At 33.1% G+C, this 115,343-nt stretch carries 109 protein-coding genes and 1 tRNA gene (2 of these 110 running past the window's edge); 47 read left to right on the plus strand and 63 right to left on the minus strand.

Annotated elements, in window-relative coordinates; all coding sequences use genetic code 11:
* On the plus strand, positions 1 to 226 hold the 3' portion of the coding sequence (locus B8963_RS12310; RefSeq protein ID WP_084061831.1) for a hypothetical protein. It extends 5 nt beyond the left edge of the window; only the last 226 of its 231 coding nucleotides appear in the window; its start codon lies beyond the left edge, outside the window; the stop codon is at positions 224 to 226.
* 193 nt (positions 227 to 419) lie between these two features.
* On the opposite strand, the gene B8963_RS12315 is transcribed toward B8963_RS12310, so the two are convergent.
* Entirely contained in the window at positions 420 to 1,811 is a 1,392-nt protein-coding gene (locus B8963_RS12315) for a M16 family metallopeptidase (protein ID WP_084061832.1), read from the minus strand.
* A gap of 31 nt (positions 1,812 to 1,842) precedes the next feature.
* Positions 1,843 to 3,177, minus strand: coding sequence for a M16 family metallopeptidase (locus B8963_RS12320; protein WP_084061833.1), 1,335 nt, complete (start codon positions 3,175 to 3,177; stop codon positions 1,843 to 1,845).
* A 486-nt stretch (positions 3,178 to 3,663) separates the two neighbouring features.
* On the opposite strand from B8963_RS12320, the gene B8963_RS16105 reads away from it, so the two are divergent.
* The gene (locus tag B8963_RS16105) at positions 3,664 to 3,927 is read left to right on the plus strand and encodes a hypothetical protein (protein WP_234989663.1); all 264 of its coding nucleotides are present in this window, start codon (positions 3,664 to 3,666) and stop codon (positions 3,925 to 3,927) included.
* Between the two features lie 52 nt (positions 3,928 to 3,979).
* Here the strand turns inward: B8963_RS16105 and B8963_RS12330 are convergent, their stop codons facing one another.
* Together B8963_RS12330 and B8963_RS12335 are read right to left on the minus strand one after the other, a co-directional pair.
* Entirely contained in the window at positions 3,980 to 5,449 is a 1,470-nt protein-coding gene (locus B8963_RS12330) for a MoxR family ATPase (RefSeq protein WP_084061835.1), read from the minus strand.
* Between the two features lie 38 nt (positions 5,450 to 5,487).
* A complete protein-coding gene (locus B8963_RS12335; RefSeq protein ID WP_084061836.1) occupies positions 5,488 to 6,639 on the minus strand; it encodes a vWA domain-containing protein in 1,152 nt (383 codons plus the stop codon).
* A 77-nt stretch (positions 6,640 to 6,716) separates the two neighbouring features.
* Here B8963_RS12335 and B8963_RS12340 point away from each other — a divergent pair, with 77 nt between their 5' ends.
* From B8963_RS12340 to B8963_RS12350, 3 genes are all read left to right on the plus strand, one after another.
* Positions 6,717 to 7,523, plus strand: coding sequence for a DUF1853 family protein (locus B8963_RS12340; protein ID WP_084061837.1), 807 nt, complete (start codon positions 6,717 to 6,719; stop codon positions 7,521 to 7,523).
* A 56-nt stretch (positions 7,524 to 7,579) separates the two neighbouring features.
* Positions 7,580 to 7,963, plus strand: coding sequence for a hypothetical protein (locus B8963_RS12345; RefSeq protein ID WP_084061838.1), 384 nt, complete (start codon positions 7,580 to 7,582; stop codon positions 7,961 to 7,963).
* Positions 7,964 to 8,257: 294 nt separating this feature from the next.
* Positions 8,258 to 8,788 carry a DUF2490 domain-containing protein gene (locus B8963_RS12350; RefSeq protein WP_084061839.1) on the plus strand — a complete coding sequence of 177 codons (531 nt, stop codon included), beginning with the start codon at positions 8,258 to 8,260 and terminating at the stop codon, positions 8,786 to 8,788.
* A 45-nt stretch (positions 8,789 to 8,833) separates the two neighbouring features.
* Here the strand turns inward: B8963_RS12350 and B8963_RS12355 are convergent, their stop codons facing one another.
* The 21 genes from B8963_RS12355 to B8963_RS12455 form a co-directional block, all read right to left on the minus strand.
* Positions 8,834 to 10,279 carry a glycosyltransferase family 2 protein gene (locus B8963_RS12355; protein ID WP_084061840.1) on the minus strand — a complete coding sequence of 482 codons (1,446 nt, stop codon included), beginning with the start codon at positions 10,277 to 10,279 and terminating at the stop codon, positions 8,834 to 8,836.
* 140 nt (positions 10,280 to 10,419) lie between these two features.
* Positions 10,420 to 11,016: a bifunctional phosphoribosyl-AMP cyclohydrolase/phosphoribosyl-ATP diphosphatase HisIE gene (gene hisIE / locus B8963_RS12360; RefSeq protein WP_084061841.1), complete on the minus strand. Its 597-nt coding sequence runs from the start codon at positions 11,014 to 11,016 to the stop codon at positions 10,420 to 10,422.
* A 6-nt stretch (positions 11,017 to 11,022) separates the two neighbouring features.
* Positions 11,023 to 11,778, minus strand: a complete 756-nt coding sequence (hisF, locus tag B8963_RS12365) for an imidazole glycerol phosphate synthase subunit HisF (RefSeq protein ID WP_084061842.1) — start codon at positions 11,776 to 11,778, stop codon at positions 11,023 to 11,025.
* A gap of 9 nt (positions 11,779 to 11,787) precedes the next feature.
* A complete protein-coding gene (hisA, locus tag B8963_RS12370; RefSeq protein ID WP_084061843.1) occupies positions 11,788 to 12,531 on the minus strand; it encodes a 1-(5-phosphoribosyl)-5-[(5-phosphoribosylamino)methylideneamino]imidazole-4-carboxamide isomerase in 744 nt (247 codons plus the stop codon).
* The gene (locus tag B8963_RS12375; protein WP_084061844.1) at positions 12,531 to 12,947 is read right to left on the minus strand and encodes a GNAT family N-acetyltransferase; all 417 of its coding nucleotides are present in this window, start codon (positions 12,945 to 12,947) and stop codon (positions 12,531 to 12,533) included. The genes hisA and B8963_RS12375 overlap by 1 nt, the downstream gene beginning before the upstream one ends.
* A 4-nt stretch (positions 12,948 to 12,951) precedes the next feature.
* Positions 12,952 to 13,533, minus strand: coding sequence for an imidazole glycerol phosphate synthase subunit HisH (hisH, locus tag B8963_RS12380; protein WP_084061845.1), 582 nt, complete (start codon positions 13,531 to 13,533; stop codon positions 12,952 to 12,954).
* A 9-nt stretch (positions 13,534 to 13,542) separates the two neighbouring features.
* Positions 13,543 to 14,676, minus strand: coding sequence for a bifunctional histidinol-phosphatase/imidazoleglycerol-phosphate dehydratase HisB (gene hisB, locus B8963_RS12385; RefSeq protein WP_084061846.1), 1,134 nt, complete (start codon positions 14,674 to 14,676; stop codon positions 13,543 to 13,545).
* A 2-nt stretch (positions 14,677 to 14,678) separates the two neighbouring features.
* Positions 14,679 to 15,725 (minus strand): histidinol-phosphate transaminase, encoded by a 1,047-nt coding sequence (hisC, locus tag B8963_RS12390; protein WP_084061847.1) that lies wholly within the window; start codon positions 15,723 to 15,725, stop codon positions 14,679 to 14,681.
* Positions 15,718 to 17,007: a histidinol dehydrogenase gene (hisD, locus tag B8963_RS12395; protein WP_084061848.1), complete on the minus strand. Its 1,290-nt coding sequence runs from the start codon at positions 17,005 to 17,007 to the stop codon at positions 15,718 to 15,720. Before hisD ends, hisC begins: the two co-directional genes overlap by 8 nt.
* An 8-nt stretch (positions 17,008 to 17,015) precedes the next feature.
* The gene (locus B8963_RS12400; RefSeq protein ID WP_084061849.1) at positions 17,016 to 17,453 is read right to left on the minus strand and encodes a GNAT family N-acetyltransferase; all 438 of its coding nucleotides are present in this window, start codon (positions 17,451 to 17,453) and stop codon (positions 17,016 to 17,018) included.
* Positions 17,454 to 17,461: 8 nt separating this feature from the next.
* Positions 17,462 to 18,319, minus strand: a complete 858-nt coding sequence (hisG, locus tag B8963_RS12405; protein WP_084061850.1) for an ATP phosphoribosyltransferase — start codon at positions 18,317 to 18,319, stop codon at positions 17,462 to 17,464.
* A 249-nt stretch (positions 18,320 to 18,568) separates the two neighbouring features.
* On the minus strand, positions 18,569 to 19,384 hold the full coding sequence (locus tag B8963_RS12410; RefSeq protein WP_084061851.1) for a prohibitin family protein: 816 nt from the start codon (positions 19,382 to 19,384) through the stop codon (positions 18,569 to 18,571).
* A 13-nt stretch (positions 19,385 to 19,397) separates the two neighbouring features.
* The gene (locus B8963_RS12415; protein ID WP_084061852.1) at positions 19,398 to 21,410 is read right to left on the minus strand and encodes a vWA domain-containing protein; all 2,013 of its coding nucleotides are present in this window, start codon (positions 21,408 to 21,410) and stop codon (positions 19,398 to 19,400) included.
* An 11-nt stretch (positions 21,411 to 21,421) separates the two neighbouring features.
* A complete protein-coding gene (fabG, locus tag B8963_RS12420; protein ID WP_084061853.1) occupies positions 21,422 to 22,171 on the minus strand; it encodes a 3-oxoacyl-[acyl-carrier-protein] reductase in 750 nt (249 codons plus the stop codon).
* Positions 22,172 to 22,315: 144 nt separating this feature from the next.
* Complete coding sequence (gene sucD, locus B8963_RS12425) at positions 22,316 to 23,188, minus strand: succinate--CoA ligase subunit alpha (protein WP_084061854.1); 873 nt, start codon at positions 23,186 to 23,188, stop codon at positions 22,316 to 22,318.
* 72 nt (positions 23,189 to 23,260) lie between these two features.
* Positions 23,261 to 24,196 carry a UDP-3-O-(3-hydroxymyristoyl)glucosamine N-acyltransferase gene (locus B8963_RS12430; protein WP_084061855.1) on the minus strand — a complete coding sequence of 312 codons (936 nt, stop codon included), beginning with the start codon at positions 24,194 to 24,196 and terminating at the stop codon, positions 23,261 to 23,263.
* A 38-nt stretch (positions 24,197 to 24,234) separates the two neighbouring features.
* Positions 24,235 to 24,801 carry an elongation factor P gene (gene efp, locus B8963_RS12435; protein WP_084061856.1) on the minus strand — a complete coding sequence of 189 codons (567 nt, stop codon included), beginning with the start codon at positions 24,799 to 24,801 and terminating at the stop codon, positions 24,235 to 24,237.
* 8 nt (positions 24,802 to 24,809) lie between these two features.
* On the minus strand, positions 24,810 to 25,595 hold the full coding sequence (gene lpxA / locus B8963_RS12440) for an acyl-ACP--UDP-N-acetylglucosamine O-acyltransferase (protein ID WP_084061857.1): 786 nt from the start codon (positions 25,593 to 25,595) through the stop codon (positions 24,810 to 24,812).
* Positions 25,596 to 26,996, minus strand: coding sequence for a bifunctional UDP-3-O-[3-hydroxymyristoyl] N-acetylglucosamine deacetylase/3-hydroxyacyl-ACP dehydratase (locus B8963_RS12445; RefSeq protein WP_084061858.1), 1,401 nt, complete (start codon positions 26,994 to 26,996; stop codon positions 25,596 to 25,598). It abuts the gene before it with no gap.
* On the minus strand, positions 26,983 to 28,008 hold the full coding sequence (gene lpxD / locus B8963_RS12450) for a UDP-3-O-(3-hydroxymyristoyl)glucosamine N-acyltransferase (RefSeq protein ID WP_084061859.1): 1,026 nt from the start codon (positions 28,006 to 28,008) through the stop codon (positions 26,983 to 26,985). Before lpxD ends, B8963_RS12445 begins: the two co-directional genes overlap by 14 nt.
* A gap of 23 nt (positions 28,009 to 28,031) precedes the next feature.
* Positions 28,032 to 29,261, minus strand: a complete 1,230-nt coding sequence (locus tag B8963_RS12455) for an HD domain-containing protein (protein ID WP_084061860.1) — start codon at positions 29,259 to 29,261, stop codon at positions 28,032 to 28,034.
* 109 nt (positions 29,262 to 29,370) lie between these two features.
* Between B8963_RS12455 and porX the strand changes: the two genes are divergently transcribed.
* The 6 genes from porX (at position 29,371) to B8963_RS12485 (ending at position 34,300) form a co-directional block, all read left to right on the plus strand.
* Positions 29,371 to 30,915 (plus strand): T9SS response regulator signal transducer PorX, encoded by a 1,545-nt coding sequence (porX, locus tag B8963_RS12460; RefSeq protein WP_084061861.1) that lies wholly within the window; start codon positions 29,371 to 29,373, stop codon positions 30,913 to 30,915.
* A 12-nt stretch (positions 30,916 to 30,927) separates the two neighbouring features.
* The gene (gene tsaE / locus B8963_RS12465; protein WP_084061862.1) at positions 30,928 to 31,344 is read left to right on the plus strand and encodes a tRNA (adenosine(37)-N6)-threonylcarbamoyltransferase complex ATPase subunit type 1 TsaE; all 417 of its coding nucleotides are present in this window, start codon (positions 30,928 to 30,930) and stop codon (positions 31,342 to 31,344) included.
* Positions 31,345 to 31,815: 471 nt separating this feature from the next.
* The gene (locus B8963_RS12470; RefSeq protein WP_084061863.1) at positions 31,816 to 31,998 is read left to right on the plus strand and encodes a hypothetical protein; all 183 of its coding nucleotides are present in this window, start codon (positions 31,816 to 31,818) and stop codon (positions 31,996 to 31,998) included.
* A 92-nt stretch (positions 31,999 to 32,090) separates the two neighbouring features.
* Complete coding sequence (locus B8963_RS12475) at positions 32,091 to 32,636, plus strand: hypothetical protein (protein WP_084062171.1); 546 nt, start codon at positions 32,091 to 32,093, stop codon at positions 32,634 to 32,636.
* Positions 32,637 to 32,710: 74 nt separating this feature from the next.
* On the plus strand, positions 32,711 to 33,910 hold the full coding sequence (locus B8963_RS12480) for an alanine dehydrogenase (protein WP_084061864.1): 1,200 nt from the start codon (positions 32,711 to 32,713) through the stop codon (positions 33,908 to 33,910).
* A gap of 9 nt (positions 33,911 to 33,919) precedes the next feature.
* A complete protein-coding gene (locus B8963_RS12485; protein WP_084061865.1) occupies positions 33,920 to 34,300 on the plus strand; it encodes a hypothetical protein in 381 nt (126 codons plus the stop codon).
* A 6-nt stretch (positions 34,301 to 34,306) separates the two neighbouring features.
* Here B8963_RS12485 and B8963_RS12490 read toward each other — a convergent pair whose 3' ends face one another.
* Entirely contained in the window at positions 34,307 to 35,473 is a 1,167-nt protein-coding gene (locus B8963_RS12490; protein WP_084061866.1) for a proline dehydrogenase family protein, read from the minus strand.
* Positions 35,474 to 35,631: 158 nt separating this feature from the next.
* Between B8963_RS12490 and aroB the strand changes: the two genes are divergently transcribed.
* Both aroB and B8963_RS12500 read left to right on the plus strand, forming a co-directional pair.
* On the plus strand, positions 35,632 to 36,693 hold the full coding sequence (gene aroB, locus B8963_RS12495; RefSeq protein ID WP_084061867.1) for a 3-dehydroquinate synthase: 1,062 nt from the start codon (positions 35,632 to 35,634) through the stop codon (positions 36,691 to 36,693).
* A 97-nt stretch (positions 36,694 to 36,790) separates the two neighbouring features.
* Positions 36,791 to 37,123, plus strand: coding sequence for a hypothetical protein (locus B8963_RS12500; RefSeq protein WP_084061868.1), 333 nt, complete (start codon positions 36,791 to 36,793; stop codon positions 37,121 to 37,123).
* On the opposite strand, the gene B8963_RS12505 is transcribed toward B8963_RS12500, so the two are convergent.
* From B8963_RS12505 to B8963_RS12515, 3 genes are all read right to left on the minus strand, one after another.
* Positions 37,115 to 37,633: a DinB family protein gene (locus tag B8963_RS12505; protein ID WP_084061869.1), complete on the minus strand. Its 519-nt coding sequence runs from the start codon at positions 37,631 to 37,633 to the stop codon at positions 37,115 to 37,117. The genes B8963_RS12500 and B8963_RS12505 overlap by 9 nt on opposite strands.
* Before the next feature lie 72 nt (positions 37,634 to 37,705).
* A complete protein-coding gene (locus tag B8963_RS12510; protein ID WP_084061870.1) occupies positions 37,706 to 38,185 on the minus strand; it encodes an Lrp/AsnC family transcriptional regulator in 480 nt (159 codons plus the stop codon).
* A 109-nt stretch (positions 38,186 to 38,294) separates the two neighbouring features.
* Positions 38,295 to 39,410: a M14 family metallopeptidase gene (locus B8963_RS12515; RefSeq protein ID WP_143312532.1), complete on the minus strand. Its 1,116-nt coding sequence runs from the start codon at positions 39,408 to 39,410 to the stop codon at positions 38,295 to 38,297.
* Positions 39,411 to 39,705: 295 nt separating this feature from the next.
* Between B8963_RS12515 and B8963_RS12520 the strand changes: the two genes are divergently transcribed.
* From B8963_RS12520 to B8963_RS12540, 5 genes are all read left to right on the plus strand, one after another.
* Complete coding sequence (locus B8963_RS12520) at positions 39,706 to 40,089, plus strand: helix-turn-helix domain-containing protein (protein WP_084061871.1); 384 nt, start codon at positions 39,706 to 39,708, stop codon at positions 40,087 to 40,089.
* A 59-nt stretch (positions 40,090 to 40,148) separates the two neighbouring features.
* Positions 40,149 to 40,514, plus strand: a complete 366-nt coding sequence (locus B8963_RS12525) for a hypothetical protein (RefSeq protein WP_084061872.1) — start codon at positions 40,149 to 40,151, stop codon at positions 40,512 to 40,514.
* 2 nt (positions 40,515 to 40,516) lie between these two features.
* Entirely contained in the window at positions 40,517 to 41,341 is an 825-nt protein-coding gene (locus tag B8963_RS12530) for a TerC family protein (protein WP_084061873.1), read from the plus strand.
* 118 nt (positions 41,342 to 41,459) lie between these two features.
* A complete protein-coding gene (locus tag B8963_RS12535; protein ID WP_084061874.1) occupies positions 41,460 to 42,218 on the plus strand; it encodes a response regulator transcription factor in 759 nt (252 codons plus the stop codon).
* A 95-nt stretch (positions 42,219 to 42,313) separates the two neighbouring features.
* Positions 42,314 to 43,189, plus strand: a complete 876-nt coding sequence (locus B8963_RS12540) for a DUF5694 domain-containing protein (RefSeq protein ID WP_084061875.1) — start codon at positions 42,314 to 42,316, stop codon at positions 43,187 to 43,189.
* A 62-nt stretch (positions 43,190 to 43,251) separates the two neighbouring features.
* Here the strand turns inward: B8963_RS12540 and B8963_RS12545 are convergent, their stop codons facing one another.
* The 6 genes from B8963_RS12545 to ychF form a co-directional block, all read right to left on the minus strand.
* Positions 43,252 to 44,211, minus strand: coding sequence for a sterol desaturase family protein (locus tag B8963_RS12545; protein WP_084061876.1), 960 nt, complete (start codon positions 44,209 to 44,211; stop codon positions 43,252 to 43,254).
* A gap of 92 nt (positions 44,212 to 44,303) precedes the next feature.
* Positions 44,304 to 44,732: a large conductance mechanosensitive channel protein MscL gene (gene mscL / locus B8963_RS12550; protein ID WP_084061877.1), complete on the minus strand. Its 429-nt coding sequence runs from the start codon at positions 44,730 to 44,732 to the stop codon at positions 44,304 to 44,306.
* 13 nt (positions 44,733 to 44,745) lie between these two features.
* Complete coding sequence (locus B8963_RS12555) at positions 44,746 to 47,409, minus strand: DNA gyrase/topoisomerase IV subunit A (RefSeq protein ID WP_084061878.1); 2,664 nt, start codon at positions 47,407 to 47,409, stop codon at positions 44,746 to 44,748.
* 31 nt (positions 47,410 to 47,440) lie between these two features.
* Entirely contained in the window at positions 47,441 to 49,300 is a 1,860-nt protein-coding gene (locus B8963_RS12560; protein ID WP_084061879.1) for a DNA topoisomerase IV subunit B, read from the minus strand.
* Between the two features lie 139 nt (positions 49,301 to 49,439).
* The gene (locus B8963_RS12565) at positions 49,440 to 50,342 is read right to left on the minus strand and encodes a DMT family transporter (RefSeq protein ID WP_084061880.1); all 903 of its coding nucleotides are present in this window, start codon (positions 50,340 to 50,342) and stop codon (positions 49,440 to 49,442) included.
* 80 nt (positions 50,343 to 50,422) lie between these two features.
* Complete coding sequence (ychF, locus tag B8963_RS12570; protein WP_084061881.1) at positions 50,423 to 51,517, minus strand: redox-regulated ATPase YchF; 1,095 nt, start codon at positions 51,515 to 51,517, stop codon at positions 50,423 to 50,425.
* Between the two features lie 208 nt (positions 51,518 to 51,725).
* Here ychF and B8963_RS12575 point away from each other — a divergent pair, with 208 nt between their 5' ends.
* The 4 genes from B8963_RS12575 (at position 51,726) to B8963_RS12590 (ending at position 59,593) form a co-directional block, all read left to right on the plus strand.
* Positions 51,726 to 52,304, plus strand: a complete 579-nt coding sequence (locus B8963_RS12575; RefSeq protein ID WP_084061882.1) for an RNA polymerase sigma factor — start codon at positions 51,726 to 51,728, stop codon at positions 52,302 to 52,304.
* 88 nt (positions 52,305 to 52,392) lie between these two features.
* Complete coding sequence (locus tag B8963_RS12580) at positions 52,393 to 53,388, plus strand: FecR family protein (RefSeq protein ID WP_084061883.1); 996 nt, start codon at positions 52,393 to 52,395, stop codon at positions 53,386 to 53,388.
* A gap of 19 nt (positions 53,389 to 53,407) precedes the next feature.
* A complete protein-coding gene (locus B8963_RS12585; RefSeq protein ID WP_234989664.1) occupies positions 53,408 to 56,602 on the plus strand; it encodes a TonB-dependent receptor in 3,195 nt (1,064 codons plus the stop codon).
* A 297-nt stretch (positions 56,603 to 56,899) separates the two neighbouring features.
* Positions 56,900 to 59,593 carry a TonB-dependent receptor gene (locus tag B8963_RS12590; protein ID WP_084061884.1) on the plus strand — a complete coding sequence of 898 codons (2,694 nt, stop codon included), beginning with the start codon at positions 56,900 to 56,902 and terminating at the stop codon, positions 59,591 to 59,593.
* A 70-nt stretch (positions 59,594 to 59,663) separates the two neighbouring features.
* On the opposite strand, the gene B8963_RS12595 is transcribed toward B8963_RS12590, so the two are convergent.
* Positions 59,664 to 60,017 carry a 4Fe-4S dicluster domain-containing protein gene (locus B8963_RS12595; RefSeq protein ID WP_084061885.1) on the minus strand — a complete coding sequence of 118 codons (354 nt, stop codon included), beginning with the start codon at positions 60,015 to 60,017 and terminating at the stop codon, positions 59,664 to 59,666.
* Positions 60,018 to 60,104: 87 nt separating this feature from the next.
* On the opposite strand from B8963_RS12595, the gene B8963_RS12600 reads away from it, so the two are divergent.
* From B8963_RS12600 to B8963_RS12635, 8 genes are all read left to right on the plus strand, one after another.
* Positions 60,105 to 61,172: an acyl-CoA reductase gene (locus tag B8963_RS12600; RefSeq protein WP_084061886.1), complete on the plus strand. Its 1,068-nt coding sequence runs from the start codon at positions 60,105 to 60,107 to the stop codon at positions 61,170 to 61,172.
* Between the two features lie 69 nt (positions 61,173 to 61,241).
* The gene (gene serC, locus B8963_RS12605) at positions 61,242 to 62,306 is read left to right on the plus strand and encodes a 3-phosphoserine/phosphohydroxythreonine transaminase (RefSeq protein WP_084061887.1); all 1,065 of its coding nucleotides are present in this window, start codon (positions 61,242 to 61,244) and stop codon (positions 62,304 to 62,306) included.
* A gap of 25 nt (positions 62,307 to 62,331) precedes the next feature.
* Positions 62,332 to 63,282 carry a D-2-hydroxyacid dehydrogenase gene (locus B8963_RS12610; RefSeq protein ID WP_084061888.1) on the plus strand — a complete coding sequence of 317 codons (951 nt, stop codon included), beginning with the start codon at positions 62,332 to 62,334 and terminating at the stop codon, positions 63,280 to 63,282.
* An 80-nt stretch (positions 63,283 to 63,362) separates the two neighbouring features.
* Complete coding sequence (locus tag B8963_RS12615; protein ID WP_084061889.1) at positions 63,363 to 63,998, plus strand: DUF937 domain-containing protein; 636 nt, start codon at positions 63,363 to 63,365, stop codon at positions 63,996 to 63,998.
* A 62-nt stretch (positions 63,999 to 64,060) separates the two neighbouring features.
* Entirely contained in the window at positions 64,061 to 64,519 is a 459-nt protein-coding gene (locus tag B8963_RS12620; protein WP_084061890.1) for a DUF6146 family protein, read from the plus strand.
* Positions 64,520 to 64,551: 32 nt separating this feature from the next.
* Complete coding sequence (locus B8963_RS12625) at positions 64,552 to 64,869, plus strand: DUF6787 family protein (protein ID WP_084061891.1); 318 nt, start codon at positions 64,552 to 64,554, stop codon at positions 64,867 to 64,869.
* Between the two features lie 53 nt (positions 64,870 to 64,922).
* Positions 64,923 to 65,255, plus strand: coding sequence for a hypothetical protein (locus B8963_RS12630; RefSeq protein WP_084061892.1), 333 nt, complete (start codon positions 64,923 to 64,925; stop codon positions 65,253 to 65,255).
* A 42-nt stretch (positions 65,256 to 65,297) separates the two neighbouring features.
* A complete protein-coding gene (locus tag B8963_RS12635) occupies positions 65,298 to 67,517 on the plus strand; it encodes a TonB-dependent receptor (protein ID WP_084061893.1) in 2,220 nt (739 codons plus the stop codon).
* A 74-nt stretch (positions 67,518 to 67,591) separates the two neighbouring features.
* On the opposite strand, the gene B8963_RS12640 is transcribed toward B8963_RS12635, so the two are convergent.
* Complete coding sequence (locus tag B8963_RS12640) at positions 67,592 to 68,812, minus strand: 6-phosphofructokinase (RefSeq protein ID WP_084061894.1); 1,221 nt, start codon at positions 68,810 to 68,812, stop codon at positions 67,592 to 67,594.
* Positions 68,813 to 68,827: 15 nt separating this feature from the next.
* The gene (locus B8963_RS12645) at positions 68,828 to 69,874 is read right to left on the minus strand and encodes a sugar kinase (protein WP_084061895.1); all 1,047 of its coding nucleotides are present in this window, start codon (positions 69,872 to 69,874) and stop codon (positions 68,828 to 68,830) included.
* 153 nt (positions 69,875 to 70,027) lie between these two features.
* On the opposite strand from B8963_RS12645, the gene B8963_RS12650 reads away from it, so the two are divergent.
* Positions 70,028 to 71,050, plus strand: coding sequence for a LacI family DNA-binding transcriptional regulator (locus B8963_RS12650; RefSeq protein WP_084061896.1), 1,023 nt, complete (start codon positions 70,028 to 70,030; stop codon positions 71,048 to 71,050).
* A 59-nt stretch (positions 71,051 to 71,109) separates the two neighbouring features.
* Here the strand turns inward: B8963_RS12650 and B8963_RS12655 are convergent, their stop codons facing one another.
* The 11 genes from B8963_RS12655 to B8963_RS12705 form a co-directional block, all read right to left on the minus strand.
* Positions 71,110 to 71,865: an SDR family NAD(P)-dependent oxidoreductase gene (locus tag B8963_RS12655; protein WP_084061897.1), complete on the minus strand. Its 756-nt coding sequence runs from the start codon at positions 71,863 to 71,865 to the stop codon at positions 71,110 to 71,112.
* A 22-nt stretch (positions 71,866 to 71,887) separates the two neighbouring features.
* Positions 71,888 to 72,652, minus strand: a complete 765-nt coding sequence (locus B8963_RS12660) for an SDR family NAD(P)-dependent oxidoreductase (protein ID WP_084061898.1) — start codon at positions 72,650 to 72,652, stop codon at positions 71,888 to 71,890.
* Positions 72,653 to 72,695: 43 nt separating this feature from the next.
* On the minus strand, positions 72,696 to 73,997 hold the full coding sequence (locus B8963_RS12665) for an MFS transporter (protein WP_084061899.1): 1,302 nt from the start codon (positions 73,995 to 73,997) through the stop codon (positions 72,696 to 72,698).
* Positions 73,998 to 74,187: 190 nt separating this feature from the next.
* Entirely contained in the window at positions 74,188 to 74,910 is a 723-nt protein-coding gene (locus B8963_RS12670) for a FadR/GntR family transcriptional regulator (protein ID WP_084061900.1), read from the minus strand.
* A gap of 196 nt (positions 74,911 to 75,106) precedes the next feature.
* Positions 75,107 to 76,018 (minus strand): polysaccharide lyase family 7 protein, encoded by a 912-nt coding sequence (locus tag B8963_RS12675; protein WP_084061901.1) that lies wholly within the window; start codon positions 76,016 to 76,018, stop codon positions 75,107 to 75,109.
* 10 nt (positions 76,019 to 76,028) lie between these two features.
* A complete protein-coding gene (locus B8963_RS12680; RefSeq protein WP_084061902.1) occupies positions 76,029 to 76,964 on the minus strand; it encodes a PKD domain-containing protein in 936 nt (311 codons plus the stop codon).
* A gap of 19 nt (positions 76,965 to 76,983) precedes the next feature.
* On the minus strand, positions 76,984 to 78,450 hold the full coding sequence (locus tag B8963_RS12685) for a RagB/SusD family nutrient uptake outer membrane protein (RefSeq protein ID WP_084061903.1): 1,467 nt from the start codon (positions 78,448 to 78,450) through the stop codon (positions 76,984 to 76,986).
* 19 nt (positions 78,451 to 78,469) lie between these two features.
* Positions 78,470 to 81,553 (minus strand): SusC/RagA family TonB-linked outer membrane protein, encoded by a 3,084-nt coding sequence (locus B8963_RS12690; RefSeq protein WP_084061904.1) that lies wholly within the window; start codon positions 81,551 to 81,553, stop codon positions 78,470 to 78,472.
* Positions 81,554 to 82,038: 485 nt separating this feature from the next.
* Entirely contained in the window at positions 82,039 to 82,416 is a 378-nt protein-coding gene (locus B8963_RS12695; RefSeq protein ID WP_084062175.1) for a cupin domain-containing protein, read from the minus strand.
* 25 nt (positions 82,417 to 82,441) lie between these two features.
* Positions 82,442 to 84,688 (minus strand): alginate lyase family protein, encoded by a 2,247-nt coding sequence (locus B8963_RS12700; RefSeq protein WP_084061905.1) that lies wholly within the window; start codon positions 84,686 to 84,688, stop codon positions 82,442 to 82,444.
* A 2-nt stretch (positions 84,689 to 84,690) separates the two neighbouring features.
* A complete protein-coding gene (locus B8963_RS12705) occupies positions 84,691 to 87,027 on the minus strand; it encodes a chondroitinase-B domain-containing protein (protein WP_084061906.1) in 2,337 nt (778 codons plus the stop codon).
* Between the two features lie 244 nt (positions 87,028 to 87,271).
* On the opposite strand from B8963_RS12705, the gene B8963_RS12710 reads away from it, so the two are divergent.
* The 4 genes from B8963_RS12710 (at position 87,272) to B8963_RS12725 (ending at position 89,667) form a co-directional block, all read left to right on the plus strand.
* Complete coding sequence (locus tag B8963_RS12710) at positions 87,272 to 87,904, plus strand: Crp/Fnr family transcriptional regulator (RefSeq protein WP_084061907.1); 633 nt, start codon at positions 87,272 to 87,274, stop codon at positions 87,902 to 87,904.
* A 156-nt stretch (positions 87,905 to 88,060) separates the two neighbouring features.
* Complete coding sequence (locus B8963_RS12715) at positions 88,061 to 88,402, plus strand: rhodanese-like domain-containing protein (RefSeq protein ID WP_084062176.1); 342 nt, start codon at positions 88,061 to 88,063, stop codon at positions 88,400 to 88,402.
* Positions 88,403 to 88,414: 12 nt separating this feature from the next.
* Positions 88,415 to 88,681 carry a heavy-metal-associated domain-containing protein gene (locus B8963_RS12720; protein WP_084061909.1) on the plus strand — a complete coding sequence of 89 codons (267 nt, stop codon included), beginning with the start codon at positions 88,415 to 88,417 and terminating at the stop codon, positions 88,679 to 88,681.
* Between the two features lie 2 nt (positions 88,682 to 88,683).
* Positions 88,684 to 89,667, plus strand: a complete 984-nt coding sequence (locus tag B8963_RS12725; RefSeq protein WP_084061910.1) for a c-type heme family protein — start codon at positions 88,684 to 88,686, stop codon at positions 89,665 to 89,667.
* A 15-nt stretch (positions 89,668 to 89,682) separates the two neighbouring features.
* Here the strand turns inward: B8963_RS12725 and B8963_RS12730 are convergent, their stop codons facing one another.
* Genes B8963_RS12730 through B8963_RS12740 form a run of 3 tightly spaced genes read right to left on the minus strand, consistent with a single transcriptional unit; the run spans position 89,683 to position 92,256 of the window.
* Positions 89,683 to 90,558, minus strand: coding sequence for a sterol desaturase family protein (locus tag B8963_RS12730; protein ID WP_084061911.1), 876 nt, complete (start codon positions 90,556 to 90,558; stop codon positions 89,683 to 89,685).
* A 7-nt stretch (positions 90,559 to 90,565) separates the two neighbouring features.
* Entirely contained in the window at positions 90,566 to 91,036 is a 471-nt protein-coding gene (locus B8963_RS12735) for a monoheme cytochrome C (RefSeq protein WP_084061913.1), read from the minus strand.
* On the minus strand, positions 91,036 to 92,256 hold the full coding sequence (locus B8963_RS12740; protein ID WP_084062177.1) for a sulfite oxidase: 1,221 nt from the start codon (positions 92,254 to 92,256) through the stop codon (positions 91,036 to 91,038). The genes B8963_RS12735 and B8963_RS12740 overlap by 1 nt, the downstream gene beginning before the upstream one ends.
* A gap of 192 nt (positions 92,257 to 92,448) precedes the next feature.
* On the opposite strand from B8963_RS12740, the gene B8963_RS12745 reads away from it, so the two are divergent.
* Together B8963_RS12745 and cydB are read left to right on the plus strand one after the other, a co-directional pair.
* A complete protein-coding gene (locus B8963_RS12745; protein WP_084061916.1) occupies positions 92,449 to 93,780 on the plus strand; it encodes a cytochrome ubiquinol oxidase subunit I in 1,332 nt (443 codons plus the stop codon).
* 2 nt (positions 93,781 to 93,782) lie between these two features.
* Entirely contained in the window at positions 93,783 to 94,859 is a 1,077-nt protein-coding gene (gene cydB, locus B8963_RS12750; RefSeq protein ID WP_084061921.1) for a cytochrome d ubiquinol oxidase subunit II, read from the plus strand.
* A 21-nt stretch (positions 94,860 to 94,880) separates the two neighbouring features.
* Here cydB and B8963_RS12755 read toward each other — a convergent pair whose 3' ends face one another.
* From B8963_RS12755 to B8963_RS12790, 8 genes are all read right to left on the minus strand, one after another.
* Entirely contained in the window at positions 94,881 to 95,426 is a 546-nt protein-coding gene (locus B8963_RS12755) for a hypothetical protein (RefSeq protein ID WP_084061924.1), read from the minus strand.
* A 25-nt stretch (positions 95,427 to 95,451) separates the two neighbouring features.
* The gene (locus B8963_RS12760) at positions 95,452 to 96,186 is read right to left on the minus strand and encodes an NYN domain-containing protein (protein WP_084061927.1); all 735 of its coding nucleotides are present in this window, start codon (positions 96,184 to 96,186) and stop codon (positions 95,452 to 95,454) included.
* A 93-nt stretch (positions 96,187 to 96,279) separates the two neighbouring features.
* A complete protein-coding gene (locus tag B8963_RS12765; RefSeq protein ID WP_084061930.1) occupies positions 96,280 to 97,785 on the minus strand; it encodes a site-specific DNA-methyltransferase in 1,506 nt (501 codons plus the stop codon).
* Between the two features lie 103 nt (positions 97,786 to 97,888).
* Positions 97,889 to 99,139 (minus strand): NAD(P)/FAD-dependent oxidoreductase, encoded by a 1,251-nt coding sequence (locus B8963_RS12770; RefSeq protein ID WP_084061934.1) that lies wholly within the window; start codon positions 99,137 to 99,139, stop codon positions 97,889 to 97,891.
* Between the two features lies 1 nt (position 99,140).
* Positions 99,141 to 100,148 carry a 4-hydroxyproline epimerase gene (locus B8963_RS12775; RefSeq protein ID WP_084061937.1) on the minus strand — a complete coding sequence of 336 codons (1,008 nt, stop codon included), beginning with the start codon at positions 100,146 to 100,148 and terminating at the stop codon, positions 99,141 to 99,143.
* A gap of 8 nt (positions 100,149 to 100,156) precedes the next feature.
* Complete coding sequence (locus tag B8963_RS12780) at positions 100,157 to 101,743, minus strand: aldehyde dehydrogenase (NADP(+)) (RefSeq protein ID WP_084061939.1); 1,587 nt, start codon at positions 101,741 to 101,743, stop codon at positions 100,157 to 100,159.
* Positions 101,740 to 102,006 carry a DUF1272 domain-containing protein gene (locus B8963_RS12785; protein WP_084061941.1) on the minus strand — a complete coding sequence of 89 codons (267 nt, stop codon included), beginning with the start codon at positions 102,004 to 102,006 and terminating at the stop codon, positions 101,740 to 101,742. Before B8963_RS12785 ends, B8963_RS12780 begins: the two co-directional genes overlap by 4 nt.
* Complete coding sequence (locus tag B8963_RS12790; RefSeq protein ID WP_084061942.1) at positions 102,006 to 102,923, minus strand: dihydrodipicolinate synthase family protein; 918 nt, start codon at positions 102,921 to 102,923, stop codon at positions 102,006 to 102,008. Before B8963_RS12790 ends, B8963_RS12785 begins: the two co-directional genes overlap by 1 nt.
* A gap of 152 nt (positions 102,924 to 103,075) precedes the next feature.
* On the opposite strand from B8963_RS12790, the gene B8963_RS12795 reads away from it, so the two are divergent.
* Positions 103,076 to 103,915: an AraC family transcriptional regulator gene (locus tag B8963_RS12795; RefSeq protein WP_084061943.1), complete on the plus strand. Its 840-nt coding sequence runs from the start codon at positions 103,076 to 103,078 to the stop codon at positions 103,913 to 103,915.
* A 91-nt stretch (positions 103,916 to 104,006) separates the two neighbouring features.
* A complete protein-coding gene (locus B8963_RS12800; protein WP_084061944.1) occupies positions 104,007 to 105,569 on the plus strand; it encodes a M28 family peptidase in 1,563 nt (520 codons plus the stop codon).
* 114 nt (positions 105,570 to 105,683) lie between these two features.
* Here B8963_RS12800 and B8963_RS12805 read toward each other — a convergent pair.
* Positions 105,684 to 105,759, minus strand: a tRNA-His gene (locus B8963_RS12805).
* A 422-nt stretch (positions 105,760 to 106,181) separates the two neighbouring features.
* Here B8963_RS12805 and B8963_RS12810 point away from each other — a divergent pair.
* The gene (locus tag B8963_RS12810) at positions 106,182 to 108,128 is read left to right on the plus strand and encodes a tetratricopeptide repeat-containing sensor histidine kinase (RefSeq protein ID WP_159447298.1); all 1,947 of its coding nucleotides are present in this window, start codon (positions 106,182 to 106,184) and stop codon (positions 108,126 to 108,128) included.
* Positions 108,129 to 108,207: 79 nt separating this feature from the next.
* Here the strand turns inward: B8963_RS12810 and B8963_RS12815 are convergent, their stop codons facing one another.
* Positions 108,208 to 110,241, minus strand: a complete 2,034-nt coding sequence (locus B8963_RS12815) for a transketolase family protein (RefSeq protein WP_084061951.1) — start codon at positions 110,239 to 110,241, stop codon at positions 108,208 to 108,210.
* Between the two features lie 277 nt (positions 110,242 to 110,518).
* Here B8963_RS12815 and B8963_RS12820 point away from each other — a divergent pair, with 277 nt between their 5' ends.
* The gene (locus B8963_RS12820) at positions 110,519 to 111,052 is read left to right on the plus strand and encodes a SixA phosphatase family protein (protein WP_084061952.1); all 534 of its coding nucleotides are present in this window, start codon (positions 110,519 to 110,521) and stop codon (positions 111,050 to 111,052) included.
* On the opposite strand, the gene B8963_RS12825 is transcribed toward B8963_RS12820, so the two are convergent.
* Positions 111,049 to 111,783: a DUF6503 family protein gene (locus B8963_RS12825; protein WP_084061953.1), complete on the minus strand. Its 735-nt coding sequence runs from the start codon at positions 111,781 to 111,783 to the stop codon at positions 111,049 to 111,051. The genes B8963_RS12820 and B8963_RS12825 overlap by 4 nt on opposite strands.
* A 112-nt stretch (positions 111,784 to 111,895) precedes the next feature.
* Here B8963_RS12825 and smpB point away from each other — a divergent pair, with 112 nt between their 5' ends.
* From smpB to B8963_RS12855, 6 genes are all read left to right on the plus strand, one after another.
* Positions 111,896 to 112,357, plus strand: coding sequence for an SsrA-binding protein SmpB (gene smpB / locus B8963_RS12830; protein ID WP_084062178.1), 462 nt, complete (start codon positions 111,896 to 111,898; stop codon positions 112,355 to 112,357).
* A 92-nt stretch (positions 112,358 to 112,449) separates the two neighbouring features.
* Positions 112,450 to 113,160, plus strand: a complete 711-nt coding sequence (locus B8963_RS12835; RefSeq protein WP_084061954.1) for a membrane or secreted protein — start codon at positions 112,450 to 112,452, stop codon at positions 113,158 to 113,160.
* Positions 113,161 to 113,198: 38 nt separating this feature from the next.
* Positions 113,199 to 113,810 (plus strand): FMN-binding negative transcriptional regulator, encoded by a 612-nt coding sequence (locus B8963_RS12840; RefSeq protein WP_084061955.1) that lies wholly within the window; start codon positions 113,199 to 113,201, stop codon positions 113,808 to 113,810.
* Positions 113,811 to 113,820: 10 nt separating this feature from the next.
* On the plus strand, positions 113,821 to 114,270 hold the full coding sequence (locus B8963_RS12845; RefSeq protein WP_084061958.1) for a SecDF P1 head subdomain-containing protein: 450 nt from the start codon (positions 113,821 to 113,823) through the stop codon (positions 114,268 to 114,270).
* A 12-nt stretch (positions 114,271 to 114,282) separates the two neighbouring features.
* On the plus strand, positions 114,283 to 115,158 hold the full coding sequence (locus B8963_RS12850) for a metallophosphoesterase (protein ID WP_084061961.1): 876 nt from the start codon (positions 114,283 to 114,285) through the stop codon (positions 115,156 to 115,158).
* 136 nt (positions 115,159 to 115,294) lie between these two features.
* Positions 115,295 to 115,343: the start of a DUF2141 domain-containing protein gene (locus B8963_RS12855; protein WP_084061964.1), read on the plus strand. 371 nt of this gene lie beyond the right edge of the window; the window shows 49 of its 420 coding nt (coding positions 1–49); its start codon is at positions 115,295 to 115,297; the stop codon falls past the right edge of the window.

Below are 115,343 nucleotides of genomic sequence, written 5' to 3' on the forward strand. Positions count from 1 at the left end.
TCAATATCTAGGACAAGCCTTTATAACAGATGAAGCTAAAACACTATTACCTGCAGCTGAGTTACAATTGATTGAAGAAACTCCAACATGGATTACAGCTGCATTTGCGGTAGCAGTATGGTTTGGACTTATAGCCTGCATTGGATTGCTAATTAGAAAAAAAATGGGCGAAAAACCTTTTTCTAATTTCGTTAATTGCCGTCATCATTCAAATGGGGTATTCTAGCCTAATGACAAGTGCCATTGATTTATTTGGTTCATTAGCAATTATAATGCCTGCTTTAGTTACCATTATAGCAGCCTTACTTTATTATTTTTCTAGCATGACTGCCAAAAAAAATTGGCTACGTTAAAAAAAAAAGCCCGAAATATAGTACACATCTCGGGCTTTACCTTTTTTTTATATTTTCTAAATGATACTAAAAACCATCATTAGTAATTTCTAGTTGTTCCACTTCTCCATATTTTTTAGCTAATTCGCCTATTTCAGATGCTTTACCTATAAGAACAAACTGAAAATTGTCTTTAGGAAAATATTTCTGAATTAATTCTGCTGCTTTTTGGGTATTTAAAGCATCTACTTGTTTTGTAAAGGTGTTTATGTATGATTCATCAAAATCATAAATATACATATCTGTTAATAAAATAGATAAAGCTGAATTTGTTTCATAATCTGGTGGAAATTGTCCTTTTACATAGTTTTTTGCCGACGTAAGAATTTCTTCATCTAAGCCTTTTGTATGTAATTTTTTATAGGTTTCTAATGCCAAATCTATCGTCTTTTCGGTATTTTCGTTCGCCGTAAATGTGCTAATCACAAATGTCCCGCCTAGCTTATAAGGCGTAAAACTACTTCTAGCACCATACGTCAACCCTGAGTTTACACGAAGCTCATCATTAAGCCAAGAAGTAAACCTACCGCCGAGAATTGTATTGATAACTCGGATTCCAACGAAATCTGGATTGTTTCGCGAAATGCCCGGACCACCAATATAAAAGGTAGTTTCACGAGCATCTTCCTTGTTCACTAAAAGCACTCTTGCCTTATCTGTTACAGGTAAATCTGGAAGTATGTTACCCGTTTTAGCGGAAGATTTCCAAGCACCAAACAGCTTCTCTACCTCTACCTTCATTGACTTAGTATTAAAATCGCCCACTATTGCAATGGCAGATTTAGAAGGATTGTATTGTTCTTTATAAAAATTGATCAAATCTTTATTTTGTATTTGTTGCAATGATGCTTTTGTACCTTCTTCTGGATTTCCATAAGGATGCTCACCGAAAACAAATTTGTTGTAATAGTTACTCAAAACAGATCTAGGACTTTCTTTCATTTGGTCCATTTCTGCTATTTTACGACTCACCATTTTTTCTACTTCATCCGTAGGAAAGGTTGGATTTAAAAGCACATCTTTTAAGATATCCATTACCACTTTTTGATCCTTTTTCATAAAAGATGAAACCAAATAAGCAGATTCTTTTCCCGCTCCAGATGAAATACTTGCCCCTAAAAACTCTGTGTTTTCCTCTATTTGAGACTTCGTATAATTTTTACTCCCTAAAACTAATGCATCTGCAGTTACCGCTGCCAAGCCACTTTTCTCCTTAACATCATTAACTGCACCGGCTGGGAAGACTGCAGTAAACTGAATTAAAGGAACTTCATGACGCTCCATTAAATATATAGTGAGACCGTTTTTTAATTGAATTTTTGTGTATTCCGGAAGCTTAAAATCTTCTTGGGCCACAATTGAATTTGTTAGCAATAATGCAACAAAAAATACAAAGAGCTTATTTATAGTGTTTTTCATGTTTTGATATTTTTAATTGTAAAATGTCTTTTTATTTTGACTCTTCACCTAGAGCAGGTTCAGAGTTTTGCAAAACACCTACAGTTCTATTGTTTTTAGTAAAATATTTTTTTGCTACTCGCTTTATATCCTCTGTAGTAACCTTTTCGTAAGCCTCAGGAGCAAAATACATTTTTTTATAATCTCCAAAATACAATTCATAAGTACCTAAAGTATCACTTTTACCGTCTATAGTTTCTAGTGTTTTATAAAACTCCATAAGCTTTTGGTTTTTTACTTTCTGCAGTTCCTTTTCTGTGATACCATTTTCAATAACACCATCAATAACATTTAAAATTTCATTTTCTAATTTTACAGCATCCACATCTTGACCTGCAATTCCATAGATATAAAACAAATTAGGATCAAAACTCTCTGGCATGTAGCTAAATACACTTGTTGCGTACTGATTTTCATCAACTAGATAGCTGTATAATTTACTGCTTTTTCCACTACTTAAAACAGAATTCAACACATCTAAAGCATAATGGTCTTCGTGTTGAGTTTCAGGTACATGGTAGGCAATTAAAACGTTTGGTGTGCTCACCTGTTTTTGCACCATAACACGTTTTTCACCTCGCTGTTCTGGCTCTACCGTATGTATTTTTCTTGGCGCAGGCTGCGCAGGTATTGGTTCAAAATATTGACTTGCCAATTTCTTAACACCAGCCAAAGTTACATCACCAGAAATTACTACCACAGCATTGTTGGGCGCATAATACGTATCAAAATAACGCTGTAAATCGTCGATAGACCAGTTTTTAATATCTGATTCATAACCAATTACAGACCATCTGTAAGGATGTGCAGAAAATGCAGAAGCCTTAACTTCTTCGCTAATATTCCTGAAATTAGAATTTTCCAAGCCTGTGCTTCTTTCACTTAACACCACACCCCTTTCACTCTCCACCATAGTGGAGTCTAATGCTAGATTAGCTATACGATCGGCCTCTAAGTCAAAAATTGTCTCTAAAGATGATGAAGGAAACCAATCTGTATACACCGTAACATTTTCTGTAGTATAGGCATTATTACTCCCACCTGCAGCTTCCATAGTGCGGTCGAACATTTTTGGCCCATATTTTTTTGATCCATTGAACATCATATGCTCAAAAAAGTGAGATAGTCCTGTAATCCCTGGGTATTCATTTCTGGAGCCCACTTTCCAAAATAAATACATGTTCGCATTTGGGATACTATGATCCTCTAAAACCATAACTTTCATGCCGTTCTTCAGCATAAAACTTTTTACATCTTCAGCCTTGCTTTGTGAAAAAAGCATTGAAGCCATGTGCATGGTTAAAACTGTTAGTAATATTTTTTTCATTTTAATATATTTTAGTCGATTTAAAGATAACAATATGCTTATTCAGATGATACTATTTCAAGTCTTTTTTCAGTTTGAATTTTAAAACACCAACATAACACATTTGCTATAATTTATTTTAACTATGCATTTCATGGATTTTTTCACAACAGCTTTACAGTATTTCTCAACATTAGCATCATTTTAACGAATTCTTTCAAATAAATAAAACCAGGTGTCGTTCTTAAAATCAAATGGTCCCCCATGACCTAAGAAACCTACTTTATGCAACTTACATATCGCCTTTTTCCCCTGAGGGTACTATTGCTTTTGTCTGTAGTTTTACTACTGACACTTAATGTCTTTAGCTTTTATGGGATTTATACGCACAAATTTTACTTTCTGAAATTTGATAATTATATTTTTCCAATACTTTCTATTGTACATTTTACATATTTATACACTTTATGGAGCAAACGAAAACAACATCAAACTCCAGATATTTATATGAGAAACATCGAGTATACTTTGTATGTTATATACGCGATTTACCTATTTAAATTTATAGAGTCTATTTACCGACTAACGACTTATAATGATTTTGAAATAGCATTAATTCCGGAAACTTTTTTTCCAATTGGCTTAATACTCGTATTTCTTTATCTTTTTCTATTGACTATAACCATTATCACATTTAACTACCGAAGAAAAGTAATTGGAGCATTTGACTTTGAAGATTTAAATGATCATATAGATAATTGGAAAAAATAAAATGCTGAATAATTATAAAAAAAGCCTTCCATTTCTGGAAGGCTTTTTACTTTTACAAACCGCTTATAAAGCTACTATACAAATCTTTAAATTGGTAACCTTCTTCAAACCTATGTTTGTTAAGCTTTTTGTAAGCCACTAAACCCCAAAGCAATAATTCTTTTAAAAAGTAACTATCGTTCTTGTCAACGTTTGGTTGATGATCTTTTATAAGCTGATTTAATGCTGGTATTTCATCTAAAGCCCTTTTATACTCTTCATCAGTATAATCGTCTAACAACTCAAAACCTTCTCCTTGAAAAAACCAATGCAACAATTCGTCATAAGGTGTTTCCTCTCCCTTTTTTTCTAACTTATTAATTTTAGGAAAATAATTAGTAAACAGCGTCTTTACGGCATCATCAATTAGTATGGCAGCTACTCCATCGGCTCCTTCTTGTTCCCCTTCATAGACTAGTTCTATTTTACCAGTTATAGAAGGTATTACCCCTAAAAAATCACTTAATCTAACCATAGTGGCATCAGCACCAGTCAATAGTGCCCTACGTTCCGCTGTGCTTAATAAATTCTCAAAGGCAGTAATACTTGTTCTAGCACTTACTCCACTTTTAGCATCTACATATTCACTTTTACGTGCTTCAAAACTTATTTGTTCTAACAAATCTTTTGCCATATCTGGCACATAAACCGCGTTGGTTTGTCGAGAATCTAATTTAGACTCTTGCTCGGTTATTTTTCTTGCGGTTTCAATGGTATCAGGATAATGCGTTAAGATTTGAGATCCTATCCTGTCCTTTAACGGCGTTACGATACTTCCTCTATTGGTATAATCTTCAGGGTTAGCTGTAAAAACAAACTGTATATCTAAAGGCAATCGCAATTTAAATCCCCGAATTTGAATGTCACCTTCTTGTAAAATATTAAATAACGAAACTTGAATGCGCGCTTGTAAATCTGGCAATTCATTGATTACAAATATGCATCGATTAGCACGTGGAATCATTCCAAAATGGATTACACGATCATCGGCGTACGATAGTTTTAAATTTGCTGCTTTTATAGGATCTACATCACCAATTAAATCGGCTACAGTTACATCGGGAGTTGCTAATTTTTCAGAAAAACGGTCATCACGGTGTAGCCACGAAATAGGCGTTTTATCACCTTTCTCTTTTATTAACTCTATAGCAAAACGTGACATGGGCTTTAAAGGATCATCGTTAATTTCAGTGCCTTCCACAACAGGGATATATTCATCTAATAAATTAACCATTAGTCTTGCCAATCTAGTTTTTGCCTGCCCTCTTAACCCTAATAAGTTTATATTATGTCGAGATAAAATTGCTCTTTCTAGCTCTGGAATTACCGAATTTTCATATCCCCAAACCCCTGTGAAAGTTTCTTCACCACGTTTAATTTTTTCTCTAAGATTATCTCTTAACTCATCTTTTATAGATTTACTTAGGTAGCCAGCTTTTTTTAATTCTCCTAGTGTATTTATTTCTTTATAATTCAATTGCATATTTTTTATTTATAATGTTCTATTTGATTGAAGATTTCCTACTTCAATCGTTTTCTTCTATTTGATTCATAATCTTCGAAAATCATTTCTCCCAGTCCTTGCAGACCTGTAAAGAACGCTTTCCCTTTATTTGCTTCGGTAAAATGACGAATAAATTGCATTAAATAAGGGTCTTGAGCAATCATGAAAGTGGTTATTGGTATATGCAACTTACGGGCTTGGCGCGCCATATTGTAGCATTTTTCGACAATATAATCATCTAAACCAACGCTGTTCTTATAATAAGTACCATCTGGTAATCGCAAACAGCTCGGTTTTCCATCCGTAATCATAAAAATTTGCTTATTGGTATTTCGTTTTCTTCTAAGCATATCCATAGCCAACTGTAGTCCTGCTACTGTATTGGTATGATACGGTCCTACTTTTAAATAAGGTAAATCTTTTATAGGTATAGGCCAAGCATCATTACCAAACACCAAAATATCTAAAGTATCTTTTGGGTAACGGGTTGTAATTAACTCAGCAAGAGCCATTGCCACTTTTTTAGCAGGGGTAATTCTGTCTTCGCCGTACAATATCATACTATGACTAATATCTATCATTAGAATAGTACTCATTTGAGCCTTATACTGCGTATCCTCTACAACTAAATCTTCTTCATTTAATGAAAAATCACCTATACCATTACTGATTTGTGCGTTTTTAAGACTTTCCGTCATGGAAATATGTTCTAATCCATCGCCATAACGATATTCACGCAGTTCCCCTGTATGTTCATCACCTTGACCAGATTTTCCTGTTTTATGATTTCCTGATCCACTTCGCTTAAGCTTACCGAAAATTTGGTCTAAAGCGCGTTGCCTTATTATGCGTTCCATTTTAGCGGTTATTGACAGGTTACCACCTCCATTACCGCCATCTTCTTTATCACCTTCACCTCCACCATCTTTAAATTCTTCACGCAAAAAGCCTTTTGCTTTTAAATCTTCAATAAAATCGTCAATAGTGTAATTCTCGTCTGTAAGTTCATACTCCTTGTCCAATTCTCTCAACCAATCAAGTGCCTCGTCTACATCGCCAGATGTATGCGTGATAAGTTCTTGAAAAATATCAAAAAGTTTTTCATAAGGAGATTGTTCCGGTGCTTCATAGGTAGCAAAACGGAATCCTTTTCTTGTATTCATAGCCATACCTTAAAATTAAGATATTTAGAAATGAAAACATATCTTTTTAAGAAAAGTTAAGGGTTTATTGTACTTTTAATTATATGATTCTAGAGCAAATACAAGGTTTTATTAGCACACCCAAATTATGGGATGGTAAACTGCTTGGTGTTGAACAATTTGAGTTTCCTAGTATTAATTTACATGACTTTCAACTCAAACCAATACCTCAAAATATTAGATTGGGGCATCAGGTAGAATGTATTTTTCATCAACTTATAGCCCATTCTGAGCAGTATGAAATACTCCTTTTTAATCAGCTTATAAAAAATGAAAATAGAACTCTAGGTGAAATAGATTTCATACTAAAAGACACTAAAGAAAACGCACTTTTACATATTGAGCTCACCTATAAGTTTTATTTAATTGATGATTCTATACCTAATCCAATTTACCAATTAATTGGCCCAAATAAAAAAGATTCATTTATAGAAAAAATAAATAAAATTAAAAATCATCAATTTAAACTTTTACATAAGGAAGAAACATATAACTTATTAAAAAATAAATTAATAGATATAAACAAAATAACATCAAAAGTTTATTTTAAAGGGCAGTTATTTATTCCGTTTCATAAAAAAAATTGTTCAATTGGACCTTTTAACAGAGAGAGTATTTATGGCTTTTGGATTACTAAAATTGACTTTCAGAGCGTTTGCTTTTTAGATTTTGTATACTTTATCCCCACTAAAAAAGAATGGCTAGTTGCGCCACATAATCAAGTAAATTGGAAAAATTACGATGCGATTATTATTGATATTAATTCTCTGCATAGTAATTTCCAATCGCCAATGATTTGGCTAAAAAATTCTTTAAACCAAATTGAAAAAGCATTTATTGTTTGGTGGTAACAATATAAATTTAAAATGAACGTTAATTTGTAGTATTTAACTTACGAATATTACAAATGACTAAACTACTTCTTGCCTTATCCATGTTCTTATTTATTTCTAAATCCAACTCTGAAATCAAATGGGACGTCATTTATACAAATGCAACCTATGCGCTAAATCATTCTAAAAAAGCAATGAGTTCTAATAATTTTGATCATCAACGCTATTATTCTGAAAAGGCATTACTAGCCTATGATAAAATTGCTAATGATTTGAAAAATTATGATGACGAAGATTTAAAATTAAAAATAGCTGAAACAATAAACGATCTAGAACACGCCGTAGACGCACCAGATTGGGATCGTGGACGCTTTTACACTAAAAGAGTATACCAAAACACACAAGATTTCATCACCACATTAGATTTAATGTCTTTACAAACAGCTTCAGCGCAATAATTTTATCCATTCGCTAAAAATATTTATCCTACTAAATTAATAGATTAAAAAGAATTCCTTTAATTTGCCTTGATTAAATTAAAGGAATTTTGAACAAAAAAGTACCCCATATACTTATACTATTTGTTTTGCTCATTTGTGGTATAAAAAAATACTTACGCTCAAAAACATGTAGAAACTCAAAACGTACTTTGGACACGGTATTATTTAAAGGTAAAGCTTAATGATAATTATCAGATAAAAGAAGAAATTGACACCAGAAAATATTTGTTTCCTTGGCGGAAAAATTAATTTTTGACAAAAACACTAATCGAGCGAAAACTAACCCCTAATTGGAGTATTTCTACCGGAATGGCTTATTCTCAAATAGCCACACCTAACGACCCTGATAGCCCAATTACAGATAATATTTCAGAGTTACGTCCATTAATCGAACTTACTTATAATCAAAAACTTAGTTCCAAATTTATTTTAAATCATAGGTATTGGTCTGAGTTTAGATATTTTGAACAACCTGATAATACTTTTGATTTTAGTACTTGTCGCATGCGCTATAAAGTAGAATTGAATTATGTTCCAAATACTAAAATAACTTTTAAAGCTTTCGATGAAATTTTCTTAAATATTGGTGACCAAACTACAAACCTATTTGATCAAAACAGGTATGGCCTAAGTGCACAATATATGCCTTTGAAAAATTTAGGTTTTGAATTAGGTTATCTAAATTGGTACCAAAAAAGAGCCTCTGGAATTGATTTCTATAATCGACATTTAGTAAGATTAACAATCCACCAAACAATACATTTGAAAAAACAAAAAACCTAAAGCAAACATGCTTTAGGTTTTTTTAATATGATCTATTCTCGTATTTTAATTAGCAGTTAACTCGCGTGTTAACCAACCTCTTCTGTTTGCTGTTGCTATGGCATAAGGTGTTATCCAAAACAATCCAAAAGTAAATAGTATACTATAAGAATACGCCCAAAAGGCCTTAGAAACACTATACCTTTTAGCATAAAATAATACTGGAAATGTAGAGACAACTAATATACTTAACAAAGTAGAACTTAAAAATAGTATAGGATGCGATATAATGAAATATAGCATGAATAATAAAAATGGATAGGTCATTATAATCTTTAAAGCCTGGCTAATAAATAACAATCTTGGCCCAATTTTAGATTCTTTTCTAAAGTTAGCAAACACATACTTAGCCATAACAATATTCTCACGAACATTGCTTCTACCCCATCTGATAAACATTTTGTATAATCCTTTATATTTTTCAGGAACATTAGTGTAGGCATATGCATTTCTTTGAAACAAAACATGATACCCTTGTTTTAAGATCATGTTTGTCATTGCTCTATCTTCACCTATATCAGATGGTTGCCCCATAAATGTTTGATTAATCCATTCTGGAAGACATGCAAACACAGCCTCACTTCTATAAGCCGCTAGAGCACCAGGAGTACATAGAACAGTGTTTAATTGACTCTCCGCAGAACGTCTAAATTCAAAACTTAAAACAAAACTAACGTTTAGCATTTTAGGCAATACTGCATTTTGATTATTCAAAACCTGAATATTTCCTGCAACTGCGCCACATTTTTCATTAACTACGAACGGACTAACCAAATTTCGTAATGTGTCGGCATTAACAATAGAATCACTATCCACTGTTACAAATACTTCACCTGTACCAAGATTAAAGCCACGATATAAAGCATGACGTTTACCCATATTTTTTGGCTGTTGAAAAATAGTAACTCGGTCGCCTAGTATTTTTTTAGCCTCTTTCATCCAATACCAAGTATCATCTTTACTCCCGTCATCAACTGCTAATAATTGTAATTTATCCATTGGATAATCACTTTTAGCTAAACTCATTAATGTTGCCCAGACTTGTTTTCCTTCGTTATATGCAGGAACAATAACAGTCACTGTAGGCAGCGCTGCATCTGCAACGGACGCCACTGGTTTATATCTAAAATACAAGTATAAATTATATAGAAAAAAACCTCCTTTAAAAAGCAATAGCGCAAAACCTACATAAAGAAACACGCTACCCACAGAAGAATTAAGTCGGTCTAATCTAAGTTGATAAAAATCTTCTTGTAAAAAATATACAACAATTGCTGCTGTAATCATTAAAACAAATGAACCCACCATGATAGCTAGGCTCCAAGGATTCTTTACTTTGTCTTTTATTAAGACCTTTACACTATCTAGTGGACTAAACTCCCCATTTAAAGTTGCAAACTTACCATTCAGTGAATTGTAAAATTGCTTCAATGTTAATGTTGCTGTCTTCATTATTAATTTCATTTTTTGTTCTCGAGAGTTATATACGTATGTATTTGCGCTACAGTCTTTTTAGAAAACATTTTTTTACAAAAAAAATCCGAAAGACTTGATTTTCAAGATCTTTCGGATTTTTTAAATTCTAAAATTTATTAATGCCGCCCTTTTAAAACAGTTTCAATATCTTTTAAGGTAAAACCTTTTGCTTGTAACAATATCAAAAAATGAAAGAGTAAATCTGCACTTTCGTCTAAAAACAACTTATCATCATTATCTTTAGCTTCTATTACCACTTCCACAGCCTCCTCGCCTACTTTTTGCGCTACTTTATTAATCCCTTTTCTAAAAAGTGAAGCCACATAACTATCTTGATTTTCAGGATTATCCTTACGATCTTTTATAATAGCTTCTAATTCAGATAAAAAACCAAATGAACTAGAATTTTCTTCATTCCAGCAGGTATCCGATCCAGTATGACATGTAGGTCCGACTGGGTTTACTGTAATCAACAAAGTATCATTATCACAGTCATTTTTGATAGATACTAAATTTAAAAAATTCCCGCTTTCTTCACCTTTTGTCCATAAACGCTTTTTAGTACGACTATAAAAAGTAACTTTTTTAGTTTCTTGTGTTTTATCAAAAGCTTCTTGATTCATATACCCCAACATCAAAACATTTTTTGTTGTTGCATCTTGAATTATGGCTGGAATTAAACCGTCTGCATTTTTATCGAAATCTATTTTCATATTATCTTATATTCTAACAGGAATCCCGTTATTTTTTAATTCTTTTTTTAAATCTAGTATATCAATCTCTTTAAAGTGAAAAACACTAGCAGCCAACGCCGCATCCGCTTTACCTTCTTTAAAAGTATCTACAAAATGTTGCATATTTCCAGCCCCACCAGAAGCTATAATGGGAATATTTAATTCCGTTGATAATTTAGCTAAAGCTTCATTTGCAAAGCCATCTTTTGTGCCGTCATTATCCATAGAAGTAAACAGAATTTCTCCAGCTCCGCGCTGTTCCACCTCTTTCGCCCAATCAAACAAACGAATTTCTGTAGGTACCTTACCACCAACTAAATGTACAATCCATTCACCACCTATCTGCTTCGCATCAATAGCAACTACAATACATTGCGAGCCAAATTTTGCCGATAATTCATTAATTAAATCAGGATTTTTTACTGCTGAAGAATTAATAGACACTTTATCTGCCCCATTTTGCAATAAAATATCCACATCTTCAATTGACGAGATACCACCTCCAACAGTAAATGGAATATTTACTTTTTCTGCTACATGATATACTAAATTTGCTAAGGTTTTTCTCCTTTCCTCTGTTGCTGAAATATCTAAAAAAACCAACTCATCTGCTCCAGAATTAGCATAAATTTCAGCTAATTCAACCGGATCACCTGCATCGCGCAGATCCACAAAATTCACACCTTTAACAGTACGCCCGTTTTTAATATCTAAACAAGGAATTATACGTTTTGTTAGCATTCTGTTGTTTTAAGTATTTAAAATAAAATTTTCTAACTGTTTTAAACTTATTCTATTTTCATAGATAGCTTTCCCAATAATGGTTCCTTCACAACCTAATGCTGCCAACTTAGGCAATTCATCAAAAGTTGAAATGCCTCCCGAAGCAATTAAATTAATTCCTCCGCCATCAATTCCTTTTCCAGTTTGTGCTAATATTTTTTGATACAAGTTAAATGAAGGCCCTTGCAACATACCATCCTTACTGATATCTGTACAAATAACGAATACAATTCCGTTTTTTTGATATCCTTGAATGAATGGAATTAAATCTTCTTTAGAATCTTCTTGCCAACCCGATACTGCAATTTTTTCATTAAGAGCATCAGCTCCTAAAATAATTTTTTCAGCGCCGTAAGTTTCTATCCAACCTATGAAAGTTTCTCGATCTTTAACCGCAATACTGCCTCCTGTTATTTGCGAAGCTCCACTATCAAAAGCAATACGCAAATCTTCATTAGTTTTTAATCCTCCACCAAAATCGATTTTTAAAGTAGTTTGCGAGGCGATTTGCTCTAAAACTTTATGGTTTACAATGTGTTTAGATTTTGCACCGTCTAAATCTACCAGATGCAAATATTCTATGCCGTGGGCTTCAAACTCTTTTGCTACCTCTAATGGATTTTCATTGTATATCTTTTTAGTATCGTAATCGCCTTTTGAAAGTCGAACACACTTACCGTCTATAATATCAATTGCTGGAATTATTCGCATTATAATTTTATTTTATCAATGGACATCCAAAAATCTGAATCTCCTACTTTTTTAAATCCGTAACGCTCATACAAACTATGAGCATCTTTGGTTTTTAAAGCTACTGTTTTTACTGTTTTAATTATCTCATGGTTCATCATATAATCAACCAATTGTTTACCATAACCATTCCCTTGATATTCTGGAAAAATGATTACATCCATAAAATAGGCAAATAAGATTTGATCTGTAACTACCCGAGAAAATCCTATTTGATTTCCATTTTTATCATACAGTCCAAAACAGACTGAATTTTCAATGGTTGTTTTTACTTCATCAAGAGTTCTATCTTTACCCCAATAAGATTCAACACTTATGTATTGCTGAATTTTATGGATATCTAGTTTACTTTTCTCTGTAGAAATTACAACTGCCATTTTATTACATGTTTAAAAAATTCAAAAGAATTTTCTCTCCAACACTGCTACTTTTTTCAGGATGAAATTGTGTTCCGTAAAAATTATCTTTTTTCAAAGCTGCACTATAGGCTAGATCATATTCTGTTGTTGCAATAGTTTCTTCACATTTTGGTGCGTAAAAACTGTGTACTAAATAAATATATTCCTGTTCTGAAACCCCTTTGAATAAATCGGTTTTTAAATCTTTAATTTGATTCCAACCTATTTGTGGCACTTTCACTTTATCAGAAAACTTAATTACATCAACATCAAATATTCCAAGTCCTTTTGTTGCTCCTTCTTCTGTAGCTTTACACATTAATTGCATCCCCAAACAAATACCTAAAACAGGTTGTTTTAATTTAGGAATTAGTTGATCTAAACCACTAGCTTTTAGTTTTTGCATAGCACTACTTGCCTCGCCTACACCAGGAAAAATCACTTTATCAGCTGCTAGAATTTCGTTTACATCATCGGACAAAATCGCCTCAAAACCAATACGTTGTATTGCAAATTTTATACTCTGTATATTTCCTGCGCCGTAATTTATAATTACTATTTTCATTAGTCTTTTTTACAACATTCCTTTGGTTGATGGTAAAACCATTTTTTCCACATCACGTTTTACTGCCATTTTTATTGCCTTTGCAAATGCTTTAAAAATTGCCTCAATTTTATGATGCTCATTGATGCCTTCTGCTTTTATATTTAAATTAGCTTTTGCGCCATCACTAAACGATTTAAAAAAGTGCAAAAACATTTCTGTTGGCATATCACCCACTTTCTCACGATTAAATTCAGCATCCCAAACCAACCAATTTCTACCTCCAAAATCAATAGCTACTTGTGCCAGGCAATCATCCATAGGCAAACAAAATCCGTAACGTTCTATTCCTAATTTTGTTCCTAAAGCTTTATGAAAAACTTCTCCCAAAGCAATTGCAGTATCCTCTATCGTGTGGTGTTCATCGACTTCTAAATCACCATTAACTTTAATATCTAAATCCATTTGCCCATGACGCGCTAATTGATCTAACATATGATCAAAAAAAGCAAGACCAGTTTTTATGTTGCTTTTACCAGTGCCATCTAAGTTGACTTTAATTTTAATATCAGTTTCATTGGTTTTTCTGCTAATCTCAGAAACTCTATCCTTCAGTTTTAAAAACTCATAAATTTTCTCCCAATCATTGGTCTCAATATCAATATAAGTAGCTAATTCCTCTCTTTTTACTGTAATTTCTCCAGTACCCAAATTGGTTTCGTCGTTTATAAAAATACCTTTCGCTCCAAGATTCTTAGCCAATTCCATATCTGTTAACCGATCACCGATAACAAATGAGTTTGTTAAATCATAATCACCCGAAAAATACTCAGTTAATAAACCCGTACCTGGCTTTCGTGTATTGGCATTTTCATGAGGAAACGTACGATCTAAAAACACTTTATCGAATACCACACCTTCATTTTCAAAAGAATTCATGATAAAATTATGTACAGGCCAAAATGTTTCTTCAGGAAATGAATCCGTACCTAAACCATCTTGATTAGTAATCATCACCAGTTCATAATCTAATTCTTTGGCTATTTTACCCAAAAAGGTAAATGCTTTAGGATAGAAAGTCATTTTATCAAACGCATCAATTTGTTCATCAACGGTTTCTTTAATAATAGTCCCATCTCTATCTATAAAAAGTACTTTTTTCATGCTTATTGAATTTCTTTTAAAACTTGAATTAGTTTTTCATTTTCTTGTTTTGTACCTATAGTAAACCGTAAGGTATTTTCGCATAATGGTTGTGTTGTTCTATTTCTCACCACTATTCCCTTTTTTAAGAGTTGATTATATCTATTGGTCGCATTATCTACTTTAGCCAGAACAAAATTTGCATCAGTATCATAAACCTGAGTTACAAAATTTAATTGAAGTAATACTTTAGATAACATGTCTCTTTCTTTCAATATTTCAACTACTTCCGATTTAACTTTTTCTACATTTAAAATTCGTTCTAACGCCTTCTTTTGTGTAAGCTCATTTACATTATAGGGTGGCTTTATTTTATTTAGAATTTGTATTAATTCTTCCGAAGCAAAACAAATACCCAATCGTATACCCGCCATTCCGTATGCTTTTGATAGGGTCTGTGTGATAATTAAATTATTGAAATCACCTAATTTTTGCACCCAACTTTCTTCATTAGAAAAATCTATATAAGCCTCATCAATCACCACAATACCCTGAAAGTTCTTTAGAAGATGTAAAATTTTTCCCGATGAAAAACTGTTTGCTGTTGGATTATTAGGCGAACAAAGAAAAAGAAGTTTAGAATTTGCATCTGCAGCCTCCAGTATTTGTTCAATATTCGGCTGAAAATCATTAGTTAACAATACTTCTCGATTCTCAATATCATTAATTCCAGATAATACTTTATACATACCATAAGTTGGTGGAAGTGTAATAATATTATCTTCTTTAGGCTCACAAAAGGCCCTGAAAATAAGATCTAAAACTTCATCGCTGCCATTGCCAAAAAGAATATTGCTAGGTTTAACTCCTTTTTGTTGTGCCAAAACCTCTTTGAGACTTCGCTGTTGCGGATCTGGATATCTATTAACCCCATTTTCAAAAGGATTTTCATTAGCATCTAAAAACACCATTTCCGAACCATCAGAAACATATTCATCACGAGCTGAAGAATAAGGACTTAAGCCTTTTATATTCTCTCTAACCAGATTATTTATATCAACTCTATTCATTCTCCAAACTTTTTAATCTTAGCGTTACAGCATTTTTATGTGCCTGCAGCCCTTCTGCTTCAGCCATAATCTCAATAGCGCTCCCAATCTCTTGAATTCCTTTTTTAGATATTTTCTGAAAAGTCATGCTCTTCATAAAACTATCTAAATTCACGCCACTATATTGCTTAGCATAACCATTTGTTGGCAAGGTATGGTTAGTTCCAGAAGCATAATCACCAGCACTCTCAGGAGTGTAATTTCCAATAAAAACCGAACCTGCATTAACAATAGCATTTAAATAGGACTCTTCATTTTCTACACAAACAATATAATGTTCAGGTCCATACTCATTAATCAATTCTTGCGCGATTTGATCATCTTCAACAAAAATTAATTTACTATTATCTATAGCCTTTTGAGCAATTTCTTTACGTGGTAGATCTTGAATCTGAACAGAAATTTCTTGTTCCACGCTTTCAAGCATCACTTTAGATGTTGTCACTAAAATTACCTGACTATCAATTCCATGCTCTGCTTGACTTAATAAATCAGAAGCAACAAATGACGGATTGGCAGTATCATCCGCAACCACCAAAAGTTCGCTTGGTCCAGCTGGCATATCTATTGCTACACCATGTTTAGTAGCTATTTGTTTGGCAACTGTTACGTACTGATTACCTGGTCCAAAAATTTTGTACACCTGAGGAATACTTTCTGTACCAAAGGTCATCGCCGCAATAGCTTGAATACCACCAACTTTAAATATTTTAGTAACACCACATAGGTTTGCAGTGTACAAAATTGCAGGATGTATTTTACCTTCTTTATTCGGTGGAGAACATAACACAATTTCATTACAACCCGCAATATTAGCAGGTACCGCTAACATTAAAATCGTAGAAAATAATGGAGCAGTTCCTCCCGGAATATACAAACCTACTTTTTGAATAGGCCTTTTTACTTGCCAACAATCTACTCCTTTTGCTGTTTCAACGTGAATGCTTTTAGTTTGTTGAGCTACATGAAATTTTTCAATATTTTCTTTAGCTATTAAAATAGCTTCTTTCAACGCAACAGAAACTGCGGCATTTGCTTCTACAATTTCATCATCAGAAACTAATAAATCAGAAACAGTTACTCCATCAAATTTTTCGGTGTACTTAATTATTACTGCATCACCACCTTCTTTAACTTCTTTAAAAACTTGATCTACTGTAGCTTCAATATCAGCAACTGTTTTAGTGGGCCGTTCTAAAATAGTTTTCCAGTCTTCCTTTTTAGGATTATATATTTTGTTCATAGCAATTACTACTCAAATTTTTTAATCATGTGATACCCTAGCGGCTCAAATCCTTGTCGCTCCCAGAATTTCTTACCCTTTTCATTGTGAGCATAGCAATTAACCTCTGCTCCTATACAATCAATACTTTTGGCATAATTAAACAGCCAATTCATCATTAACTCCCCAACACCATCACTCCTATAGTCTGGTTCAACAAATACATTGTCAGGTTCTACGTGTTTGCCCGCATATAATTTATTCAAAACCCAAAATCCGCAAACACCAATTAATTTTTGAGCATCGTAAACACCAATACATTGGTATCCACCCATCGCCAGCATATCTCTTAATCTGCTTTTTAATACAGCCTCAGCTATTTTTCCTTGATTCAATTGAATAACTAAAGGTATTATTGTTTCCATTTGATCATAAGGAATCAAAGCAATTGTTAAATCAGTTTTCATGATGATACTTATAAAACCATTTTTTCAATTGGACACACTAAAATACCTTCGGCACCAGCTTGCTTCAATTCATCAATAACTTCCCAAAATTTATCTTTATTAATTACTGTATGCACAGAACTCCAACCTTCATCTGCTAATGGTAATACTGTTGGACTGCGCATTCCTGGTAGTAATTTTAAAATATCTTTTAGTTTATCATTTGGCGCATTTAACAATACATATTTAGATTGCCTTGCACGTAAAACTGCCTGAATTCTAAATTGCAATTTTTGCAGAATGGCTTTTCTCTCTTCGGAAATTTGAGGGGATACCGCTAAAACGGCCTCGCTTGTTAACATTACCTCTACCTCCTTTAAGTTATTCTTAAAAAGGGTACTACCACTTGAAACTATATCGCAAATAGCATCTGCAAGACCAATATTTGGTGCAATTTCTACAGATCCGGTAATTATATGTAAATCTGCCTTAACACCTTTAGAATCTAAATAATTTTTTACGGTATTTGGGTACGAAGTTGCAATACGCTTACCTTCAAAATCTTTAACAGATTCATACTTGACTGCTTTTGGCACCGCAAGGGACACCTTACATTTTGAAAATCCTAATTTTTCTGCAACAGAGATATCTTCCCCTTTCTCAATCAGCACGTTTTCGCCTATTATAGCAATGTCTACGACACCATCTCTTAAGTACTGAGGAATATCTCCGTTACGCAAGTAAAACACTTCCATAGGGAAATTTCGTGATGACGCCTTAAGCTGATCACGACCATTGTCTATTGAAATTCCACACTCTTTAAGAATCTCTATAGATTCTTCATTTAAACGTCCTGCTTTTTGAATCGCAATTCTAATTTTTGTCATTTTTTAATTTTGTTTGTGTCTGGCAATCAAGAGCTAAAAAATAAAACCCGTTTGATTGCTCAAACGGGTTTAAAATATGTTGTAACACTACAATACATTTCTACTTCGCTTGAGAGCAAAAATAAAAATGATGATGATGTGTTGTGTTATTTTTCATTACGATGTAAAAGTAAAATTATTTTTTAGCTTAAAAAACAAAAAAATGCTTTTTTAACAACTGAGCATCTATTCAGTTAATTCTTAACACTTTTAATTGTTTCCTAAAATCAATGGCAAACCAGAATCTCCACTACCTACAACCACAATTTTGGAATTAGGAGATTTAGCCAATTCTAAAGTTGCATCAATACCTTTGTCTTGTAAAATTTTATCCGTTAAAGAGGCACTTAAAATACGGTTTGCATCTGCTTTACCTTGCGCCTCGATGGTTACTTTCTCTGCTTCTTTCTTGGCTGTAACTAAACGGAACTCATATTCTAATGATTCTTGCTCTTGTCTAAGTTTACGTTCTATGGCTTCTTTAATGGTATTTGGAAGCGTAACATCTCTAACCAGCACCTCATTTAGTTGCACATTTTGTTTCTCAAGAATTAATTTTGTCTCTGCATAAATTTCATCCTGAATAGCATCTCTTTTACTAGAATACAATTGTTCTGGTGTATAACGACCAACTACACTCCTAGCTGCACTTCTAATAGCAGGCTTTATTACACGATCTAAATAATTTTCTCCTAATGATTGGTGCAACACGCCTAATTTAGCATAAACAGGCTCGTACCAAGCAGAAGCATCAATCTGAATCTCTAATCCATTAGAAGATAATACCTTCATTTGCTCGAACAATTCTTGTTGGCGTACTTCATAAATAAATACCTTGTTCCAAGGCGCTACAAAATGAAATCCTTCTCCCATAGGTGGTTCATCGATAACTACCCCGCCACCGAATTGCTTATATAATACACCAGCCTCACCAGAATCTATTGTTACTGTTGATTTAGAGATTAAAACAACTAAGAGTATTACTAAGAATACTGCCGGTAATACAATTTTTGGTAATTTATCCATTTCTATTTTTAATTTAAATTAATCCATTATATTTTCTAACAAACCATTCTATGGCAAGTGCCATGATTATGAAGGCTAAAAGAATTTTGTAATCTATCAAAGATACAACATTTTCAGTGCTCCTCTGTGTTGGCAGAAAACGCTTATCTTCCATTAATTTTGTTATTAATTCTTTAGTTTGGTCTGGATAATAAAATTCACCTTCAGTTATAGAAGCTAGGCGCGCAAGCTTTTCAGCATTTGTTGCTAAAAATTGTTGTTCTACATCGAAATCTAAAATGGTAAATTTTCCTGATTTTGTTAACTTGGAATTCGCAGTGCTCACCACAAAATTATAATCGCCTGCTTTCAAAGCACTCAAATCAGCCTCATAATAATTTCCTTTTAGCAACATTGGTATTTTCTTTTCACCGTTTAGGTCCAATAGTAATTGTGCTTTACTGTCAAAAACAAATCCCTCATTAAAATAAGTAGCGGTTACTTTAGCTACTCCAAGATTTTCATAAACCGACTGATACGCTACATTTAATCGACTCTTTTTTTCTTTATCTGCTAAATAGAATATGAGTTTACCAATAAAATCATCGAAGCTCTGAAAATTCTGACGACTTTTAAACGTAGACACACGCCATTTCCAAATATTCTCTCCTAGCAATACCGCTGTTTTGGAATTATTCATTTCTGTTACAGACAATAAAGGATTTTCTAATTGAACTCCTCTAATCGCCATGTTAAGCAATGCTTCATGGCTCCCTGAAAAACTAATACTTCCAGAATTACTAGATAACGGAGGAAACTCTTCAATATCAAACTCCGAAACGTCAAATTTAGAAAATGATGTATTTAGTGTCCCGAAAACTTCTTGCTCCGGAAATCCGGTTTCAATTTTAAATTGAGACTGTGCGGAATTCAAAAAATTTAAATCTGTTTGTAAACCGGCAACAATTAAGGAACTCGCTTTTTTATTTAAAATATAGTTAAAAACCTTATCAAAACTGCGATCTGGCTGATAACAAATAAACAAATCGATTTCCTCCAAGTTAGCAGCATCTGTATTAGGCTTTAAAATGGTAACCGAACGTTGTTCATTCGTTTCGATAGCTTTTTTTAATGCACCAATATCAGGATGTAAAATAGATGAAACTATAGCTACATTGGTTTTTTCATCAATTACTTCAACAGCAATAGTTTTAGAATTATTCTTAGTGTTTTTTTCATTTTTTAATGCTCCAACATTAACAACAATGTTCTTTAAACCTACCGTAGTAGCATCTAAAAAAGTACTAACTCGTTTTACTTTTTCAGTGCTAGAAAAATTAACCTGTTCTTGATATACTTTTTTTCCATTTATAGAAAGTACTAAAGGCGTAGTTATTGTATTACCTCCTTCATAATTCATATAAATCTCAATAGGAAACTTATTTTTTAAAAATGCATATTTGTTTGTATTAACTTGAGCAATTCTGACATCTTCATAACTTGTTGTATCGCCCACAGCAATAGTATATACAGGAAATTTTAGTTTGTCAGCATAAAATTCATAGTCCTGACCAACTGTTTGATTGCCATCTGAAACAAGTAGACCAACCGTATTGGTGCGCGCATAGATATTTGAAATATCATTAAATGCTTGAGTTATATCTGTACTTGAATCAAGATAATCCAAAGAATCTAATCGCTCTAGTCCCTTACCGAATTTGTAGTAGTTAATATTGAACCGATCCGTAATTGCTTTATAATTCTTTAATTGCTCAATTGTGTTTGACACAATTGCTTTAGATGACGCCATAGACGATGAATTATCTACCAAAACGATAAGATTGGTTTTTTCTATTTCATAGTCTTTTTTTACTAATTGAGGATTAATTAGCAATAGAAACAGCAAGAATAAAGCAATAAAACGCAAAAAAGAGAGTAAAACACTTAGTTTTCCTCTCTTTTTAGATTTATAATAATATTGAAAAAAAACTATTCCTAAAGCCACAAATGCAGCTAAAATAATAAGTAGAATAGTTTGTATTTGCATCTTTTAATTGCTTAGGTAAGCATACCACCATCAACATTTAAAACCTGACCTGTAACATATGCCGATAAATCGGAAGCAAAAAACAAACAAGCATTTGCAATATCTTCTGGGCTTCCACCTCTTTTTAATGGAATACCATCTCTCCATCCTTGAACCACTTTTTCATCTAATTTATCCGTCATTTCAGTTTCGATAAACCCTGGAGCAATAGCATTACATCTAATATTTCTAGATCCTAATTCTAAAGCAACAGATTTAGTAAAGCCGATCATTCCTGCTTTTGATGCCGCATAATTAGTTTGTCCAGCATTACCTTTAACACCAACTACACTACTCATATTAATAATCGAACCTTTTCGCTGTTTCAACATAGTGCGTTGTACCGCTTTAGTCATATTAAACACGGACTTTAAGTTGATTTCAATCACAGAATCAAAATCTTCCTCAGCCATACGCATTAATAGATTATCTTTTGTAATACCTGCATTGTTTATCAAGACATCTATAGTTCCCCCAAAATCTTCTAAAACTTTAGCCACAAGTGCTTCTGAATCGCTATAACTAGCGGCATTACTTTTGTATGCTTTTGCCTTAACACCTTTAGCTGTTAATTCTTTTTCTAAAGCGAGTGCCGGAGCTTCACTAGAACTATATGTAAATGCCACATTTGCACCATGATCCGCAAAAACTTGAGCAATTCCAGTTCCTATACCTCTACTTGCACCAGTAATAATTACGTTTTTACCTTCTAATAATTTCATTTTACTATTGTTTCATCAGTTGTTATTCAAATATAAGTTTTGTTTGATATATAGATACGTAAAATCCCGTTTAAACTGAAAAATAATTCAGAATAAACGGGATTTTTATCTATTTATAAGCTTAAAGAATTAATCGTTTAAAAATTAACCCATTACTTCTTTTACTTTTTTACCAATCTCAGCAGGAGAATCAACAACGTGTATTCCACATTCTCTCATGATTCGTTTTTTAGCCTGAGCAGTATCATCACTACCACCAACTATTGCACCAGCATGACCCATAGTTCTACCTGCAGGAGCGGTTTCACCAGCTATAAAACCAACAACTGGTTTTTTACTTCCACTTGCCTTATACCATCTTGCAGCATCTGGCTCTAATTGTCCGCCAATTTCTCCAATCATAACCACACACTTGGTTTCTGGATCGTTGATCAACATCTCAACCGCTTCTTTTGTAGTTGTTCCAATAATTGGATCACCACCAATACCAATTGCTGTAGTAATACCCAAACCTTGACGAACTACTTGGTCAGCAGCTTCATACGTTAAAGTACCCGATTTAGATACGATACCAACATTTCCTTTTTTGAAAACAAAACCTGGCATAATACCCACTTTAGCTTCACCTGGAGTAATTACACCTGGACAGTTAGGGCCTATTAAACGGCAATCCATATTCTTAATATAGTTTGATGCTTTTACCATATCGGCAACTGGAATTCCTTCAGTAATGGTAATTATCACTTTTATCCCTGCATTTGCAGCTTCCATAATAGCATCAGCAGCAAAAGCTGGCGGTACAAATATAATAGTCGTGTCTGCACCAACCTTTTCTACAGCTTCATGAACTGTATTAAAAACTGGTTTTCCTAAATGCTCTTGGCCACCTTTACCCGGAGTTACGCCTCCAACAATGTTAGTACCATATTCAATCATTTGCTCAGCATGGAAGGTACCTTCGCTACCAGTAAAACCTTGAACAATTATTTTGGAATCTTTATTGACTAAAACACTCATTTTATATCTATATTAATTTATTGCGCTGCAAAAATATACCTTTGAAAACAATTTATAAAGTATTTCTGCTTGTTATTTGTTATCTATCTTTTTTATTATATCTGGAATTTGTTTTACCCAGGCTAATTGCTTTAATTTTTCACGTGCTTCTTCTACGGGACTTCCAAAATAGGTCTTACCTCCTTCAAGTGACTTAGAAATTCCAGTCTGCGCTAAAACAATTGCTTTTTCTCCAATAGTTATTGCACTGGTGACCCCAACTTGTCCCCATAAAATAACCTCATTTTCAATAACCACACAACCTGCAATGCCGGTTTGCGAGGCAATTAAACATTTTTCACCAATAACTGTGTCATGCCCTACATGAACTTGATTATCGATTTTAGTGCCTTTTTTAACTCTTGTATCTCCCGTTACACCTTTATCCAGCGTACAAAGGGCTCCTATATCAACATTATCCTCTATTACTACGCGTCCGCCTGAAAGTAATTTATCATATCCTTCTGGTCTTTTCTTGTAATAGAATGCATCTGAACCCAACACTGTTCCAGCATGTATGGTAACATTATTACCTAAAACACAATTATCATAAATAGAAACGTTGGAATGGATAAAGCAATTATCTCCTATGACCACATTGTTTCCAATAAAAGCATTAGGTTGTATCACCGTATTTTTACCAATTTTTGCAGATGGCGCTATTGAAGCACTTGCCTTTTCAAAAGGTTTAAAAAAGTTCGTGAGTTTATTAAAATCTCTGAATGGATCATCAGAAATCAACAAAGCTTTGCCTTCTGGGCAATCTACTTTTTTATTGATTAAAACCGTAGTCGCTTTAGAATTTAATGCCTTATCATAATATTTAGGATGATCTACAAAAACGATATCTCCTGCTTCTACCACGTGAATTTCATTCATCCCCAAAACTTGAAAATTAGCATCGCCTACGAATTCTGATTGAATTATACTTGCGATCTGCTCTAGGCTATGCGGAATGGGAAACTTCATTTATACGTATTGGATATTTGCATTCTTAAATAAAATACTTACTCTTTTACTCGCTCCATGTAAGAGCCAGAAGCAGTATCTACTTTAATTTTATCACCTTCATTTATAAATAAAGGTACATTGACTTCTGCGCCGGTTTCTACTTTTGCAGGTTTTGTGGCGTTGGTTGCTGTATTACCTTTTACACCTGGTTCGGTGTACGTAACTTCTAAAACAACACTTGCTGGCATATCTACAGATAATGGCATAGCATCTTCGGTATTAAAAAGAATAGTAACAATAGTACCTTCTTTTAATAACCCAGGAGCGTCTAACGCACTTTCAGGTAGTGTAATCTGATTGTAATCATCCGTATTCATAAAGTGATAGGTTTCTCCTTCTGGATACAAGTATTGATACGAACGTGTTTCCACACGCACATCTTCTATTTTACTACCTCCTGAAAATGTATTGTCTAAAACTTTACCTGTAGTTACACTTTTTAATTTGGTACGCACAAAAGCAGGACCTTTACCTGGTTTTACATGTAAAAATTCAATGATTTTAAAAATATCATTGTTATAACGGATACATAATCCTTTTCTAATGTCTGAAGTTGATGCCATAAATTTCTCTAATTTGTACTAAAATAACCTTTCATAATACCTCTTTGCGAATCTCTAATAAATTGAAGTATTTCATCTCGTTCTGGAGTTGCCTCCATCTCGGCTTCAATTATTTGTACTGCTTGTGAATTATTATAATTTTTTTGATATAGAATTCTATAAATATTTTGAATTTCTCTAATTTTCTCAGAAACAAATCCTCTTCTTCTTAATCCCACTGAGTTAATCCCCACATAAGAAAGCGGCTCTCGTGCAGCTTTTACATAAGGAGGAACATCTTTACGAACCAAAGAACCTCCTGTTACAAATGCATGCTGCCCAATAGATACAAATTGATGCACTGCTACTAAACCGGCTAAAATAACATTGTCGCCAATAGTAACATGACCTGCCAACGTAGAATTGTTGGAAAAAATACAATTATTCCCTACCAAACAATCGTGAGCCACATGGCAATAAGCCATTATTAAGCAATTTTTTCCGATGACGGTTTTCATCCGATCCGATGTACCTTTATGAATTGTTGCACACTCTCTGATAGTGGTGTTATCACCAATAATTACAGTAGTATCTTCACCTTCATATTTTAAATCTTGAGGAGGAGCAGATATTACTGCACCGGGAAAGATATTGCAATTTTTTCCAATGCGAGCACCCTCCATAATGGTGACATTAGAACCGATCCAAGTACCTTCGCCAATTATAACATTATTATGTATTGTGGTGAAAGGCTCTACTACTACATTTTTAGCAATCTTCGCTCCTGGATGAATATAAGCCAGTGGTTGATTCATTTATTTTGTTTTAACTATTTGCGCCATTAATTCAGCTTCGCATACCAATTTATTATTTGCATAAGCGTATGCTTGCATATGGCAAATACCTCTTCTAATAGGTGTTATAAGGCTACAATGAAAAATAAGCGTATCACCAGGAAGTACTTTTTGTTTGAATTTTACATTATCCATTTTCATGAAAAATGTTAAATAATTCTCTGGATCTGGCACGGTACTTAGTACTAAAATACCTCCTGTTTGCGCCATTGCTTCTACCTGAAGTACCCCTGGCATTACTGGTGCTCCTGGAAAGTGCCCTACAAAGAAACCTTCATTCATGGTCACATTTTTCATTCCAACCACATGTTTATCAGATAGCTCTAAAATTCTATCAATTAATAAAAATGGTGGTCTATGAGGCAGTACATCCATTATTTGATGAATATCCATCAAAGGAGGCTGATTCAAATCGTACTGAGGAACATTATTACGTTTTTCTGCCTTTATAATTTTAGATAATTTTTTGGCAAATTGCGTATTTACATAATGTCCAGGCTTATTAGCAATTACTTTACCTCTTATAGGCATACCCGCCAGAGCTAAATCACCTATTACATCAAGTAATTTATGTCTCGCTGCTTCATTCGGGTGATGCAATGTTAAATTATCTAATATACCATTTGGTTTAATAGACAGTTTCTCTTTATTAAAAGCTTTTTCAAGCTTTTTCATGGTATCATTAGAAATTTCTTTATCTACATAAACAATGGCATTATTTAAATCGCCACCTTTAATAAGACCATGCTCTAAAAGCATTTCTAATTCATGTAAAAAGCTAAATGTTCTGGCTTCGGAAATTTCACTTTTAAAATCTGAAATACGATCTAGAGTAGCATTTTGGGTGCCTAAAACCTTAGTACCAAAATCTACCATTGTGGTTACCTGATATTCATCGGAAGGTATAAGCGTAATTTCACTACCTGTTGCTTCATCTTTATAAGAAATTATATCTTTTACAATATATACTTCTCTATCTGCTTCTTGTTCTACAACGCCAGCTTTTTCAAGCGCTTCAACAAAAAACTTTGAAGAACCATCCATAATTGGTGGTTCTGGAGCATTCAACTCTATAATAACATTATCTATTTCCAGCCCCACAAGTGCAGCTAAAACATGTTCTGAAGTCTGAATTTTAACGCCCCTTTTTTCAAGATTTGTTCCTCGTTGTGTATTTACAACGTAGTTGGCGTCAGCCTCTATAATAGGTTCGCCTTCCAAATCAGTACGTTTAAATGCATACCCTGTATTTTCAGGTGCTGGCACAAATTTCATTGTTACATTCTCTCCTGTATGTAATCCTACACCTGAAAGTGTAACCTCTTTCGCAATTGTTCGTTGTTTCGTATTACTCACGGCCAATTTTTTTTTCTAATTCGTTAATCCTATTTATAATTTTTGGTAAATTTTTAAAATGCACATAAGATTTATTATAATCGCCGTATGTTAATGCCGGTGATCCTTGAATAATTTCGCCGCTTTTAATATTTCTACCTATTCCTGATTGTGCTTGAATACGCACATTATCTCCTATAGTTATATGGCCAACGATACCTACCTGACCTCCTATCATACAATGTTTACCAATCTTAGCTGAACCAGCAACTCCAGATTGCGCAGCGATTACCGTATGCTCACCAATTTCTACATTATGAGCTATTTGTATTTGATTATCTAGCTTTACTCCTTTTCTTAAAATGGTAGAACCCAAAGTGGCTCTATCAATGGTAGTACCAGCACCTACATCTACATTGTCCTCTAATATTACATTACCTGTTTGTGGAATTTTATTAAACTCCCCATTGGCATTTGGAGCAAAACCAAATCCATCAGAACCAACTATTGCACCACTGTGTATTACACAATTATTTCCTATGATAGAATCTGAATGTATTTTACCTCCTGCAAAAACAATTACATTATCACCTAAAATAACATTATCTCCTACAAAGGCGTTGGGGTAAATTTTTACATTATTACCTAATTTAGAATTTTCGCCAATATAAGAGAAAGCACCTATATAACAGTTTTCTCCGTATGTAGCAGTTTTATCTATAAAAGACGGATCTTCAATACCTGTTTTATTACTTTTAACTTGATCGTAGTACGACAAAAGTTTTGAGAAGGATTCATAAGCATCATCAACCTTAATAAGTGTGGTGCTTAAATTGTGCTCCGCAACAAAATCTCTATTAACAATAGTTATAGACGATTTAGTGGTATATATATAAGGTGTGTATTTCGGATTTGCTAAAAAAGTAAGAGAACCGTGTTCTCCTTCTTCGATTTTAGCCAATTTATCAACCGCAATATCAGGATTACCCTCAAGATCTCCCTCCAAAATACCCGCAATTTGACTAGCTGTAAATTTCATAAAAGCAAAAGTAACAAAAATAGTTATACAGAAAGTTTAGGATAACACATATAATACTTAGTGCTAATTTTAGAAACCATTTTAGAGCTTAGTTGATCAGAAACCTTAATAACATCAGTGATTCTGCCATTATCTCTTAAAATATTTATATTTTGTTTATTGGCATTATAGGCCTGATTCTGAATGACTCCAGCGTATACAAAGTACTCAATATCTGTTGCGTTTATATTATATTCCTTCATGAACAACTCACGATATTTGAGCAATTTTTCATCTTTAATAGGCTTGTTTTTCACCTTAATATGTAGCAAATCTCTATTCAAAATCATTTGGCATAACTTAGACAATACCTTATCTGATGTGTATTGCCATTGTTTTATTGCTGAAAGTATATCTACATCATCCAACTGTGCAAAACGTTCCAAATCGTTATCAGTAAAATCTGCAATACTTATTTTATTCTTCATAAAATATAATAATGCCGGACTGCACGATAAATTTTCACCTTTAGAAAGCAACTCCTTAGCACGCTTTAATACATTTATCAATAATTGCTCTGCCACAATACCCGTTTTATGTAAATATACCTGCCAATACATAAACCTTCGAGCCATTAGAAATTTTTCAACAGAATAAACTCCTTTATTTTCTATCACCAATTCATTATTAGCAACATTGAGCATCATTAATAAGCGCTCGGAATTTATATTGCCTTCTGCTACTCCGGTATAAAAGCTATCCCGTTTTAAATAATCAAGCCTGTCAATATCTAACTGACTAGAAACTAACTGATTTAAGAATTTTTTAGGGTGGTTTCCTTTGAAAATTTCAATGGCTGTAGTTAAACTTCCGTTAAATTTCTTATTCAGCATTTCCATGAAAAGTAAAGAAATTTGCTCGTGATTTACGCCTTCTACAATACTGTGTTCCATGGCATGTGAAAAAGGCCCATGACCAATATCATGCAATAGAATAGCGCAATAAAGTCCGTCTTCATCTTCTTGCGAAATTGCAATATTCTTAAGCCTAAGCACTTGCACCGCTTGTTGCATTAAATGCAGACACCCCACAGCATGATGAAATCGGGTATGATGCGCACCCGGATATACTAAATAAGAAAGTCCCATTTGTGAAATTCTTCTTAATCGTTGAAAACTAGGTTCAGCAATTAAGTTAAAAACTAAGGAATTGGGTATATTTATAAATCCGTAAATTGGATCATTAAAAATTTCAAGTTTCTTTGATTTTATCAAATTAAAATGATTTATTACCGTCAAAGTTATACAAATTGATTTGAAGTTTAGCCTTCAATAAATACATTTTTGTAACCTTTGTTAAATATGTAAGCTTTAAAATTAATAAATGAACAAAATAACCATTCTTTGGGTAGATGATGAAATAGACTTATTAAAGTCGCACATTTTATTTCTAGAAAGCAAGAATTATAATGTAGTTACCTGTAAAAGCGGTCAAGAAGCACTGGAAGAAGTTGCCAAAACAAGATTTGATATTGTTTTTTTAGATGAAAACATGCCGGGTATTTCAGGTTTAGAAACGCTAACTGAACTCAAAGCAATAGATGTTACTTTGCCTGTGGTAATGATTACCAAAAGTGAAGAAGAGTACATTATGGACGAAGCTATTGGTTCTAAAATAGCCGATTACCTAATAAAGCCCGTAAATCCGAATCAAATTCTACTTTCGTTAAAGAAAAGTTTGGATAATTCGCGCCTAGTATCAGAAAAAACTACTGCAAATTACCAACAAGAATTTCGGAAAATTGCGATGGATTTATCCATGGTAAATACACATACAGAATGGGCAGAATTATATAAAAAACTAATCTCTTGGGAACTTCGTTTAGAAGAAATTGAAGATTCTAGCATGTTTGAGATTTTAGAATCGCAAAAAGTAGAAGCCAATAATCAGTTTGGTAAGTTTATCGATAAAAATTACGAAGATTGGTTTACCGATGAAGATGCTCCTGTATTATCACATACCTTATTTAGAGAGCTTGTAAAACCTGAGCTTAAAGACCAACCTACCCTTTTGGTGGTAATTGACAATTTACGGTATGACCAATGGCTTGCTTTTGAAGATACGGTATCACCTTTTTTTAAGAAAAAGAAAGAAACCAATTACTACAGTATTTTACCAACAGCAACACAATACGCTAGGAATGCCATTTTTTCGGGACTTACGCCACTAGACATGGAGAAAAAGTATCCAGATTGGTGGAAAAATGATACTGATGATGGTGGTAAAAATTTATTTGAAGCCGAATTTTTGGGTGCACAACTAAAACGATTAGGACTTGATTTAACTTGGGAATACCATAAAATTAGCAGCTTAAAACAAGGAAAGCAATTATCGCAGAATTACAAAACACAAAAGAAAAATGATCTAACGGTTATTGTGTACAATTTTGTTGATATGCTCTCGCATGCCAAAACAGAAATGGAAGTTATAAAAGAACTTGCATCTAATGATAAAGCCTACCGCTCTCTTACGCAAAGCTGGTTTAAAAACTCGCCCTTACTAGAAATTATACAGCAAGCACAAAGCATGGGGCAAAAATTGATTATCACCACAGATCATGGGACTATAAACGTTAAGCAGCCATCAAAAGTGGTTGGTGATAAAGACACCAGTCTTAATCTTCGCTACAAAACTGGCCGTAGTTTATCTTACGAGAAAAAAGATGTGTACGAGTCCACCAATCCGAAAGATATTTACTTACCGAGTATCAACATGAGCAGCTCTTTTATTTTTGCAAAGAACGATTTGTTTTTTGCCTACCCCAATAATTATAATCATTATGTGAGTTATTATCGCAACACCTACCAACATGGTGGTGTTTCGTTAGAAGAAATGATTATTCCGTTTGTAGTTTTAGAGCCGAGGTAGTTACTTTGCAAAATGAAAAAAAAATACCAACAAAATGAACTTAGCGAAATCGCTAAAGAACTATTAGCCACAGTGGCTTCTAAAAAATTGTGCTTTCATGGTGAAATGGGTGCTGGAAAAACCACTTTAATAAAAGCCATAGTCAAAGAACTTGGTGGTGATGGCGATGTGAGCAGCCCTACTTTTGGAATTGTCAATCAATACCAAAAATCCGATGGAGCATTGTTAGGCTATCATTTTGATTTTTACCGACTCAATAATGAAAGTGAAGCCTTGGATTTTGGTCTGGAAGATTACCTATATTCCAAAGGATGGATTTTTATGGAGTGGCCTGAAAAAGTAGCCTCATTATTACCTGATGATGTTGCACATATTTACTTACAACTTGTAGATAGTACTACGAGATCTATTGTAGTAGAAAATAATTAATATTTCTTTTGAAAATCTATAATTAATCTGTTGTGCATGATGGATGTACAACTAGAAATTGTCAGTTCGAGTACGTGATTTTTCAATTATTTCATTGAAAAATCAGGTGTATCGAGAACACTTTGGAATAAGAAAGTTTCTCGATACTATTTTCCACCCTAAAAGGGCGTAAAATCACTCGAAATGACATTACTTATCAAAAATAGAATCTAAATGCACAACGGTTTATAATTTCTTAAAAACCAACAGTTCATATATAAAATTCCTTCTATCCCTTTGTAGCCCTAAGTTCACGTATCGTAAAGACATAACTTTTAGTATATAAAATTCGTTGAAATACACATTTTTCGACAAAACGTATCTTTTTTAAGTTAAAATGTGTTATTTTAACGATGAAAAACTTGTAGGATGTAATTTTTTTCCTACATTTGTTTCGAAAATGAAATTAACCTTTTACTAAATTTAATTACGATGAACACAAAAAAACCCCTTTTAGCCTTGGCAGCTATCGCATGTTTCGCATTCACTTCATGTACTTCAACAAGTGCTTCTGATGATGCAGCTTATGAAAATGACTCAATTGAAAAAACAAGAATAAAGGTTCCTGCTAATGGAATTGAAAAAACGAGAATAAAAGTTCCTGCTAACGGATAATAAGAATTTTCAGTTAAAAAAAGGGTTTCTAAATACTAGAAACCCTTTTTTTTTGTTATAGGAATTAGAATCCCCCAAATTGACGAATGATAATGGCCGTAAATAAAAAGTTAAAAGAAAAAAATTCAACCAAGAAAAAATCTAAAAGTTTATTCATAGGTAGTCTCGTGGCTTTATTTATAGCAATCTCACCATATTTTTTTTATATCTACAATTATTTTCCTGATGAACCAGTATTCGAAACTTGGCTATTTACATATGAAAGTAAATTTAATCTAAGTATTTATGTTACCATGTGGTTACTCATGGGCAAACTTATTCCTTTTCTACTTCTAATTTTATGGTTCTTCACTTGTAAACATTGGTGGTATCACATAATTCTTATCCCGATTTCGATGTATGCCTTTCAGATTTTTAGCGCATTAGCACAAGATTCTAATATTATTGATGAAGCAGAAATATACTGGATTATCCCAATTATGCTAGTAATAACTCCTTTTGTGTATTTTATTCGTGTAAAACTTTTTGACAAACATGTATTAGGTATCGACCTAGAGGCTATGGATGCAGAGCTGAAACAATACAAAGAAAAAGAACGCTTACAAAAAGAGAAAGAAGAAGAAGCTAAAAAGTTGTAAATTTGTTTTCACTATCATCTTTTGATGCATAGTTTCCTATATTTAATAGGTATGTTTTACAAGATTTACAGCATATGAATCAGCCAACTTCGCCATTTAGTAAGCAACAATTACTTCCTCAAGAAGAAATGTTGGAGGTGTTACGCCAAAAAGGAGAACTTTATATAGGGATTCCTAAAGAAAATCAATACCAAGAAAAACGTATTTGTTTAACTCCCGATGCTGTAAATGCCATTACAGCCAATGGCCATCGTGTATTACTTGAAGCTGGTGCTGGTGAAGGAGCGCATTTTTCAGATATTGACTATACCAATGCAGGGGCTGAAATTACACGAGACACTAAAAAAGTTTTTGGTTGCTCCATAATTTTAAAAGTGGAACCTCCTACCCTTGCCGAAATAGAACTAATGAATCCGCAAACCACCATTATTTCTGCGCTTCAAATAAAAACCCAATCAAAAAAATACTTCGAAAAGCTTGCTTCTAAAAGGCTTACAGCCATAGCTTTTGAATATATTATGGATGATGATGGCAAATACCCAGCTGTACGTTCCTTAAGTGAAATTGCTGGTATATCTTCTGTATTAATTGCATCAGAAATAATGGCAAATACCAATAATGGCAACGGTCTTATGTTCGGAAACATCAGTGGTGTTCCACCAGTAGAAGTTGTTATCATTGGTGCAGGTACCGTTGGTGAGTTTGCTGCACGATCCGCAATTGGCTTAGGAGCTAACGTGAAAATATTTGACAATTCCATCACTAAGCTAAGAACCATACAAACACATTTACGACAAACAGTTTACACCTCTACCATACAGCCAAAAAATCTTTTAAAAGCTTTAAAACGTTGCGATGTTGCCATTGGTGCAACACGTGGCAAGGATCGTTCTCCAGTAGTAGTTTCTAAAACTATGGTAGAACACATGAAAAAAGGTGCAGTAATTATCGATGTGAGTATTGATATGGGAGGCTGCTTTGAAACCAGTGAAATAACTAGTCATGATAAACCAACAAAGGAAAAGTATGGTGTAATACATTATGCTGTACCTAATATACCATCTCGCTATCCAAAAACGGCATCTATTTCAATAAGCAATATTTTCACACCGTATTTATTAAAAATTGGTGAAGATGGCGGTGTTGAAAATGCGTTGCGGTTTGACAAAGGACTAAGAAATGGTTTGTATTTTTACCGAGGCATTCTTACCAATAAAACCGTTGGAGAATGGTTTGATCTTTCTTACAACGATATTAATTTTCTTATTTTTTAATCCTATTCTATGTCATTTTTAAAGCGATTAGGCTTCTTTATTTTTGGGCTTTCTATTGGTATTGTATTTTTAGTATTTTTTTTTCAAAATAAGTCTAAAGAGACCGGTACAGAATTCTGCTATTTACCAAATTGCAGAGTACTGAAAGATTTACGTTCCAAATCGTATTCTTATTCCGATGAAGTTACTCGCATGCTTGCTAATGGAGAAATTGATTCATTACGAATTAAAGATTTTTTCTTACATGGTGATGTAGACTTTAAAAATAGCGATACAAAATCTACACCTTGCAAAACCTATTTCATTGAGAATGAAACAGAAAGTGGAGCAATGAAAACCTTAAAGGTTACCAATTGCCCCACCAAAATTATTATAGAAAGTATTCAATAATACCTTTTATATTTTTCTTCTTTTTCGCTCTGTTTTAAGCAAATTTAATTCTCGACTTGTTTGCCCTGCAACTGAAGTATTTTCCTCTGCCCTTCTAATAAGGTATGGCATAACATCTCTAACAGGTCCAAAAGGTAAATATTTAGATACATTGTATCCATTTGCTGCTAAATTAAACGAAATATGGTCGCTCATGCCATACAATTGTCCAAACCAAATACTAGAATGGTTTGGAGCTAATTTTTTTGTTTTCATTAAGTCTAGCATTTTATAACAACTCTCTTCATTGTGTGTTCCCATATAAATAGACATGTCATCTAGATTGTCTATCATATACGCCACTACTGTATCATAATTACTATCGGTTTCGGCTTTGGTACTGCATATTGGCGAAGGATACCCTTTTTCTTCTGCACGTTCATTTTCTTTCTCCATATAAGCACCACGAACTACCTTCATCCCTATTTTAAATCCGTCTTTTTTAGCACGTTCCTGAAGCCCTTTTAAATAATCTAACCGATCCCAACGATACAATTGTAGCGTGTTAAATACTACGGCTTTTTTCTTATTGTACTTTCGCATCATGTCTTCAGCTAATTGGTCGGCGGCATCTTGCATCCAACTTTCTTCACCATCAATCAACAAGGCTACATCAAGATCATAAGCTTTTTGACACGTTTTTTCAAAACGCGCTACTACTCTACTCCATTCACTTTTCTCGTCTTTAGTTAGTTCTTTTCCTTCACTTATTTTCTGAAATAAAGCAAACCTACCATAACCAGTTGGTTTAAAAACAGCGAAAGGAATAGCTTCTTTCTCTTTAACAAAATCTAACACCTTAAGAATCATTTCCAAAGCTTCATCTAAAGGATCTTCGGTATCTTTACCTTCCACAGAATAATCCAAAACAGAACTCACACCTTTGGTAAATAACTTATCTACAACAGGTATACAATCTTTTTCATTAACTCCACCACAAAAATGATCAAACACTGTAGCTCTTATCAGACCTTCGACAGGAAGTTTTGCTTTTATGGCAAAATTTGTCATTGCTGTTCCGATTTTAACCAAGGGTTCTTTAGAAATCATTTTAAACAAAAAATAGGCTCTTTCTAATTCAGCATCTGTTTTTAAAGCAAAAGCTGTTGCAGTATTCTCAAAAATAGGATTCATTATTGCTAATTTTATAAGGATTCAAAGATAACCACACATTTTGTATTAATAGAACTAAAAATAGTCTTTATTTTGCATGAAATTTTGAGTCAACTTATACCCTTAGAACAGTATCTTAAGCTAAGATTGCAGCTCTAGAGGGATTTAAAAAGTAAAAAATGAAATCTATTACATCTTCCTCTTATGCAGTGCATTTTAACGAAACTGCCTACACAGAATTAAATGCTCATTTAAAAAAGGCAAATTATTCTAAGGTATTTATTTTGGTTGATGAAAACACTCATAATTTCTGCCTAGCTCCGTTTATGGCTGAAATTGAAGGTGATTATGATTTTGAAATTATTGAAATAGAACCAGGTGAAATTTATAAGAATATTGAAACCTGTACTCAAGTTTGGGAAGTTCTTTCTGAGTTAGATGCAGATCGTAAAAGTGTTCTTATTAACGTTGGTGGTGGTGTAGTTACAGACCTTGGAGGATTTGTAGCCTCTACCTTTAAGCGTGGTATTGATTTTATAAACGTACCTACTACTCTTTTAGCTATGGTTGATGCTTCTGTTGGCGGAAAAACAGGTGTTGACTTGGGAGCACTTAAAAACCAAGTTGGCGTTATAAACCAACCTGTTATGGTTTTGGTTGTTTCTAGCTTTTTACAAACTCTAGAAGAGCGACAACTGCACAGTGGGTTTGCTGAAATGCTAAAACATGGTTTAATACAAGATGCTAATTATTGGAATGATTTAAAGATTTTAAACAATTTTACTCAGCTAGACCATTTAATACATCATTCTGTAACCATTAAAAACAAAGTGGTTTTAGAAGACCCTACAGAGCAAAATCTGAGAAAAATATTAAATTACGGACACACATTGGGCCATGCTGTTGAATCCTATTTTTTAGAAAGTCCAGAGCATGAATTACTGTTACATGGTGAAGCTATTGCGGCTGGTATGATTCTAGAAGGGTTTTTGTCACACAAACTTACAGGCTTACCTTATACTGAACTAGAAACAATTAAAAAAGTTTTTTTAAGCAGGTATTCAAAAGTTGAATTTTCTAAGAATGATATTACTGAAATTTTGAAACTACTTAAGTTTGATAAGAAAAACTCTCATGGTAACATCAATTTTGTGTTATTAAAAAAGATAGGCGAACCACAAATAGATGTTAAAGTGCCACAAGAATTATTAGAACAAGCTTTTACTTACTACAAAGAATAAATACTTCATGCACTATAATTAGGGTTTACACAACTCTTAATTATCTTTATCTACAAAATAACATAGTTTAGGTATATAATCTTAAACCAACCAAACTATGTTACGTAAAATTGTAGATTACAAGAAGTTAAGCCACGAAGTTGCTGCGTTATTAATTGAAAATTATCCACATGGATATGGAGACTCTGACATTATAGAGTTTAAAAACATGCACGGCGAATATGTAGAAGCTGTGGAAGTAAAAACCGACGATATTATCTACTTAGTTAAAATAAGTAAGAGCCTTTCTAACTTTATTGCCAATTTTGACGATAGTATTGCCAAAGAATTAGTTTCTAAACCAGAAGGATTTTCTGATGACGATTCTTCAGAAGAAATTGAACAGCTTACTTTTGAAAATGAATATGAAGTTGAAGAAGATTTAGACTAAATACCTTTCAACCAAAATTCGCTGGTGATGATTTAAATGACCAGCTATTACAAAACCAGCAGCTGCAACACTCATAGTGGAGTTACTGGCAACCCCCCTTTTTTGCAAATCCACTTCATTAAAAGAATTAAAGAGCGCTTGAGTTGATGCTCTTACGGCCTTAAACTCTAATAATAATTGCTCCTTGCTTCTACTATTGGCATTAGAATTTTCCACGTAATCATCCTGTTCAAAGCCAGGAAAAAATGCCTTATCATTTCTTGAAAAACACAAGGCTCGATATTGAAAAACTCTTTCAGTATCTATAATATGCAATAATACTTCTGCAATAGACCATTTACCCGCTGCATATTTAAAAGTCAGTTTATCTTCAGGTATAGCTTGTACAAATTTTGTAAATTCTTGTAACCCAAATTCTAAAACATCTTTAAGATCTACATCACCTAAGGCATTTATATAGGTTTTATAATAAGGATTGTAATCTTCCTCCGATAATTGAGAAACTTTCATAAATTTTGATTTAAAAAAAATCCCAAAGGTAAGATACCAAAGGGATTTATATTTTTAGTGCGTATGTATAGTCTACAATTCATTAAAAATGGTATGCATCAAACGTTTTTTATCATTGATGCTTTCTTCTAACGATATCATTGTTTCTGTTCTGCTGATTCCATCAATATCATCAATCTTAAAAATGATGTTTTTAGCGTGGTTGGTATCTCTAGCTCTTATTTTACAGAAAATATTAAATTTTCCAGTAGTAATATGGGCAACAGTTACATTTGGAATCTGATTTAAACGCTCCAATACAAACTTAGTTTGATGTGTTTTTTCAAGAAATATACCTACATATGCAATAAATGCATATCCTAGTTTTACATAATCAAGAGTTAATGAAGATCCTCTAATAATACCCGCCTCTTCCATTTTTTTTACTCTAACATGTACTGTTCCAGCAGAAATCAGTAGTTTTTTGGCTATATCTGTAAAAGGAGTTCTGGTGTTGTCAATTAACATATCCAGAATTTGGTGGTCTATTTCGTCTAATTTAACTTTTCCCATTTTATTTCTATAATTTTAAACAAAAGTAACTAATTAAGAAATTAAACTCAATAAAAGTTAAATAATTTTAACAAAAATGTAATGAATTAGTATTATTCAATAAAATTGTTCAATTAGAACATAGCAAATCCCATAGTTCTGACATATCCTTAATTTTTTTTAAATCCTTATTATTCAAGCAATTAAGTGTGATGTGTCCAAAAAAAGTATCATTTTTTTTAATCTTCTCTAACGAAGGAACAAAATGTATTTTTTCTGAAATTAAGGTTTCTTTATATAAAACGCCTATGGTTTGGTCTTTTTGTAATGATTTATTCACAAAATCGGCATTTTTAATAAGAATATCGTAAAATAATTTACCATTTTCCGGTATTAAAAAATAGTCTTTTTGAGGATATTCCTCCAAATTTTGCTGAGTTATTACCGCTATTCCCGACAGCATTGCAATAAAGATTAATTCCCTGGTTTGTTCTCTTTCATAATCGTTTGGAAAATGCCCAGATTCGAATAAAATAGTTGGCTTATTTTGCATTTGAAAAGTATCTCCAACACAATTAGCATTAAACCCATCATCATATCTTCCAACCTGCCCCGGAATATAAGTTTGTAACACCTTATTCATCGCTACAATTAATTGCATACTTATTCCTCTTGTTTTAGAAATACTACGTTCTGGATCATGCGCTGGGGCTAAAAATGATACTGTTGCAGGTTTAGGGGTGGTACCCACATTAAAAATTGTACGCTGATCATGTAAATTAAAGCAATAATCTGGCTGAAACTGATCAAATGTAGCTCTTAAAATAACACTTTCGGGCTGTGATCTATCCTGTGCATCTCTATTTAAATCTATTTCATTAGCATTTACCCGAGTATAAGCAGTAGCGCCATCAGGATTTAGTATAGGTATAATCTTAATCGTACACCCGTTTAAAATGGTTTGTGCCAAATCGGATCCTTGATTAATGAAGTTTAGAAAATCTAACACAGCTTTTGTAGTGGTAGATTCGTTGCCATGCATTTGCGACCACATAAAAATTTTGATTGGTCCATTACCAAAAGTTACCGATTTTATAGGTTTACCTAAGACAGAATTTCCAATAACTTCAACCTGAAAATTAGTGTTTAATTGATCCAAGAAAGGGAAAATCATGTCGTTTATAACATACCTTCCTTGTATAGAATTGACCTTAACTGCACTATGTAATTGCTTATAATTAATCATATAAATTGCTCTAATAGAGCTGCAAAAATAAGACCTATTTAATTTACAATTGTAACTTACTTAATTTACATTTGTATACAATACTTTTGTATATTTGGTCATTCTGATATACAATTGTAACTTTAACTTGGTTAGTTTTATGGTGTTTTTAACCAAAACCACCTAATAAATTGTAAATCAGTCATTTGTTTTAATTTATCTAGACTTAATATTAAAGAAATAACGTAAAACACAAAGTAAATACCGTCCATATTCATAGGCTGTATTAGTTTAAAACCTTAAAAAATTGTTTACAATGGTAAATTCAGAAGAATTTATTAAAAGGCTTGAAAAAATACTGGAATTTTATGGTCTTTCGGCGGCAGTTTTCGCTGATACGATTTCCGTACAGCGCTCCAGTATTTCGCATTTGCTTTCTGGACGAAACAAACCAAGTTTAGAATTTGTTTTAAAAGTTACTTCAGCTTTTCCTGAAGTAAATTTATATTGGCTGCTAAATGGTAAAGGCACTTTTCCATCCAAGCCCGAAAAACAAATTGCACCTCCCCTACAAACCTCACTAAGTTTACCCGAGGCACCAATTAAAGAACCTGTAAAAGAAAAAAAAGAAACGGTTAAAAAAGTAGACAAGGTTATCATTTTTTATTCTGATGGTACTTTTGATGTGTATGATAAATAATTTACAATTCACTATTTCTACCCTAGTACAACCCAACAAATTTTCTTTAATTTGTACCTATGAGGAGTAAATTATTTTTTTTGGCAATACTATGTGTGCTCGGCCTAACATCTTGTTACCAACCTGAACGCGATTGCGCCAGTTTTAAAACGGGCACCTTTACTTTTGAATACGATGTAAATGGCGAAAAAAAACGTAGTGAATTTGAAAGAACCGACAAATACAGCATTGAACATTACGAGAATAAAATTGATACCGCTGCGGTACGTTGGCTTAATAACTGCGAATTTATTTTAACACCTAGCGACAAACAAACGCCAATACACTATAAAATACTTTCTACAACTACTAATTCGTATACATTTGAATATAACGTTGTGGGCAAATCCACAAAATCTAAAGGGACCGCTATAAAAACCAATTAACTATGTTAGAGCTTTTTCAAATTTTCACAAGCCCAGATGCTTGGATTGCATTACTTACATTAACTTTTTTAGAAATTGTTTTAGGTATTGACAACATTATTTTTATCAGTATAGCCGCTGGCAAATTGGAAAAAAGCCAACGCAAAAAGGCAACTAATATTGGTTTGTTTTTAGCTATGGCTATGCGAATTTTATTATTGTTCGGAATATCACTTTTAACGGCTATGAAAAAACCTTTCTTAGTACTTAACGAGTCTTGGATTACAGGCGGTATTAGTGGTCAAGGTTTAATTTTATTTCTAGGCGGACTTTTTCTGTTATACAAGAGCACCAAAGAAATTCATGAAAAAATTGAAGACAAAGGGCATGACGAACGTGAAGTAATAAACCACCGAAAAAAATCGCTATCTAGTGCCATTCTTCAAATTACTGTAATAAACATTGTTTTCTCATTTGATTCTATCTTAACAGCTATTGGTATGACCAATGGAATATCGCCAAATCCAACCGATGCCTTAGTGCTTATGGTTGTTGCTGTAGTGATTTCAGTAATTATTATGATGCTTTTTGCTAACCCTGTTGGCGAATTTGTAAACAGGCACCCTTCAATTCAAGTACTAGGTTTATCATTTTTAATATTGATAGGCTTTATGCTAATTGCAGAATCAGCACACATAAATCATTTAATTGTATTTGGTAATGAAGTAGGCACTATTCCTAAAGGATATTTATACTTTTCCATCGCATTTTCTTTAATGGTAGAATTCTTTGATATGCGAATGAAGAAAAATAAAAAGCCTACAGAGATCAAAGAGGACATAGAATAAATCTATGCCCTTGAAATTCAATTAAAAAATAGAAAATAATTTTGCCTTAATAAACAATGTGAGTATTGTTTATTAAGGCATTTTTTTTAGCTTTAAAAACTAATACGTTGATACGATCATGAGCAAGTCAGATGATTTTTTTTCTTACCAAAACACTGTACATGAAGTTACCCGTAAAGATTATGATCAGACATTAAATTATTTAGAGCCTATAAAAGCATTCGCTAGAACAACCAACAAAAGTATTTGCGTTATTGACTATCAAAAAAAAGGATTTGAATTTGTTTCCAATCACCCTTTGTTTTTATGTGGACATTCTGGCGAGGAAGTTCAAGCATTAGGTTATGAATTCTACCTAAAATATGTTCTTAAAGAAGATCTAGAACTGCTTTTAAAGGTAAATATGGTAGGATTTGACTTTTATGACCAAATACCCTTAGCGGAAAGAAAAAAACACATTATATCTTATGATTTTCGCTTAAAAAACAATGACCATAAAGTCATCATGGTGCATCAAGAACTTACTCCTTTGTTTCTAGCGGATAATGGAAAAATTTGGAAAGCGCTCTGCATCATTTCACTATCTACTGCAAGCAATTCTGGTAATATTGAAATTTACAAAGACGGCGACAACAAAATCTTTAAATACGATTTAGAAACCGAATGCTGGAAAACTGCTGCAAAAATTGAGTTAAATGATCGTGAGCTTGAAATTCTCAGATATTCGGCAAGAGGATTCACCACTAATGAAATTGCAGAAGTTATTTTTATTTCACCAGACACTGTAAAATTTCACCGCAAAAAACTGTTTGAAAAACTGGATGTATCTAATATCTCTGAAGCTATTGCTGTACTAAGCAATAATCGCTTATTATAAAACTACCCTTTTGGGTAGCCATATTTTTTTAAGTTACCCTTTACTTTGCATCACTAAAGAACAACAAAGTAAAACTAACTCAAAAAAATTAGCCAATGACCTTAAATTATTTTAAAGCCGCATGCTTAACACTTCTTATTACACTACATTTTAGTTGCAATTTAAAAGAGGGGAAATCATCAGAATCAGAAACAATATCAACTAACACCCAAACCGATACTGTTAAGAAAACTGCTTCCAAAATTCCAGTTTTAAACATTGGTTCATTCCATTTTAGATTTACGCCAGATGCACATAAAGTTGAATTTAATGAAGAAGGAGCTTCGGAACAAGCTGAAATTAGAGCTTTAAATGAAATGCTTGCTAAATTTAAACCAACGATTATTTGTGTGGAAAGAACTCCTGAAAACGAAGCAGAAATAAATGAAGCCTATCAAGCCTATTTAAAAAATAATGATAAACTAGATTCAAATTACGGAGAAACAAGCATGGTAGCTTTTGAAATTGCACGTTTAAACGGAATTAAAAAAATATACGGTATTGATCACCATATGGAATACAATTACAACATAGGTAATGAAATGGTAAATAGCATCGATTCTCTTACCTATAACGCATATATTCAAAATCCTTTTGCCCATGATCCAGAGTTTAATGTAAATCCTGAAGAATTATCTTTACTAGACCATTTTAAACTAATGAACACTCCAAAATATCAAGATTTTTTAATGAATATTAACGCCGACATACTTACCTACGTTGGGTCAGAAAACGGATTTGAGGGTGCAGACGAAGCTACAAAATTGTATCAGAGAAATTTGAGAATGTTCTCCAATATCAATAGAATACCAATGAAAAGTACAGATAGAGTCTTTATTTTATCTGGAGGCTTACACGCAGCATTTATCGCAAGCTTAATGAAAAGAAGTCCTAAATACGAACTTGTAGATCCATTAGCTTATTTAAAATAAAACTCAAAAAATTCATCAATCAAAAAAGGACCTTCATTTTACGAAGGTCCTTTTTTAGATTTTTAGTTTGGCCTACTGTAGGCTAACTCCGGATTTTCAGATTTTTGCTTATTAAACATTCGCTGCTGTTGTTTAACAGTCATAGTGCTTCCATCATGACTCCAACCTGGAGGTCCGAAGATATACATAAACTTATGGCTCCATTTAGGTGATTTTTTCAAATCGTTCCAAATGTCTTTAAATTCATGTGTTAATATCACTATTGGATTATTGGAGTTTGGTGCATGAATTACACCATATTTTACATCAATAGTATCATCCAATTCCAACCAAGTGCCAAACATTCTATCAAATATGTTTAAAAAACCACCATGGTTTTTATCTAAATACTCCACATTTTGTGCATGATGAACTTGATGCATCGTATGTGTATTCATAAACTTTTCAAAAATACCTAGTTTAGGTAATAAAACCGTGTGTAGCTGAAACTGCCACAACGCCTCAATACCCAAACAAAAAACCACCATTTCTGGTCTAAAACCAATAGCGGGCATCCACATATAAAATAAGGGCTTATACAATAGTGTAAACCAACCATTACGCACCGCGGTTCCTAAATTAAAATTATCCGAAGAATGATGCACAATGTGCGCTGCCCATAAAATTCTTATTTCATGATTTGCTCTATGAAACCAATAATAGGTAAAATCATCGGCTAATTGACAAAGCAACCATACATACCAAGCATAACCAAAAGCTGCGTAGCCAAAAATGTTAGTTGCAACACCGTTGACCTCTGGATTAAATACGTTAAAAACAAATTCAAAAATTACAATAGCAGAAATAGTTTTTAATAATGCAGCTAGGATTGCAGAACCTACACCCATAAATCCACTTGCGAAAAGATCGTTCCAATCATACAAATCATGATGTTCATCATGATTTTTGCTGTAGGTTAATTCTAATAAAATAAAAATTATAAAGCACGGACCACCGTAAAACAAAGGGTTAGTAAATTCCATTTAAAGATTTTGATTTTGCAAAAATACCATTATTCCATAACTAATTTATGATTTCATATACCATTTAACAAGAAATAGGGTATTTCTGTATTTTATTTCTGATTTTTTAATATTTTATTTTGTTCCTCTAAAAGTTTTTCAATGTTAGATAATAGCGCAATATTTTTAGGCGTTTCTACTTCTTTATTCTTGGGGTCTTCGGCTTTATCTTTAAACTTATTGAAAAATTTAATTACCACAAAAATTGTAAGTGCAACTATAAAGAAATCTATTAAAACTTCAATTAATTCGCCATACCCAATAGCAATCTGTTCACTCGATTCAGTTGCCGCTCTCAGCACATACACCTTATCATGTAAATTTACATCTTCAGTTAAAAGTGATAATGGTGGCATAATCACTTTTTTAACCAAAACGTTTACTACATTATTAAATGCAGTACCTATGATAACCCCAATTGCAATATCTATCAAGTTACCCTTGATCGCAAAATTTTTAAACTCTTGAAAAAACTTTCTCACCTAAATTAATTATTTAAAACAAAGTTGGTTGAGAATCATCGGTGTCTTTGCCTTTATTTTTTTGCTCTGGTTTGTTTTCCGAATCATCATCCAAAGCTTCCTCATCCACAACTTCCATATCACTAGTCGACACTGGTTCTGGTATTTCATACGCTAAAGGTTCTAAGGCATTAATGGTTTTAACCTTTTCCGAAGTTAATTGATTACCTAAAGCTTTAATTCCTTTAATTGATATAAAATCCTCTATATCAATACTTTGATTATCTTTAGCGTCTTTACCTCGTTGTTTAGCGAACTCAATTTCCACAACAGGTCGCCAATCCGTAGAGACTAATTCTAAAAACGATTTTGAATGCTCCGAAATGAACAAATCTTCTCTATTTCCATTTTCAATCAAGAAACGTTTTACATAATATCGTTCTTTTTCGCCATCATAATAAATTGCAGAAATTGGCTTATTGGGTATCCATTTTTCTAAAACAATCATATCCTCATCAAAGTGAGCGGTTAATTCTGGTGAAAAAGTCTTAGCAATTCCTTTTTGTGTAATCACCAATAACAAATCATCGCCTTTAAATTCACCTAACAACTCACCTCTACCATCTACGTTTAATCTTCGAACAATGTCATCAAACCATATTTTACGTGGTTTTAAAGTAGAAACACCTTTTTCTTTAAGTTCAATGCGTTTTATAGCATATTTTGTAACAATATTACCTTTAGACGCTCTCCCCTTAATTAAAACATCAGCAAAATCTATATCCCATTTCAGTTTTTTAATACTACCTGCCTGTCTAAGCAATACGGTTATTACCTCTGCTTCCCCATTTGGGTTTTCTGAGAAATACAACACCTCTGAGTTTGGACTGCCATTGGTAAGGTCATACACTTTATCTCTAGTTACACCAGTCACATTAAATCTTTTAATATAACTAGGACCACCTTTACCATCTTTATAAATCATATTATAAATGGTACGCTTATCTTTCTTCTTAAATACAGCTACATGGATAATGTTTTTCCCTACAAAAGTCTTTGCATCGACCTTTGTAATCATCATCTCACCATTTTTAGTCATGACAATAATATCATCAATATCGCTACAATCTGCCACATATTCATCACGCTTTAAAGAAGTACCTACAAAACCCTCTTCTCTATTAACATATAGCTTAGTGTTACGAATAACTACTTTAGTGGCCTCGATATCATCAAAAACACGTATTTCCGATTTACGCTCACGATCTTTACCGTATTTTACTTTTAAATTTTTAAAATACTCAATCGCAAAATCCACCAAATGTGCTAAGTGATGGTTTACCTCAGCAATCTTATCTTCAAGACTATCAATTAATTGCTGAGCTTTATCGATATCAAACTTTGAAATACGTTTTATTCTAATTTCCGTCAACCTTGCAATATCTTCCTCGGTTACCGCTCTCTTTAAATGTTTTATATGCGGTTTTAATCCTTCGTCAATGGCACGAATAACTCCCTCCCAGGTTTCTTCTTCTTCAATATCACGATAAATTCTATTCTCAATAAAAATTCGTTCTAATGAAGCAAAATGCCATTGCTCCTCCAATTCTCCTAATTGAACTTCAAGTTCTGCCTTTAGTAATTCTACCGTATAATCTGTAGAACGCCTTAGCATTTCGGTGACACCAATAAATAGCGGCTTATTGTCTTCTATAATACACCCTAACGGAGAAATAGAAGATTCGCATGCGGTAAAAGCATATAAAGCATCAATAGTTTTGTCAGGTGATAATCCGGACGGTAAATGGATTAAAATTTCCACATCCGCAGCCGTATTATCCTCAATTTTTCTGATTTTTATCTTACCCTTTTCGTTGGCTTTTAATATAGAATCTATTAAAGTAGAAGTATTAGTTCCATATGGTATTTCATTGATAATCAATGTACTCTTGTCAAGTTGTGCTATTTTGGCACGTACTCGTATTTTACCTCCTCTAAGTCCGTCATTATAACCGCTTACGTCAATAATACCAGCGGTTGGAAAATCGGGATAAATGGTGAATTTTTGACCTTTTAAATGTTTAATAGATGAGTCTATCAACTCAATAAAATTATGAGGCAAAACTTTGGTAGACAAACCTACTGCGATACCTTCTGCACCTTGCGCTAGAAGTAATGGGAATTTAACCGGAAGATTTACTGGTTCCTTTTTTCTGCCGTCATAAGAAGATTGCCATTCCGTAATTTTAGGACTAAAAACAACTTCCAATGCAAATTTAGAGAGCCTGGCTTCTATATATCGCGATGCAGCAGCACTGTCTCCTGTTAATATATTCCCCCAGTTACCTTGTGTATCTATTAATAAATCTTTCTGACCAATTTGCACCATAGCATCGGCAATACTCGCATCACCATGCGGGTGGTATTGCATGGTATGCCCTACTACATTCGCCACTTTATTGTAACGGCCATCATCGAGCTCTTTTAACGCATGCATTATCCTGCGCTGAACAGGTTTAAAACCATCTTCAATCGCAGGTACGGCACGCTCTAAAATAACATAGGAAGCATAGTCTAAGAACCAATCTTTATACATTCCCGTTACTTTAGTAAGGGAATCTTGGGAGTTATCTTGATTTTCTAATTGCTCGTCTTGACTATTTAAATTTTCTTCGTTCAGCTCTTCGTTCTCTTCCATCTAGAAAGATTCGTATTATTTTGGTTTATATTTAGTTATCCTCAACTAAGTCTAACTCTACTTTAAGGTTTTCTATGATAAATTTTTGTCTGTCTGGTGTATTTTTACCCATGTAAAACTCCAATAAATTCTCTATGGACATGTTTTTATCCAACATCACAGGCTCTAGCCTAATGTCATCTCCTATGAAATGTTGAAACTCATCTGGAGATATTTCACCTAATCCTTTAAATCGAGTAATCTCAGGCTTACCAGACAATGCCTCAATCGCCGCTTGTTTTTCTTCAGGGCTATAGCAGTAAAAGGTTTGTTTTTTGTTGCGCACTCTAAACAATGGCGTTTGTAAGATATACAAATGATTCTCTTTAATCAATTCTGGAAAAAACTGTAGAAAAAAGGTAATTAATAATAATCGAATGTGCATTCCGTCGACATCAGCATCAGTAGCTATTACAATATTGTTATATCGTAAATCTTCCATCGAATCTTCTATATTCAACGCTGCTTGAAGTAAATTAAATTCTTCATTCTCATAAACAATCTTTTTACTCATGCCATAGGAATTCAAAGGCTTACCCCTAAGACTAAATACCGCCTGCGTATTTACATCACGAGATTTTGTAATGGATCCTGATGCAGAATCACCCTCGGTAATGAATAATGTGCTTTCTAAATAACGATCATTCTTGGTGTCTCCAAGATGCACTCTACAATCGCGGAGTTTTTTGTTGTGTAAACTAGATTTTTTAGCACGGTCTTTCGCCAACTTACGTATGCCGGAAAGCTCTTTACGTTCTTTCTCGGCCTGCATAATCTTTCTTTGCAGCTTTTCGGCTGTTTCAGGATTTTTATGTAGATAATTATCTAGTTTAGTGCCAATAAAATCGTTTATATAGGTTCTAACCGTTGGGAAATCTCCTCCCATATCGGTTGACCCAAGTTTAGTTTTAGTCTGACTCTCAAAAACAGGTTCCATAACCTTAATAGCAATGGCCGATATTATCGATTTTCTAATATCGGAAGCATCGTAATTTTTACCATAGAAATCACGAATAGTTTTCGCTAATGCCTCTCTAAAAGCAGCTTGGTGCGTTCCTCCTTGGGTAGTGTGTTGCCCGTTTACAAACGAATGATATTCCTCACTATATTGTGTTTTGCTATGCGTAATTGCCACTTCAATATCATCACCTTTTAAATGAATAACTGGATAAAGCATATCATCCATATTATTATTATCCTCTAAAAGATCTTTAAGTCCGTTTTCCGAATAAAACTTTTCGCCATTAAAGACGATAGTTAATCCTGGATTTAAGTAGACATAATTCTTGAGCATGCGCTCTATATACTCATTACGGAACTTATATTTTTTGAAAATAATTTCATCTGGAATAAAGGATACTTTAGTTCCTTTACGCTTAGAGGTATCTAACGGTCCTTCTTCTGTAACTAAATTACCTTGATGAAACTCAGCAGTTTTAAGTTTATTATCTCTTGAAGATTCCACTTTAAAGAAAGTAGATAAGGCGTTTACCGCTTTTGTACCTACCCCGTTTAATCCCACAGATTTTTTAAACGCACGAGAATCGTATTTACCACCTGTGTTCATTTTAGAAACCACATCAACGACTTTACCCAAGGGTATTCCTCGACCAAAATCACGAACAGTAACCAGGTTGTCTTTTATAGAAATTTCTATAGTCTTACCTGAACCCATTACGAATTCATCTATACAGTTATCTACAACCTCTTTTAAAAGTATGTATATTCCATCATCAGCAGACGAGCCATCGCCAAGCTTACCAATATACATACCAGGTCGCATACGAATATGTTCTTTCCAATCCAGCGAACGGATGTTATCTTCAGTATATTGTGTAGTGTTTTCTGACATGTTAGGGGTTTCTTCGAAAGTATCGCTAATATAGGAAGTGTATTTGAAAGATAAAACTAGGAAACACGAAAGTAATCAACAAAGCAATATGCTATTTTGTTGATAGCCTACGATTTTATGGCATTTTTTAAGTTCATTTTTACCCTTTACTTTTTTTAAGAGATATAAACGTTACACCAACAATTACAATACACATTCCTACTATTTGAAGCATGGTAATTCGCTCGTCTAAAAACACAAATGCTAATAAAATAGTAGATATAGGACCCAAACTACCAAAAATTGAAAATGTTGATGCTCCTAACCGCTCAATGGCAGCAGAAACAAGGAAAGAAGGAATTAAAGTTGAAAATATTGCCATTGCCAAGCCTAGCCAGTACACTTCTTTAGGATAATGAAAAACATCATAATTACCTTGAAATAAAAAATGGATACACACAACAATTGTGGAAACAATCATTGCATATGACGTAAATTGCATCATACCAAATTTTGGTATTAACCATCCGCTGCCCACTAAATATGATGCATAAGTTACAGCGCTTAAGAAGATGAAAAAACCTCCTAAAATAACGTCATCCCCTTTTAATCCAATTTCATCCCAAAAAGCTACTAAAACGCCAATATAAGTTACTATAATGGCTATAAACTGATTTTTAGTGAGCTTCTTTTTAAAAAATATCCAGGAAAGCAAAACTACAATTGTTGGATATATAAAAAGGATGATTCGTTCCAACCCCGCTGTTAAATATTGCAATCCCATAAAATCAAAAAGACTTGCTAAATAATAGCCTATGAAACCAAAAAAGAATAACCACACCCAATCTGTAACTCTTATGCTATTCTTAGCCTTAGGTTTTTTCCAAAATGCGATGATGATGTAGAACGGCACAGAAAATGTCATTCTAAACAAGAGTAAGGTTAAATAATCAACATGATATTGATAGGCAAGTTTAACTAAAACCGCTTTTGCAGAAAAAAATATTATTCCTAAAATGGCAAACAATACCCCGATTGTTGTTGAAGACGAGTTTTTTAACATCTTAACAAACTTATAGGGTTCTTACCCATATACAAATGAATTAGCTTTTAAATTACAACACCCAGATTATGAAACGATAACTATACGTTAAATCTAAAATGCATTACATCGCCATCTTTCACAATGTATTCCTTACCTTCTACACGCATTTTACCAGCCTCTTTGACTTTGGATTCACTACCGAAGACAACAAAATCATCATAAGCAATAACTTCAGCACGGATAAATCCTTTTTCAAAATCTGTATGAATTACACCAGCCGCTTGAGGTGCCGTTGCCCCTACTGGAATGGTCCAAGCACGAACTTCTTTAACACCTGCGGTAAAATAAGTCTCTAAATTTAAAAGCTTATAGGCTCCACGTATTAATTTTCCCGAACCAGGCTCAGACAAACCTAAATCTTCTAAGAACATTTGACGTTCTTCATAGGTTTCTAATTCTGTTATATCAGCCTCTGTACCTACCGCTAAAAAAATGACTTCTGCATTTTCATTGGCAACATTTGATTTTACTTTATCTACATAAGCATTTCCGTTCACAGCAGACTCTTCGTCTACATTACAAACATACATTACAGGCTTATCTGTTATAAACTGCAAAGGGGTAACAAATTCCTTACGATCCTCTTTAGATATGTTTATCGCACGTATCGAAACACCAGCTTCCAGCCCTGATTTGATGCTTAATAAAACTGCTTCTTCTTTTTGAGCTTCTTTATTACCTGTCTTAGCTGCTCTTTTTACTTTCTCTAATTTTTTATCTACAGTCTCTAAATCTTTCAACTGCAACTCCATATCAATAGTTTCCTTATCACGAATAGGATCCACAGAGCCATCAACATGCACAATATTATCATTATCAAAACAACGTAAAACATGCAGAATAGCATCTGTCTCACGAATATTTCCTAAAAACTGATTTCCTAAGCCCTCTCCTTTACTAGCGCCTTTAACCAAACCTGCTATATCCACAATCTCAACTGTAGCTGGCAAAACACGTTCTGGATTCACCAATGATTCCAATTTTTGTAATCGAGGATCTGGCACATTAACTACGCCAATATTTGGTTCTATAGTACAAAAAGGGAAATTTGCACTTTGTGCTTTTGCGTTTGATAAACAATTAAATAAAGTTGATTTACCTACGTTTGGCAATCCTACGATTCCTGCTTTCATCAGAGTCTATTTTTTTCGGTGCAAATATAGCTTTTACCAATAGAATTTCACGACAATAAATCGGTAAAGATTTTTTCATCAATTAGTTTATTTAACTATCACATTTCTAATTTTTAATCCAATTCTTTCAATTATTAGTAATTTTTTTCTTAATTTAACCTTTTGTTAACTTTCTTTATCCCCAAATGATAAGGTGTAAACTGCTTAAATGCTAGATAATAAAGAACATATTTTATGGAGTTTATTTCTAGAAGGCGATAAAAATGCATTTTCTGCCATATTTAAAATGCACTATTCGTCTTTATACAATTATGGTATAAAAATATGTGGAAACACGCATTTGGTGGAAGATGTGCTTCAAAGTTTCTTTATTAATCTTTTTGAAAATAGAAAAAGAATTGGTGAAGTGAGCAACGTTAAAGGTTATATATTCATTTCTTATCGCAGAGCCCTGTTTGCTTATCTTAAAAAGGAAAGCATTTTTACAGAAATTAAAAATGATACTCACAACAGATCCAATTTTGAAATATCTCCTGAAGAAATTCATATTAATCAAGATTTCTCTTCTGTACAAAAGGAAACTATCTCCAAAATTTTAAACACTTTAGCACCAAGAGAGCGCGAAGTAATTTACCTGAAGTATTACAGTGAATTAGAAACTAATGAGATTTCCAATATTATGGATATTTCATATCAAAGTGTTTTAAACACCCTACAAAAAGCATTTACCAAGCTAAGAAAAGAAGTTGAAAACGCTGTACTTACTGCTATTTTAAAAAAAAAGTAAAAAAAATAACTTTTTTTAGGGTATAAAAATAACTTCTATTACTCTATATAAATACAAGCACCTAATACATTTACTTTCTTAACTACTGATGCAAGAGAATAAACAACATTTATTAGAAAATCTATTAAACGATACCTCGTTTAAAAACTGGGTTTATAAAAAAAACAGGAATGATATTGCTTTTTGGAATAATTGGATTGCCAATAACGCTGAATATATTGACACCATATACGCTGCTCGAGATATTGTAATTGGAATACGCTTTAATAAATCGGAATTAAGTGAAGACTTTATTAATGATAAGTTAGACAATGTAATTAAAAAAAATACCGACTCTACAATTGATAATGGAGCTAAGTCTAATAAGAAAATAGAACTAATCTATGCCACATCAGTACTACTAAGTGGGATTATACTTTTTTTTGCAGCCAATTTTTTCACCGCTACCTCTGAAGTTATACACAAAACTGGATTTGGAGAAATAATTGATTTAAAATTACCCGATGGAACAACGGTTGTTTTGAATGGAAATTCGGAATTAAAATACAATAAAGACAATTCTAGAGATGTGGTTTTAAATGGTGAAGCCTATTTTAAAGTAAAATCTAAACCCTCTACCAAAGCAAAATTTTGGGTAACAACACAAGACTTAAAAGTTGAAGTTTTTGGCACCCATTTTAACGTGAATACGCGTAATAAAAAAACCGATGTTTTATTAGATGAGGGTTCTATTAGTTTACTATTAGAAAATGGCAACTCTACAAAAATGCAGCCAGGCGAAATAGTCACCTACTCAAAAGAGAGCGACAAGATTGTTCATAACAAAGTAAATAGCAACATAAAATATACGCACTGGATAGACGGCACTTATATTTTTAACAATGTAACACTTTTAGAAGTAATGCAATATATTGAAAATGCCTACGGAATAGCCTCAGAGTTTAAAAACCCAAACACAAAGAACATTGTCATAACTGGTGGTATTCCTAACGAAAACTTAACCATTTGTATTATGGCCTTAGAAAAGGCATCAGGCGTAACAATTCAAAAACAGAATAATAAACTCTTAATTATTGAAAATTAAATAACTAAAACTCGCAATTATGAAACAAAAACAAATTATTAAAACGCTAGGCTCACTGCTCTTTTTTATAGGAGTAATTGGGATTGGCCACGCTGAAGTGCGTGAATTGACCAAAAATGCTGATAAAATAGCATTATCAGAATTTTTAAATGACATAAGTAAAAAACATAACGTGTTTTTCACTTACAATCCTTCACTTTTATCAGGATCATCACTTAATCCTAAAGATTATGATTTTGAAAAATTAGAGTCGATTTTATCAAAGTTAGAAAAGAAAACTAGTTTCGACTTTGAATATTTAGGTAATAAGTATTACGTGGTATATCACAAAAAAGAAGCCCAATTATTTATAAAAAGCAGCCCAATTTTAAATAATTCTCTTTTTGCCCTCCCTTCAACCACAATTGTTTTACAACAAGAAATAAAAGGTACTGTTGTTGATGAAGATGGATCTCCTTTACCTGGCGCTTCTATAGTAATAAAAGGCACTACAACAGGTGCAACTACTGATTTTGATGGTAATTTTTCTATCGATGCCAACATGGGTGATGTGCTTATTGTTTCTTACATAGGTTTTGAAACAAAAAACGTAACGGTAAATAATACCAAAATGTCAATTAAATTGTCTTCTGGCGTAGCTTTAGAAGAAGTTATCATTGTTGGTTCTCGTAACCCAAATAGAACAGCAACAGAAAGTACTGTTCCTGTAGATGTAATTGATATGAAAGAATTAAATAATGTAGCTCCACAGGTGAATTTAAATCAAATTCTGAATTATGTAGCTCCTTCTTTTACTTCCAATACACAAACAATTTCTGATGGTACAGACCATATTGATCCTGCTTCATTAAGAGGTCTAGGCCCTGATCAGGTTTTGGTTTTAATTAATGGAAAAAGAAGACATACTTCTTCATTAATAAATGTTAACGGAACATTTGGTAGAGGAAGTGTTGGTACCGATTTAAACGCTATTCCTGCAGCAGCAATACAACGTATTGAGGTTCTAAGAGATGGTGCAGCTGCACAATACGGATCCGATGCAATTGCTGGGGTAATTAACATTATTTTAAATAAAAATGTAAATGAACTAACTGCAACAGTTACAACTGGAGCCAATTTCACAAAAAACGCTAATGATCAAACAGGTGGTGTAGACGGTCAGACAACCAATGTAGCTGCAAGCTATGGTTTACCTATTGGTGAAAATGGAGGCTACATTAATTTCTCTGGAGATTTTGACGTTCGTGATGATTACAGTCGAATGAAAGAATGGGAAGGTGGAATTTTTAACCTTTATAATACTGTAGAAAGAGTTGCTAATAATGCAGGATATGATATTGCTAACTTATTAGATGATGATGTAGCTGATGTTATACAATACACTGATTTAGCAGGGATAAACCGTAATGGAGCATCAACAAAAGCAGAGTTAAGAACATTATTATCTGGTGATAATACTACAGCTGAATTAGCTGCTAGAGGACAACAGCGTAGTGATTACAACATGCGTGTTGGTCAATCTGCACTGCGAGGTGGACGTTTATTCGCTAATTTTTCACTTCCATTAGATGACAATGGTACCGAATTATATTCTTTCGCAGGAATTAGTTCAAGAACTGGTAATTCAGCTGGTTTTTATAGACTTCCTAATCAGAGTAGAACATATACACCTGCCTATATCAATGGTTTTTTACCTGAAATAAACTCCAATATTAAAGACAGATCATTATCAATTGGAATAAAAGGTAAGATTGGCGATTGGGGTGTAGACTTTAGTAACACCTATGGTAAAAACTCATTTTTATATACTATTGGTAATACCTTTAATGCTTCCATGCAAAATGCTTCTCCAACGTTTTTTGATGCAGGAGGATTTTCATTCTCTCAGAATACAACAAACCTTGATGTAACTCAATTCTTTGAAGATGCATTGGCGGGCTTAAATGTTGCTTTTGGTGCGGAGTATAGAGTTGAAAATTATGATATTGTTGCAGGAGAAGAAGCTTCCTATGGTCAATATACTGCTAATGGCCAATTAATTACTTTGGCGAGCCAGAGCGCTTCCCAAGATTTCTTTGGTGCATCGCGCCCTGGTGGATCACAAGTGTTTCCAGGATTTAGCCCTAAGAATGAATTATCTCGTGGAAGAAGTAATGTTGCTGCATATTTTGATACAGAAGCAGATTTCTCAGAGAAATTTTTAATGAGTTTTGCAACTCGTTTTGAAAATTATAGCGATTTTGGCTCAACATTAAATTTTAAACTAGCATCTCGATTTAAGGCTACCGATAATTTAAATATTAGAGCTGCTGTAAACACAGGGTTTAGAGCACCATCATTACATCAAATTAATTTTAATTCCACTTCTACTATTTTTGATCAAGCAGGTAACCCACAAGAGGTTGGAACTTTTGCTAATGATAGTAGAGCGGCAAAATTATTAGGAATCCCTGAATTAAAACAAGAAACATCTAAAAGTGTTAGCTTAGGATTAACTGCTAAAATACCTGATGCAAATTTAACTGTTACTGTTGATGGCTATTTTGTTAAAATTAATGATCGTGTTGTATATACAGGTCAATTTAGCGGACCAGGAACTGGAACAGAATTAGATAATTTACTGAGACAAGCGAATGCTACCGCAGCATCGTTCTTTGCTAATGCTATTGATACAGAATCCAAAGGATTAGATGTGGTTATTACTCATAATACTACTTTTGGTGATAGCTGGAGATTAAAATCTGATTTAGCTGGTACTTTTTCTAAAACTAAAAAAGTGGGGGATATAAATGCTTCGCAAGTATTACGTGATGCAGGTCTTGTAGACACTTACTTCCCAGAAGATAGTAGAGTATATTTAGAAGAAGCTGTTCCTAGAACTAAAATAAATTTATCTAACAGTTTAACTTCAAATAAAATGATCTTCTTTTTAAGAAATGTTTATTTTGGTGAAGTTACAGAGGCAACAACAACAGTGGCTAACCAACAAGTATTTGGCACAAAGTTAGTAACTGATTTATCTGTAGGTTACAAAGCTACTGACGATTTAACCTTTACTATTGGAGCAAATAACCTTTTTGATATTTATCCAGACAGAGCTGACGCTGCTTTTGGCAACAGAAGTGACGGACGTTTTGATTGGTCAAGAAGAGCACAACAATTTGGTATTGGTGGTAGATTCTTATTTGCAAGGGTTAGTTTTGCACTTAAATAAAAATAAAATAGTGATTCAAAAGCCACCAATTGGTGGCTTTTTTATTTACATAAATAATTGTAATACAATAGGTAGAATATGATTTTCACCCTTCTTTTAGATAGTTTATTTAAGAGCTAAGGCACGATTAGCAGTACATTACAAATATTCATGGATTCTCATTCATTGAACACATTTATCAAGAAAAATGTAGTAAATGAGGATAAATGTCTTTAAAACTGAATATTATTTCAAAAGAAAATGTTAAACTGAATCATTTTATCTAAATTCACGCTTCAAACTCAAAAATTACTTTTTATGAAATTAACGAACATTATTACACTTTTGCTATTTTTTAGCATTTCGGTTGTATTTTCTCAAACGGAGATTAAAGGAACTGTTACAGATGGAGAAGGTATGCCTTTAGCCGGAGCCAATATTGTTGAAAAAGGTACTGTAAATGGAACCACCACTGATTTTGATGGTAATTATAGTATTAAAGTTAAGGAAAATGCAATTCTTATTTTTAGTTATATAGGATTTGCCACCGTCGAAGAAAGCGTGTCTGGAAAATCCACATTAAATGTTAGTTTAGCGGAAGGAATGCAGCTAAACGAGATACAATTAGTAGGCTCAAGAAGCCCAAGAAGAACAGCAACTGATACTCCTGTCCCTGTTGACGTTTTAGATGTAGCTGAAATAGCATCAAATACTGGTAAAGTAGAAATTAATGATATTTTACAATTTGCAGCACCATCGTTTAATGCTAGTAAACAATCGGGATCTGACGGTGCGGACCATATTGTACCTGCTTCTTTAAGAGGTTTAGGTCCGGATCAAACATTAGTGTTAGTTAATGGAAAAAGACGTCATCAGTCTTCTTTAGTTAACATTTTTGGGACTAGAGGAAGAGGTAATTCTGGTACTGATTTAAATGCAATTCCCGCTTCTGCCATAAAACGAATTGAGGTTTTGCGTGATGGCGCTTCTGCTCAGTACGGTTCAGATGCCATTGCAGGGGTTATCAACATCGTTCTTAAAAATAATACGGACGGTTTTACTGGTGGTGTTACTTATGGTGCTTACAGTACTGCAATTGGAGAGGGTTGGGCTGAAGAAAGTGGTGAAACACTCTATAATGTTGAAGGTGAAAATAGACTTGATGGAAAAAGCAAAAAATTTGATGGTGCAACAACTAGAATAGATGCAAATTATGGATTGCCTATCGGTGAAAATGGAGGGTTTATAAACTTTACAACTGAATTTTTATCTAGAGATAAAACACTAAGACCTGGTTTTGCATGGAGAAAAGGATACGGTAGCGCAGCTATAGAAGGTTTTAATTTTATGATTAACTCATCTATTCCTCTTGATGATAATACAGAATTATATGCTTTTGGAGGAAGAAACTTTAGAGATACAAATGCTAATGCGTTCTCTAGAGATAGTTTTGATGATGGTGATAATAGAAGTGTGCCTAGTTTATATCCAAATGGTTTTACGCCTCAAATTACTTCTCTAATTACAGATGTTTCAGTTTCTACAGGTATTAGACACACAACCGCTAATGGTTGGAATGTAGATTTTAATAATACATACGGAAAAAACAACTTTCACTACTATATAAAAAATACGAATAATGCTTCGTTAAAAGATGCTTCACCAACAGATTTTGATGCTGGTGGACATTATCTTTCTATGAATACTACAGGATTAGATTTTAGTAAGTATTTTGAAGATGTGGCATCGGGAATCAACATTGCCTATGGATTTGAATACAGAACTGAAAACTTTGGAATATTCTCTGGAGAAGAAGCATCTTATGCATTATACGATGATAATGGTATTGCTATAACAAACCCAGCAACGCAAACCGTTGCTCAAGATAGCAATGGAGATGATTTACCAGGTGGCTCACAAGGTTTTCCAGGCTACAGCCCTGACAATACTGTAGACAGAAGTAGAACAAACTATGGTATTTATTTAGATACTGAATTAAATGTTACCGAAGACTTTATGCTTGGCGGTGCAGCGCGTTATGAAAATTATAGTGATTTTGGTAAAACTATAAATTTCAAATTAGCAAGTAGATATAAAATTGGTGATGATTTTGCTTTTAGAGGGTCAATATCTACTGGTTTTAGAGCGCCTTCACTTGCTCAACTGTATTATAACTTAATCTTTACAAATATAGTTGCAGGGGTATCTGTGCCTTCTTTATTATCTGCGAATAATAGTACAGTAACTAAGGCCTTTGGAATTGGACAGTTGAATGAAGAAAAAGCATTTAATGCAAGTTTAGGATTTACGTATAATACTGGTGGGTTTTCTGCAACAATAGATGCCTATTCCATCTCTGTTGATGACAGAATTATATTAACTGATAACTTTACTGACCAAACTGTATTAGGACCGTTAGGTGTTGATGCTGCACAGTTTTTTGCCAATGGTGTTGACACAAGAACTACGGGACTTGATATTGTATTAGGTTATGAAACTAGAATAAATGATGATGCTAAAGTTAATATAGCATTAATAGGTAATTTGAATAAGTTAGATATTAAGAAAATTAATAATGGAAACTTAAATGAATTTACTTTTTTCGGTCCATTTTCTCAAGCCTATCTTAAAGCAGCTGCACCAGATTATAAATTTGGTTTAAACCTAGGGTATACTTCTGAAAAATTTGATGCAAATGTTAGTTTTACGCAATTTAGCGAGGTTAAACTTCAAGATTTTCAATGGGTAGATACTCCAGCTACAACTCAGGCTGAAGCTGATGCCTTATTCCCTATAGCAACAGATATTTATAAAGCAGCATTAGTTACTGACTTAAGTTTAGGGTATAATTTTAGTGAAAATTTAAAATTAACCATAGGTGCAAATAATTTATTTAATAAATACCCTACTCCACAGTTTGATGCTTGGACTGATCAAGGTGGTTTAGCCGATTCTGTTCAAATGGGATCTGACGGAATGTATTTGTTTAGTAGAATTAATTTCAAATTCTAAATTAAATAGCAAAAAAAAGAAACCCTGACTTTAAAGTCAGGGTTTCTTTTTTTTAAATATAGTATTAAATTTAAGCATCAGGATGCATAAACTTTTGCTTTGATAATAATACTTCTTCACTCTCTACATGGTTATCATCAGGCACGCAACAATCCACTGGACATACTGCCGCACATTGTGGTTCCTCATGGAATCCCATACATTCTGTACACTTGTCTGGAGAAATATAATAAATTTCATCACTTATAGGCTCTTGTACATCATCTGCATTAACTTCTTTTCCATTAGGTAGTACAACATTTCCTTTTAAAGAAGTACCGTCACTGTATCTCCATTCGTCTGCGCCTTCGTAAATTGCGGTATTAGGACATTCTGGTTCACAAGCTCCGCAATTTATACATTCGTCTGTTATTATAATTGCCATAATTTTCTTTTTCTTTTAGCCTGAATTTATTTCAGGATCAATACTTTTGCACAAAGGTAAAACCTAATACAATCCTAAACAAATATAATGAGCGACCTTACAACAAGAATTGAAGCTTTTGTTAAACTTGGTGTTTTTTTCAATGAATTTTGCAATTCTGATAACAAACAAGTTGAATCTAAAGAAGAATTAGCAGAATTATTTTCAAGTTTAGAAGAGAAAATTGCATTATCCCAACATAAAAATGGTTGGTTTACTAGAGAAAATATACTTTATAGTCTTCAAAATTGGGCTCAAGCACTATCTGAGGAGAATTTAAAAGAATGGACGGCTAATTACGCCATAAGCGAAAGCAAGAGCCCAAAAACAGTTGCTCTTATTCTTGCTGGAAATATACCTCTTGTAGGGTTTCATGATTTTCTTTCTGTATTAATAACAGGTCATAAGGCTTTGGTTAAATTATCTTCTAATGATAATATTCTATTACCCTTTGTAGCCGATATACTAATCCATTTTCAACCCGAATTTGAGCATTTTATACAGTTTGAAAAAGACAAATTAACCGATTTCGATATGGTCATCGCTACTGGTAGCAACAATACAGCGCGGTATTTTGAGCATTATTTTAAAAACAAACCACATATAATTCGCAAAAATAGGAACTCAGCTGCCATACTAACTGGTCATGAAACAAAGGAGGACATACAAGCTTTAGGCGAAGATATATTTCGTTATTTTGGATTAGGTTGCAGAAGTGTTTCGAAAGTATTTGTGCCAAAAAATTATAAGTTCGATAATTTTTTTGAAGCAATTTACAATTACCATCCAATAATAGAACTTGCCAAATACGCGAATAATTACGATTACAATAAAGCCGTTTACTTAATGAGTGAATTTAAGTTGTTAGATAATGGTTTTTTAATTTTAAAAGAAGATAAAAGTTACTCCTCTCCTATTGCATCTTTATTTTACGAAAGCTATGACAACATTAATGATATCATAAATAAACTAGATCAAGACAAAGAGCAAATACAATGTATTGTAGCAAGCGGTGTACTTACCCACGAAATTAAATTTGGTGCAACACAAAAGCCATCATTACAAGATTATGCCGATAATATTGACACTGTTGACTTCCTGTTAAGAAACTCTTAGAAAATAATGGATTAAAGATCTCTGTTTCCTTAAAATTTAAGACCTTTGCCAACTTAAAATACTACAAAAATGAAAAAGCACAATTTTAGCGCAGGCCCATGTATACTCCCTCAACAAGTTTTATTAAAAGCTTCTGAAGCAGTTCAAGATTTCAATGGCTCTGGGTTATCACTTATAGAAATTTCTCACCGAAGCAAAGATTTTGTAGAAGTAATGGAAAAAGCCAGATCTTTAGCTTTAGAACTTTTAGGCTTGGAAGGTAAAGGTTATCATGCATTATACTTGCAAGGTGGTGCAAGCATGGAGTTTATAAGAGTTGCTTACAACTTATTAGAAACTAAAGCTGGTTATTTAAACACAGGTACTTGGGCAAATAACGCTATAAAAGAGGCTAAGCTATTTGGTGAAGTAATTGAGGTTGCTTCTTCTAAAGCAGAGAACTATAATCATATTCCAAAAATATATGGTGTTCCTAACGATCTAGATTATCTGCATGTAACATCAAATAATACCATTTTTGGTACGCAAATGAAAACATTCCCTAAGGTAAATATTCCTTTAGTATGCGACATGAGTTCTGATATTTTCTCAAGACAACTAGATTTTTCTCAGTTTGATTTGATTTATGCTGGTGCTCAAAAAAACATGGGACCTGCAGGAACAGAATTAGTAGTAATCAAAGAAGATATTTTAGGAAAAGTATCTAGAAAAATTCCATCTATATTAGATTACCAAGTTCATATTGCTAAAGATAGTATGTTTAATACTCCTGCAGTATTTCCTGTATATACAAGCATGTTGACTTTAGAATGGCTAAAAAATATAGGAGGGATTTCTGCAATAGAAGAAATTAATAATAAAAAAGCGCAATTACTCTATTCTGAAATAGATTTAAACCCAGTTTTTAAAGGTTTTGCTAATGTAGAAGATAGATCAATCATGAATGCTACTTTTAATCTTACAGATGAAAAATTAAAAGATACTTTTGATGCCATGTGGAAAGAAGCAGGCATTAGTGGTATAAATGGCCATAGATCTGTTGGAGGTTATAGAGCATCTATGTATAACGCTTTACCGCTAGAAAGTGTTGGGGTTTTGGTAGATGTAATGAGTGAAATGGAACGAAGAGCATAGTCTATAAAAGTTAAATTTTTAGTACATGAGAATATTAGCAAACGATGGAATTTCACAAGCAGGAGTTGATACTCTAAAATCTAATGGCTTTGAAATTTTAACCGTGAATGTTGCGCAAGAACAACTAGTAACCTACATAAACAAACATAACATTGAAGCACTATTAGTAAGAAGTGCTACCAAAGTTCAGAAAGATATTATAGACCAATGCCCTAGTCTAAAATTAATTGGTCGCGGTGGCGTTGGTATGGATAATATAGATGTGGAATATGCCATTGAAAAAGGTATACATGTAATTAATACCCCAGAGGCTTCTTCTGAATCTGTTGCAGAACTAGTTTTTGCGCACTTATATGGCGGCGTAAGGTTTTTATATGATTCGAACAGAACCATGCCATTAGATGGTGATAGTCGTTTTAAAGAACTAAAAAAAGGTTATTCTGGCGGAATTGAGTTAAGAGGTAAAACCTTAGGAATAATAGGTTTTGGTAAAATTGGACAAGCTACTGCAAAAATTGCTTTAGGGGTTGGTATGAAGGTAATTTATCATGATTCCGAACTTGAGAAGTCTACCATAAGTTTAAAATTTTTTGATGGTCAAAAAGTAGATTTTAATTTAATCAATAGTACTAAAGACGAAGTTCTGAAAAAATCTGATTTTATTTCGTTACACGTTCCTAAACAAAAGAACTACATTCTTGACAAAGACGATTTTGAAATCATGAAAGATGGTGTTGCTATTATAAATACTGCGCGTGGCGGTGTTTTAGATGAAGTAGCTCTTGTAAATGCATTAGAAACTGGTAAAGTTTCTTTCGCTGGTTTAGATGTCTTTGAGTCCGAACCTAAGCCTGAAATACGCATATTAATGCATCCTGACATATCACTTACACCGCACATAGGTGCTGCAACACAGGAGGCACAAGATCGTATCGGAATTGAATTGGCGAATAAAATCACAAAACTCTTAAAATAGGATACATTTTTCCTTTAGATGTACTAAGAATTTCTTAGTTTTTTGTACATTGTAAAAATTATTAAAAACCATACTATAAAATGTCAGGATTATTAGATTTATTAAACAGCCCAATGGGCAAACAATTAATTAGTGGTGTTGCTGGACAAACTGGACAACCCGAAAACAAAACAGCAGATGTACTAAGCATGGCAATGCCTTTGTTATTAGGTGCTATGAAGAAAAATGTTGCTTCTCCTCAAGGAGCACAAGGATTAATGAGTGCATTACAAGGAGGAAAACATGATGGAAGTATCCTAGATAATCTTGGTGGATTATTTGGTGGTGGTGTAGATGATTCAGTAATTAATGATGGCGCAGGTATTTTAGGTCATGTATTTGGTGCAAAACAATCGAATGTTGAAAATGCTTTAAGTCAAAAATCTGGTTTAGATGCTGGATCTATTGCTAATATTTTAAAGATTGCTGCTCCTATTGTTATGGGGTATCTGGGTAGACAAACCGCACAAAGTAATGTGAGCGATGCTAATGGTATGAATGCGCTATTAGGAAGCATGCTTGGTGGACAACCGCAACAAAATCAAAGTTTAATAACTACGTTATTAGATGCAGATGGCGACGGTAGTATATTAGACGATGTTGCAGGAATGGTAATGGGAACTAATAAAAAGAAAGGCGGATTAGGAGGACTTCTTGGAGGTCTTTTTGGTAAGTAATCTTTTTTTTACCAAAATAATAGAGCCAGACAAATGTCTGGCTTTTTTTGTATCTTTTACTTATGAAAAAATCAATTGTAGGTTTTGTAGCTTTTTTCACCATAGTATTCTTATCAAGTATAAGCTGTTCTAGCAATAAAGCGCTTATTATTCCAAATGATGAAGAACAAATTGCCTTTAATCAAACTAAAGGTGATACTATTACTATTGCTAATGAAGAGGTTGAATACGAAATCATTATTATAGAACCCGGATATAATTATTGGTTACAGAGTATTGCAAAACCAGAAGGTTATTACTCTCAACAATTTTTAGAAAATAGAAATAACATTTGGGTAATAGAATGGAACCAAAGAGTAAACCAACCACAACGATTTGATCCAAATTTATATGAATTGATGATAAATTATAGTCCACATATAGATTATGGCTACGATGTAAACTATAAACTTTACAACTATTTTATTTATTTCCAAAGAAAGTACAATCAGCGACTAGGGACTTTTTTACCCCGTATATAGTTTTATCTTTGCAGTGGAATTATAAAAAACGCATGGAAAAATTAAAAAAACGATGGGGCATTGACTCTAATTTTGCAATTGTAATGATTTTACTTGTTTTCGCAGTTACTGGCTCATCTTCTTTAAAAATTGCAAGACCTCTTTTAGATTATATTGGCTTTACCAGAGAAATATTTCCAATGGATTGGTATTTTGGCGCACTATATTGGACTGTTAGAATTCTCATTATATTCCCTATTTACCAGGTATTACTTATTATTTTTGGCTGGTTATTCGGACAGTTTAATTTCTTTTGGAACTTTGAAAAAAAGATGCTCAGTCGTTTTGGATTAGGATTTTTGTTTAAATAATATTGTGTTTTTATTAACACATTAAGTCTTTTTCGTTTTAGTAAGTTTGTAAAATGGAAATTTCATTAAAAAAAATAGCATTTCCCTGTATTGCCTTACTTGTTTTAGCTGCATTTTCTGTTCCTGATATCGCTAAAATAAATCATGCTATAAATGAGCATAAAGAATTTACATGTTCTGAAAAATCCAAAGTGCACTTGCATGAAGTTGAATTTGAATGCGATTTTCATAAATATCATATTACTACTTATTTTTCTCCACAATTAATCAATTATACCTTGTTTACACCTAATCATGTGGTGAAGCAAAATCAAAATTATTATTTTCAATTAAGTGGATTTCAACAACTTCATTTTTCACTTAGAGGCCCTCCTATATCATCATAACATTTTGAATTAGAATAATTTTAATCATTTTATCATTTCGTTATGAATAAATTAATAATTTCATTTCTTTTGGCAATGAGCTTTAGTTTTGCGAATGCGCAAAACCAAGTTTCAGGTACTATTTTAGATGCTAGTAATCAACAGCCCTTAGAGCAAGTATCTGTATATTTTCCACAATTAGAAAAAGGCACGGTTACCGATAATTCCGGAGCCTATCAAATTAATAATCTTCCTACAGGGACTTTTAAAATAGTTGTATCTTTCTTAGGATATCAAACCATTTCAAGAACCATTACGATCACTTCAACCAATGTCACGTTTGATGTTTCATTGACAGAAAGCGCCATAGAAATGGAAGAGGTTATTGTATCCACACCCTTTCATAAATTACAGAGTGAAAATGTAATGAAAGTAGCCTATGCAAGTGTTACCGATCTTCAAAACAAAGGTGCAATTACCTTAGCCGAAGGTATAACAAAGATTGCTGGTGTAGAAAACGTATCTACTGGTATAGGAATTGGGAAACCCGTTATTAGAGGCCTAAATGCCAATCGTGTTTTGGTTTACACACAAGGAATACGCTTAGAAAATCAACAATTCGGAGATGAACATGGTTTAGGAGTAAATGATGCTGGAATTGAGAGCGTTGAGGTTATTAAAGGGCCTGCATCACTCCTATATGGATCCGATGCTATGGGCGGAGTTTTATACCTAAACCCAGAAAAATTTGCAATTCCAAATACTAATAGTGGAGACGTTAATTTAAATTATTTTACCAACACGGCTGGGGTTAGCTCTAATGCAGGTTTTAAAACTTCCTCAGAAAAACTAAAATTTTTGGTTCGTGGTGCGTACACTACCCATACCGATTATCAGACTGGTAATGATGAGCGCGTAACCAATTCAAGATTTAAAGAATATGATATTAAGACAGGAATGGGGTATCAGAGCACTAATTTCAAGACTGAAATTAGATATAATTTTAATAGTTCTGATTTAGGCATTCCAGAAGAAATTGGTATTCAAAGCACAGATAGAACTCCAATGATGCCTAATCAAACCATTGATAACCATATACTAAGCTCAAAAAGTAGCTTAGTATTTAGTAAATCTAGCCTAGATTTATCCTTAGGCTATATTTCTAATATCCGAAAAGAATTTGAAGAAGGTGAAGAAGGTGCTGCTCTACACATGAATTTAAATACTTTTAATTACAATTTACAGTATCATTTGCCGAAGATGGGCATTCTTGAAACTATTATTGGAGCCCAAGGTTTGCATCAAACCAATTCCAATTTTGGAGAAGAATTACTAATACCAAATGCAACCATTAATGATTTTGGCTTTTTCGGTACTTCACATGTGCATTTAAACGAAAATAATGATGTGCAAATAGGATTGCGATTCGATCATAGAGGAATTAATACCGAGCAGAGCGGCATTCTTGGAGAACAAGATTATATAGCCCCGATTAATAAAGACTTTAACAGCATTAACGCTGCTTTAGGCTATAAAGTAAATTTCCTTAACAGCTTTATAGCTAGATTAAATTTAGCTACGGGGTTCAGGGCTCCTAATCTAGCTGAACTAACGTCTAATGGCGTCCATGAAGGAACCAATAGATATGAAATTGGGAATGAAAATTTAAAGAACGAACAAAATTTACAAACTGATTTAGCTATAGAGTATAAAAACCAACATTTTGAAGTTTTTGTAAACGGATTTTATAACAGTATTAATAATTATGTATTTATTGCTCCAAATGGTAATGAAATAGATGGAAACCAAGTATTTGTATACGACCAGCAAGACGCTAATTTATATGGTGCAGAGGCCGGAATACACATACACCCTCACCCATTGGATTGGTTGCATTTAGAAAGTACATTCCAAAGTGTAAGAGGCAAGCTAAAAAACAATGACAACTTGCCTTTAATACCTGCAAATAGTATTACCAATACCTTTAGAGCAGAATTTTCTAATAAAGATAGCTGGGTTAAAAACGGCTACTCTTTTATTACATTAAACTCCGTCTTTAACCAAGATAGGATAAGTACATTTGAAGATGCTACAGATGGATATACGCTATTAAGCATTGGTCTTGGAGGTACCGTATCTTTATTTAAAACCCCATTGAATGTCCGCATTACTGGTAATAACCTATTAAATAAAGAATACTTTTCACATTTATCACGCTTAAAGTATGATGGCATTGCTAATATTGGTAGAAATATAAGTTTTGGTATTAGTGCCCCGTTTTAACAAAGTAAAAATCTCATAAAAAAAGCGCTTATATTCGAATATAAGCGCTTTTTGTTTATTGTATGATATTGTGATTAAACCGCTTGCAAAATTTTATCAAAATAGTACTCCCTAGGATTATCTAAATATTCTTTGGCTTTTTCATAATCTAGTTCAGATAAATAGTGCATGTTTTGAAAACACAGTTTTGCAAATTCTGAATTAATATCAACCAATCGTGGGGCAATTTTCCCATCTTTATCTTGAAGATCTTTTAAATATAACGGGGTTACTTCTCCTCTTGAATTTGCAGTTACAATACAACCCGATATTCCGTCATCATAAAGTTTTTTAACCCCAAGACCTAATAAGGTACATAAAGTTAAATCAAAGCCAATAGGCCTGCAACAACGAAGCTCATACCCTAATTCCACTGGTCTACTTTTAATATTTATTCCTAATTCTTTCAACTTAATTTGGACTAGCATATTAAAAATATGTGATTTACTTACATTTCCAAGCTCAGGATGACCATGATCATCGTAAGTAAAATTAATACCACAATTTTCAAGTTCCGAATCTGGCATAATATGGAAAACACCTTCACTAATTAGTGCAACACCATAATTTATTTTCTCAATCTTTCTTTTGATCATTGATGAAATAATCAATCTAACAACTTTATCAAAAGTAATTTCGGTTTTATTGAACATTTCTGGAATGACCATCATAGGAAAATGACAGCTTGTAGCAATTCCGAAAGCCAAATGTCCTGCAGATCTACCCATAGTTGACATCACAAACCAGTTTTGACTTGTACGTGCATCTTCATAGGTAGTATTACCTATTCGTACCCCTTCATCTTTTGCAGAATGAAAACCAAAAGTTGGATTCCGGTCTGGTAAAGGAAGATCGTTATCTATAGTTTTTGGTACGTGAATATTAGCAATTGTAATATTTTCTTTAGAAAGGTAATCTGTAATTCTATTGGCCGTAGAAGCGGTGTCATCACCGCCTATACTGACCAATAGTTTTACATTATTTTGAGAAAACAGCCTCGTATTTATCTTTTCATTACTTGGCTTAAATCTACTCATAATTAGTGTTGACCCACCGCGACTAAATATACGGTCTGCATGGGCAAAATCGAATTCTTTGATTTGTGGATTTTCGGAAAAAATTCCTTTAAATCCTTCATGCAAACCAAGTACACGATATCCGTCTTTTAAAAAGATTTTAGCCACAGTACTTATCACGGCATTAATGCCAGGTGCAGGGCCTCCACCACAAATAATTAATATAGATTTAGATGCCATTTGTATATTTTGCTATTATCTAGCTACTCTACCAGAAGCATCACCTCCCATAAGTTTGTTAACTTCATCAACAGTAACAAGATTAGCATCACCTTTGATTGTATGTTTTAAACAAGACGCTGCTACTGCAAAATCTAAGGCATTTTGATCATCTTCTGGGAATTTTAATAATCCGTAAATTAATCCACCCATAAAACTATCACCACCACCTACTCTATCAACTATATCTGTAATTTGATACTGACGCGTTTGTAACATTTGTTTTCCATCATATAAAACCCCTGCCCAAGTGTTGTGAGATGCAGAAATTGATCCTCTTAACGTAGTAATTACTTTTTTAGCTTTAGGGAATTTTTTCATCATTTGTTGGCAAACAGATAAGAATGCCTCAGCCTTTACGTCGTGACCATGCGTTTGAACTGCTGCGCCAGCTGGTTTAATTCCAAAGTGCATTTCAGCATCTTCTTCATTTCCTAAAACAACATCACAATAAGATGTTAATTCTGTCATAATTTCTTCTCTTTTTGCTGCGTCGCAATACTTCCAAAGTTTAGCACGATAATTTAAATCGGTTGAAATAGTAACACCTAATTTACTTGCAGCCTTTACCGCTTCTAAACAAACATCTGCAGAACTTTGTGAAATTGCAGGCGTGATTCCAGTCCAATGAAACCAACCCACGTTTTCAAAAACTTCTTCCCAGTTAATCATACCAGATTGGATAGTAGACATTGAAGAGTATGCTCTATCATAAACTACTTTACTACCTCTAGATACAGCTCCTGTTTCTAAAAAATAAATACCTAAACGTTCTCCACCCCACACTATTTTATCAACACCAACACCGCGTTTGCGCATTTCCATCATAGCACATTCACCAATATCATTTTTAGGCAAACGAGTTACAAAATCAACAGGTACTCCGTAATTGGCTAGTGATACTGCAACGTTAGATTCACCTCCACCATAAACAACATCAAAGCTACTAGCTTGTGAAAATCTTAAAAATCCTTCTGGAGCTAAACGAAGCATTATTTCTCCAAATGTTACTACTTTTTTCATGTTTAGAATATTTTATAAAGTTTAAATTTTATAGGTTAATCGATTAAGCAATATTTAAAATAAAAATCAAAATACGACAATGTCTTGTGCTATTTTGATTATTAAAGGTATTACAATATATTTGCTTAATCGATTAAGCAAATATATAAAAAATTGGCAAATAAAAAAACAACTCTAAAAGATATTGCAATTGCGTTAAACATTTCTACCGCAGCTGTTTCTAAAGCGCTTAACGATGATTCTAGAATTAGTATAAAAACTAAAGAAGCCGTAAAAAAAGTAGCCAAAGAACTAAACTATCAACCCAATCATTTAGCCAGTGCGCTACGGAAAGGAAAGAGTAATCTGGTGGGTGTAATTGTGCCTAGAACAAACAGTAATTTTTTTTCTTCGGTAATTCAAAACATTGAGGAAGTATTAAATAAAAAAGGATACAACATAATCATCACGCAATCCAACGAGTCTTACAAAAAAGAATGCAGTAATATAGACACGTTATTGTTTACTCAAGTAGATGGTATCATAGCCTCTATGGCAAATGAAACAACGAATTTAGCCTATTTTGAAAAAGTTAAATCTAAAGGAATTCCATTGATATTATTTGATCGCGGTGAAAACGATTTGAATGTTGATTATATAGGTATTAATGATTATGATAGCAGTCACATGATTGTAGAACATCTAATAAATCAAGGATGTAAAAGAATAGCTCATATTGGAGGTTATAGACATACCAGAATATTTAATAATAGAATACGAGGTTATGTCGACGCAATTAAAAAACATCAACTTCCTGCAGATGAACAACTACTTTTAGAAAGTAATTTAACAATCGAAGATGGAAGAGAAAAAATGCTTGAATTACTACAATTAAAAAATAGACCTGATGCCGTTTATGTTGCAAGTGATTTTGCTGCTTTAGGTGCTTTACAAATTCTTCAAGAAAAAAACATTCAAGTCCCTAATGAAATTGCCTTAGTTGGTTTTGGAAATGAACCCTTTACTGCTATGGTAACTCCTGCCCTATCCACTATAAATCAGCATAGTGGCGAAATTGGTAAGATGGCGGCAAATACGTTTTTAGAACTTGCTGATGTTGCTGAACTAAAACAAACATTGAATAAAAAAATACTACAAGCGGAGTTAATTGTAAGAGACTCTTCTAAGAGAAAATAAAAAAGCTGCAAGTAATAAAAAATTACCTACTTGCAGCGATTTAAATCTTATTTAAGAAATTAACTAAAAGCTAATCCTCCATTAATATCTATATTATTACCTGTAATGAATGATGCTTCTTCAGAAGCCAAATAAGCTACTAAATCTGCAACTTCATTGGCTGTTCCTTCACGTCTTAAAGGAGTACTTGCAGCTACTTTTTCACGTATTTCATCTTTAGTGAAATCATCATGAAATTTTGTGCCAATTAAACCTGGACAAAGCGCATTTACTCGTATTCCTTTAGGGCCAAGTTCTTTCGACATTGCTCTAGTAAATGTTGTTACAGCTCCTTTAGAAGAAGCATAAAGCGCGGATCCGCCTCCTCCTCCATCTCTTGCTGCTAAGGAAGAAATGTTGATTATAGCAGCTCCTTTACCCATTAATGGCTCAAAAGCTTGAGATACGAATACCGTAGATTTAAAGTTAACATTCATCACCAAATCATAAAAATCTTCATCAAACTCCTGTAATGTTTTACGGGCAAAAAGTCCGCCTGCATTATTTACTAAAATATCAACTTTGTCACCAAAAGCTTCAATAGCTTTATTTTTTAGTAAATCAATATCTAATTGCTTTGAAACATCTGCCTTAACGGCCACTGCAGTACCTCCAAAAGATTTTATTTCAGCAACAGTTTCGTTAGCTCCAGTTTCTGAACTCAAAAAATTAACAATTACCTTAGCTCCTTCTTTAGCTAATTTAATAGAAATTGCTCTTCCAATATCTCTAGAACCTCCAGTTACTATAGCAACCTTACCTTTTAATTTACTCATGCTATTATTAAAAATATTACTATTAAATACCTAAAGCCTGACCACCACCAATCTGGATAGTTTCTGCTGTTATGAAAGCAGCATCTTTACTTGCTAAGAATGATATTACACCAGCAACATCCTCAGGCTGACCTAATCTTCCTAACATAATATTATTTGCCCATGAAGCGAAAACTTCTGGTTTTGTTGCTTTAATCTGCGCATGAAAAGGGGTGTCAATTGTTCCTGGAGAAACTGCATTTACACGTATACCATATTCTGCTAAATCTTTCGCTAAGGCTCTTGTAATCGCATGTACTCCTGCTTTAGACGTACCATAGATACCAGCACCTGGACCACCTGCGGTCCAACCAGCATTAGAAGTATAATTAATAATCGAAGCGTGATCTCCCTTTTTAAGAAATGGAATAGCTGCTCTAGAGGCAAAAAATACTGAATCAAGATTTAGTGCCATGACAAATCTGTAAAATTCAGTTGTCATCTCCTCAAATCTAGATCTTCCTCCAAGACCTCCAGCATTATTTACCAGAACATCTATTCTTCCATATTTATTACCAATTGCAGTAATATTTTTGGTTACTTCTTCTTCTTTAGTAACATCGAATCCATAATATTCAGCCGTAATTCCTTCAGCTTGCAGTTCTTTAACTCTTTGAGCTCCTGCTTCGTCTTCAATACCATTTAATACAACAGTATAACCATCTTTACCTAATCTTTTTGCAACTTCGAAACCAATTCCTCCTGTTGCTCCAGTCACTACTGCTACTTTTCCTTTATTTGTACTCATTTTTTTATTTATTTAATTCTAACTCAATATTTTTTTTGTTCTTTTAGTTTGCTGATTTTAGAGGTTCTATTTTTGGACATAAAATCCAAATAGCAAGTAGTGCAATTAATGCTAATACTCCTCCAATTATAAATGCTGGCGTATAATTACCTCCAGTAGTAATAAATGTTACCAATATTGTAAGTCCTGCTGCACCAAGTTTGGCTGCCATACCTGCAAAACCTGAAAGAGTACCTACAATTTTACCACTATAAAGATCACTTGGTATTGTCTGTATATTTCCTATTGCAACTTGAAATCCGAATAGCAAGACGGCCATAATGATGACAGCGGTCATAGCAGATCCTGGAGCTTTTAATAAGAAAAAGCAAGGAATCATAATGAAACAACCTAAAGTGATGGTCATCTTTCGAGTTTTATCAATAGACCAACCTGCTGAAATTCTATTTTTAGCAAGTAACCCTCCAAATATGGCTCCAATCATAGCGCCAACATAAGGTACCCATGCTGAAAATGCTATTTCTTTTATATTCATCCCAAATACTTCGGACAAATAGATGGGTATCCATACTATAAAAAGCCACCAGATAGGATCAATTGCTGCTGAAGCTATTATTACTCCCCAACTTTCTTTGTGCTTAAGTAATTGACCAGTACTGGGAGTATAACCTTCGTCGTAATTACCATCTTTATCAATATCTTGATTTCTTTGTCCTGAGAGAATATAATTTCTTTCATCTTCTGTCAACCATGGGTGAGATTTAGGCACTCCTTTTACTACGAACATCCAGGGTAGTAACCATAAAAACCCAAGTACTGCCACTACAATAAAAATTGCTTTCCAATCAAAATAAACAGCTAATAATCCAATAATTGGATATGCAACTATACCACCAATAGCGGCTCCTGAATTAAAGATTCCTTGAGCTAGTGCTCTTTCTTTAGTAGGAAACCATTCTGCATTGGCTTTGGCAGCACCAGGCCAGTTACCCGCCTCAGCAATCCCTAATATTGATCTAAAAATTGAAAAACTTAGAATTCCTTGAGCAAATGCATGCAACAAAGTCGCTAAAGACCAAACTCCAATTGACAGAGCAAAGCCTAATCTAGTTCCTATCCAATCGAAAATTTTACCAAAAAGAGCTTGTCCTCCGGCGTATGACAGAATAAATACAGTTGAAATAGTCCCATAAATTGCCTTATGCCCATCTCCATCCATTTCAGGGAATAAATCTTTAGCAATATCAGGCCATAAAGCTCCAAAGGCTTGCCTATCTATATAGTTTATAACAGCAGCCAAAGCTACAAGTCCTACTACCCACCATCTTAAACCTTTTACTTTCATCTGTTCCCTATTAGAATTATTATTCTATTGATTATCAATAACATACAATTTAAAATATTTTATTTTTAACAAAAAGCATCCATGCTTTTAAAAACCATATTTTTAAAAGTGCTAATAAATTGATTTCTTAATTTTATTTGCTAATTACTCTTTCTTTAACACATGATTGGTTAAACTTCTGATGTACTACTTAGTCCATGAAATGATTCTCATTTAAATTGTAACAGTACTGATACAATATTCTAAAATGTATTTTCATTTTTTCTTTGGCCAATTGTGGATTCTGATCACGAATAGCCTCAAAAATTTCGGTATGCTCTTGAATCCCTTTAAATGATTGATTGGTATCACAAACATGATACTTCTCAAAATTTGTTATTATCTCTGGAGTTATGATAAGCATAAATGTTTTTAATGTACTATTTCCACTTGCTCTAGCAATGGCTAAGTGGAATAATAAATCTTCTTCAACAGCATCTTCTTTATTCTCAACTTTTTTTGCGTAAGCATCTAAAGCATTTTTAAGTAATTTTAAATCCTCATCTGTTCTTCTTAAGGCAGCCAATCTAACAGTTTTAAGCTCTAATAATATTCTGGTTTCCACTAAAGATTTAAAATCTGGTTCTTCTAATCGCAAAATTTCCGCTAACATACCATCCATTGCAATAGAACCAATATCAGCAATAAAGGTTCCACTTTGAGGCTTAGAAATTAATATTCCATAAAACTCTAATTTCTGTATTGCCTCTCTAATATTACTCCTACTAACACCAAATTTCTCGGAAAGCATTCTTTCCGACGGTAATTTGTCACCTGGCTCAAGATTTTTATAGTTAATTAATTCTCTTATATTAGAAATAATTTCATTTTGAGTGTCTTGATTTTCGGTCTTAGTGAGAATTTCTATCTTCATAATTTAAAAATGTATGTTAAAATTGGTTAACCAGATTGGTTTGTTAAAATTATGAAATTATTTCGAGTAAAAAAACAATATCAGAATATTAAAAACTTATATTTTTGTTTATCATTTAGAATATACCGACCTGAAAATCAGGTCGGTAATAACTTAAAAACAAACTAACTCCAACTATTTAACTTAAACTGTATTTTTAATGTACTACTTCTAACTCATAATATTTAACTTTTGCAAACGAACCTTCGTCTCTGCTTTGAAAATAATTTCCTGCTTTAAAGTAATTTTCAAAAACATTCCATCTAATTATATCTGAACTATCATATACTGCATATTCTGAATTATTAAGCACTATCACCATTTTACCCTTTTCAACCCTAACTTCTAGAGCAAACTTTCTAAAACCTACTTCAGTTGGAAAATTGTACCCATCATCATCATCCCAAGCTTCTTCATGCAAAATTTCATCATCACTTGCACCCTTATTTTTCAGTATTTTTGTTTTAACTCTAATTTTACCATTATCCCAATATATTTTAAGCATAGGTGGCGCATTATTGTCTTTTGCTCCAATCAATTCTTTTTGCTCATTACTAAGTCTACCATGAATTTGCATAATAATAACTCTATGATATTTTCCTTCAGCGTCTTTTGTGACATCTTCAATGGCAAGCTTTCCTTTCATAACCCCTCCTTGTTCAAAAGTCCAGTTGGTATTATTATCTCCAGGAACCATCTGCTCTCTTAACTCAGACCTAGAATATTTGGTATTCGCAGTAGTTGTATTCGGAAAAGCATAAAAAACAATAGACCCATCGGTTGAATCATTGTACATATAAGGCATCAACCTTTCATCGGTAGCGTAGTTCAAAATTTCCGGCGGCTCTACATTCATAGCTCCCCCTTTTGCATTTAATCCAGGAGTTGTAACACTCCAATGTTTTAAATTGATTTTGGATAGCTTATATTTCTTCTTTTTCTTCTTGGTTTTCTTAACAGTTTTAGAATCCGATTCTGTTGTGCTACTTGTCTTTTCTTGACAAGTAGCACTAACAGATAGAAATCCAATTAGTACAAACAGTACTATTTCTTTTCGGAAATATTTCATTAATATTGGTTTATAGTTCTGGATAAACCTTTACATTATCAATATAGCAATCTACTGGTGTCACTGCCCATAGCCATATAGCAACTTCACCAGAGGCATTAGAAGTAAATTTAACTTCTACTTTTGTAAATGTTGTTTGCCCTTTTACTTCTGTTCCTAGATAAGTAACCAATGCTCCGCCAACAGCAGATTGAGCATAGGCATCTGCACCATCTGTAAAGTGACCATCAAGAATCTCTGCGACGATTCTTCTTCCTCCGATTGGATCAGTAGCAATATCGTCTTTTATTGCATATTCAAATTCTAATGTATATTCCCAATTTGGAGAAACTACTATAGATTGATAAGCATGCCGAGTATTTGGATTAGCCCACTCTGCAGCAGATCTATTTCTATTCCATTTTGCACCTCTTGTTTTGGATCCGTTATCTGTGCCATCATATTTTAACCATGAACCATCACTACTGGACTCAAACCCATTTCTGTCCCATCCATTGGAAAAATCGATTCTCCAATCATTACTACTATTTTCCATGTCACCATTTATAATTACTGGTGTAATAGGCACAAATAAATCCTCAACGACAACTTCAATAATTACTGTATCAGAAACATTATTATCATCGCTTACTGTTAAAGATACAGGATAAGTACCTTCACCATTTACAAAAGTAAATATAGGATCTCTATCTGTAGATGTAGCTCCGCCGCCAAAATCCCATAAGTACTTTGTAGATTCTGTTGAAAGATCACTAAATTTAATTTTCCTATAATCATCTGCATCAGGGATATACGAGAATGCAGCTGAAGGTAAAACGGTGTCGACCTTCGAATTTGCCTCTGGTAGCTCAAATTCAAAATATTCACTACAGCTTACAAAAGTACCGAAAGCTAAACCAATGAATATAAACTTTAATAAATTCTGTTTTAAAATACTTCTTTTCATTTTTATTATTTTTTAAGATTTAATAACCTGGGTTTTGAGTTAAAAGTCTTTGACCGTTTACTAATGGACTCAAATTGATTTCTCTCGCTGGGATAGGAAGTAATAATTTTCTAGTGTTATAATCAAGATAACCTAAATCCGCAGCATGTGCGCTTAATATCGCATCAGCAACTCCAAATCTAAGTAAATCATAAAAGCGTTGATTTTCAAAAGCTAATTCTACACGTCGTTCCACAAGCAACAAATCTCTTGTAAGAATTGAAGGTCGGTCTGCTAGAGCATCAAAACCTGCTCTCACTCTAACTTTCATATATGAATCAATTGCTGCACTATTAGTAGTTTCTGTACCACCTGCCAATATAGCCTCTGCGTGCATCAATAATACGTCAGCATATCTCAGCGCTATATAATCATTACCTGCATTTCGAGCATTATCTCCATAAGTGGGAGGTGTTACGCTGAAGTTGGATCCATCTGGTAAAAATTTAATCACTTCACTTCGAGTTGGGAATTCATAATAAGATTCTGATGTCCTATTTCCCCCGTAAATATTAAAATCAGCAATTAAATTATCATTTACAATGTTCTGACCATCATCACTACCTTGGCGTATTGTTGAGGTAAATTCTGCAGAAAAACTTTGACTTTCTAAAGCATTACCTGTTTGATATTGAATTGCAAAAATAATTTCATCATTTAATTCTGAATAAAACACATCACGAAAATTATTCTCCAAATCAAAAGCTGCACTACTGATAATATCTTGACATAATTGAGCTGCTCCTGTATAATTACGTGTTGGTTGAGTTAAATATACTTTTGCAAGTAATCCTTGTGCTGCGGCTTTGGAAGCTCTTGATTTATAAGCATTATCTAATGTATTAACCGCTTCTTGTAAATCGCCTACTATTTGCTCATAAATTTGCACAACTGCCACTCTTGTATAAAGTGATTCGTCATCGCCTGGATTTATAACAGTAGTTACCAAAGGTATATCTCCGAACAATCTTACCAAGTTGAAATATGCATATGCTCTTAAAAATTTCGCTTCACCAGCATATTTTGCCTGATTTTCCTCATTCGCAACTTCAATAAAATCTAAGATATTATTTGCCCTAAAAATTACTGAATACATCGATTGATAATAGTCTTCTGATTCTACATTATCAGGGTTTACTAAATATCTGTGAAAATCAGCCTTTGAACCTTCGAGAGTTTGATTTCGAGTGTTATCTGATCTATGTTCTGTTAAAAGATGTTCAAATTGTACCCCACGATTAGATCGGGTTATATTAGATTCCGTATTCGAATTAACACCTTGTAATGCATCATAAATCCCTATTATACCTGTTAGCACATCTGCATCTGTTTTGAAAAAGGTATCTTCAACTATAACTGAATCAGGTAAAGGGTTTAAAAATTCATCACTGCATGAACTAATACTACAAGCGGTGAGCATTATGATTAAATATTTTATATGTTTCATAGTATATTTATATTTTTAATTAAAAATCAAGATTAAGGCCTAATGTAAAAGTTTTAAATATAGGAGTACCCGCTCTTTGTTCACCGTATGCCCTTGGATTTGGTGTGTCAACATGTTCAGGGTTAAAGCCGTTATAATCTGAAGCTGTTATATATATTAAATTTTGAGCAGTAGCATATAACCTTAATCCAGACACCCCCATTTTTGAGATTAAATCGTTTGGTAAATTATACCCAATATTCAAATTTCGTAATGAAAAGTAATCTGAACTTTGAACTACTTCACTCGTTAAGACCTTTGCTTGGATAAAAGAGGTGTTTGTAACAAGACCATCATCAACTGCTTCTTGCAATCCTCCACTTCTGGTTGGATTACCAAACCAATTATAAAAATATTCATCACCAATATTTTTTATTTGACCTCCTTGACTTCCTTGAATCATAAATGAAAAGTCAAAATTACCATACTTAAATTCATTTGTTAAACTCCATACTAAATCTGGATACGGATCTCCCAATATTGTTTTATCCTCATCTGTTATTAAACCATCTCCGTTTAAATCTTTTACTATGATATCCTGAACTTGTCCATTAATACGCTTATAAGGATCATTTACATAAGATCTAGGTAGTTCTTTATCAACAACATACCCCCAGTATGATGATATAGGGTTGCCTATTAAATTAATCCATTGAGAATTCCTTCCGTAAGTATCTTGTATTAACGCCCCATTTGAGTCACCTATACTTAATAACTCATTTTTATTTGTAGATGCAATTAAAGTAGTGTTCCATGAAAATTTTTCTTTAGTAATATTTTTAGACCTTAGCTCAAGCTCCCAACCTGAATTCTGAACCTCTCCTAAATTTACAATACCACTTGTAAAACCAGTAACATAAGAAACTGGATTTTCTAGGAGTAAATTGTCACTGGTTCTTTGATAATAATCTAAAGAACCTGATATTCTGTTATTAAAAAATCCAAAATCTACCGCTGGGTTAAATTCTTTTGAAGCTTCCCACTGTAAATTAGGGTTTGAAATATTTAAGGGTGAATTTCCAGTGGTTATGTTGTTATTATTAATATAATTAGCATTTTCTAATAGCGATAAATAAGGCCAAGCGTTTACAACATCGCTACCAACGTTGAAATTTTCAGCGCCGGTAAGTCCATAACTTATTCTAAATTTTAATGTATTAATAATATCACTACTTCTTAAAAAATTCTCTTTAGCTACATTCCATCCGATTGAAGCTGCAGGGAAATTACCATACTTAGTATTTACACCAAAAACCGAACTACCATCACGTCTGAAGGAAGCGGATAATAGATATTTATCGTCAAATGCATAATTTACTCTGGCAAAATAACCTACCTTTTTAAGTTCAGTATTAAATTCTGAAAACTCACCAATTTGGGTAGCCCCTTGTAAATTTTTCAATAAATCGTTTGTATATCCAGTTCCTGTAACATCACTATTTTCTCTTTTTCTTTGCTGTATGGTCATACCCGCCAAAAGATCTATTTCATGACTACCAAAATCTTTAGAATAATTTAAAGTATTATCAGAAATTAATCTAGTACTAAATCTGTTTTGCAAGTTGTATTGCGCTCTACTATTACCTGCAGCATGATGTTTTGTTCCATCCCATCTTGTTCTTTTACGCTGTTCTAAGGTAACACCAAGTGAAGTTTTTGCCGTTAAACCATCTAAAATTTCATAACTTAAGTAAGTAGAGCCAAACAAATCTAACTCATATTCATAATGCTCTCTTTCCACATATTGTGCATATGGATTAGAATCACCTGAAGTTCTAGGTCTTGTTGTTCCAGCAATACCATCTAGATTTAAATTAACCAAATGGTCCTCATAAAAATAATCTCCAACTGCAACATTAGGATAAGAAGCTCGATTTATAAATTGCAAAGATTCCTCTGTATGATAAATTGGTAACCATGGAGATTGACGAGTTGGATTATGTATAGATGTTGGTAATTGTCTTTTTTTAGAATAAGAAGGTGTTGCACTAATTCCAAATCTTAACTTATCCCCTAATTTTGTATCTAATTTTAACGACGCTGAATAAAATTTATAATCATCTGTAATAACAACACCTTCATCATGTAGCGCTCTCAATGATGCACTAAATTTTGTGTTATCAGAGCCACCTCTGGCAGATAAAGAATGACTAGTAACATTCCCTCCATCAAAAAATACATCTTGCCAATCCCTGTCCACTCCTAAAGTTTCAACCAACAACAATGCATATTGGTTTACTTCAGATATAGCTCCAGTCTCAGCAAGTTCAAAATTAGCCCATTCTCTTGTGTTTTTTCTATAAGCATCGCTACCATGTGCTTGTTTATATCCTGTATAAGTTTGATAACTAAATTTCGTTTTTCCGGCTTTACCACTTTTGGTCGTTATCAGAATAACTCCGTTAGATCCTTCAGCACCATAAATAGCTGCTGATGCTGCATCTTTTAAAACTTCAAAAGATTCAACATCATTCATATTTATATTTCCTAAATAATCAGAACTTACTATAACTCCATCGACAACTACTGCAGGGCCAGAATCAGCTGTTACAGATCCTACACCTCTAATAGTAATAGTAGGAGCACCACCTGCTTCTGCATTAGTAGCTTGAATATTAACCCCAGACACTTGTCCAATTAAAGCATCATCTACCCTAGAGACAGCTATCTGATCTAAATTTTCATTCACCACCTTAGAAATAGCACCAGTTAAATGCGATTTTTTTGATGTACCATAACCAACTACTACAACCTCATCTAATTGGCTTGCATCTTCTGTTAATGTAATGTTGACCGTTTTTTGATTAACAATTACAACTTGTTGATTTACATATCCTATGTAAGAGAAATTCAGTACATCACCCTTTTTAACAGTAATTTCATAATTACCATCAAAATCAGTAGAAGTACCTTTTGTTGAATTTGCAATTACAATATTCGCACCCGGAATAGGCACATTATTTGCATCAGAAACAGTACCCTTTAATTGGAAACTATCCTGCGCGTAAAGCGAGATATTTAGCAAGGCTATTGCTAAAAGTAAAAGTTTAGTTTTTAAATTCATTTGTGATTTTGTTACGTTAGTATTATTAGCTAAATCGATAGGAATAAATTCCCTAAAGTATGGTTGCTTTACGCTACGATAATAAATCTCGTAATAGTTTTTTTATTACTACTTTTGCAGTAGCATTTTTTTGTAAAGCAAAAAGTGTGTTAGTGTTACTTCCCTACGACAAGAAGTGATTCAAAAATTAAGAGGATAGGATTTTTTTCCTGTCCTTTTTTTTTACTATAATTTTCTTTTCATAGTGTAATTTTTAGTTATTAAATTGAGTTCTTTGTGAGTTAATTTTTTGGTTTTCCAAATTGGTTTACCAGTCTGGAAAACCAAATATATGTTATTAGTTTGTTAAAAAAAATATTATTTTAAATTTTAACAGCTTAAATTGTTAAAAAGAGAAAATAAAATGGTGCAACTAGCATTATTCTTAATTGCACCATTAATTATTTGTCATAAAGTTGTAGCTAAAGTAGCTTGTAGTATAACTTTTACGATTTTTTATCTCCAAAATAAGACACTTTGTCGCCACTTAAAAAATCTTCTCTAACTGGGCTAAATGTATCAATTAGCATCCCTTCTTCTAAGCAAACTGCACTATGTAACAAGTTAGGTTCTATATAAACACCATCTCCTGCTTCTACAATTTTCTTTTCTCCATTTATTTCAAATTCAAATTTACCCGAAACACAATAGGTGGCTTGCGTGTGAAAATGTTGATGTGGAGCTCCTAAAGCGCCTTTCTCAAATTTTACTTGTACCATCATAATTTGGTTATCGTACCCTAAAAATTTTCTTGATACTCCTCCACCAAGTTCTTCCCATTGCATATCTTTTGTAATGATGTACTTTTCACTAAATCTCTTCATTTGATTATTTTTATTGAATTTGTAATTATTTTGAATAATATGGTCCACTCCACTGATAAATAGTATCAGCTATGGTTAACTTATGTTTAGAATTTTCTGAATTGTCCAAATTCGCAATTGCTATAACTTTTGATGTTTCATTTTTAAACCGTATTTCAATTACAGTGTATGCTTCATCATTTAATAAAACTGTCATCTTATCAATAGCACTATACGCATTAACTGCAAATTCTGATACAGGACTATAAGTACCATGGGGTTCTATAATAGAAACAAATAAGGCATCCTTCACACCTTTTTTACGAATTATCATCCCAGGATCTCTGCGTAAATTAAATTCTGGATCGTTTGCTCCTATTCTAGTGAAAATTATTTCATCATTTTCAGCAGTAATAGCTGTCAAAGTGTAAAACTTATCATTAGACATCCAATTTAGCGTGCTATTCTCTTGAGATATCTTTGCTTTCCCTTCTTCAAACAAATGTTGATATCCGTTTTTTTCTCCTAACTGTTGTAATACTTTAGGCGAATTATATTTGAAATTGGTTTGCATTAATTGACCTAAATAATAAAAAGGTAAATCATATTGATGTACGGAATCCGACGTTACACGCATGATATCTAGAACATAGGGATAAGTTAAGCTTTCGTCTTTTATCATAGCCATAGTTCTATGCAACTCTGTTCCCTTATAAGCATTGATTTCTTTAGCACTTGCAATCTGAATGTTTGGATTACTGATATCTAAAAAGTACTTTTTAGATGCAAACTGACTCCCAATTTCATATTCCCCTTTAAAATGTGAAGTTTCATCTTGCACCAAAGTATTATGGGCTATAGTTTGTTTTGCCCATGTAGTGTTTTCTTTTAAATAATTACCTCCACCCTTTTGTTCAATATTTACAAAACGTGCCAGACCATAATCCTGAACGAGCTCATTTCCATTAGTATAAAGGGAATACGATAATTTGTCATAATGCCCATGACTTAAACCTTGTGCAGCGTATTTAAACACTAATTCCAGACCGTCTTTACGAATAATGGCTAATCCCCCTTGATCTCCTTTTGGTCCATCAGTAAGTTCCAAAGATTTTTTTATAAATGGCAATGCTTTGCCTTCTTTTAGCCCTAATGCAACTTCCAAACCAGCATCATCAACAGTAACTTTACCTTGCTTTTCAGCTATACTTAGCAATTCTGGGTTTTCTCCACCAAATAAATAAGCAATATCTAAGGCCGTTACCAATTCTCTAGAATAATAAGACATTCCTTTTTGACCGTCATTTATAGGAAAGAAATTTCCATCGCTATCCGATAAATTAATTAGCGTTGTGACACTTTTTAATAAAACAGAATCTTTATACTCAAAAATTTTAAATTCGGGTTTTACATTTTGTAATGCCTGAGCAAAAATTAAAAATGGATACATGGCATATCGTTGATAATAAGGCCCTTCTGTGTAATATCCATCAGGTGAAAAAGGTTCATCTAAATTGGCAAAGAAACCCACTTTCTGACCTTCTACTTTAATAAAACCACCATCATTATCCTTCATGCCAACTTCAAGGTTATCAGTTTTTAAACCATATAATGCCTTTTGTAGTAAATCATCATTATCCATAACTAAAGCAATCATACCCACCGCAACATTTCCCCAGGTACTATGATTATGAACTCGATTAAAAAATTGAGGATTTCCTTCTGAAATAAAATTTGCAAATGGAATGAATAATTTCTTCTCTAAATGTTTGCGCTCCTTTTTTGAAAGCCAGTCGTAAATACAATCATAAGCTTGACTTGTATAAACTAACCAATTAGAATCGTTTAAACATTGCCAAAACAATTTGCCTCTTGCATAGGAACGTTCTTGTGGGTGTACTGGTAATTTTGGATATAATTCAGCGTAGGCCATAAACATATCGCGAATATAAATGGCATATTTTTCGTCTTCTAAAATTTGGAATAATACCCCAGCTTTCTGAAGAATAAGAAAGTTTCTTTTATGTCTTTCATGTGTATACCCACCCGAAAAATCTTTAGGAATAGGCACAAAAATACCTAAAGCAATTTCTGCATCTACTTCTTCTTTAATAACTGCTAATGAAGCATCAAAAAGTGGAACTTTCCCTAACTCTGCCCTAATTTTAGCTACTCCAGCTTTAGTTAAATTTAGTTTAGGATGGTTTTGGGCTTGTACATTAAATACAAGTAATATGGTGAAAACATTTAATAATAAGCTAATTGTTATACTCTTTAGTTTTAATACTATCATAATTAGTTTCCTGAAATAATTCCTAAATCTTTTTTATCTGTAGCCTTTCCTTTTAATGGTGAAGCATCGCTTAACATAAAACTTTCTGGTTTGAAAATTGGATCTACAGACCAATTATTCTCTACATTGTATTTTTCATCACCTGTAACTACAAGTTCATTAGACTTATAGAAATTGTTGTTTACCACATTTACAATAGGTTCACCTACAACCAAATGCATGGTGATACCTTTCGAGTTGTTAAAAATATTATTTTCAATATCATTTACTTGAACACCATATAAAGATATTGCAGTTCCGTACTTGTTTTTACTACCGTGACCAACATTATCAAAAACATTATGATCTATTTCTAAAAAGGGGCCAAACGTGCTTTCATCCTTCCCACCTCTATACAATCGTAAAGCAGCACCTTGAACATCGGTAAGTATGTTATTTTTCATTATAAAATATTCCACATTATACGCACCGATATCGTCTGTTTCTGTGTCTAAAGCAGCTATGTGCCCTGTTATATTTTTAAATTTTGAATTTTGAATACTTATAGTATCCGCAAATGTACCTTTGGCCACCCGCAACACATCAAAAGAGTGGTTAACTGTAAAGTTTTCGAATTCACAGTTTTCTATAAACAACTTATAGTTTTCCGTCATTGATTTTTTACTGGTACTAATGACTGAATTGCCCGCATAATCAGGAGAACTTGCGCCATCAAATTTTAAATTATTCAATGAAAGACTCCCCCCATTTAAAATTTCGAAAGCCATCATACGTTCAAATAAAATAACAGCTTTTTCTTGAGACGAGCTTTTTATTGTAAGGGGATGTTTAACCTCAGCAGCCTTTGTTAATAGATAGGTTTGCCCTGAAGTTAATTCTAAAATATCTCCTGGTTTAGAATCTTTAGATGCTTCGTATATGGTATTTATACCTGGTTCAACTTTTATAACTTTTCCTGAATTTAAAGCAACAAAACTATCTGCTTTAGAATACCATGCTACTCCCGTATTTTCTTTGGTTGCTATTTTAGGGCTTATAGAAACTTCGTTTTTTATTTTATCAGACTTAGGAATCAATAATCCTTGTTCATTTTTTTCTAATTTAATTTCCGAATTTTCAAATCCTTCAGAAATATCTGTTTCTAGATTTTCTCCTAAAATATTATTCTTAAAAGATATTCCACTAATATCATCATAAACCGTAAATAGATTTTTTTTATGATCGTTATAAAATATGTTCTCGGAGATTTCAGAAGTTCTAGGTGCCTGACTTCTTTCTGCATCACTACCAGCACATAATTGAATATGATCGCAATTAATAAAAGTATTGTTACTTACTTTGGAATCTATCACAGGCACATACCTATTTGGTGGAGAATTTGGTACTCCATTCATCATTACAAAAGCACCTCTAAAACGATAACCTGTTAAACCAACGTGATAATTATTAATTACTGTTTGTTTTTCATTAATTACGCGAACACCACCGGTACTTGGTTTACCATTACCGATAAAAACATTGCCATCTACCATGGTTTCATTACCATGACGCATTGTCAAAGTTCCTGTACACTCAAAAAAAGTATTGTATTTAAAAGTATTTTGACAAGATTTATTAGAGATAATTTCATGCTCTCCATTGCATCTATCAAAATAGTTCGACTCCACTAAGGTGTTAGAATTTTCCAGCGCATTATGGCTTGTACCAATTCTTAATGTTTCTCCACCATTATTTCCGTAAGTAGGTCGTGGACCAAAATAATTATGATCTATTACGTGATTGTTTGCTATACTCTCTTTAGTATCTAAACCAACAATCATGGTAACTCCTAAATTTTTCTTCCCAACAATATGATTGTGATCTATTCTATTATTCTTTCCGTAAATGGTAATCCAATAATCCTGTACTTGGCGTTCTGGATTATTATAATTATCTATTACACATTCTGTTAATCTGCTATTATTGGCTAATTCGGATTTACTTTTTCTAAAGGATATTACGGCGTTGGTTGGTGTATGTCCGTTTTTAAATACAAGCCCTTCTACAATTAAATATTCACCTGCTAATTGTAAATTAGATGCTCCCTCTAAAGTCACTTTCCCTTTTTCCTCTACAGTAAGCTTAATAGGTTTATCCGCTGATCCTTTTCCTTCAAATAATAGCTCTGCATTTTGCCAAACCCCATTTGCTAATACTATAGAGTCTCCAGGCTGCAATTTTGGCACCAGTGCATTGAACTCATCAACAGTATGAACAAGAGATTTAACTTGTGGAGTAGAATTACAGGAACAAACGGTAATTACTAAGATTAAGGTATATAAAAGGCGAAAATTTATCATAATACTTTAATTGGTTTACCAAATTGGTTTACCAAATATATACATATTTACTTATTAAGCAAATTAATTATCATTTTTCTACAGATTTATCAATTTTTAATACTAAAATATGCCTTTTACTTAGCAGATGTTTTTGTTCAGAAAATAAGCCTAATTATTTCTTTTTTTATAGTTTAAAATATTCAATAGAAATTTTTCATTTATACTTAAATTTGAAAAATGACACCATTACAATTAAACGCTCATGAAGGAAGAACTAAATGAAAATTATGGAACTCTATTTGAACAAGAATTACTTGACGAAATAGTACGTGTAGGTACTTTTAAAGAAGTTCCAGAAGGAATTAAACTAATTGAAATTGGCGAATACATAAAAAGCATGCCTTTGCTTATTTCTGGTGCAATAAAAATCTTAAGAGAAGACAAAGATGGGGATGAATTGCTACTTTATTATTTAGAAAAAGGAGAAACCTGCTCCATGACTTTATCTTGCTGTATGTCACAATCCATTAGTGAAATTAGAGCAGTTGCAGAAACGGACACAAAACTTATAATGGTTCCAGTACAAAAAATGGAAGAATGGACCGCAAAATACAAGTCATGGCGAAATTTTGTATTTGAAAGCTACCACAATAGATTAAATGAATTATTAAGTACAATCGACTCCATTGCTTTTCAAAACATGGATGAACGCTTATTAGGGTATCTAAAAGAAAAATCTAGAATTAATGAAAATAAGATTATTCATAATACCCATCAAGAAATAGCCTATGACTTACATAGTTCTCGTGTGGTAATCTCTAGATTATTAAAAAAACTAGAAGAAATGGGGAAAATAGAATTACATCGAAATTTTATAAAAATTATACAATTATAGGTTATGTAACCAATGTTACTGTACACTACAATATAGACTACTACCTTTACATTAATAAATTATTAAACTTTTTAGTTTAGAGTTTATTGGTTGGTTGTTTTAAACGGAAGTAGTTATGTGGTTGTAGCTACTTCCATTTTTTTAAAAAAAGTAGTTATGTCGATTTTAAAATATTTATTCGGAAATAGTACAAGTTCAGATGCTATTTCAAATTATATTGCCTCTGAGTTTAAAGAAGCAATTCAAGGTAAAAAAGTTCAACTTGTAGATGTAAGAACAGCAAGCGAATTCCATTCTGGTCATATTAGCAAAGCTGTAAATATTGACTTTTTTAAAAGTGGTGAATTTGAAAATTCTTTTCAGAAATTTGACAAAGAAACACCTGTTTATGTATACTGCCGTTCCGGTGCTCGAAGTATGAATGCCGCTAAACGTTTAGCAAAAATGGGATTTAAGAAAATTGTAAACCTCAAAGGAGGCTACATGGCTTGGAATTAAAAACGAATTACAATGAAAACTTCAATAATAGTTCAGAACTTAAAGTGTGGTGGTTGCGCTAAAACAATTACAAACAAAATTTCTGAAATATCTGGCATCACAGCTATTAATGTTGATGTAGAAAATTCAGTTGTTTCTTTTTCTTCAGACAACACAAATAGTGCAATTGCAGTTAAAAACAAACTCAAAAGCATTGGTTACCCTTCCATTGACGATGAAAACACATTCACATCTAAGGCTAAATCTTTTGTGAGCTGCGCTACAGGTAAAATATCTTAAGAATGAAATACCTAGTAATCATTTTATTCATAATTGGAATGGTTGGCTGCAAAGATGCTAAAGACGTAAAAGCTACAGCCCCCACTATATCCCTTGTTGAACAAATTGATATACAAAATAATGGAAAGGAGCTTGTGCAAAAACATTGCAACCTATGTCACAATCCGAATGCATCAGCGCAAAACCGAATTGCACCTCCTATGATTGCGATTAAAGAGCATTATATATCTGATGATACAACGGAGGAAGAATTTACAAATGCTTTGCTTAATTGGGTTAAAAAGCCATCAAAAGAAATTTCTCGTATGCCTGGAGCTGTTCGGCGTTTTGGATTAATGCCTTTCCAACCATACAAGGAGGAAGACATTAGAACTATTGCTTCATACATATATAATTTTGAAATGGAGGAGCCTGAAAGGTTCAATGAAAACCATAAAAAAGGCAATGGCATGAGAAGTAAAAATTCCCAAAATTCAACGATACAAGAAAAAAAATCTCAAAAAAGTGTCGAGGAAATTGGTTTGGCTTATGCGCTATCTACCAAACAGATTTTAGGGCAAAATTTAATGAGCACTATTCAAAAAAAAGGCACATTAGCTGCATTAGAATTCTGTAATATTAAAGCTTATCCGTTAACAGATAGCATGGCTGTTGTTCATAATGCAAAAATCAAAAGAGTATCAGATCAACCCCGAAATCCTAAAAATTCGGCTAATAGCAAAGAACTAATCTATATCAACAGCTTTAAACAAGACCTTGAAAAGGGCCTAACTGTTGAGCCCATAGTAGAGAAGAATAATAGTGGTGAAATAGCATTCTATTATCCGATAATAACAAATACTATGTGTTTACAATGCCATGGCACTAAAAACGAGGTTACACCAGAGACTCTTGTTAAAATAAAAAATTTATATCCAAAAGATAAAGCTCTTGGTTACAGTACTAATGAGGTAAGGGGAATTTGGAGTATTTCTTTCAAAGAATAATTTACTATTCTGCAATTAATTCGTTGATTTTTTAAATCCTTCCATGTTTTGATGAATAAAATCTTTAGGGAATTTATCATCACCCTTAAAACCTAATTCAATTGTTCCACTATCCTCAGGAATATAATTCGTCTTGAATAGATAATCCCAAATGCTTAAACTAATTCCAAAATTTACACCATAGGTACCTTTTGGCAACTCATACGCATGATGATATAAATGCATAACCGGATTATTTAAAATATACTTTAAAGGTCCCCAAGTAATCTTAATGTTTGAATGATTAAAATGCCCAATGGTTATGGCCATAAAGTGTACTATATATGCTTGTTCAGGTTCAAAGCCACCCAAAATCATTACGCCAAAAGTTTTCAAAGGTTTATACAATATATTCTCCATCCAATGGTATCGTAAATGAGCTGCAAACCCCATTTCTTTTACACTGTGATGTACCTTATGAAACTGCCAGAGAAACGAGTATTTATGCAACAATATATGAGTAAACCATTGTACAAAATCTAACACAATGAAAAACACTAGCAATTGTCCCCATATAGGCCATGTTGAAAAATCTATTATTGCTAAACTTTTAGAGGTAATTCCCATATCTGAAAATACTTTTTCCAAAAGTTTATAAAATCCACTTATCGCTATGGAAAATAAGAAGAAATTAAAAAACATATAAAAGGCATCTAACCAAAAATCTTTTCTAAATATGGATTGATTTTTACGCCATGGAAATAGTATTTCTAAAGTCCATACGACTAGTGAAATAACTATTAATCCCCAAAAATAATTGGTATACCATGGCACCTCAAAAATAATAGATTTCCAGGTCCAATCTAGAGTGCCTATAAATGCATTTATGATTACTTTACTATATTCTTCCATTACTAATTTAATCTTTAAGTTGGTACCACTCTACATTTGTTAAGTTTGCTCTTCGCCCTATGCTATCAGGCGCATAATAAGTACTTAAATAATTTAAAATAGGCTCTTCATTCACTCCTAAATCCCATAAATTCTGAGATTCTTGCATCCACCGTATAGTGGCTAACCATTTTTCTTTAGACATTCGGTTCTGGGTTACTATTTTAGCAGAATGACAACTTGTACAATTCTGTACCACTAAGTCTAAACCTTCCCCTTCAATAAATCCTGTACGCACATGAATTCCGTTTTCTATTTTATCAAAATCATTCTCAATAGTCTGTATTGGCTTTTGATCTTCAGATGTTACAGTAGTCGTACTTTTAGAAGAAAAATTAAAAAAAACTATAGCTATTATTAGCACAAAAATACTACCTATTAAAGCTATAAGGTAATAACTCCTTTTCGAAATAGGTGTTTTATCTTGATTACTACTCATTAAACTATTTTTACTGCTATTCTATGGCAAGCATTATTTAAATATCCTTTTGGATTCCAACCCGGCACTAACATAGGTTGCGCTACACCTTTACTATCTATAGCCTTCGCCCAAACTTCGTAATAGCCTTTTTGTGGGAATTGTATCGTTGCCGCAAACTGCTGCCAAGCAAAACGGTTTACTGCATTTTTCAAAGTACAACTATGCCATGTACTACCAAAATCTATTGAATACATTACTTTAGCAACATTCAATTCTCCCGCCCATGCATGACCATTAATATGTAACTGCTGGGCTAACTTCATCGTGGCGCCAGATTTTGGATAGGTGATTAATGATTTTACAGGCATAGACTCAATTATTTGCATGTCTTCAGCCTTTACCGATTCTCCTGGAGCTACTGGGAATTTTGGCACGCGATAAGAATCTCCAGACATTTTTTCACCATCGTGAACCTTATCCCGAACGCTGATTCTATTAATCCATTTTCCAGATACAGAAGCAGGATAACCGCCTGCAACTAATCTTAAAGGGTATCCATGTGCTAATGGAATGGCTTCTCCATTCATTTCAAAAGCTAATAAAGTTTCATCTTGCAGTGCTTTTGCAATAGGAATTCCTCTAGAAATAGGCTCTTTTCTTGGATCGCCACTTAAATGGGTGTCTGCCGCATGATAACCAACATAAACAGCATTATTCTTAATGCCGATAGCAGCCAATACATCTTTTAATCTAACACCTGTCCATTTTGCACAAGATACAGCACCCACTGTCCATTGATTGCCTTTTGCTGGAGGGTTAAACTCACTCCTGCCATTGCCTCCACACTCCAAGGTTAATTGATAGGAATACTGTTTGAATTGAGATTTTAAATCTTGTAAAGAATACGTTTTGGATTGATGCACTGATTCTCCATCGATTACTAGCTTCCAATTCTTTGCATCAATTTTTTCTGGAATTTTTCCATTATTACGAACAAACATTGCCGAATTTGGAGTAATAACATCATTCAACAAATGTGCTTGAGCCTCTATATTCCATGGTTTATCATTTAAAACAACCATTTGTTTGTTCTTTTTAAAAAGCTCAAACGGATTAACATCTTGTAATGCTAATAAAGGATAATCCTCAGTTATATTATTTGCAAATACAATTGGAGCTCCTATAACACTAGCCAATCCAGCCAATGAAGTGCTGCTAATAAATTTTCTTCTTTCCATGGTTCTAGAAAAATGATTTAGCTTTAAAAATAAGTCTTTTTTACAACGCAATTGGTAACATAAGTTACAGAAACAAAAATTACCTCAGAAAAGAATCTAAAACATAAAAATGTGTAACTATTGTTACCTAGATTCTAAATTTTCATAGTTATTTTTGTAGGAGCATTTACATTCACTTCTAAAATACACCTTATGGAAGACATGCTTTTTTATGATCGTATGCAATTTGCATTTACGATTACTTTCCATTACTTATTTCCCCAATTAACCATGGGTCTTTCCTTATTAATTGTTTATTTTAAAGGAAAGTTTCTTTACAATAAAGTTGAAAAATACAATGATGCCGCTAAATTTTGGATGAAAATTTTTGCATTAAATTTTGCCATGGGTGTTGTAACTGGTATTCCAATGGAATTTCAGTTTGGAACAAATTGGGCTAAGTTTTCGGAACTTACAGGTGGTATAATTGGGCAAACTTTGGCAATGGAAGGAATGTTCTCTTTCTTTTTAGAATCCTCATTTTTAGGGTTATTTATTTTTGGAGAGAAATTACTAGGGCATAAGCTCCATTTTGTAACCGGCTTCTTAGTATTTTTAGGTTCGTGGATGAGTGGATATTTAATTATTGCAACACATTCTTGGATGCAACATCCAGTAGGGTATGAAATTTTAGAAAATGGAAAATTTGTACTCAATAATTTTGGCGCATTATTCTCCAACCCTTGGCTTCTCCCCTCTTATTTACATAATCAATTAGCATCTTTAGTCACTGCATCATTTGTAGTTGCTGCCATTGGCGCTTTTTATTTATTAAACGATAAACATCACGAATTTGGTAGAATATTTGTAAAAACTGGTGTTATTTTTGGTTTCATATCTAGCGTTTTAGTGGCAGTACCAACGGGAGATTTAACCGCCAAAAATGTCGTAAAATACCAACCTGCAACTTTTGCTGCAATGGAGGGAATTTTTCATACAGAAAAAGGTGGCTCGGAGATTGTATTAATTGGTCAGCCGAACACTTTAGATAAAAAATTAGACAACAAAATTGCAGTACCCAATATTCTAAGCTTTTTAACCTATCAAAATTGGGATGCGGAAATTAAAGGATTAAATGAATTTGATGAAAAAGATCATCCTACTAATATCCCTGGATTATATTATGCCTACCACATTATGGTAGGATTAGGTACAATTTTTATTGGTATACTATTTTTCGCAGTGGTACAGCTTTTTCGAAAAAAACTATACAAGACAAAATGGATTTTATGGTCATTGGTTTTCCTTTTACCATTTCCGTATATAGCCAATACTACAGGTTGGTATACCGCAGAATTAGGCAGACAACCATGGCTTGTATATAATTTACTCAGAACCTCTGAAGGAGCCTCTCCGACAGTTTCTTCAGGAAATACACTATTCACACTTTTAGGCTTTATAGGGCTATACCTGCTATTAGGAATGTTATTCTTAATACTTGTTGGAAAAATGATAAATAAAGGTCCAGAACCAATAAAACACTAATTATGGAACTATTTTGGTACATTGTTTTAGTTACAATGCTTGCTGTCTATGTTATTTTAGATGGGTACGATTTTGGTGCAGGAATTATACATTTATTTTTTGCAAAAACCGAGAAAGATAAAAAAGCAATCACCAATGCCATTGGTCCGTTTTGGGATGCTAATGAAGTTTGGCTAATTGCAGCTGGAGGAGTTCTGTTCTTTGCTTTCCCGACCTTATACGCCTCTTCTTTCAGTGGCTTTTATCTACCCCTAATTATGATTTTATGGCTTCTAATTTTTAGAGCTATAGGACTTGAGTTACGTGGTCAGATTCATAATAGCATGTGGGAAACTATTTGGGATAAAGCTTTTGGAATTGCTAGCTTATTATTGGCTTTGTTTTTTGGCGTTGCCTTAGGCAATATTGTTCGGGGTGTTAATTTAGGTATTGTAATGGAAGGTGTATCTACACACGAAGCACATTATTTTTTTCTACCACTATGGAATCCAACTTTTAGTCCCCAGGCAGAACATCTAGGTATTTTAGATTGGTTTACTGTACTATTAGGGATTATTGGGGTTGTTTCGTTAGCTATTCATGGTGCTAACTGGATCATTTTTAAAACTAATTCTAGTTTAAATAATCGTCTTAAAAACGTAATTTTTACGCTGAACTTTGTTCTTCTGGGCTTAGTAATTATTTCACTTTTTGTTTGGCATGTAATAGAACCTAAACCCTTTCATAATTTTATAACCAATCCTTGGCTATGGATTTTTCCAATTATTACCTTCACAGGATTATTAGGGTTATTTAAAATAAAATCATTTAAAAAAGATGGTTACGGCTTTTTGTTTTCCTCTTTATTTCTTTTCGGTGGTTTAGCTAGTACCGTAGCATCAATTTTTCCAAAAGTTTTGCCATCTACTAATGATGTTAATCCAAGCTTAACTATTTATAACGTTGCCGCTGATGAATATGGATTAAATGTAGGTGTGTATTGGTTTGCAATAGCAGTGGTTTTAGTGGCCATATACATGACAATTCAATACAAAGTTTTTAAAGGAAAAATGGATGATGTTGGTTATGGAGAACATTAACATTAAAAAGACTTAATCTTTTTAAAAGTTGATTTGTAATTGTTTAAAATCCTTGTTGAGATTTCCCCATTTAAATTCATGATTTGGGGTTTTATAAGCATATCCTGCATATCCGTTTTTAGATACTACTGGAAAATTTTGAATCTGTATTCCTGTAATCCAACCATAGAAACCAACTTGTTTTAAATTAAAATCTACCCAACCAATAATTACAAAATCTTTAGAAATAGGATTTTGTTCTTCAGGGTAACCATAAGTCCAATGATCTGATGGTATTCTTTTAGTGGTTTTTTTCGCCACTTTAATATCTATTTTTTTTGAATTGATAAGAAAATCAAATTCATCTGAATTTGTAATAGAAAAATCTGAAGTATCCTTACTATACTTAATATTCTCTTTCTGTAAATAGTGCTCAAAAGCCAATTCGCCAATACAACCCAAATAGGCCTTTTCTATACGAGCAGCCCTAGATAATTTAAAACGAGAATGCAATCCGTTTTTAACCATCAATTCAGCCTGATTTTTTGCTTTTATACAAATGTTTTCAAAATCAGAAGTGATGATCATTTATATTTTTTTACAATAAGTTTAATTATTTTTCTTTGTTTTTAACAAAAATCAACTTATTCTTACTTCTAGGGTTATCACGTTGATCTAGCTCAAAGCTACCAATTGATTTTATAAGTTTTGTTAATTTATCAAAACCATAAATACGGGTATCAAAATTGGGCTGTTTTTTCTGCAATAAACTACCAACATCGCCTAAAAAAGCCCAACCATCTTCATCCGATAAATCTGAAATGGTTGTTGTAATAAGTTTAATTACTTGCGGTGTAATTTTGTCTATAGTATTTTTTGGCTTGTCCTTTTTGTTGTCATCTTCTTTATTCTCCGATTGATTCCGTATTACTTCAACGTATATAAATTTATCACATGCTACTATAAAGGGATTAGGAGTCTTCTTCTCTCCTATGCCAATTACTCGCATACCAGCTTCACGCAAACGAGTTGCCAATCTAGTAAAATCGCTATCGCTCGAAACAATGCAAAAACCATTTACTTTTTCTGAATATAAAATATCCATTGCATCAATAATCATTGCAGAATCAGTAGCATTCTTACCTGTGGTGTAGGCGTATTGCTGTACAGGTGTTATTGCGTTTTGTAATAATAAGTTTTTCCATTTTGCCAAAGTAGGCTTCGTAAAATCACCGTAAATTCGTTTTATGGTTGGATTACCATACTTTGCAATTTCTTCCATCATTTCCTTTACATATGCAGAAGGAATGTTATCTCCATCAATTAGTACAGCTAAATTTGTATTCATATTTTTTATTTTTCTAACAACATCCTAATTGATGTTGCAAATTGGGAAATTTGTCCCACTTTTTTAATATAGTAAATAATACAATGCTATGTGTTATTCCCCATTTAATAATTGCGAATCAGCGTAAAAAATAGTCGTTATTTCTGCATCCGTTTTAGTAACTTTCATTGTGTCCGAAGTAAATTCTGCATAAACAAAAGTTCCACCCCCATTCCAGTTATTTGCTTTTGAAATCCCTGTTTGTTCACCTTCCAGCACCTTTATAAGTCGTTTTACAGGAATTTCCTTAATGTAATCCATATGTTCAATACCAATATACTTATAGCCTAGTTTATGCGCTACAGCTGCTGTAGTGCCGCTTCCTAAGTAAAAATCTAAAACATAATCATCTTTACTAAGTTTATTGCTAATCATATGCAACAAATATGCAATTAAACTTTCCGATTTTGGATAGGTAAATACCTCTTTCCCAAAAAGTTGTGAAAGTTCGCGACCCGCATTTTCGGTAGTATCTACCCCCATTTTACTGTCGATGTAATTTAAGGGTGCTTCTACCTCATATGCTGCTTTTTCATAGGATGTTGAAAAAGCAATAGAACGTATAGAAACCTTTGTGCCTTTTGCTAGTTCTTTATCTAAATTTTTCTGACTCCATTTAAATTTACCTTTAAGCTTTACCGGTTTGATAAAAACTCCTTTTTTAACCTCTGTATCTTCAAGCAATTCAATTGCATAACTTTTGGTGCCATAAGAGCCTTTTTTATAGGTGCCATTGGGCAATGCAGTGTCTATTTTATTCTTTGGAAAAACGAGTGTTTTAACAGCATTTGTCTGGTTCATTAAGCCATTACTACTTCTAGATGTTTTAGGCACTCCTTTATATTTAACGGCATCTTTACTTTTTTCGTAGCATAGAATGTATTCCAACACTTTTTTACTCTTTTTAGGAAGATTGGAAGGTGTATCTGTTTTTTTCCAAGAAAAATGTTCTATAAAATTCTCACGTTTAAAAATAGTATCAAGAAGCACTTTTAAGTAGGCAAACTCATTATCATCACAACTAACAAATAATACACCGTCTGGCGTAAGCAATTCATGGGCAATTTTCAAACATTTTTCAATCTGTTTTAACCACAAACTACTGGCGTACTTATCCTTATAACTAAATGATTCATTCCCTGTATTATAGGGTGGATCAATATAAATGCATTTAATCTTACCCTTAAATTTAGGTTTTATAGCTTGCAAAACTTGATAGTTATCTCCCTTTATTATAAAATTTTCGTTTTTTAGACTTTTAGGTGTCGTTACACCTTTTTTAGAATAATGTGCCCAATTTATAAATGCACTGTCATTTAGCATTAGCTCATTTTCGTGTTCCTCGATAAATTTTATAAATTCAATTTTATCGAAAACTAAGATAGCATCTACTTTTTTAAAAAACTGTTTTTTAAGAATTGAACTAGACAACAACAACCCTAACAGCTTAACATCTAAATCATTAACGGCCTGTATTAAAGCATTTGTTTTAATAGCGTCATTATTAATATAATTACTATTCTTCTTTAATATACTTTTTAAATGCTCGTAACTATTCATGCGTATAATTAATCTCTGCTAGTAGTTTTTTTTCAAATATAGCCAAACTAATGACTTTGCTCACATGACTTTTGTTGCGATTTAAATTGTTCAGAGTATATTATTAAAACTTACGATTAGGGTTAAATGCACTAATATCCATTGATGTTTTTTGTGCATCAATTAGTTCTGATACCAACTTTCCTGTGGCAGGACCCAAACTCCAACCCATCATGGCATGACCTGTTGCAAAGGTAAGATTAGTCAAATCTTTTGATCTTCCAATATAAGGCAAACCATCTGGAGATACTGGTCTTAATCCAGTTTGGACCGCATCAATCTCATTTGGCAAAATATCCAATTCCGGATAAAACCGTTTAGCACCGTTAACAATAGCAGCCACCCTTTCCCGTCTTACTATTGTATTAATTCCAGAAAACTCCATTGTTCCTGCAAAACGTGTAAATCCTTGCATAGGTGTTACTGCCATGCTACTTTCCATTAAAATTGACGGAATCGTAATGCCAGTGTCGCGTTCAACATTTATACGGTAGCCTTTTCCTGCTTGCAAGGGCAAACTTATATGTAGCTTTTTTGATAATTTACCACTCCAAGAACCTGCAGCCATTACAACTTCATCAGGCTTATATTGTGCTTTTGTGGTTTTGATTGAAGTAATTTTAGTATCGGTAAAGGCGACATCGATAACTTCTTCATTTGTTTTGATGATAACCCCAACTGATTTTAAATAGGTCACCAATTTTGGCATAAATTCTGTTGGTGTCGTATGTCCGTCGCATTCATAATGAATCGCTCCTTCAGCGTTTACAAGAACCTTAGGTTGTAATTTAGTTAACTCTTCTTTATTCAGCTCTTTAACTTCTAATCCCAAAAAACTGGCCTTTTTGGCTACATCTATTTCATGATCAAACGATTTTTGGGTTTGATAGAGCATCAATAATCCCTTACGTTCTAATTGAAACTCTCCTAGGTCACCAGAGGCTTTCATCGCTTTAAATAAATCAAAACTCAAAAGATTAATATCCTTTATTACCGGTATTGCCTTTTCTACTTTCTCCTTTGTAGATGATTTATGAAAATACCAAGACCATTTAAAAAAGTCTACATCCCAACGCGGCTTCATATAAAACGGACTTGCAGAATTAAACATCCATTTAATGCCCTGTGCTATTTTCCCTGGTGAAGCTAAAGGAATTATATGACTTGGGGTTATATAACCAGCATTTACAAATGAAGCACCACTAGTTATGTCCGATTTATCTATAACCGTTACCTGATGCCCTGCTTTATGCAAAAAATAGGCAGAACTGAGTCCTACAATACCACCACCAATAATTACAATGTTTTTAGCCATATTATATTACTTGAAAACCATGTGCATAAGGATCATCATCATCAATTTTAATGGTATTATAGCCATAAACTTTAGCCCAACCTTGAATGCTGGGTATTATAGCCTTCTCGCCGTTTAACAATGCCTCTTCCTCTATTCTTCCTATAAATTGAGAACCAATATAACTTTCATGAATGAATGTATCACCTAGCTTTAACTTTCCTTTAGTAAACCATTGCGCCATACGTGCTGAAGTACCAGTACCACATGGAGAACGATCTATTGCTTTATCTCCATAAAACACAGCATTACGTGCAGTAGCTTCTGGTGAAATGGTATCTCCCGTCCACATAACATGACTTATATCTCTAATAGTATTATTTTCAGGATGAATAAAAGCATCTGAATATTTTAAATTGATTTTTGTCCTGATTTCTTGGCTAAACTGAATTAATTGTCCCGCTGAATAATCTTGAAGACCCTTAAAATTCTTTTGGGGATCTATTATGGCATAATAATTTCCCCCATAGGCCACATCAAAAATTAATTCTCCCAAGCCAGTACATACTATTGTCAAATCTGTTGCGGCTAAAAACGATTTTACATTGGTAAGTTTAACCCAATCTACTTTTTTATTGGTCTGTTGATAGGTAATTTGCACCAATCCAGCAGGTGTTTCCATACGCACTTTTCCAGGTATTTTTGGAGTGATTAGCCCTTCTTCTATTCCAATTGTTATGGCTCCAATAGTGCCATGTCCGCACATGGGCAAACAACCACTGGTTTCTATAAAAAGGATTCCAAAATCGTTCTCTGGATTTGATGGGGGATAAAAAATACTCCCACTCATCATATCATGGCCGCGAGGTTCAAACATTAAGCCTTTTCGTATCCAATCGTACTCCTTTAAAAAATGTTGACGTTTTTGGCTCATATCCGCTCCAATCAAAATTGGACCGCCACCAGCAACAACACGAACTGGATTTCCACAAGTATGTGCATCAACACAAAAAAAGGTTTTGCTAGCCATCTCTAAAGTTATTTTACCTTCTTATTCGTAATTTCTCCATTTACAACTCTGGTGATATGCAATGGATTTTCATTTTTTAATTCATTTGGCAACAGCGAATTAGGCCAATCTTGATAACTAAAAGGTCTAACCCATCTTTTTATAGAATTAACCCCAACTGCAGTAAATCGACTATCGGTAGATGCCGGATAAGGACCACCATGCACCATAGATTCACAAACTTCAACGCCTGTGGGCACTCCATTAAAAATAATGCGTCCTACTCTATTTTTTAGAGCATCGATACTTTCAGCATACTTTTCGGCATCATCACCTTCTGCAATGACTGTGCCTGTTAGCTGCCCTTCTAAGGTTGTCATAATAGTCTGTAATTCATTTTCATTCTCACATTGTACTAGAATAGAATATGGGCCAAATACTTCTTGGTGTAGTGTTGGATTTTCTAAAAAAGTAGTCCCGTCTACCGTAGTAACCGATTGTCTACCATAATTTTCATTGGTCTTAGCTGTATAATCAGCAGCTACGTGTACTTTAGATTGTGAAATGGCTTTCTCTTTATTGCTTTTAAAGGCTTTATAGATATTTGGATGCAACATACACGTTGGATCTATTTTTACAATCTCTTGAGCCAATTGCCCAATAAATTCCGTTAGTGCAGTACTTTTAATTCCTAGAAGTAAACCAGGATTTGTACAAAACTGTCCAGAACCTAGTGTTATAGAATTTGCGTATGTTTTTGCCCAATCAACACTTTTCGATTCAAGCGCTTTAGGTAATATAATTACAGGATTTATACTGCCCATCTCTGCAAATACAGGTATAGGTTCTTCTCTTTGTGCTGCTAAATCAAACAAAGCTCTACCGCCACGAATGCTTCCTGTAAACCCAACAGCCTTAATTTGAGGATGCTTTACCAATTGTACGCCAACCTCTATTCCACTACTATTTAAATTGGAAAATACCCCATTTGGCATTCCGCTTTTTATAGCAGCTTTAACAATTGCCGAAGCCACTAATTCCCCTGTACCAGCATGCATTGGGTGACTTTTTACGATTACTGGACACCCAGCAGCTAATGCTGCCGCCGTATCACCACCTGCGGTAGAATAAGCTAAAGGAAAATTACTAGCGCCAAAAACAACTACAGGCCCTAAAGGAACCATCATTTTACGAATATCTGGTTTAGGAGCAGGCTTTCTATCTTCTATTGCCGTATCTATTGTAGCTTCAACCCAAGAGCCGTTTTCAACTAAATCAGCAAACATGCGAAGTTGACCAATGGTTCTACCACGTTCCCCTTTTGCTCGCCCCTCAGGCAAGCCTGATTCCTGCATATACATGTGAATTAGTTCATCATCTAATGCTAAAATTTCATCAGCAATGGTATTTAAAAAGACTGCTTTTTTAGCTCCTGAAATAGTATTGTACTCCTTAAATGCCTTAGATGCTAATGCTACCGCTTCATTTATTTCCGCTGGAGTAGCTTCGTGAAACGTTGTTTTATTTTCGGTATTTAACTGAGGATTAAAGGTTTTATATGTTTTTGAACCAGCTGCTGCTTGCGTATTACCGATATAATTTTTTCCTGAAATCATGCCTTTTTTATCTTTTTCAAATGAGTCTCTAAATTTACTGGTTTATACACTACATTATTAGAAACAGGGTACTTTTCCACTAAATTTTTTGGCCTAATTGGTCTTATGGTAAAGTTTCCTCCGCAATTGGGGCATATATTATAAAGTAAATTTTCCACACAATCGCGGCAAAAAGTACATTCAAAAGTGCAAATCATAGCTTCCTTTGATGCATTAGGCAAAGCTTTATTGCAATGTTCACAACTTGGTCTAATTTCTAACATTATACTAAGGCTTTATAATTTGGCAATTTAGGTCTGGTTCTAAGGCCTTCATCAATTATTTTTTGAACGCGAATACGTTCATCACCTTGTAATGGAAGTCTAGGTTCTCGCACATATTCGGTTCCTAATCCTGTACCAACTTCTGCAAGTTTTATATTCTGCACTAACTGTGGGCTAATATCTAATTCTAATAAAGGCATAAACCATCTATAAATTTCCAATGCTTCATGAATTCGTCCTTCTTTTACTAAGTTGCAAATTGCTACAGTTTCTTGAGGAAAAGCACAAACTAATCCTGCAACCCAACCATCGGCTCCAGCTACCATACTTTCTAATGCCAAAGTATCAACACCACAAAGTATGCGTAAACGATCTCCAAATCTATTTCTAAATCGGGTTATGTTTGAAATATCTCTAGTAGATTCTTTAACCGCCTCAATATTTTCATGCACCAGAAGCTCTTCAAACATTTCTAGCGTTACCTCAATCTTATAATCAATAGGATTGTTATAAATCATAATAGGCAAAGCTGTACTCTTAGCTATTTTCTTAAAATAGGTAACGGTTTCAAAATCAGTTGCCTTATAGCGCATTGGCGGTAACATCATTAATCCGTTTGCACCATATTTCTCTGCTTTATTTGCTGCATCTATGGCTCCTGTAGTAGTTTGCTCTGCTATATTAATAATAACCGGCACTTTGCCTTCTACTTGTTTAACCGTTTCTGTAATAAGAGTTTTCTTTTCTTCATAGGTAAGGGTGCTTGCTTCACCTAAAGTACCTCCTAAAATAATACCATTTACTCCTGCTTCTAATTGCGCATTTATATTAATGGCAAACATTTTCATATCTAAAGTATCGTCTTTAGTGAATTTAGTCGTTACTGCTGGCATTACACCGTTCCAAATTACTTTCATTTTACTTTTTTTCTATTGTTTATTCCAAAAATAGCATCTTTTTGTAGCGTCTATAAATGATATATTACCCATTTGTGCGCATATATTACCGTATTTTAATAAATTTAAACAATAATATAGTTAATATTAGCTAATCAATAGAATTGTTATATATGAGAGTTCAACCTTTTGCAATTCCAAAGAATTTAAATGAAAGTATACGAATACAAGAACACCTTGCGCCTGGTTTTTACAATAAATTACATCAACATGTAGAAATTCAGATTAGTTATATTAAAGAAGGATATGGTAACTTAATTATCTCAGATAGCATTCACACCATTGTGCCTGGTGATATTTATGTAATTGGCAGTAACAATCCACACGTTTTTAAAAGTGCAGAAGCATGTACTCATACACACATGATTTCGTTATTTTTTAGTCAAAATACTATTGATAATGTGCTAAAGTATATTCCAGAAATGGATACATTAAATGATTTTTTTTCAAAAACAGAAACTAGTATAAAAATAATATCACGAAAAAAATCTATCCGTAACAAAATGAATCAGTTGCTAGAAAGTGATAAATTTTCAAGATTTATTTTGTTCCTTCAAATTATTAAAAAAATAAAACAAGCCGAGATTCATACGTTAAGCGAATTTAAATACCACAAAAAAATAACAGCACGTGAGGGAAAAAGAATGGAAGTCATTTTTGATTATTTAATTAAAAATTTTCGAAACGAAATAACTTTAAAAACGATTTCTGAACTAGTTTTTATGACGCCAAATGCCTTTTGTAGATTTTTTAAGCAACGTACCAATAGTACTTTTTCACAGTTTTTGTTACAATTACGCGTTGAGTACGCTTGTCAGCTACTAGATGCTTCAAAAGACATTCCTATGGCAGAAATAGCTGAGAAATCTGGCTTCAACTCCATTTCTAACTTTAATAGACAGTTTAGAACAATTAAAAAATGTGCTCCATCAAGCTATAAAACTAAAGCCTAAAGAATAGTAGAAAATAGAATTCATATGTTTAATTCAAAAGTATTTAGTTTTCACTATTTTTGAAAAGACTAAAATTAAATCTAAAACAAGAATGAAAAAAATTGCACTATTGGTAAGCTTACTGGCTTTCGCTTGTAATTCTTCACAAAAAACTGTAGCTGATAAAACTTCAGATTCAAAAGCAATAGCGGATCCCACTCCATTTGCCGAAAGCATTACTGAAGCAGAGCTTAAAGAACATTTATTTATCTATGCTTCGGACGAATTTGAAGGAAGAGAAACTGGTCAGCCAGGTCAAAAAAAAGCGGTAGCGTATTTAGCTAATCAATATAAAAAATTGGGCATAGTTGCGGCTCAAAAAGATGGCAATTACTTTCAAAAAGTTGCTTTAGAGCTTAATAAATTACCTAATGGCTCCATTGCAATAAATGATAAAGCCTACGAAAACGGCGAAAATTTATTGACTTTTTCGGCTGCAAATGGCAATTTTAATGAAATTATATATGCCGGATATGGTATTGAAGACGAGAAATATTCAGATTACACCAATATTGATGTTACTGACAAAATAATTCTAATTAAAGCTGGAGAACCAACTAATAGTGATGGCACCTATGTTATTTCTGGAAATTCTGAAAAATCTGTTTGGAGTAATATGTCTGAATCTATCGGCAAACGTTTTGAAGCTGCCGAAAAGAAAGGTGCAAAAGGCGTTTTCTATTTTGATGAAAACAACTTTGGTCGCTTTCAAAGTCGATTTGATTATATGAAGAAAAACGATAGTGGTAGAATGGCTATTGTTGAGGAAGAAAAAAATACCTTTTTCACATTCTTTATAAATGAAACCCTTGCCAAGGCTATTCTGCCTACAATTACTACTGAAAGTAAGCCAAAAGCTATTGCTGCTAAAATTAACTTAGCCGTTGAAAGCGCAAATGAAGACGTGTCTTCTGAGAATGTAGTAGCATTTATTAAAGGTTCTGAAAAACCAAATGAATATGTAATAATATCATCGCATTTAGATCATATTGGAGTAACAAAAGATGGCGAAATTAATAATGGAGCAGATGATGACGGTTCTGGTACCGTAGCGCTATTAGAAATAGCACAGGCTTTTAAAAAAGCAGCAGATGCAGGTAATGGTCCTAAAAGATCTGTTGTGTTTTTGCATGTAACCGGTGAAGAAAAAGGTTTATTAGGCTCACAATACTACACAGATAATGATCCTATTTTCCCTCTTGCTGAAACTGTTGCAGATTTAAATATTGATATGATTGGTCGTATAGACCCAAAAAGAGAAGGAGATCGCAACTACATATACCTTATAGGTTCTGATAAATTAAGTACCGATTTACATAACATCTCCGAAGAGGTAAATAAAAAGTACATGAATATAGAGTTGGATTATACGTATAATGATGAGAATGACCCTAATAGATTCTATTACCGAAGTGATCACTATAATTTTGTTAAAAACAATATTCCAATCATATTCTATTTTAATGGTACTCACGATGATTATCACCGCCCAAGTGATACTCCTGATAAAATTAACTACGATTTGCTTGAAAATAGAGCGCGTTTAGTGTTTTACACGGCATGGGAAGTGGCTAACAGAAATGATCGTTTGGTTGTAGATAAGCCAAATAAGTAAAACAGACACATTAAAAAAAATAAAAAAAGGTTCGTAATTGCAATTACGAACCTTTTTGCCTTTAACATAAAGCCACAAAAAAAGTCTTATCAATTTTGATAAGACTTTATTTCTGGGTGGAAGATGGGGCTCGAACCCACGACCCTCGGTACCACAAACCGATGCTCTAACCAACTGAGCTACAACCACCATTTGTAAGCGGCTGCAAAGTTAATTTTTTAGATTATAATTACAAAATAAAATAGTGATATTTTAAATAAAAATTAAAAAGAGTTGTCCCTCAACATTTTAAGAAGAATAATCATAATATATAAAGCAAGATTTATCTAAAATTTGAACTTACAAAATACTATTTAGCATAATTCATCGTTAAAATACACAATATCTTGGATGTAATACACATAAAATGGTACTTTCACAACAAGATTTATAATACAATAGTAATATAATCTAATTTTACTGACACAACATTTAATATCTATGTCCCCCGAAATAGCACGCATTTTTATGCTAATAAAATCTTACTTCAGTCGTATACTTATGGCTATGCTATTTCTGTTTTGTCAATTAAATCAAGCGCAGCAGATATATCTAGATAGTTTAATCACTAGCTTGACTAAAATTGAAAACGATCGAAAATTTGATCAAAGTAATGTAGACTACATCAACTTATTAAACGAAATAGCTTCTAATTATCAATACAAAAATATAGATAGTTTAAAAATTTATGCAGAAAAAGCATTCTCCTTAAGCAACAAATATCAATATTTAGATGGTCAAGGCAATGCCCTTATTAATTTAGGCAAATACGAATTTTATAAAGGCAACAAAAACAGTATTAATGTTCTGAACTCAGCTTTAGAGATTGCGAAAAGTAGCAATAACAGTCTTTTGCAATTAGAAGTGCAAAAAATACTTGGTAATCAAGAATTGGATTTTGGTAATCATGCCAAAGCTCTTAAAGCTTATTTAAACGCTATAGATCTTGCAAATTCTAATAATGACTTTCAAAATTTATCTGTTATCAAAGAAAACGTTGCCATTTTATACCTTACTGAAAAAGACTACGCACAAAGCTTACAGCTTTATAAAGAGGTTGAAAAACTCAACGATAAAATTGGTAATCCATTAAGAACTGCACAAACAAAAAGTAATATAGCCGAGGTCTACACCAAATTAAATGACCTAAAAAACGCTACAGAATATATAGATAATGCGATGATGGTATTTAAAGCGCATGAATCTTATGAATGGCTAGCATTTTCATATCATGTAAAAGGTGATATTTATTTAAAACAAAATAATCCAAAATTAGCACTGTATTGGTATGATAAAGCCATGGCGCTTCACGAAAATTTAAGTGACGACCGGTATAAAGTTCCTTTGCTAAATTCTATATCAACAGCTTATTTTGATTTAAATAATTTGGCCGATTCCGAAAAGTATGCTTCTCTTGCTTTAGATATTGCGTCTAGGTTAAGTCTTTTGGAAGACCCTATTAAATCGTTTGAACTATTATATAAAATCAATAGAGAAAATAAGAATTTAGATGATGCATTAAAATATCACGAAAAATTTAAACTACTCTCCGACTCCATTTCAAGAAAAGAAAATTTAAATAGTTTAGGCGTTTTAAAAACAAAATTAGAATTTGAAAAACAGCAAAAAAATGCTGAAATAGAAAGAAACAAACAAAAAACAAAACAAAATATATTCATGTATCTTGGTTTGATACTTTTAGTGATTTGTGCTCTTATTATTTTCTTATTAAAAAAGCAATCTAAGGCACGAAAATTATTTAATAATGAATTACGCCTAAAAACGGCAACATTAGAAAAAAGAGAAGAAGAACTTAGCGCTATTAATGCTACTAAAGACAAACTATTCTCTATTATTGGTCATGATTTAAAAGGACCAATAAATGCCTTAGGCAGTGTGCTAACTATGTTTAATGATAATGAAATTACTTGTGAAGAATTCTCCACATTTGCTCCTAAATTTAAAACGGATGTAGATGCAATATCATTTACATTAAACAATTTGTTATCATGGGGTAGAACCCAAATGACTGGATCAAAAAAGGAACCTACAAGCTTTGATATGCGCATGCTAGCTGAAGAAAACATTAGGTTTTTACACGAAATTTCAATAAATAAAAGTATTACTATTACCAACAACGTTTTAACCGATACCAATGTTTGGGCAGATAGAAATCAAATAGATGTCGTTATAAGAAACTTACTTAGTAATGCCTTAAAATTCACCAACAAAAAAGGAGTTATTGCTATAAATGCAATTGAAAAGAATAACATTGTAAAAATTTCGGTTACTGATAATGGTATTGGTATGTCTCCTGAAGTAATTTCTAAAATATTTAATAGTGAGGAAACGAATCTAATAAGCACCTATGGCACTGATAATGAAAAAGGTACTGGATTAGGCCTTTCCCTTTGTAAAGAAATGGTAGAAAACAATGGAGGCGAAATTTGGGTAGAAAGTAAAATTGATAAAGGATCCACTTTTTACTTTACTTTACCTAAAAAAGTATCAAATGTATAAGTGTATACATTACTATTTTTAAGAAAATAAAAAAGGGCTAACAATTATGTTAGCCCTTTTTTATTTTATATAAACTACTTTACTTCTTTAAATAATCTAATACTTGCTCGTATACTTTCTCTCCAGTAAAACCAAATTTTTCATCTAAAACTCCAGCAGGTGCTGAATACCCAAAATGTTCTAAACCAAACACTTTTCCTCCTGGCCCTGCAAGTCCCTCAAGATTTACTGGTAAGCCAGCTGTTAAACCAAAAACAGGTTTACCTTTAGCAATTACACTATCTTGATACGCTTGTGATTGTAGTCTAAATAAGCCTTCAGAAATAATAGAAGCTATATTAACTTTTAATCCTTTTTTAGATTCTAATAGTTCGGCAGCTGCAACCAATGTAGATACCTCTGAACCATTAGCTATCAAAATCACATCTGGATTATCCACTTTTTTAACCAAATACCCTCCCTTTTCAGAAGCCAAAGCATCTGCATATCTAGATTTTCCAGTGGCAGGAACATCTTTTATTCCTTGTCTTGAAAGAATAAGACCAGATGGAACTTTGTTGTTTTCTAATAACATTTTCCATGCTACAACAGTTTCCGCCGAATCCGCAGGTCTAAGTGCTATAAAACTAGAATCTCCACTATGATTTTTCAACTTTTCTAAAAGCCTAATTTGCGCTTCTTGTTCTATAGGTTGGTGTGTTGGACCATCCTCTCCTACTCTAAATGCATCGTGTGTCCATACAAACTTAACTGGCAGTTCTTGAATTGCACTTAATCTTATGGCTGGTTTCATATAATCAGAGAATACAAAAAACGTTGCCACAACCGGTATAACACCTCCATGTAATGCCATTCCGTTAGCCATTGCTGCCATTGTTAATTCTGCAACTCCAGATTGTAAGAACGATCCAGTAAAGTCACCTTTTTGTAAAGAATGTGTTTTATTTAAAAATCCGTCTGTTTTATCACTGTTGGATAAATCAGCAGAAGAAACTATCATATTTTCTACTTTACCTGCTAAATAAGCAAGAACATTTGCAGATGCTGCTCTTGTTGCTAATCCGTCTTTATTAACAATAGATTCAAAATCCAATTCAGGTAATTTTCCAGAAAGGAACATCTCTAATTTACTTGCCAATGCAGCATTTTTAGCTCTCCAAGAAGCTATTTCTTCTTTCTTAGCTTTTGCTTCTTTTGTTTTATTGGCTAAAATATCTTTATAAGCTGCCGAAACTTCATCATAAATTGCAAATTCATCTTCAGGGTTGGCTCCTAAATTTATAAGTGTTTTTACAAAATCTGCTCCTGTATCGCCAATAGGCTTACCATGTAACTCCGTATAACCTTCATACATTTCACCAGTAGCAGTTACACAACCTTTACCCATAATTGTTTTACCAATAATCAAAGTAGGTCTTTCTGTCTCTGCATTCGCTTCATTTAACGCCTTGCGTATTTCATCATGATTATGACCGTCAATAGTTATCACTTTCCAGCCCCATGATTTGTATTTCATTTCAGTATCTTCAGAAGTAACTTCATCGGTTTTTGTAGATAATTGCACATCATTAGAATCGTAAAACATAATAAAATTACTCAATCCTAAATGACCTGCGATACGACCTGCACCTTGTGATATTTCTTCTTGCACACCACCATCTGATATAAAACCATAAATTTTATGGTTCATCCAATCGCCAAATCTTGCTTGTAAAAATTTAGCTGCGATAGCTGCTCCTACTCCCATTGTGTGTCCTTGACCCAAAGGTCCAGACGTGTTCTCAATTCCTCTTTTAACATCTACCTCAGGGTGTCCAGGAGTAACTGATCCCCATTGTCTAAAATTTTGAACATCTGATTTAGAATAATTTCCTAACAGATAATATTGCGCATACATTAAAGGTGATAAATGCCCAGCATCCATAAAAAAACGATCACGATAAGGCCAAGCCATATCTGTTGGATCATATTTAAAAAACTCAGAATATAGAATATGCATGTAATCTGCACCACCCATTGGGCCACCAGGATGCCCAGAATTTGCTTTTTCTACCATTGAGATAGCCAAGGCTCTAATATTATCCGCCGCTAATTGATCTGTTTTTTTATTCATTTTACTGATTTTGACTTTAAAAATATATGATTTGCAGTATTCTTTTATCTTTACTAAATGCACCGCAAGATAAAACGCTTTAAACCTTTCTGCAACCTATTTTTATTTTAATATTTGTTCATTACGAAATAGTTGCGTAATGTTAAAAATTTCTTTACCGGTTGTAGAAAATGCGACTATACATTGTTTAAATAAAGCTCTCAAAATACTATATTGAAAGATATTGAGTTATATTTAGTAGAACAATAATCAAGTAGAATATAAAAGTGAAGTTACTATGAGAGCTATAAAACTATTTTTACTGTTACTAATTAGTTTCAATTTCTTTGGATGTAAAGAAGATTCTAAAGTTGTAGAAGATACAAATGTAGAACCAGTAATTACCACATATTACCTAATTCGTCATGCAGAAAAAGATAGAAATGACCCTGAAAATCTTGATCCTGAATTAAATCAAGATGGTTTAGGAAGGGCTATTAGATGGGAACGCGTTTTTAGTGAAATAGGACTGAATGAAATTTATAGCACTGATTTTGAAAGAACTATGATGACTGCTGCACCTACCGCTGTTAATCAAGATTTAATAGTGAAAAACTATGACCCTGCAACGGTAAATATTGAGGAATTTAAAACCGCTAATTTAGGTTTAAATGTTTTGATTGTTGGACACAGCAATACTACTCCAGATTTTGTAAATAAGCTTATTGGTGAAGAAAAATACTCCGCTATGGACGATTATGACAATAGCAGCCTATTTATTGTGAGAATTATTGATGGAAAAGCTACTGATATTCGTTTAAAAATGGATTAATTCTCAAAAGAGATATTAATATTTTTGAGCTCTATTTTAGATAGTAATTCTAATCTATCATTTAAAAAAGCATCTAAAATATTGTCTAGAGTTTCTTTCGGATCCCTTGGTTTATAATTTTCATAATCTACAAACCTTATTCCGTCTACGTACCTTTCATTATAAGCTTTCCTAAAACGCACTCCACCTCCATCGGTATGAAAATCGTATGCTAAATAATCTGGTTTAAATGTCTCTTTATTAAACCAATACATGTACGTGTCTTCAAAATCAACTCCACCATTCTTCTGATCAAATGTAACTTTTACAACGTAGTAATTAGTAGTGCCAATAGTTGCTTCTCCAATTAATTCTTTATGTACCGATGTATCATTTAATCGATATGGTAATTGCGCAAAATAATGAACAGAATTTATCGAATTACTATATAATTGTGCTAGTGAATCTGAAACAGTTACTGGAATATCGTTTATAAACCGCTGAAAATCAATATTCGATTTTATATCCGTGTAATTTAGAGAATCACTTTTAAAAATACGTTCTAAAACAGTTCCTTTATTTTTAGAAACATATGTTTTATCTCTAAAATCAAATGAAATAGTACTGATGGCGTATAAGTTTCCTCCACTAATTTCAATTGCTTGATTTACAATCTCATCTGCGGTTAAGCTCTTGGCTTCTTTACAGGCTATCACAATTAAAAACGAATAAAATAAATAAAATCTTTTCATAGAATTTGTTTATGACTTAATCGCAATACTTTACAAACATTACAAATTTAGATAACTATTATGACACTTCTAGAATTGTTTATAGTATAATTGTTATTATTTTTGTTATGTGATACAGAAGAAAATTAATATTAAAAATAAACGTGCCAGATTCGATTATGAAATTCTGGATACTTACACTGCTGGATTAGTTCTTTCAGGTACAGAGATTAAATCTATCCGTTTGAGCAAAGCCTCTATTTCTGAGAGTTTTTGCGAATTTAATGATCGCGGAGAACTCTTCATTATTAATATGCAGATAGATGAATATTCACATGGCTATCATTTTAATCACGCACCAAAAGCCGAAAGAAAACTACTTTTAAATCGTGGAGAACTTAAAAAGTTAGAAAAAGAAGTGAAAAACTCTGGCTTAACTATAGTTCCTTTAAACCTATTTTTAAACGATAGAGGTTTAGCAAAAATAAATATTGCTTTGGCGCGAGGTAAAAAACTATACGATAAACGCGAGACAATTAAAGATCGCGACAATAAGAAAAGTCTAGATCGTATAAAAAAGAGCTTCAATAATTAGGCTTTTAATCGTAAATTTAACTTGCGATAAAAAGTGATTCATTTGAATTACTAGTACTAATTTTTATTCAGTAACCAGCTAATATGAATCTTATGAAAAGAATAGTTCTTATTTTATTTTTCTTCATTTTCTCTATAGGCTTGCATGCCCAAAGTATTGTTGGTGCATGGGAAAGTTATTACACCTCCAAAGACGGTGAAAACTTAAGAAGTGTTGTGATTTTTTCTGAAAAATATCAAGTAGCAACAACTTATCACGCCACTACTGGAGAATTTAAAAATACCAATGGTGGAACTTGGAGCTTATCTGGTGATACTATGACGGAAAAAATTGAGTTTGACAGCCAGAATCCCGATCGTGTAGGCACTGAAGTTACCTTTGCGGTAGTAGCAACGGAAACTACTTTATCTATCGTAGGAAATGAAAATCAGTTTAAACGAATAGATAACGGGCAGCCGGGTAAACTTAAAGGTGCTTGGCTAATGTCTGGAAGAATACGTAATGGCGAAACGCAAAATCGTGATATGGAATCCCCAAGAAAAACGATGAAAATACTATCTGGCACTCGTTTCCAATGGATAGCATATAATACCGATACCAAAGAATTCATGGGAACTGGAGGAGGCACATACACCACTATTGATGGAACATATACCGAAAATATTGAGTTCTTTTCAAGAGACAATTCTCGCATAGGAGCTGCTTTACAATTTAATTATGAAATAGTGGATGGAAATTGGCATCATTCAGGATTGTCAAGCAAAGGAGATCCTATACATGAAATTTGGAGCTTAAGAAAGTAAGTAGACTTTTAAAATTACAAACCAACTTATAATCTATAATGTACACACCTGAATATTATAAGAATACCAATGTAGCAGATATAAAAGCGTTTATTGCCAATAATAGTTTCGGTATACTGATAAACCAAGTAAATAATAAGCCTTGGGCTACACACATACCATTAGAATTGGATGTTGATAAAGAAGGTAAGGATATTTTAGTTGGCCATATTGCTAAAGCCAATCCTCAAGGAGCATATTTAAAAGATAATACTACCGTTTTATGCATTTTTAACGGGCCACATTCGTATATTTCTTCATCTTGGTATAAAGAGGAAGAGGTACCAACTTGGAATTATATAGCCGTTCATGTTTATGGTAAAATTCGTATTAATTCTGAGGATGAAGTGATGGATTCTATGCATAAACTTGTAGACAAGTATGAGCAAAATTCCAAATGTCCAATTTCATTAAATGATATGTCCAAAAATACACTCAGACAAGTAAAAGGTGTTATTGGATTTAAAATTTATATTGATGATATACAAGCCACTCATAAACTCTCACAAACCAGACCGGAAGATCATGCAAAAATTATAAGTGAACTTGAAGATACTAAAAATGCTAATGCCTGTGAAATAGCTAAAGCAATGAAAAAAGAAGGCAATTAATTTTTACCTAATGAGTCAGAAAACCCTAATTAAGTTTATATGTATACTAGTTACTTCGTTAGGTACTGCACAATCACAATCTATAATTTTAGATAGTGTTTCTGGATTTTACCTAACACAAAAGCACGAAGGGTTTACCGGAGAAAATTATGAAACTTTACTACTGCAAGAAGAACCGGCAATTTCTGTAAGAGAAATAAATGCCGTGTCGCAAAGTTTTGACTCATTTGGGAAACCTGTTGTTTTACTTGAATTCAATGCAATTGGTACAAAAAAACTAGAAAAAATAACAACCGAAAATAAGGGAGAGCCTTTGGTTATTTATTTTGGAAAAAAAATAGTTTTAGCACCTTTTATTATGAGTCCTATTACTGAAGGTAAAATGATTATTAATGGGAATTTCACCATTAAGGAAACTGATGGAATGGTAAATTGGCTTAAAAGTAGAATTGAAAAATAAACTAAAGCAAGCATGAAACAATTTGTTTTTATTTTAGGCTGTTTATTCGCTACATTTTTTAATAGCTGTATAGGAGGAAATTCGCAAGAATCCGATAAAGAAATAGAAAATACAGAAATACCTAAAAGTGTTTTTACTGCCATTGGCGATGTACCGTATAATGCAATACAAAAAGAAAATTTTATCGCCTTAATTGCGAAACATAATACAACCGCAAAATCTGATTTTGTTATACATGTTGGCGATATTAAACCAGGAGGTGATCCTTGTAATGAATCGGTTTATGCAGAAGTAAGTGGTTTGTTAAAGCGTTTTACCTCGCCCACATTCATAGTTTTGGGAGATAATGAATTTAATGATTGCACTGATCCAATTAACGCATTGGGTCTTTGGAACACCTATTTTCTTAAATTAAATACCAACTGGAATTTTAAGCCCGTTGTAAATTATCAACCAAACAGGCAAGAAAATTTTAGTTTTATAAAGGATAAAGTACTCTTTATTGGATTGAATTTAGTTGGAAGCTCCATTCACGATCCAGAGGAGTGGAATTCTCGTTTAACAGACAATAGCAACTATGTACAAGAATTATTTACGATTAATAAAGACAAAGTGAGTGCCGTAGTAGTATTTGGACATGCAAATATGGTTAATCTTGGTCCCGAAAAATTCGCAACATTTACTACTGCTTTCAGAGCAGCTGCAGCTACATTACAAAAACCAGTTTTATATCTTCAAGGCGATGGCCATTTTTGGATGCAAGATGCTCCATGGCCCGAAAAAAACATAATGCGTGTACAGATAGAAGGTGGCGCAACGGCTGTGGAAGTTACCATAGACCCAAATAAACCAATGCCTTTTTCTTTTAATCGTTCATTTTTGAATTAATACAAGTGTTATTACAACTCACTCCTAAAAAACGACACTTCAGGATTTCAATTTTATTTCTAATCTATAGAATTTTCAAATTTGCTTTGTAATTAACCACTACTGATACCTATCAGTACTTAAAAAAACAAGAGAAATGAAAAATCTAACACTTACAATCGTTTTAATCTTTACTTCATTATTTT

Origin of the sequence: Cellulophaga tyrosinoxydans, assembly GCF_900176415.1 — a bacterium.
Taxonomy (GTDB): Bacteria; Bacteroidota; Bacteroidia; order Flavobacteriales; family Flavobacteriaceae; genus Cellulophaga; species Cellulophaga tyrosinoxydans.

Coding starts and splice junctions, on each gene's coding strand:
- B8963_RS12585 (WP_234989664.1), top strand. CDS start 53,408: ATGAAACAAAAACAAATTATTAAAACGCTAGGCTCACTGCTCTTTTTT.
- B8963_RS12345 (WP_084061838.1), top strand. CDS start 7,580: ATGACTAAACTACTTCTTGCCTTATCCATGTTCTTATTTATTTCTAAA.
- B8963_RS12695 (WP_084062175.1), bottom strand. CDS start 82,416: ATGAAGAGATTTAGTGAAAAGTACATCATTACAAAAGATATGCAATGG.
- B8963_RS12755 (WP_084061924.1), bottom strand. CDS start 95,426: ATGATCATCACTTCTGATTTTGAAAACATTTGTATAAAAGCAAAAAAT.
- B8963_RS12765 (WP_084061930.1), bottom strand. CDS start 97,785: ATGAATAGTTACGAGCATTTAAAAAGTATATTAAAGAAGAATAGTAAT.
- B8963_RS12625 (WP_084061891.1), top strand. CDS start 64,552: ATGGAAAAATTAAAAAAACGATGGGGCATTGACTCTAATTTTGCAATT.
- B8963_RS12400 (WP_084061849.1), bottom strand. CDS start 17,453: ATGAAAACTGATTTAACAATTGCTTTGATTCCTTATGATCAAATGGAA.
- B8963_RS12720 (WP_084061909.1), top strand. CDS start 88,415: ATGAAAACTTCAATAATAGTTCAGAACTTAAAGTGTGGTGGTTGCGCT.
- hisF (WP_084061842.1), bottom strand. CDS start 11,778: ATGCTAACAAAACGTATAATTCCTTGTTTAGATATTAAAAACGGGCGT.
- B8963_RS12845 (WP_084061958.1), top strand. CDS start 113,821: ATGAGTCAGAAAACCCTAATTAAGTTTATATGTATACTAGTTACTTCG.
- B8963_RS12575 (WP_084061882.1), top strand. CDS start 51,726: ATGCTAGATAATAAAGAACATATTTTATGGAGTTTATTTCTAGAAGGC.
- B8963_RS12470 (WP_084061863.1), top strand. CDS start 31,816: ATGAACACAAAAAAACCCCTTTTAGCCTTGGCAGCTATCGCATGTTTC.
- hisIE (WP_084061841.1), bottom strand. CDS start 11,016: ATGAAAATAGATTTCGATAAAAATGCAGACGGTTTAATTCCAGCCATA.
- B8963_RS12595 (WP_084061885.1), bottom strand. CDS start 60,017: ATGGCAATTATAATAACAGACGAATGTATAAATTGCGGAGCTTGTGAA.
- B8963_RS12485 (WP_084061865.1), top strand. CDS start 33,920: ATGTCATTTTTAAAGCGATTAGGCTTCTTTATTTTTGGGCTTTCTATT.
- B8963_RS12620 (WP_084061890.1), top strand. CDS start 64,061: ATGAAAAAATCAATTGTAGGTTTTGTAGCTTTTTTCACCATAGTATTC.
- B8963_RS12685 (WP_084061903.1), bottom strand. CDS start 78,450: ATGAAACATATAAAATATTTAATCATAATGCTCACCGCTTGTAGTATT.
- B8963_RS12530 (WP_084061873.1), top strand. CDS start 40,517: ATGTTAGAGCTTTTTCAAATTTTCACAAGCCCAGATGCTTGGATTGCA.
- B8963_RS12320 (WP_084061833.1), bottom strand. CDS start 3,177: ATGAAAAAAATATTACTAACAGTTTTAACCATGCACATGGCTTCAATG.
- B8963_RS12340 (WP_084061837.1), top strand. CDS start 6,717: ATGATTCTAGAGCAAATACAAGGTTTTATTAGCACACCCAAATTATGG.
- B8963_RS12415 (WP_084061852.1), bottom strand. CDS start 21,410: ATGCAAATACAAACTATTCTACTTATTATTTTAGCTGCATTTGTGGCT.
- ychF (WP_084061881.1), bottom strand. CDS start 51,517: ATGAAAGCAGGAATCGTAGGATTGCCAAACGTAGGTAAATCAACTTTA.
- B8963_RS12315 (WP_084061832.1), bottom strand. CDS start 1,811: ATGAAAAACACTATAAATAAGCTCTTTGTATTTTTTGTTGCATTATTG.
- B8963_RS12815 (WP_084061951.1), bottom strand. CDS start 110,241: ATGAATAAAAAAACAGATCAATTAGCGGCGGATAATATTAGAGCCTTG.
- aroB (WP_084061867.1), top strand. CDS start 35,632: ATGAAATCTATTACATCTTCCTCTTATGCAGTGCATTTTAACGAAACT.
- B8963_RS12760 (WP_084061927.1), bottom strand. CDS start 96,186: ATGAATACAAATTTAGCTGTACTAATTGATGGAGATAACATTCCTTCT.
- B8963_RS12850 (WP_084061961.1), top strand. CDS start 114,283: ATGAAACAATTTGTTTTTATTTTAGGCTGTTTATTCGCTACATTTTTT.
- B8963_RS12835 (WP_084061954.1), top strand. CDS start 112,450: ATGAAAAGAATAGTTCTTATTTTATTTTTCTTCATTTTCTCTATAGGC.
- B8963_RS12780 (WP_084061939.1), bottom strand. CDS start 101,743: ATGATTTCAGGAAAAAATTATATCGGTAATACGCAAGCAGCAGCTGGT.
- B8963_RS12560 (WP_084061879.1), bottom strand. CDS start 49,300: ATGTCAGAAAACACTACACAATATACTGAAGATAACATCCGTTCGCTG.
- B8963_RS12775 (WP_084061937.1), bottom strand. CDS start 100,148: ATGGCTAGCAAAACCTTTTTTTGTGTTGATGCACATACTTGTGGAAAT.
- B8963_RS12565 (WP_084061880.1), bottom strand. CDS start 50,342: ATGTTAAAAAACTCGTCTTCAACAACAATCGGGGTATTGTTTGCCATT.
- B8963_RS12680 (WP_084061902.1), bottom strand. CDS start 76,964: ATGAAAAGAAGTATTTTAAAACAGAATTTATTAAAGTTTATATTCATT.
- B8963_RS12335 (WP_084061836.1), bottom strand. CDS start 6,639: ATGGCTATGAATACAAGAAAAGGATTCCGTTTTGCTACCTATGAAGCA.
- B8963_RS12725 (WP_084061910.1), top strand. CDS start 88,684: ATGAAATACCTAGTAATCATTTTATTCATAATTGGAATGGTTGGCTGC.
- B8963_RS12825 (WP_084061953.1), bottom strand. CDS start 111,783: ATGAAAAGATTTTATTTATTTTATTCGTTTTTAATTGTGATAGCCTGT.
- B8963_RS12330 (WP_084061835.1), bottom strand. CDS start 5,449: ATGCAATTGAATTATAAAGAAATAAATACACTAGGAGAATTAAAAAAA.
- B8963_RS12375 (WP_084061844.1), bottom strand. CDS start 12,947: ATGGCAGTTGTAATTTCTACAGAGAAAAGTAAACTAGATATCCATAAA.
- B8963_RS12630 (WP_084061892.1), top strand. CDS start 64,923: ATGGAAATTTCATTAAAAAAAATAGCATTTCCCTGTATTGCCTTACTT.
- B8963_RS12510 (WP_084061870.1), bottom strand. CDS start 38,185: ATGGGAAAAGTTAAATTAGACGAAATAGACCACCAAATTCTGGATATG.
- B8963_RS12645 (WP_084061895.1), bottom strand. CDS start 69,874: ATGAAAAAAGTAGTAACATTTGGAGAAATAATGCTTCGTTTAGCTCCA.
- B8963_RS12800 (WP_084061944.1), top strand. CDS start 104,007: ATGAAAAAAATTGCACTATTGGTAAGCTTACTGGCTTTCGCTTGTAAT.
- B8963_RS12655 (WP_084061897.1), bottom strand. CDS start 71,865: ATGAGTAAATTAAAAGGTAAGGTTGCTATAGTAACTGGAGGTTCTAGA.
- serC (WP_084061887.1), top strand. CDS start 61,242: ATGAAAAAGCACAATTTTAGCGCAGGCCCATGTATACTCCCTCAACAA.
- B8963_RS12820 (WP_084061952.1), top strand. CDS start 110,519: ATGAGAGCTATAAAACTATTTTTACTGTTACTAATTAGTTTCAATTTC.
- B8963_RS12770 (WP_084061934.1), bottom strand. CDS start 99,139: ATGGCTAAAAACATTGTAATTATTGGTGGTGGTATTGTAGGACTCAGT.
- B8963_RS12535 (WP_084061874.1), top strand. CDS start 41,460: ATGAGCAAGTCAGATGATTTTTTTTCTTACCAAAACACTGTACATGAA.
- efp (WP_084061856.1), bottom strand. CDS start 24,801: ATGGCATCAACTTCAGACATTAGAAAAGGATTATGTATCCGTTATAAC.
- B8963_RS12690 (WP_084061904.1), bottom strand. CDS start 81,553: ATGAATTTAAAAACTAAACTTTTACTTTTAGCAATAGCCTTGCTAAAT.
- B8963_RS12480 (WP_084061864.1), top strand. CDS start 32,711: ATGAATCAGCCAACTTCGCCATTTAGTAAGCAACAATTACTTCCTCAA.
- tsaE (WP_084061862.1), top strand. CDS start 30,928: ATGAAAAAAAAATACCAACAAAATGAACTTAGCGAAATCGCTAAAGAA.
- B8963_RS12635 (WP_084061893.1), top strand. CDS start 65,298: ATGAATAAATTAATAATTTCATTTCTTTTGGCAATGAGCTTTAGTTTT.
- B8963_RS12525 (WP_084061872.1), top strand. CDS start 40,149: ATGAGGAGTAAATTATTTTTTTTGGCAATACTATGTGTGCTCGGCCTA.
- hisD (WP_084061848.1), bottom strand. CDS start 17,007: ATGAACAAAATATATAATCCTAAAAAGGAAGACTGGAAAACTATTTTA.
- B8963_RS12580 (WP_084061883.1), top strand. CDS start 52,393: ATGCAAGAGAATAAACAACATTTATTAGAAAATCTATTAAACGATACC.
- B8963_RS12590 (WP_084061884.1), top strand. CDS start 56,900: ATGAAATTAACGAACATTATTACACTTTTGCTATTTTTTAGCATTTCG.
- B8963_RS12730 (WP_084061911.1), bottom strand. CDS start 90,558: ATGGAAGAATATAGTAAAGTAATCATAAATGCATTTATAGGCACTCTA.
- lpxA (WP_084061857.1), bottom strand. CDS start 25,595: ATGAATCAACCACTGGCTTATATTCATCCAGGAGCGAAGATTGCTAAA.
- porX (WP_084061861.1), top strand. CDS start 29,371: ATGAACAAAATAACCATTCTTTGGGTAGATGATGAAATAGACTTATTA.
- B8963_RS12785 (WP_084061941.1), bottom strand. CDS start 102,006: ATGTTAGAAATTAGACCAAGTTGTGAACATTGCAATAAAGCTTTGCCT.
- B8963_RS12640 (WP_084061894.1), bottom strand. CDS start 68,812: ATGGCATCTAAATCTATATTAATTATTTGTGGTGGAGGCCCTGCACCT.
- hisA (WP_084061843.1), bottom strand. CDS start 12,531: ATGCGAATAATTCCAGCAATTGATATTATAGACGGTAAGTGTGTTCGA.
- B8963_RS12555 (WP_084061878.1), bottom strand. CDS start 47,409: ATGGAAGAGAACGAAGAGCTGAACGAAGAAAATTTAAATAGTCAAGAC.
- sucD (WP_084061854.1), bottom strand. CDS start 23,188: ATGAGTGTTTTAGTCAATAAAGATTCCAAAATAATTGTTCAAGGTTTT.
- B8963_RS12790 (WP_084061942.1), bottom strand. CDS start 102,923: ATGAAAGTAATTTGGAACGGTGTAATGCCAGCAGTAACGACTAAATTC.
- hisB (WP_084061846.1), bottom strand. CDS start 14,676: ATGAAAAAAGTACTTTTTATAGATAGAGATGGGACTATTATTAAAGAA.
- B8963_RS12515 (WP_143312532.1), bottom strand. CDS start 39,410: ATGATTAATTATAAGCAATTACATAGTGCAGTTAAGGTCAATTCTATA.
- B8963_RS16105 (WP_234989663.1), top strand. CDS start 3,664: ATGAGAAACATCGAGTATACTTTGTATGTTATATACGCGATTTACCTA.
- B8963_RS12540 (WP_084061875.1), top strand. CDS start 42,314: ATGACCTTAAATTATTTTAAAGCCGCATGCTTAACACTTCTTATTACA.
- B8963_RS12670 (WP_084061900.1), bottom strand. CDS start 74,910: ATGAAGATAGAAATTCTCACTAAGACCGAAAATCAAGACACTCAAAAT.
- B8963_RS12355 (WP_084061840.1), bottom strand. CDS start 10,279: ATGAAGACAGCAACATTAACATTGAAGCAATTTTACAATTCACTGAAT.
- B8963_RS12545 (WP_084061876.1), bottom strand. CDS start 44,211: ATGGAATTTACTAACCCTTTGTTTTACGGTGGTCCGTGCTTTATAATT.
- B8963_RS12520 (WP_084061871.1), top strand. CDS start 39,706: ATGGTAAATTCAGAAGAATTTATTAAAAGGCTTGAAAAAATACTGGAA.
- B8963_RS12490 (WP_084061866.1), bottom strand. CDS start 35,473: ATGAATCCTATTTTTGAGAATACTGCAACAGCTTTTGCTTTAAAAACA.
- B8963_RS12795 (WP_084061943.1), top strand. CDS start 103,076: ATGAGAGTTCAACCTTTTGCAATTCCAAAGAATTTAAATGAAAGTATA.
- B8963_RS12735 (WP_084061913.1), bottom strand. CDS start 91,036: ATGAGTAGTAATCAAGATAAAACACCTATTTCGAAAAGGAGTTATTAC.
- B8963_RS12700 (WP_084061905.1), bottom strand. CDS start 84,688: ATGATAGTATTAAAACTAAAGAGTATAACAATTAGCTTATTATTAAAT.
- hisC (WP_084061847.1), bottom strand. CDS start 15,725: ATGAATAGAGTTGATATAAATAATCTGGTTAGAGAGAATATAAAAGGC.
- hisG (WP_084061850.1), bottom strand. CDS start 18,319: ATGACAAAAATTAGAATTGCGATTCAAAAAGCAGGACGTTTAAATGAA.
- B8963_RS12505 (WP_084061869.1), bottom strand. CDS start 37,633: ATGAAAGTTTCTCAATTATCGGAGGAAGATTACAATCCTTATTATAAA.
- B8963_RS12740 (WP_084062177.1), bottom strand. CDS start 92,256: ATGGAAAGAAGAAAATTTATTAGCAGCACTTCATTGGCTGGATTGGCT.
- B8963_RS12660 (WP_084061898.1), bottom strand. CDS start 72,652: ATGAGTACAAATAAAGGAAAAGTAGCAGTAGTGACTGGAGCAACAGGA.
- cydB (WP_084061921.1), top strand. CDS start 93,783: ATGGAACTATTTTGGTACATTGTTTTAGTTACAATGCTTGCTGTCTAT.
- B8963_RS12475 (WP_084062171.1), top strand. CDS start 32,091: ATGGCCGTAAATAAAAAGTTAAAAGAAAAAAATTCAACCAAGAAAAAA.
- B8963_RS12675 (WP_084061901.1), bottom strand. CDS start 76,018: ATGAAATATTTCCGAAAAGAAATAGTACTGTTTGTACTAATTGGATTT.
- fabG (WP_084061853.1), bottom strand. CDS start 22,171: ATGAAATTATTAGAAGGTAAAAACGTAATTATTACTGGTGCAAGTAGA.
- B8963_RS12705 (WP_084061906.1), bottom strand. CDS start 87,027: ATGATAAATTTTCGCCTTTTATATACCTTAATCTTAGTAATTACCGTT.
- hisH (WP_084061845.1), bottom strand. CDS start 13,533: ATGAAAATAGTAATTATAAATTACGGCGCAGGAAATATACAGAGTATA.
- B8963_RS12710 (WP_084061907.1), top strand. CDS start 87,272: ATGAAGGAAGAACTAAATGAAAATTATGGAACTCTATTTGAACAAGAA.
- B8963_RS12430 (WP_084061855.1), bottom strand. CDS start 24,196: ATGAAGTTTCCCATTCCGCATAGCCTAGAGCAGATCGCAAGTATAATT.
- B8963_RS12665 (WP_084061899.1), bottom strand. CDS start 73,997: ATGAAAGTAAAAGGTTTAAGATGGTGGGTAGTAGGACTTGTAGCTTTG.
- B8963_RS12615 (WP_084061889.1), top strand. CDS start 63,363: ATGTCAGGATTATTAGATTTATTAAACAGCCCAATGGGCAAACAATTA.
- B8963_RS12410 (WP_084061851.1), bottom strand. CDS start 19,384: ATGGATAAATTACCAAAAATTGTATTACCGGCAGTATTCTTAGTAATA.
- B8963_RS12840 (WP_084061955.1), top strand. CDS start 113,199: ATGTACACACCTGAATATTATAAGAATACCAATGTAGCAGATATAAAA.
- B8963_RS12715 (WP_084062176.1), top strand. CDS start 88,061: ATGTCGATTTTAAAATATTTATTCGGAAATAGTACAAGTTCAGATGCT.
- lpxD (WP_084061859.1), bottom strand. CDS start 28,008: ATGAAATTTACAGCTAGTCAAATTGCGGGTATTTTGGAGGGAGATCTT.
- B8963_RS12745 (WP_084061916.1), top strand. CDS start 92,449: ATGGAAGACATGCTTTTTTATGATCGTATGCAATTTGCATTTACGATT.
- B8963_RS12500 (WP_084061868.1), top strand. CDS start 36,791: ATGTTACGTAAAATTGTAGATTACAAGAAGTTAAGCCACGAAGTTGCT.
- B8963_RS12600 (WP_084061886.1), top strand. CDS start 60,105: ATGAGCGACCTTACAACAAGAATTGAAGCTTTTGTTAAACTTGGTGTT.
- B8963_RS12610 (WP_084061888.1), top strand. CDS start 62,332: ATGAGAATATTAGCAAACGATGGAATTTCACAAGCAGGAGTTGATACT.